Origin of the sequence: Massilia sp. IC2-476, from assembly GCF_020707295.1 — a bacterium.
GTDB lineage: Bacteria > Pseudomonadota > Gammaproteobacteria > Burkholderiales > Burkholderiaceae_D > Telluria.
Genome location: NZ_JAJFER010000006.1, coordinates 169,741 through 285,083 on the forward strand (window position 1 = coordinate 169,741; position 115,343 = coordinate 285,083).

At 67.7% G+C, this 115,343-nt stretch carries 86 protein-coding genes and 2 pseudogenes (1 of these 88 running past the window's edge); 54 read left to right on the forward strand and 34 right to left on the reverse strand.

All coding sequences use genetic code 11. From position 1 onward, the window contains the following. The 6 genes and pseudogenes from LK539_RS24400 to LK539_RS17020 all read left to right on the forward strand — a co-directional run. Positions 1 to 139, forward strand: a pseudogene (locus tag LK539_RS24400) (PAS domain-containing protein) (its annotated part extends 59 nt beyond the left edge of the window); the annotation flags it as partial. 89 nt (positions 140 to 228) lie between these two features. Further along, on the forward strand, positions 229 to 1,887 hold the full coding sequence (locus tag LK539_RS17000; RefSeq protein ID WP_227802236.1) for a PAS domain-containing methyl-accepting chemotaxis protein: 1,659 nt from the start codon (positions 229 to 231) through the stop codon (positions 1,885 to 1,887). A gap of 17 nt (positions 1,888 to 1,904) precedes the next feature. Beyond that, complete coding sequence (locus LK539_RS17005; RefSeq protein ID WP_227802237.1) at positions 1,905 to 3,236, forward strand: chemotaxis protein CheW; 1,332 nt, start codon at positions 1,905 to 1,907, stop codon at positions 3,234 to 3,236. Positions 3,237 to 3,302: 66 nt separating this feature from the next. Next, entirely contained in the window at positions 3,303 to 4,226 is a 924-nt protein-coding gene (locus tag LK539_RS17010) for an SMP-30/gluconolactonase/LRE family protein (protein ID WP_227802238.1), read from the forward strand. Positions 4,227 to 4,367: 141 nt separating this feature from the next. Continuing rightward, entirely contained in the window at positions 4,368 to 5,720 is a 1,353-nt protein-coding gene (locus LK539_RS17015) for a glycoside-pentoside-hexuronide (GPH):cation symporter (protein ID WP_227802239.1), read from the forward strand. A gap of 16 nt (positions 5,721 to 5,736) precedes the next feature. Continuing rightward, a complete protein-coding gene (locus LK539_RS17020; RefSeq protein WP_227802240.1) occupies positions 5,737 to 8,088 on the forward strand; it encodes a GH36-type glycosyl hydrolase domain-containing protein in 2,352 nt (783 codons plus the stop codon). Between the two features lie 10 nt (positions 8,089 to 8,098). Here LK539_RS17020 and LK539_RS17025 read toward each other — a convergent pair whose 3' ends face one another. Beyond that, complete coding sequence (locus LK539_RS17025) at positions 8,099 to 9,124, reverse strand: LacI family DNA-binding transcriptional regulator (protein WP_227802241.1); 1,026 nt, start codon at positions 9,122 to 9,124, stop codon at positions 8,099 to 8,101. Positions 9,125 to 9,365: 241 nt separating this feature from the next. Here LK539_RS17025 and LK539_RS17030 point away from each other — a divergent pair, with 241 nt between their 5' ends. From LK539_RS17030 to LK539_RS17050, 5 genes are all read left to right on the forward strand, one after another. Beyond that, complete coding sequence (locus tag LK539_RS17030) at positions 9,366 to 9,896, forward strand: gluconokinase (RefSeq protein ID WP_227802242.1); 531 nt, start codon at positions 9,366 to 9,368, stop codon at positions 9,894 to 9,896. A gap of 136 nt (positions 9,897 to 10,032) precedes the next feature. Further along, positions 10,033 to 12,957 (forward strand): TonB-dependent siderophore receptor, encoded by a 2,925-nt coding sequence (locus LK539_RS17035; RefSeq protein ID WP_227802243.1) that lies wholly within the window; start codon positions 10,033 to 10,035, stop codon positions 12,955 to 12,957. Positions 12,958 to 13,079: 122 nt separating this feature from the next. Next, positions 13,080 to 14,387 (forward strand): GntP family permease, encoded by a 1,308-nt coding sequence (locus LK539_RS17040; RefSeq protein WP_227802244.1) that lies wholly within the window; start codon positions 13,080 to 13,082, stop codon positions 14,385 to 14,387. A 17-nt stretch (positions 14,388 to 14,404) separates the two neighbouring features. Beyond that, the gene (locus LK539_RS17045) at positions 14,405 to 17,431 is read left to right on the forward strand and encodes a glycosyl hydrolase family 28-related protein (RefSeq protein WP_227802245.1); all 3,027 of its coding nucleotides are present in this window, start codon (positions 14,405 to 14,407) and stop codon (positions 17,429 to 17,431) included. A 114-nt stretch (positions 17,432 to 17,545) separates the two neighbouring features. Next, positions 17,546 to 18,781 carry an endonuclease/exonuclease/phosphatase family protein gene (locus tag LK539_RS17050; RefSeq protein ID WP_227802246.1) on the forward strand — a complete coding sequence of 412 codons (1,236 nt, stop codon included), beginning with the start codon at positions 17,546 to 17,548 and terminating at the stop codon, positions 18,779 to 18,781. Between the two features lie 7 nt (positions 18,782 to 18,788). On the opposite strand, the gene fliD is transcribed toward LK539_RS17050, so the two are convergent. Beyond that, complete coding sequence (gene fliD, locus LK539_RS17055) at positions 18,789 to 20,111, reverse strand: flagellar filament capping protein FliD (protein WP_227802247.1); 1,323 nt, start codon at positions 20,109 to 20,111, stop codon at positions 18,789 to 18,791. 125 nt (positions 20,112 to 20,236) lie between these two features. Between fliD and LK539_RS17060 the strand changes: the two genes are divergently transcribed. Then, the gene (locus tag LK539_RS17060) at positions 20,237 to 22,174 is read left to right on the forward strand and encodes a TonB-dependent receptor domain-containing protein (protein WP_227802248.1); all 1,938 of its coding nucleotides are present in this window, start codon (positions 20,237 to 20,239) and stop codon (positions 22,172 to 22,174) included. Positions 22,175 to 22,219: 45 nt separating this feature from the next. On the opposite strand, the gene LK539_RS17065 is transcribed toward LK539_RS17060, so the two are convergent. After that, positions 22,220 to 23,668, reverse strand: a complete 1,449-nt coding sequence (locus LK539_RS17065; protein ID WP_227802249.1) for a Gfo/Idh/MocA family protein — start codon at positions 23,666 to 23,668, stop codon at positions 22,220 to 22,222. 386 nt (positions 23,669 to 24,054) lie between these two features. Between LK539_RS17065 and LK539_RS17070 the strand changes: the two genes are divergently transcribed. After that, a complete protein-coding gene (locus LK539_RS17070; RefSeq protein ID WP_227802250.1) occupies positions 24,055 to 26,973 on the forward strand; it encodes a TonB-dependent receptor domain-containing protein in 2,919 nt (972 codons plus the stop codon). Positions 26,974 to 27,248: 275 nt separating this feature from the next. Further along, entirely contained in the window at positions 27,249 to 28,835 is a 1,587-nt protein-coding gene (locus LK539_RS17075) for an EAL domain-containing protein (RefSeq protein WP_227802251.1), read from the forward strand. Here LK539_RS17075 and LK539_RS17080 read toward each other — a convergent pair. Continuing rightward, a complete protein-coding gene (locus tag LK539_RS17080) occupies positions 28,832 to 29,299 on the reverse strand; it encodes an Lrp/AsnC family transcriptional regulator (protein ID WP_227802252.1) in 468 nt (155 codons plus the stop codon). The genes LK539_RS17075 and LK539_RS17080 overlap by 4 nt on opposite strands. 142 nt (positions 29,300 to 29,441) lie before the next feature. On the opposite strand from LK539_RS17080, the gene LK539_RS17085 reads away from it, so the two are divergent. From LK539_RS17085 to LK539_RS17095, 3 genes are all read left to right on the forward strand, one after another. Then, the gene (locus LK539_RS17085; RefSeq protein WP_373889559.1) at positions 29,442 to 32,969 is read left to right on the forward strand and encodes an indolepyruvate ferredoxin oxidoreductase family protein; all 3,528 of its coding nucleotides are present in this window, start codon (positions 29,442 to 29,444) and stop codon (positions 32,967 to 32,969) included. 181 nt (positions 32,970 to 33,150) lie between these two features. Continuing rightward, positions 33,151 to 33,402, forward strand: coding sequence for a hypothetical protein (locus tag LK539_RS17090; protein ID WP_227802254.1), 252 nt, complete (start codon positions 33,151 to 33,153; stop codon positions 33,400 to 33,402). Positions 33,403 to 33,491: 89 nt separating this feature from the next. Further along, positions 33,492 to 33,857, forward strand: a complete 366-nt coding sequence (locus LK539_RS17095) for a DUF1622 domain-containing protein (RefSeq protein WP_227802255.1) — start codon at positions 33,492 to 33,494, stop codon at positions 33,855 to 33,857. Between the two features lie 7 nt (positions 33,858 to 33,864). Here the strand turns inward: LK539_RS17095 and LK539_RS17100 are convergent, their stop codons facing one another. The 14 genes from LK539_RS17100 to LK539_RS17165 all read right to left on the reverse strand — a co-directional run bounded on the left by LK539_RS17100 (position 33,865) and on the right by LK539_RS17165 (position 58,636). Next, on the reverse strand, positions 33,865 to 34,764 hold the full coding sequence (locus tag LK539_RS17100) for an alpha/beta fold hydrolase (RefSeq protein WP_227802256.1): 900 nt from the start codon (positions 34,762 to 34,764) through the stop codon (positions 33,865 to 33,867). Positions 34,765 to 34,852: 88 nt separating this feature from the next. After that, positions 34,853 to 35,458 carry a redoxin domain-containing protein gene (locus tag LK539_RS17105; RefSeq protein ID WP_227802257.1) on the reverse strand — a complete coding sequence of 202 codons (606 nt, stop codon included), beginning with the start codon at positions 35,456 to 35,458 and terminating at the stop codon, positions 34,853 to 34,855. A gap of 46 nt (positions 35,459 to 35,504) precedes the next feature. Continuing rightward, positions 35,505 to 37,616, reverse strand: a complete 2,112-nt coding sequence (locus tag LK539_RS17110) for a protein-disulfide reductase DsbD (protein WP_227802258.1) — start codon at positions 37,614 to 37,616, stop codon at positions 35,505 to 35,507. Between the two features lie 117 nt (positions 37,617 to 37,733). After that, the gene (locus LK539_RS17115; protein WP_227802259.1) at positions 37,734 to 39,731 is read right to left on the reverse strand and encodes an LTA synthase family protein; all 1,998 of its coding nucleotides are present in this window, start codon (positions 39,729 to 39,731) and stop codon (positions 37,734 to 37,736) included. 194 nt (positions 39,732 to 39,925) lie between these two features. Next, positions 39,926 to 40,264, reverse strand: coding sequence for a four-helix bundle copper-binding protein (locus tag LK539_RS17120; RefSeq protein WP_227802260.1), 339 nt, complete (start codon positions 40,262 to 40,264; stop codon positions 39,926 to 39,928). Positions 40,265 to 40,339: 75 nt separating this feature from the next. Further along, positions 40,340 to 41,575 (reverse strand): AGE family epimerase/isomerase, encoded by a 1,236-nt coding sequence (locus LK539_RS17125; RefSeq protein WP_227802261.1) that lies wholly within the window; start codon positions 41,573 to 41,575, stop codon positions 40,340 to 40,342. 7 nt (positions 41,576 to 41,582) lie between these two features. Next, positions 41,583 to 42,566, reverse strand: coding sequence for a LacI family DNA-binding transcriptional regulator (locus LK539_RS17130; protein ID WP_227802262.1), 984 nt, complete (start codon positions 42,564 to 42,566; stop codon positions 41,583 to 41,585). Between the two features lie 9 nt (positions 42,567 to 42,575). Next, positions 42,576 to 44,876 (reverse strand): GH92 family glycosyl hydrolase, encoded by a 2,301-nt coding sequence (locus LK539_RS17135; RefSeq protein WP_227802263.1) that lies wholly within the window; start codon positions 44,874 to 44,876, stop codon positions 42,576 to 42,578. Next, positions 44,873 to 47,206 (reverse strand): GH92 family glycosyl hydrolase, encoded by a 2,334-nt coding sequence (locus LK539_RS17140; RefSeq protein ID WP_227802264.1) that lies wholly within the window; start codon positions 47,204 to 47,206, stop codon positions 44,873 to 44,875. The genes LK539_RS17135 and LK539_RS17140 overlap by 4 nt, the downstream gene beginning before the upstream one ends. 173 nt (positions 47,207 to 47,379) lie before the next feature. Beyond that, positions 47,380 to 53,535 carry an SdrD B-like domain-containing protein gene (locus tag LK539_RS17145; protein ID WP_227802265.1) on the reverse strand — a complete coding sequence of 2,052 codons (6,156 nt, stop codon included), beginning with the start codon at positions 53,533 to 53,535 and terminating at the stop codon, positions 47,380 to 47,382. A 120-nt stretch (positions 53,536 to 53,655) separates the two neighbouring features. Then, entirely contained in the window at positions 53,656 to 53,841 is a 186-nt protein-coding gene (locus tag LK539_RS17150; protein ID WP_227802266.1) for a PEP-CTERM sorting domain-containing protein, read from the reverse strand. A 369-nt stretch (positions 53,842 to 54,210) separates the two neighbouring features. Beyond that, positions 54,211 to 56,637: an ABC transporter permease gene (locus LK539_RS17155; protein WP_227802267.1), complete on the reverse strand. Its 2,427-nt coding sequence runs from the start codon at positions 56,635 to 56,637 to the stop codon at positions 54,211 to 54,213. Between the two features lie 10 nt (positions 56,638 to 56,647). After that, positions 56,648 to 57,328, reverse strand: coding sequence for an ABC transporter ATP-binding protein (locus tag LK539_RS17160; protein ID WP_227802268.1), 681 nt, complete (start codon positions 57,326 to 57,328; stop codon positions 56,648 to 56,650). Between the two features lie 27 nt (positions 57,329 to 57,355). Further along, positions 57,356 to 58,636 (reverse strand): efflux RND transporter periplasmic adaptor subunit, encoded by a 1,281-nt coding sequence (locus tag LK539_RS17165; protein WP_227802269.1) that lies wholly within the window; start codon positions 58,634 to 58,636, stop codon positions 57,356 to 57,358. Between the two features lie 230 nt (positions 58,637 to 58,866). Between LK539_RS17165 and LK539_RS17170 the strand changes: the two genes are divergently transcribed. Both LK539_RS17170 and LK539_RS17175 read left to right on the forward strand, forming a co-directional pair. Next, complete coding sequence (locus LK539_RS17170) at positions 58,867 to 60,210, forward strand: sigma-54 dependent transcriptional regulator (protein ID WP_227802270.1); 1,344 nt, start codon at positions 58,867 to 58,869, stop codon at positions 60,208 to 60,210. Beyond that, a complete protein-coding gene (locus LK539_RS17175; protein WP_227802271.1) occupies positions 60,200 to 61,435 on the forward strand; it encodes a PAS domain-containing sensor histidine kinase in 1,236 nt (411 codons plus the stop codon). Before LK539_RS17170 ends, LK539_RS17175 begins: the two co-directional genes overlap by 11 nt. Here the strand turns inward: LK539_RS17175 and LK539_RS17180 are convergent. After that, complete coding sequence (locus LK539_RS17180; protein WP_227802272.1) at positions 61,432 to 62,229, reverse strand: helix-turn-helix transcriptional regulator; 798 nt, start codon at positions 62,227 to 62,229, stop codon at positions 61,432 to 61,434. The two genes, LK539_RS17175 and LK539_RS17180, sit on opposite strands and share 4 nt — an antisense overlap. An 87-nt stretch (positions 62,230 to 62,316) precedes the next feature. Here LK539_RS17180 and LK539_RS17185 point away from each other — a divergent pair, with 87 nt between their 5' ends. After that, positions 62,317 to 63,540: an MFS transporter gene (locus LK539_RS17185; protein WP_227802273.1), complete on the forward strand. Its 1,224-nt coding sequence runs from the start codon at positions 62,317 to 62,319 to the stop codon at positions 63,538 to 63,540. On the opposite strand, the gene LK539_RS17190 is transcribed toward LK539_RS17185, so the two are convergent. From LK539_RS17190 to LK539_RS17200, 3 genes are read right to left on the reverse strand one after another with little or no spacing between them, the layout of a single operon-like run. Then, positions 63,521 to 64,375, reverse strand: a complete 855-nt coding sequence (locus LK539_RS17190; RefSeq protein WP_227802274.1) for a hypothetical protein — start codon at positions 64,373 to 64,375, stop codon at positions 63,521 to 63,523. The genes LK539_RS17185 and LK539_RS17190 overlap by 20 nt on opposite strands. Positions 64,376 to 64,434: 59 nt before the next feature. Further along, a complete protein-coding gene (locus tag LK539_RS17195; RefSeq protein ID WP_227802275.1) occupies positions 64,435 to 64,803 on the reverse strand; it encodes a hypothetical protein in 369 nt (122 codons plus the stop codon). Positions 64,804 to 64,831: 28 nt separating this feature from the next. Beyond that, positions 64,832 to 65,224: a hypothetical protein gene (locus tag LK539_RS17200; RefSeq protein ID WP_227802276.1), complete on the reverse strand. Its 393-nt coding sequence runs from the start codon at positions 65,222 to 65,224 to the stop codon at positions 64,832 to 64,834. A 155-nt stretch (positions 65,225 to 65,379) separates the two neighbouring features. Here LK539_RS17200 and LK539_RS17205 point away from each other — a divergent pair, with 155 nt between their 5' ends. Continuing rightward, positions 65,380 to 69,186 carry a PAS domain-containing protein gene (locus LK539_RS17205; RefSeq protein ID WP_227802277.1) on the forward strand — a complete coding sequence of 1,269 codons (3,807 nt, stop codon included), beginning with the start codon at positions 65,380 to 65,382 and terminating at the stop codon, positions 69,184 to 69,186. 87 nt (positions 69,187 to 69,273) lie between these two features. Further along, positions 69,274 to 69,672, forward strand: coding sequence for a VOC family protein (locus LK539_RS17210; protein WP_227802278.1), 399 nt, complete (start codon positions 69,274 to 69,276; stop codon positions 69,670 to 69,672). A 12-nt stretch (positions 69,673 to 69,684) separates the two neighbouring features. Here the strand turns inward: LK539_RS17210 and LK539_RS17215 are convergent, their stop codons facing one another. From LK539_RS17215 to LK539_RS17230, 4 genes are read right to left on the reverse strand one after another with little or no spacing between them, the layout of a single operon-like run. Continuing rightward, entirely contained in the window at positions 69,685 to 70,818 is a 1,134-nt protein-coding gene (locus LK539_RS17215) for an acyltransferase (RefSeq protein WP_227802279.1), read from the reverse strand. 5 nt (positions 70,819 to 70,823) lie between these two features. After that, entirely contained in the window at positions 70,824 to 73,670 is a 2,847-nt protein-coding gene (locus tag LK539_RS17220) for a PAS domain S-box protein (protein WP_227802280.1), read from the reverse strand. Then, the gene (locus LK539_RS17225; protein ID WP_227802281.1) at positions 73,657 to 74,139 is read right to left on the reverse strand and encodes a MarR family winged helix-turn-helix transcriptional regulator; all 483 of its coding nucleotides are present in this window, start codon (positions 74,137 to 74,139) and stop codon (positions 73,657 to 73,659) included. The genes LK539_RS17220 and LK539_RS17225 overlap by 14 nt, the downstream gene beginning before the upstream one ends. A gap of 51 nt (positions 74,140 to 74,190) precedes the next feature. Then, on the reverse strand, positions 74,191 to 74,586 hold the full coding sequence (locus LK539_RS17230; protein ID WP_227802282.1) for an MAPEG family protein: 396 nt from the start codon (positions 74,584 to 74,586) through the stop codon (positions 74,191 to 74,193). A 148-nt stretch (positions 74,587 to 74,734) separates the two neighbouring features. Here LK539_RS17230 and LK539_RS17235 point away from each other — a divergent pair, with 148 nt between their 5' ends. Next, complete coding sequence (locus LK539_RS17235) at positions 74,735 to 76,648, forward strand: glycosyltransferase (RefSeq protein ID WP_227802283.1); 1,914 nt, start codon at positions 74,735 to 74,737, stop codon at positions 76,646 to 76,648. A 2-nt stretch (positions 76,649 to 76,650) separates the two neighbouring features. Here the strand turns inward: LK539_RS17235 and LK539_RS17240 are convergent, their stop codons facing one another. Continuing rightward, entirely contained in the window at positions 76,651 to 77,862 is a 1,212-nt protein-coding gene (locus LK539_RS17240; RefSeq protein WP_227802284.1) for a metal-dependent hydrolase, read from the reverse strand. A gap of 172 nt (positions 77,863 to 78,034) precedes the next feature. Between LK539_RS17240 and LK539_RS17245 the strand changes: the two genes are divergently transcribed. The 6 genes and pseudogenes from LK539_RS17245 to ccoS form a co-directional block, all read left to right on the forward strand. After that, positions 78,035 to 79,597, forward strand: coding sequence for a PAS domain-containing methyl-accepting chemotaxis protein (locus LK539_RS17245; RefSeq protein ID WP_227802285.1), 1,563 nt, complete (start codon positions 78,035 to 78,037; stop codon positions 79,595 to 79,597). A gap of 123 nt (positions 79,598 to 79,720) precedes the next feature. Then, positions 79,721 to 80,713: a hypothetical protein gene (locus LK539_RS17250; RefSeq protein ID WP_227802286.1), complete on the forward strand. Its 993-nt coding sequence runs from the start codon at positions 79,721 to 79,723 to the stop codon at positions 80,711 to 80,713. A gap of 62 nt (positions 80,714 to 80,775) precedes the next feature. Then, positions 80,776 to 82,257, forward strand: coding sequence for an oxygen-independent coproporphyrinogen III oxidase (gene hemN, locus LK539_RS17255; protein WP_227802287.1), 1,482 nt, complete (start codon positions 80,776 to 80,778; stop codon positions 82,255 to 82,257). Between the two features lies 1 nt (position 82,258). Then, positions 82,259 to 83,026, forward strand: a complete 768-nt coding sequence (locus tag LK539_RS17260; RefSeq protein ID WP_227802288.1) for a sulfite exporter TauE/SafE family protein — start codon at positions 82,259 to 82,261, stop codon at positions 83,024 to 83,026. Beyond that, positions 83,023 to 85,452 (forward strand): heavy metal translocating P-type ATPase, encoded by a 2,430-nt coding sequence (locus LK539_RS17265; protein WP_373889554.1) that lies wholly within the window; start codon positions 83,023 to 83,025, stop codon positions 85,450 to 85,452. Before LK539_RS17260 ends, LK539_RS17265 begins: the two co-directional genes overlap by 4 nt. Positions 85,453 to 85,454: 2 nt before the next feature. Then, positions 85,455 to 85,598: pseudogene (gene ccoS / locus LK539_RS17270) on the forward strand (cbb3-type cytochrome oxidase assembly protein CcoS); the annotation flags it as partial. Between the two features lie 55 nt (positions 85,599 to 85,653). Here the strand turns inward: ccoS and LK539_RS17275 are convergent. Next, positions 85,654 to 86,052, reverse strand: a complete 399-nt coding sequence (locus tag LK539_RS17275; RefSeq protein WP_227802289.1) for a TraR/DksA family transcriptional regulator — start codon at positions 86,050 to 86,052, stop codon at positions 85,654 to 85,656. A 226-nt stretch (positions 86,053 to 86,278) separates the two neighbouring features. On the opposite strand from LK539_RS17275, the gene ccoN reads away from it, so the two are divergent. The 6 genes from ccoN to LK539_RS17305 are packed head-to-tail and all read left to right on the forward strand — an operon-like array spanning position 86,279 to position 91,384. Then, positions 86,279 to 87,739 (forward strand): cytochrome-c oxidase, cbb3-type subunit I, encoded by a 1,461-nt coding sequence (ccoN, locus tag LK539_RS17280; protein WP_227802290.1) that lies wholly within the window; start codon positions 86,279 to 86,281, stop codon positions 87,737 to 87,739. Between the two features lie 14 nt (positions 87,740 to 87,753). After that, a complete protein-coding gene (ccoO, locus tag LK539_RS17285; protein WP_227802291.1) occupies positions 87,754 to 88,368 on the forward strand; it encodes a cytochrome-c oxidase, cbb3-type subunit II in 615 nt (204 codons plus the stop codon). 5 nt (positions 88,369 to 88,373) lie between these two features. Beyond that, on the forward strand, positions 88,374 to 88,544 hold the full coding sequence (locus LK539_RS17290; RefSeq protein WP_227802292.1) for a CcoQ/FixQ family Cbb3-type cytochrome c oxidase assembly chaperone: 171 nt from the start codon (positions 88,374 to 88,376) through the stop codon (positions 88,542 to 88,544). After that, positions 88,537 to 89,472: a cytochrome-c oxidase, cbb3-type subunit III gene (gene ccoP / locus LK539_RS17295; protein WP_227802293.1), complete on the forward strand. Its 936-nt coding sequence runs from the start codon at positions 88,537 to 88,539 to the stop codon at positions 89,470 to 89,472. Before LK539_RS17290 ends, ccoP begins: the two co-directional genes overlap by 8 nt. Further along, the gene (ccoG, locus tag LK539_RS17300; protein ID WP_227802294.1) at positions 89,469 to 90,848 is read left to right on the forward strand and encodes a cytochrome c oxidase accessory protein CcoG; all 1,380 of its coding nucleotides are present in this window, start codon (positions 89,469 to 89,471) and stop codon (positions 90,846 to 90,848) included. Before ccoP ends, ccoG begins: the two co-directional genes overlap by 4 nt. Before the next feature lie 17 nt (positions 90,849 to 90,865). Then, complete coding sequence (locus LK539_RS17305; RefSeq protein WP_227802295.1) at positions 90,866 to 91,384, forward strand: FixH family protein; 519 nt, start codon at positions 90,866 to 90,868, stop codon at positions 91,382 to 91,384. A gap of 6 nt (positions 91,385 to 91,390) precedes the next feature. Here the strand turns inward: LK539_RS17305 and LK539_RS17310 are convergent, their stop codons facing one another. Together LK539_RS17310 and LK539_RS17315 are read right to left on the reverse strand one after the other, a co-directional pair. Next, positions 91,391 to 92,122: a ThuA domain-containing protein gene (locus LK539_RS17310; protein WP_227802296.1), complete on the reverse strand. Its 732-nt coding sequence runs from the start codon at positions 92,120 to 92,122 to the stop codon at positions 91,391 to 91,393. A gap of 68 nt (positions 92,123 to 92,190) precedes the next feature. Beyond that, positions 92,191 to 92,646 carry a hypothetical protein gene (locus LK539_RS17315; protein ID WP_227802297.1) on the reverse strand — a complete coding sequence of 152 codons (456 nt, stop codon included), beginning with the start codon at positions 92,644 to 92,646 and terminating at the stop codon, positions 92,191 to 92,193. 169 nt (positions 92,647 to 92,815) lie between these two features. On the opposite strand from LK539_RS17315, the gene LK539_RS17320 reads away from it, so the two are divergent. From LK539_RS17320 to LK539_RS17340, 5 genes are all read left to right on the forward strand, one after another. After that, positions 92,816 to 94,648: a DUF885 family protein gene (locus LK539_RS17320; protein WP_227802298.1), complete on the forward strand. Its 1,833-nt coding sequence runs from the start codon at positions 92,816 to 92,818 to the stop codon at positions 94,646 to 94,648. Positions 94,649 to 94,656: 8 nt separating this feature from the next. Next, a complete protein-coding gene (locus LK539_RS17325) occupies positions 94,657 to 96,033 on the forward strand; it encodes a serine hydrolase (protein WP_227802299.1) in 1,377 nt (458 codons plus the stop codon). 91 nt (positions 96,034 to 96,124) lie between these two features. Next, on the forward strand, positions 96,125 to 96,553 hold the full coding sequence (locus LK539_RS17330) for a VOC family protein (protein WP_227802300.1): 429 nt from the start codon (positions 96,125 to 96,127) through the stop codon (positions 96,551 to 96,553). Between the two features lie 47 nt (positions 96,554 to 96,600). Next, on the forward strand, positions 96,601 to 97,434 hold the full coding sequence (locus LK539_RS17335; protein WP_227802301.1) for a metallophosphoesterase: 834 nt from the start codon (positions 96,601 to 96,603) through the stop codon (positions 97,432 to 97,434). Between the two features lie 115 nt (positions 97,435 to 97,549). Beyond that, entirely contained in the window at positions 97,550 to 98,245 is a 696-nt protein-coding gene (locus tag LK539_RS17340) for a hypothetical protein (RefSeq protein ID WP_227802302.1), read from the forward strand. Here the strand turns inward: LK539_RS17340 and LK539_RS17345 are convergent. From LK539_RS17345 to LK539_RS17360, 4 genes are all read right to left on the reverse strand, one after another. After that, on the reverse strand, positions 98,242 to 99,165 hold the full coding sequence (locus LK539_RS17345; protein WP_227802303.1) for a DMT family transporter: 924 nt from the start codon (positions 99,163 to 99,165) through the stop codon (positions 98,242 to 98,244). The two genes, LK539_RS17340 and LK539_RS17345, sit on opposite strands and share 4 nt — an antisense overlap. A gap of 58 nt (positions 99,166 to 99,223) precedes the next feature. Beyond that, on the reverse strand, positions 99,224 to 99,982 hold the full coding sequence (locus tag LK539_RS17350) for an AraC family transcriptional regulator (RefSeq protein WP_227802304.1): 759 nt from the start codon (positions 99,980 to 99,982) through the stop codon (positions 99,224 to 99,226). A gap of 10 nt (positions 99,983 to 99,992) precedes the next feature. Beyond that, positions 99,993 to 100,757: a fumarate/nitrate reduction transcriptional regulator Fnr gene (gene fnr / locus LK539_RS17355; RefSeq protein ID WP_227802305.1), complete on the reverse strand. Its 765-nt coding sequence runs from the start codon at positions 100,755 to 100,757 to the stop codon at positions 99,993 to 99,995. A 115-nt stretch (positions 100,758 to 100,872) separates the two neighbouring features. After that, positions 100,873 to 102,528: a hypothetical protein gene (locus LK539_RS17360; RefSeq protein WP_227802306.1), complete on the reverse strand. Its 1,656-nt coding sequence runs from the start codon at positions 102,526 to 102,528 to the stop codon at positions 100,873 to 100,875. Between the two features lie 351 nt (positions 102,529 to 102,879). Here LK539_RS17360 and LK539_RS17365 point away from each other — a divergent pair, with 351 nt between their 5' ends. The 14 genes from LK539_RS17365 (at position 102,880) to LK539_RS17430 (ending at position 115,242) form a co-directional block, all read left to right on the forward strand. Continuing rightward, complete coding sequence (locus LK539_RS17365; protein WP_227802307.1) at positions 102,880 to 104,349, forward strand: cytochrome ubiquinol oxidase subunit I; 1,470 nt, start codon at positions 102,880 to 102,882, stop codon at positions 104,347 to 104,349. 3 nt (positions 104,350 to 104,352) lie between these two features. Beyond that, entirely contained in the window at positions 104,353 to 105,360 is a 1,008-nt protein-coding gene (gene cydB, locus LK539_RS17370) for a cytochrome d ubiquinol oxidase subunit II (protein WP_227802308.1), read from the forward strand. Between the two features lie 19 nt (positions 105,361 to 105,379). Then, complete coding sequence (locus tag LK539_RS17375) at positions 105,380 to 105,505, forward strand: DUF2474 family protein (RefSeq protein WP_227802309.1); 126 nt, start codon at positions 105,380 to 105,382, stop codon at positions 105,503 to 105,505. 96 nt (positions 105,506 to 105,601) lie between these two features. Continuing rightward, positions 105,602 to 106,267 carry a molecular chaperone TorD family protein gene (locus tag LK539_RS17380; RefSeq protein ID WP_227802310.1) on the forward strand — a complete coding sequence of 222 codons (666 nt, stop codon included), beginning with the start codon at positions 105,602 to 105,604 and terminating at the stop codon, positions 106,265 to 106,267. Positions 106,268 to 106,307: 40 nt separating this feature from the next. Then, positions 106,308 to 106,565 (forward strand): twin-arginine translocation signal domain-containing protein, encoded by a 258-nt coding sequence (locus LK539_RS17385; RefSeq protein ID WP_227802311.1) that lies wholly within the window; start codon positions 106,308 to 106,310, stop codon positions 106,563 to 106,565. Positions 106,566 to 106,596: 31 nt separating this feature from the next. Beyond that, positions 106,597 to 109,416, forward strand: a complete 2,820-nt coding sequence (locus LK539_RS17390; protein ID WP_227802312.1) for a formate dehydrogenase subunit alpha — start codon at positions 106,597 to 106,599, stop codon at positions 109,414 to 109,416. 32 nt (positions 109,417 to 109,448) lie between these two features. Then, positions 109,449 to 110,132: a formate dehydrogenase FDH3 subunit beta gene (fdh3B, locus tag LK539_RS17395; protein WP_227802313.1), complete on the forward strand. Its 684-nt coding sequence runs from the start codon at positions 109,449 to 109,451 to the stop codon at positions 110,130 to 110,132. After that, positions 110,129 to 110,356, forward strand: coding sequence for a hypothetical protein (locus LK539_RS17400; RefSeq protein ID WP_227802314.1), 228 nt, complete (start codon positions 110,129 to 110,131; stop codon positions 110,354 to 110,356). The genes fdh3B and LK539_RS17400 overlap by 4 nt, the downstream gene beginning before the upstream one ends. A 10-nt stretch (positions 110,357 to 110,366) precedes the next feature. After that, positions 110,367 to 111,458 (forward strand): formate dehydrogenase subunit gamma, encoded by a 1,092-nt coding sequence (locus tag LK539_RS17405; RefSeq protein ID WP_227802315.1) that lies wholly within the window; start codon positions 110,367 to 110,369, stop codon positions 111,456 to 111,458. A gap of 8 nt (positions 111,459 to 111,466) precedes the next feature. After that, positions 111,467 to 111,913, forward strand: coding sequence for a hypothetical protein (locus LK539_RS17410; protein WP_227802316.1), 447 nt, complete (start codon positions 111,467 to 111,469; stop codon positions 111,911 to 111,913). Then, positions 111,910 to 112,611 carry a hypothetical protein gene (locus tag LK539_RS17415; RefSeq protein WP_227802317.1) on the forward strand — a complete coding sequence of 234 codons (702 nt, stop codon included), beginning with the start codon at positions 111,910 to 111,912 and terminating at the stop codon, positions 112,609 to 112,611. Before LK539_RS17410 ends, LK539_RS17415 begins: the two co-directional genes overlap by 4 nt. Beyond that, positions 112,608 to 113,054, forward strand: coding sequence for a DUF3305 domain-containing protein (locus LK539_RS17420; RefSeq protein WP_227802318.1), 447 nt, complete (start codon positions 112,608 to 112,610; stop codon positions 113,052 to 113,054). Before LK539_RS17415 ends, LK539_RS17420 begins: the two co-directional genes overlap by 4 nt. 11 nt (positions 113,055 to 113,065) lie before the next feature. Next, positions 113,066 to 113,578 (forward strand): DUF3306 domain-containing protein, encoded by a 513-nt coding sequence (locus tag LK539_RS17425; protein ID WP_227802319.1) that lies wholly within the window; start codon positions 113,066 to 113,068, stop codon positions 113,576 to 113,578. Further along, positions 113,575 to 115,242 (forward strand): 4Fe-4S binding protein, encoded by a 1,668-nt coding sequence (locus LK539_RS17430; RefSeq protein WP_227802320.1) that lies wholly within the window; start codon positions 113,575 to 113,577, stop codon positions 115,240 to 115,242. The genes LK539_RS17425 and LK539_RS17430 overlap by 4 nt, the downstream gene beginning before the upstream one ends. Positions 115,243 to 115,343: the final 101 nt, after the last annotated feature.

The window sequence follows — 115,343 nt, forward strand, 5'->3', positions numbered from 1 at the left end:
CCTGCCGGAATTTGCGGAATCTGAGGCATACCAGGCCTTGTGGCAAGGGCTGTCGAGCGGCCATCCGAGCAGCGGTGAATTCATGCGTGTGGGGAAAAACGGCCGGCCGGTCTGGTTGCAAGCCTCGTACAACCCGGTCTTCGACACCGAAGGCAAACCGGTCAAGATCATCAAGTTCGCCACCGACATTTCAGAGGCGACCTTGCGCAACGCCGATTCGAGGGCCGCATGGTGGCCCTCGACCGCGCCCAGGCCGTCATCGAGTTCGATCTGGACGGACGCATCCTGCACGCCAACCAGAACTTCCTCGACACCCTGGGCTACAGCCTCAGCGAAGTCGTCGGTCAGCATCATTCCCTGTTCTGCGACCCGACCTACGGCCGTTCGCACGAGTACCGGGCATTCTGGAAGCATCTCGCGAGCGGCGAATTCCACAGTGGCGAATTCAAGCGCATCGCCAAGGATGGCCATCCGGTCTGGATCCAGGCCACCTACAACCCGATCCTGAACGCGGAAGGCAAGCCCTACAAGGTCATCAAGTTCGCCACCGATGTCACGGGCGCGCGCGCCCGCAATGCCGACTTCGAAGGCAAGATGCAGGCAATCGACCGGGTCCAGGCGGTGATCGAGTTCGACCTGCAGGGCAGGGTGCTGCACGCCAACCAGAACTTCCTGAGTGTGATGGGCTACGCGCTGGACGAGGTGCGCGGACAGCATCACCGGATGTTCTGCGAGCCCGCATTTGCGCGTTCGTCCGAATATCTCGCCTTCTGGGAGCGTCTCGGCCGCGGCGAATTCAATGCCGGCGAATACCGTCGCATCGACAAGGCGGGCAAGGAGGTATGGATCCTGGCCTCCTACAATCCCATCCTCGATGCCGAAGGCAAGCCGATCAAGATCGTCAAGTTCGCAACCGACATCACGCGCCAAAAAGCCGCGGATGTCGAGACCCGCGGCAAGCTCGATGCGATCGGCCGCTCGCAGGCCGTCATCGAATTCGACTTGCGCGGCAACGTGCTGTCGGTGAACGACAATTTCCTGCGCACGATGGGCTATGCGGAGGACGAGGTGCTCGGGCGGCACCACAGCATGTTCTGCGATGGCGAACACATCAAGAGTTCGGCCTACCGCCATTTCTGGGCAAACCTGGCCCAGGGGCAGTTCCAGTCGGGCCGCTTCAAGCGTCGCGGCAAGCACGATGCCGAGATCTGGATCCTCGCCACCTACAACCCGATCTTCGACGTCCACGGCAGGCCGTATAAGGTAGTGAAGTTCGCGATGGACATCACCGAGCAGGTGCGCCGCGAGGAATCCATCACCGACAAGGTCAAGGCCATTTCGACGGTCCTCGCGGACCTGTCGCAGTCGATCGCTGTCATTGCCCAGGGTTCGCAACAGTCCGCAGGACTCGCAGTCCAGACCCAGTCGGAAGCGGCGGAAGGCAGCAAGCTGCTGGCGCGTTCGAAGCTGGCGATGGAGTCGATCGAGAAGGCGTCGGGCGACGTGCACGAGATCATCGAGACCATCGGCGACATCGCCGGTCAGACGCACCTGCTTGCCTTTAACGCCGCAATCGAGGCCGCCCGCGCCGGCGAACACGGCAAGGGATTCTCGGTCGTTGCCAATGAGGTGCGAAAGCTCGCCGAGAAGTCGGCCCAGGCGGCGCGCGAAATCTCCAAGCTGATCAACGAAACGGTCAGCCGGGTGGGAGAGGGCACCCGCCTGACCGTCGATGTGGAGGATGCCTTCGGCCGCATCGTCCAGTCGGTATCCCGCACCAGCGAATCGATCGGCCAGATCCACGCCTCGACCAGCGCCCAGGCTACCGCTACGCGCGACGTCTCGGCGCTGCTCACCGAACTGGAACGCATCGCGACGGAGCGCTGATCGTGGGGGCTTCCAGCATGGCCAGCGTCCGTCTGGCCGAGGCGCGCATCGGCATGGTCTCCTTAGGGGTACCGATCGAGCATGTCGTGCAGGCGATCGCACCGCCCGCTAACGTGCCCTTGCTGCCGCGGCGCCAGGGCGCCCTGTGGGGCGTGGTCGAGCATCTCGGCTCGCCCGTTCCCGTCGTCGAGCTCGGGCGCTGGGTCGACGTCGGCGCAGGCCCCGAGAGCGGGGACGATGCACGCATCCTGATCCTGCGCGAGGGTCCGCGCACGATCGGTCTGCGGGTCGATGCGGTCGGCGGCATGGTCGACGTCGCGGCGCATTCGGTGACACGCCTGCACCATGACGACGATCCCGACGAGGTGTTTCAATCCGTGGCGCCAGGCGCCGGCAAGGTGTTGAGTGTCCTGGAAGTGGGAAGGCTGGCCGACCTGGCGGCCGCGTGGACCGCTTGCCAGCCCGAGACGAGCGGCGACGCCGCCCCCGCTTCCACTACGCCCGCCGACGCGCCCTCATCCGACACTACCGACGCATACGCTGTGCTGCAGGTCGGCGCTGCGCGGCTCGCGCTGCCGTCCGGCAGCCTGGCCGAAGTGATCCCCATGCCGGCGCTATCGAGCTTTGGCGTGGGCATCGAGGCGAAGTATTGCCTCTGGCGGAACCGCCACCTGCCGGTACTGGCTACCGGCGTCCTGCAAGACATTGCGTTCGATGCGACGGCCGGCCTGCTGGCCGTGATCGAGCACGAGGGACTTGCCCTCGGCCTGCCGGTAGACGCGGCGCTCGAGCTGCGGAGCTTCGGCGGCCCGGGCCTGGCCATGCCGGACGGCTGCACGGCGAAGGTCCTCGACGCGCAAGGGAATGCGGTCTATCTGCTCGATACCGCGACCCTGTTCGCCCGTGTTCCCGAAGCGACGCTCAGCATGCGCGCGGACGATGCCGCCGCGGCGGCGCCTTCGGCTGGGGGACGGGTCGCCACCACCGAGGCCTATATCGTGTTCGAGGCCAGCGGCCACGCGGCGACGCCAATTTCGGCAGTCCAGCAAGTGCTCGATGCGCGCGCGGACACGGCGGCCAGCGCCAGTATCGAGTGGAACGGCGGGGTGATATTGGTGATCGACCTGCGTGCCGGGTCGCAGGCGGAACAGCCTGCCCACGGCGTCGTGCTGGTGGTGCAGGGGCCGCGCGGAGCGGTCGGCTTCCTGGTCACACGTGTGCACACGATGGTGCCGGCCGCTGCCGGCAGCCTGTATCAGGTGGGGACGGTCGCGTTTATCCATTCCAGCAATGGCAGCGAGCAGGCCAGCTACCGCATTGTGGATCTCGCGCGCCTGGCGGCTGCATAGCAGGCAAAACGAAATACTTGGCCTTATTTCAAGTATCATGTTTGCATGCCGACCCCATCCAAACCAATGTCCGCCGCCGTAAGGCGCCTCGCTTGCGCATCGCTGGCCCTGTTCGCGACCAATACATTCGCGGCGAGCTGCGGTGCGCCGCCTTCGGGCGAATTGAAGGCCGAGCGCCTCGCCTCGGTGACGCCCTCGCGCACCGAGCCGGGCTTGTACGAAGGCCCGGTGTGGGTCGGGGACGCCCTCTACTTTTCCGACTTCAGCTTCGCCAAGGGTTTCCCCTCGCGCGTGCGCAAGCTGGCGGCCGACGGCACGGTCAGCACGCTGATCGAGGACAGCGGCAGCAACGGACTGGCCGTGGACGGTAGGGGAGAACTGGTCCTCGCCAGCCACAAGGACAAGGCGCTCGTGCGTCTGGACAGGCATGGAAAGCGGGTCACGATCGCCGGCAGCTTCAAGGGGAATGTCTTCAATTCGCCCAACGACATCGCCATCGCGCGCGACGGCAGCATCTACTTCACCGATCCGGACTGGCAAAAGGCGGCGGCGCCCGGCGGGCAGCCGGTGACCGGCATCTACCGGGTCGGCACGGACGGCGCGGTGACGCTGGTGGACGGTTCGCGCCGCAATCCCAACGGGATCGCGCTGTTGCCCGCGGGAGATGTCCTGTACGTGAATGCCAGCGATGGCTTGCTGATGGCCTATCCGATCGTGAAAGGCGGGCCGCAGGCTGGCCGCGCGCTGGTGCGCGACCTGCAGGAAGCGGACGGCATGACGCTCGATTGCCACGGCAACCTGTACGTGACCGAGCATGGATCGAAGCGCGTACGCGTGTTTTCGCCGCAGGGCAGGCAGCTGGCGACCATCCGGGTCGACGCCAATATCACCAACGCGGCCTTCGGCGGCAAGGACGGCAAGACCCTGTACATGACCGGCGCCGGTGCACTCTGGCGTTTGCCACTGGACGTTGGCGGCATGCCTTACTGAGCCTGGCGGGGACGCCAAAAAATTGTTTGACAAGAATTCGTTGTCGCCCTCATACTGTTTCTATAAATGTTAGCGCTAACAGACTGGCGTCCTCGTTTCCATGGAACGCTATCGCGGCATGACAATGACAACGGAGACACTGTGACAGCAACTGTTTTGCCTTGGCGCGAAAAGCTGAGCTATGGCGTCGCCGACATGGGGTTCAACTTTTTCTGGACCAATGTCTCGACTTTCCTCCTCATCTTCTACACCGACACCTTTGGCTTGAGCGCCGCCGCGGCGGCGTCGATGATGTTCATCGTGAAGATCATCAACGCCTTCACCGATCCCATCATCGGTACGGCGGCCGACCGCACCACCACGCGCTGGGGCAAGTTCCGTCCATACCTGTTGTGGGGAGCACTGCCGCTGGCCGGCGCCGCCGTGCTGACCTACACCACCCCCGACCTGTCCGAGTCCGGCAAGCTGGTCTGGGCCTATGGCACCTACCTCCTGATGATGGTGTGCTACACCTGCATCAATATTCCCTATAACGCGCTGTCCGGCGTCATGTCGAGCGATCCCCAGGAGCGTTCGTCGGTCAACGGCCTGCGCTTCATCTTCGCATTTGCGGGAAGCACCCTGGTCACCGCCGCCACCCCCTGGCTGGTGCGCACGCTCGGCGCCGGCGATGCGAAGCAGGGCTGGCAGTTGACGATGGTGGTCTGGGGCATCGCCGCCGCCTGCCTGTTCGTGGTCACCTTTTTCAATACGCGCGAGCGCATTGCACCGCCGCCCGGGCAAAAGAACGACTTCGTGCAGGACGTGCGCGACCTGACGCGCAACGGCCCCTGGGTCGTGCTGTTCTTCCTCGCGCTGATCATCATGGTCACCATCACCCTGCGCGGCACCACGGCGGCCTACTATTTCAAGTACTACGTCGGGCGGCCGGAGCTGATCGCCTCGTTCATCCCGGCCTACATGATCGCCGCCAGCGTGGGCGCCGCGCTGACCCCGGTGATGACACGCTTCGTCGACAAGAAGCGCCTGATGATCATCCTGATGAGCCTGACGACCCTGATCTCGTGCGCCTTCTTCTTCATCCCGCCCGACCAGGTCGCGCTGATGTACGTGCTGCAGGTGGCGATGGGCTTCGTACTCGGTCCGAAGTCGCCGCTGGCCTTCTCGATGTATGCGGATACGGCCGACTACAACGAATGGCGCACCGGCCGGCGCGCGACCGGCATCACCTTCGCCGCGGCCACCTTCTCGCAGAAGCTGGGAACGGCGGTGGCCGTGGCCGTGATCGGATCGCTGTTCACGGCCCTCGGCTACGTGCCGAACGCCGCCCAGAGCGCCGGTTCGCAGGAAGGCATTGTCTGGCTGATGTCCTTCGTGCCGGCCGTGTTCTCCTTCCTGGCCGTGATCTGCATGCTGTTCTACGACCTCGATAAAACCAAACTGGCGCAGGTGCAGTCCGAACTGCTGGCCCGCAAATCGGCACATGGTGCCTGACAATGGAGAAAATGAAGTGCTAGGTCCTACCGAAGGCGGCGAACGCTTCGATTTGTACAGCCCCACCGCCATGCCGAATGCGGCCGGCTTCCTGTGGAACCGGAAGATGATGATCCAGGCGACCTGCCGCGGTTATGCGGTCGCCCAGTTCATGCAGCCGGAACCCGCGAAGTACGCGCATGCTCCCAATCTGCAGGCCAAGTCCTTCATGCAGCCGGAGCAGGCGTACTATGCCCACCATCCGGGACGCTTCGTCTACGTCAAGGACGAAGAGGCGGGGCAGCTGTTCTCGGTGCCGTACGAGCCGGTACGGGCCCAGGCCGAGCGCTTCGTGTTCTCAGTTGGGAAGTCCGACCTGCTGTGGAGCGTCGAACATCTGGGCCTGCGCGTCGAGCTGCGCCTGAGCCTGCCGCGCGAGGACGTGGCCGAGCTGTGGTCGCTGAAGGTCACGGAACTGAGCGGCCGGCCTCGCCGGATCAGCGTCACGCCTTACTTCCCGATCGGTTATATGTCGTGGATGAACCAGTCGGGCGAATACCGCGCCGACCTGGGCGGCATTGTCGCCAGCAGCGTCACGCCCTACCAGAAGGTCGAAGACTATTTCAAGAACCGGCACCTCAAGGACAAGACCTATTTCCTGTGCGAGCACGCGCCGGACAGCTGGGAAGCGAACCAGGCGGTCTTCGAGGGCGAGGGCGGCCTGCACGACCCGAGCGCATTGCAGGCGGAAAGCCTCGGCAATGGCGACGCCCGCTACGAGACGCCGGCCGCCATCGTGCAGTACAAGCTGGCGCTGGCGCCGGGCGAAACGGTCGAACGGCGCTTCCTGTTCGGACCAGCGCTGGACGACGCCGAGATCGCGGCGATGCGCGCGCGCTACCTGTCGGCCGAGGCCTTCGCACGCACTGCCCGGGATTACCGCGCCTACATCGCGGAAGGCGAGGGCTGCCTGCGCATCAGCAGTCCGGACAAGGAATTCGACAACTTCGTCAACCACTGGCTGCCGCGCCAGATCTTCTATCACGGCGACGTCAACCGCCTGACCACCGACCCGCAGACCCGCAACTACCTGCAGGACAATATGGGCATGTGCTACGTGAAGCCGGAGACGGCGCGCGGCGCCTTCCTGACCGCGCTGGCGCAGCAGGAGCCGAGCGGCGCCATGCCGGACGGGATCCTGCTGGTCGAGGGGGCGGAACTCAAGTACATCAACCAGGTGCCGCACACCGACCACTGCGTGTGGCTGCCGGTGGCGCTGCGCGCCTATCTCGACGAGACGGCCGACTGGTCGCTGCTGGACGAGGTCGTGCTTGACCACAGCGGGCAGCGCGACACCGTGGCCGCGCGCATCGGGCGCGCCATGGACTGGCTGCTGGAGGCGCGCGACGCGCGCGGCCTCTCCTTCATCGCGCAGGGCGACTGGTGCGACCCGATGAACATGGTGGGTTACAAGGGCCGCGGCGTGTCAGGCTGGCTGACCGTCGCCGCCGCCCATGCGCTCGGGCTGTGGGCGGGCATCTGCGCAGAACGCGGCGACGACGCGGCGGCGCGCCACTTCGAAGCGGGCGCCGCCGCCATGAACCGGGCCGCCAACGAGCACCTGTGGGACGGGCGCTGGTTCGCCCGCGGCATCACCGACGACGACGTCAAGTTCGGCGTCAAGGAAGACAAGGAAGGACGGATCTACCTGAACCCGCAGGCCTGGGCGATCCTGTCCGGCGCCGCCGACGCCTCCCAGCGTGCCGTGATGTTCGAAGAGATCGAGGCCCAGCTGCATTCGCCGTATGGCGTCACCATGTTCGCGCCGCCATACAGCAAGATGCGCGACGATGTCGGGCGCGTGACCCAGAAGCATCCGGGGTCGGCCGAGAACGGCGCCGTGTACAACCACGCGGCCATCTTCTACATCTTCAGCCTGTACACGGTCGGGGAGGGCGAGCGCGCTTTCCAGGCGCTGCGCCAGATGCTCCCGGGCCCCGACATGGCCGACTATCTCCAGCGCGGCCAGCTGCCGGTCTTCATCCCGAATTACTACCGTGGCGCGCACCGCGAGTATCCGCGCACGGCGGGCCGCTCCAGCCAGCTGTTCAACACCGGCACCGTGTTCTGGGCCTACCGCTCCGTGATCGAGGGGCTGTGCGGCCTGAGAGGCGATGCCAAGGGCCTGGCCATTGCGCCCCATCTGCCGCGCGGCTGGGACGGCATGCAGGTCGAGCGCCAGTTCCGCGGCGCGCTGTTCAGGGTGTCGATCCGGCGCGCCGGCGTGGCGGAGGTCCAGGTCTGGCAGGACGGACGCCAGCTGCCGCAGGCGCGTGTCGACGCCGTGCGGGCCGGCGACACCTATGAGCTCGAGGTGCTGGTGCCCTGAGGCCGGCGGCCTAGGCGCTTTCGCGCGGCATCAGGGTAAAGCCCAGGTCGATGTGGCCGACCTGCGGCTGCCGTCCCTCGATCACGTTGCGCAGCAGGGTGGCGGCTTCGAAGCCGACCCGGTAGCGCGGCGTGCTGATCGTGGTCACCGAAGGAATCATCCAGGCCGAGGCTGGAAGGTCGTTGAAGCCGCAGATCGCCAGTTGTTCCGGGACCGCGATGCCGCGCCGCTGGCACTGGTAGATGGCGCCATGGGCCAGGTCGTCGTTGCAGCAGAAGATGGCGTCGCAATCCGGCACCTGGGCCAGCATCCGTCCCAGCAGTTCGGCGCCCAGGCCGATGCTTGAGGCATCCGGCACCATCAATTCCAGGCGTTCGTCCGCCAGCCCCGCCTCGACCATGGCGCTGCGATAGCCCGCGGCGCGGGTCAGGGTACGCTCGTCGAGCTGGGCGCCGATAAAGCCGATCCGCTTGTGGCCCTTGTCGATCAGGTAGCGGGTCATCGTGCGGCCCGCTTCGTGTTGCGAGAATCCCACCGACAGCTGCTGGGGATCGGAGGACAGGTCCATCATCGACACCACCGGCACGCCGGACGACGCCAGCAACTGTTCCACACGCGGACTGTGCGTCAGGCCCGACAGCAGGATGCCCATCGGGTTGGACTCCAGGTAGATCTTCAGCAGCTTCTCTTCTTCGGCGTCGGAGTAGCGCGTGTTGCCGATCAGGAGCTGGTAATTGGCCGCATCCACCACCTGCTGGATGCCGTCGATGACGGCGTTGAACACGAAGTTCGACAGCGAAGGCACCAGCACCACGATCACGTTGGAATGGCGCGAAGCGAGGGCGCGCGCCGCGCGGTTCGGGACATAGCCCAGTGCGGCCACGGCCTGTTCCACACGCAGCCGGACTTCGTCGGACACGAGCTCCGGCTGGTTCAATGCGCGCGAGGCCGTCATGGCCGAGACGCCCGCATGCGCGGCGACTGCGGTCAGGGTAGTGCGGCCGCTTGCGCGGCTCTTGTTGGGGCTTTTTGTCATGGTGAAAGTAGGGGTCGGGTGCCGAGATTCTGCCACGGTCGCTTGTCGATGTCTCAATGCTGCAAAGCAGCACCGATATATATTTACACGCCCTTGATTCTGTGTAGAATGAGTCATGTTAGCGCTAACGAGTCATTACAGCAACGCACTTGCTGTAATGTCGCACGCGCTCGCTAGTATAGAGATCGGTTCCCGATATTTTTTTGCCTTGGAATGTTAGCGCTAACTAATGGAAAGCGAGATGAAGCAAACGAGCAAGACATGGCCCGCCATCCGCTGGGTGGTCATGGGGGTATGTGGATCCGGGAAGAGCACCATCGGTCAACAACTGGCCGACGCCTGCGGCGATGCCTATGTCGAGGGCGATGCCTTTCATCCGCAGGCGAACGTCGACAAGATGTCCGCCGGCCAGCCCCTGGACGACGAGGACCGGCGCGACTGGCTGCGTGCGCTGCGCGAACAGATCGGCCGCGCGCGCGAACAGGGGAAGGGACTGGTCGTCTCGTGTTCGGCGCTCAAGCGCAGCTACCGCGACCTGCTGCGCGAAGGCGATCCGGCCTTGCGCTTCGTCCACCTGGATGGGCCGCGCGCGCTCATCGCCGAACGCCTGGCGGCGCGCCGCAACCATTACATGCCGCCCCATCTGCTCGACAGCCAGCTGGCTGCACTCGAGCCCCTGGATGGCGAAGAGGACGGACTGCGGCTGGACATCCGCCAGGCCCCGGTGCAGCTGGTGAACGCCATCCTGGCGAGCAGGGAGGATGCCGCGTAAGCGGACAAGGCACGGACAACCGGTTTCAACAACAGCAGCACTCGCCGGGCTTGACGGAGCCGGCATGGCATCACGGCACGCGCCCCGTCGCAAACCATCGCGTGACCGACAAAACAAAACAGACTGGAGACAAGCCATGAATATTCCGCTTCGCAGAAATGTGATGTACTTCGCCGTTGCCAGCGCGTGCTGCTGGATTGCCTCGCCCGGATACGCCCAGGAGCAGGCCGACCCCGCAATCCCGGCTACCCAGCCCGACGGGGACAAGGCCCCTGGCAGGGTCGAAACGGTGACCGTGTCGGGCTCGCGGCTCCCGGCGCGCGGCTTCAGCCAGCCGACGCCGACCACCACGCTGTCCTCGGCCGACCTAGAAAAAAGCGCCAAGCCGAACGTCTTCAACACCCTGGTCGAGCTGCCGGCGCTGCAGGGCAGCACCGGCCGCACCACTGGCGCCTTCAGCACCAGCAGCGGCACGCAGGGTCTGTCCTCGCTGTCCCTGCGCGGCCTGACGCCGATCCGCACCCTGACCCTGCTCGACGGCCAGCGGGTGGTGGGCGCGAATGTCAGCGGCGTGACCGATGTCAGCCAGTTTCCCCAGCTCCTGATCAAGCGCGTGGACGTCGTCACCGGCGGCGCGTCCGCGTCCTATGGTTCGGACGCGGTCGGCGGGGTGGTCAACTTCATCACGGACAAGCACTTCCAGGGTTTCAAGGCGAACCTGGAAGGCGGCCAGACGACCTACCGCGACGACGAGCACGGCACCGTGCAGACCGCCTTCGGCAAGGCCTTCATGAACGACCGCCTGCACCTGGTGGGCAGCGCCGAATACGGCCGCGAGAAGGGCGTGCCGAATCCCGGTTTCGGCGGCAAGGCGGCCAATGGCCGTGACTGGTACCGGAGCACGGTGATCACCAACCGCGGCTTCGGTCCCACCACGGACGGCGCGCCGCAGCTGAAGGTGATCGACAATGCGCAGCAGATCCAGTACGGCAAGTATGGCCTGATCACCGAAGGCCCGCTGCGCGGCACCGCCTTCGGCGAGAACGGCGCGCCGACCCAGTTCCAGTACGGGACCAACTGCGTCGGCTCGTTCTGCGAAGGCGGCGACCTGTCGGGCAACGTGGGCGCCGGCACCTCGCTCGGCATGAACCTGTCGCGCAAGGTGCTGTATGGCCGCGCCGGCTTCCAGCTCGACGACAACAACGAGATCTACATGACGGCCACCTGGAGCGAGGTCGATGCGACGTTCTCGCCCAACCCGGGCGCGGCCAAGCAGGGCAACCTCACCATGCGCTGCGATAACCCCTATCTGCCGCAGTCGGTGCGCGACCGCTGCGCCCAGGCCGGCATCACCACCTTCCGCTATGGCACCGCCAACGCCAACTTCCCCGAATTCATCGACGTCAACCCGAACCGCAAGATGCAGCGGCTGGTGGCCGGCGCCGAAGGCAAGTTCACGCTGGGCGGCAAGGAATGGGGCTACAACGCCTACCTCACGCACGGCGAAAACGAAATCGAGATCAACGTCGAGAACATGACGCTGAACCGCCGCTACGACCAGGCAATCCAGGCGGTGCGGGCGCCGGACGGCTCGATCCAGTGCGCCAATCCGGTGGCCGTGGCCAGCGGCTGCAAGCCGATCAACATCTTCGGCAATGTGCCGATCGACGCTGCCGCCTGGGCCTATATCGCTCCGGCCAACGGGCCGCGCCAGTATTCGAAACAGAAGCAGGACGTGGCCAGCTTCAACATCACGGGCGAGCCTTTCAGCTCCTGGGCCGGCCCGGTGGCGATGGCGGCCGGCGCCGAGTGGCGCAAGGAACAGTACTACGTGACGGGCGACCCCTACGGCAATGGCGTATTCGCCGACAGCCCGAACACGCCGGCCTATCCTGCCGACCCGATCCTGAGCCAGCCGGAAGGCAACCACTGGTACGCCGGTAACTACCACAACGGGCGTGGCTCCTATACCGTCCGGGAAGCCTACCTGGAGGCGAACATCCCGGTGCTCAAGTCGGCCGCGCTCGGCGAGGTGAACCTGAACCTGGCCGGCCGCAAGACCGACTACAGCACCTCGGGCGGCGTCAAGGCCTGGAAGGTCGGAGCCACCTGGAACACCGGCTTCGACGGCTGGCGCGTGCGCGCCGTGACCTCGCAGGACGTGCGCGCCCCGAACCTGTCGGAACTGTTTGCCGCGCCGGTCGTGGTCAATGCGGCCGTCACCTACAACGGCCAGTCGGTCCAGATCCAGCAGCGCACCATCGGCAATACCAACCTGCGTCCGGAAATCGCACGCAATACGGTGCTAGGACTGGTGCTGGCCCAGCCATCCTGGCTGCCCGGCTTCTCGGCCTCGCTCGACTACTTCGACGTCAAGGTCGAGGACGTGATTTCGAGCCTGCCGAACCAGACCCTGGTCGACCTGTGCGTGGCCGGCAACCAGGAGATCTGCGCCACCCAGCAACTGACCGGCCCCGCCGGCAGCAACTTCGTGACCGCCCAGGCGTTCAACCTGGCCTCGCTGCGCAGCAAGGGCTACGACCTGGAACTGGCCTACCGCACTCAGCCGAATCCGCTGGGGATCCCGGGCCGCCTGACCTTCCGCGCCCTGGCCACCCACATGAAGAGCTTCGAGACCCGTTCGGGCATCCCCAACACGATCCCGAGCGAAGGTGCAGGCGTCAACCTGGGCAATACCCCGGACTGGAAAGTGATGGCCTCGCAATCCTGGGACTGGAACAAGTGGAGCGTGAACCTGACCGAACGCTGGATCAGCGATGGGGTGTACAGCCACGAGTTCATCGAATGCCAGACCGGCTGCCCGGTATCAACGCCGAACAACCGCACCATCTTCAACAACCAGATGAAGGGTGCGTTCTACGTCGACATCGGCGCGTCGTACAAGCTGACCAACCAGGTCACCCTGTACGCCAAGATCGACAACGCGGGCAACCGCGACCCGGTCGCGGCGCCGCAGGAAAACCCGAGCTACGCGCTCAATCCCGCACTGTATGACGTGCTGGGACGTATCTACCGCGTCGGCCTGCGCTACCAGTTCTAAGGCGTGCGGGGAGCCGTGCCCGTTAGCGGGCACGGTCGGGAGTGGTGTTGGGGCGCGAGGTTCACATGAGTCTCTCTGGTGCTTTGGCGGCGTCTTTCGGTGTGGGTCCAGTCGCCTGGTCCATGCTGGCCGTCTTTTTTTCCGTTTTCGTACTGACCCTCAGCATCGCCTGGGGCAAGGTCCAGCCCCTGATCGCCTTCGTGCTGGTCTCGATGCTGGCCGCGCTGCTGCTCGGCATGCCGATCGAAGCGATACCGAAGGCGATCGAGAAGGGCATCGGCGACCTGCTGGGCTCACTGACTGTGATCATCTGCGTCGGCGCCGTGTTCGGCAAGCTGATCGCCGACAGCGGCGCGGCCCAGCGCATCGCGGGGTATCTGATTTCGCTGTTCGGCCAACGGCGCATGCCGCTGGCCCTGATGATTACCGGCTTCGTGGCCGGCATCCCGCTGTATTACAACGTCGGCTTCGTCCTGCTGGTGCCCCTGGTGTTTTCGCTGGTGTACCAGACCGGCCGGCCCGCGGTGGCGCTGGCGATTCCGCTGGTCTGCGGTCTCTCGATCGCGCATGGCTTCCTGCCGCCGCATCCGTCGCCGACGGCGCTGGCCGGGCAGTTCGGGGCCGATATCGGGCGCACCCTGCTGCTGGGGATCGTGGTGGGGATCCCGACCCTGCTCATCGCCGGGCCGCTGTTCGCCATGAGCCTGAAGAACATTAAGGGTGTTAGTTCGGCGCTGTTCAAGGCGGAACTCAAGCCTGAAGCCGAACTGCCGGGCGCCTTCAACAGCTTCGCCACGGCCCTGCTACCGGTCTGGCTGCTGGGCGGCTTCACGGTACTTATCCTCCATCCGAGCGACAGCGCCGCCGTCAACCGGCTGGTTGCCTTCTTCGCCAACCCCTTGATCATCATGCTGGTGGCACTGGGGGCGGCGGTGGTCACGCTGGGCCTGGCGCGCGGTCGCAGCCTGTCGTCGATCATGGGTGGGGCGGGCGACGCGCTGCGCGACGTGGCGCCGATCCTCCTGGTGATTGCCGGCGCCGGTGCGCTCAAGCAGGTACTGGTGGAGACCGGCGTCAGCGCGGAACTGGGCCGCTCGCTGGCCAGCCTGCCGGTGCCGCCGCTGGTGCTGGGCTGGCTGATCGCCCTGGTGCTGCGCGTCTGCCTCGGCTCCGCCACCGTGGCCGGCCTGACCGCGGCCGGCATCGTGGCGCCGCTGGTGAACGGCACCGGCCTTGATCCCAGCCTGATGGTGCTGGCCGTGGGCGCGGGCAGCCTGATGTGCAGCCACGTGAACGATTCCGGCTTCTGGATGTTCAAGGAATACATGGGCCTGTCGCTGCGGGACACCTTCCGTTCCTGGACGCTGATGGAAACCCTGGTCGGCCTGTTCGGCCTCTTGTTCGTCATGCTCCTTTCGATCTTCGTTTAACCGTTCGAGGACACATCATGAAACTACGATTGACGCCGGCGCTGCTGGCGGTGGGATTCCTTTGCCCGGCGCTCGCCGCAGCTGCTGCGGCGGTGCCGGCATCCGTGTCGGCCTACCAGAGCATGCCGGACGATCCGCGCGCCATCCAGGTCCGGGCACCTGGCGACGGCAGGACCGACGCCACGGCCGCCATCCAGGCGGCCATCGACGGCGCCGCGAACAAGGGCGGCGGGGGCGTGGTATTCCTGCCCTCGGGCCGCTACCGCATCACCCGCTCGATCCTGATTCCGCTGGCGGTGCGCGTGTACGGCGTGGGGCCGACCCGGCCGGTGCTGGTGCTGGCCAGGGACACGCCCGGCTTTCAGAAAGGGGTGGGCACGATGGTGGTGTTCATGGGCGGCGACCAGTACAACACCGGCAAGGTGCCGGTACCGGTGGCCAGCGCCGTGCCCTACAGCGAGAAGGTGCGCGACGCCAATTCGTCGACCTTCTACTCGGCGCTGTCGAACGTCGACTTCGAGATCGGCGAGGGCAACCCGGGTGCCGCCGCGGTGCGCCAGCGCACCGCCCAGCACTCGAACCTGTCGCACATCGACTTTCGCATCGGCTCCGGCTTTGCCGGCATCTACAACGTCGGCAACGTAGGCTACAACCTGAAGTTCTACGGCGGCCGTTACGGGATCGTGTCCGAAAAGACCTCGCCGGCCTGGCAATACACGCTGATGGACGCCACCTTCGACGGCCAGCGCATTGCTGCGATCCGCGAACACGAGGCCGGTCTCACGCTGGCGAACACCACCATTCGCAACACCCCGGTCGGGGTCGAGATCGACCGCGGCTACGGCGACTGGCTGTGGGGGTCGGATGTGCGCTTCGAGAACGTGTCCAAGGCCGCGCTGGTCATCAGCAACGAAGACAATGTCTACACCCAGGTGGGCTTCCAGAACGCCATCGCCCGCAATGTGCCGACCTTCGCGCGCTTCCGCGACAGCGGCAAGACCATCGCGGGCGTCGGTGCGAGCTACCGGGTGAGCGACTTCAACTACGGCCTGATGCTGCCCGGTCTTGCCAGCATCGGCAAGTTCGGGACCAGGATGCAGGCAACGCCTCTGGACAGGCTGCCGGAATCGGGCTTGACGGTCATGCGTGCGCTGCCGCCGACGAAGGAATGGGCCAATGTGCGCAGCTTCGGCGCCAGGGGCGATGGCCGCACCGACGACACGGCGGCGCTGCAGAAGGCGATCGACAGCCGGCGTGTGGTCTACCTGCCGCTCGGCTTCTACATCATCAACGACACCATCCGGATGAAGCCCGACACCGTGATCGTCGGCCTGCACCCGGGCCTGACGCAGCTGGTGCTGCCCAACGGGTCGCCGAAGTACGCCGGGGTCGACACGCCCAGGGCGATGCTGGAAAGCGCGCAGGGCAGCGATGCCATCGTGTCGGGCATCGGCCTGGCCAGCGGCGAAGTCAATCCGCGCGCGGTGGCGCTGCTGTGGAAGGCGGGCGCGAACTCGCTGGTGGACGACGTGCGCATCCAGGGCGGTCATGGCACCGTGCTGTACGACGGCAGCCGCAAGGACCCGTACCAGAAGTCTCCCGACTTCGACCCCACCGCGCACTGGGACCGCCAGTATCCGAGCGTGTGGGTCACCGACGGCGGCGGCGGTACCTTCGTGGGCGTCTGGTCGCCCAGCACCTTCGCCCAGGCCGGCTTCTACGTCAGTAACACGAAGACGCCGGGCAAGGTCTACGAGCTCTCGGCCGAGCACCACATTCGCGCCGAGATCGTGCTCGACAAGGTGGAAAACTGGGAATTCCTGGCGCCCCAGACCGAGCAGGAAGTACGCGACGGCATGGACGCGATCTCGCTCGAAGTGCGCAATTCGCGCAACATCCTGTTTGCGAACTACCACGGCTACCGGGTGACGCGCTCGATCAAGCCGGCCGTCACCGCGGTCAAGCTGCACAACTCGAGCGATATCCGCTTCCGCAACGTGCACGTGAACGGCGAGAGCGGCTTCGCTGGCTGCGACGAGAAGGGCTGCGGCACCTTCCTGCGCGCCAGCAAATTCCCGTTCGAGAACGCGATCGAGGACGTCACCAACGGCGCCTTCGTGCGCGAACGCGAGTTCGCGGTGCTGGACATCGGCGCCAAGCCCGTCATCGGCGCGCCAAGCCCCCTGCAGGCGCGCAAACTCGCGGATGGCTTCTTCTCGATCGCCGGCGCTGTCGCCGACCACAAGGGCAAGCTGTATTTCGTCGAGCGCAAGTTCAACCGCATCTACAGCTGGGCCGAAGGGCGCGGGCTCGAGGTGGTGCGCGATGCGCCGCTCGATTCGGTCAACCTGGCGATCGACGCCAGCGGTGCGCTGTTCGTGCAGTCCTCGTTCGGGCCGGAGACCACCGTCTATTCGTTCCGGCCGGAGGCGCCGCATGAACAGCTGACGGTGATCAAGCCGACGCCGGCGCAGACGCGCCCCAATGCCCGCACCGTCCTGCCGGTGAACTGGTGGGTGAACGGCGAGTTCCGCGACCAGCTCAATCCCGACACCTACGAGTTCAACACCCTGGCCGAGCTGTTCGTGCGTGAGCTCGGGCAGCCGAAGACCCACGAATATGTGTCGCCGGACGGCAGCCTGGTCATGCCGGCGTTCCGCATCTGGCGCCAGGGACCGCCAGACCACCTGGGCTGGCGCTGGACCGATACGGTGCAGACCCACGGTTTTGTCACCGGCAAGCCGGGAGAGCGCGTGGTCTTCACCAACGGGTCGGAAAACCGCACATTCAGCGGCGTGGTGGGGCAGGGCGGCACCATCAAGGACCTGAAACTGCTGGCCAACCGGGGCGGAGAAAGCGCGGTGTTGGGGCGCGATGGCAATACCTACGTGGCGAACGGCCAGGTGTTCGTCTACGCGCCGGACGGCAGGGAAGTGGCGCGCATCGACGTGCCCGAGCGTCCGCTGCAGCTGGTGTTCGGCGGCGCGGATGGCCGCACCCTGTTCATCCTGGCGCACCGCGCGCTGTATGCGGTGCAGCGCTAGCCGGCGCGCTTGGGGCTGCCGTGAACTGGAGCTGCTGTATATCCGATTGCCGCGAACGCCGGACTCCGCGATAATCGCATTGCTTTTTCAGCCACTCCATTCATGAAAGATCAGATGTCTACCTTCAAGCCGATGTCCTTTGCGATCCTGGCCGCGCTGTTCGCCGCTCCGGCCGTTCAAGCCCAGGCAGCAGCCCAGCAGCCGTCCCCGACCCAGTTCGGCGTCGCCTCCTTCAACATGGCCTGGGCCGGTTCGCAGCAGGATTTCGACCGCCAGAACGCCGTCTGCAAGACCGTGTCCTGGTGCGATACCCGCCCGCGCCGCGAGCCGGGCCAGGCATCGATCACCGAGCAAGCGAATCGCGTGGCGCGCCAGTGCGCGGCCGATACCGAGCGCCTGGCCGGCGGCCCCGCGCAGCAGGCCATGATGGCGCCCTGCAATGCCTACCAGGGCCGCGGCGCACCGGTCGAGCTGACCAGCGCCGACTACGCCGCCAAGCTGGCCGGCCTGCAGGCCACCATTGACGGCCTGGTCGACAAGCATGGCGTGCGCGTGCTCGCCTTCCAGGAAGTGCGCTCGGCCGAGGTGATCAAGCAGGTGCTCGGCAAGCATGCCGGCCGTTTCGGCGTATGCGACGCCGCGCACGAGGGCTTCCAGACCGTGGCTTTCGCCTGGGACCGCAGCCTGAGCGCGAAACCCGCCGTCTGCAGCGTGGAGCGCGGCCTGGAAGTGACCGATAACCCGGCGGACCCGCTGGCGCGCAAGGTGCGTCCGGGCCTGGCGCTCGAGCTGGAGCTGCCGGGACGGCGCGTCGCTTTCCTCAACGTGCACCTGAAGTCGGGTTGCGCCAACATCGTGCCGACGCCGACCTACCAGGCGCGCCTGCTCGACGACCGTGCCGGCGCCTGCCAGACACTGAACCGCCAGGTCGCGCCGCTCGAGCGCTGGCTCGACAGCGTGGGCAAGCAGAGCCCCGAGTACGTCCTGCTGGGCGACTTCAACCGCCGCATCGACGAAGAAGCCGCGGCCGCGATCAAGCCGGAACAGGTGCGTACGGACGGCAGCAATCCGGCCGGCGTGCCGGTCGCGGGCGCGGACGGCAAGGTGGCGACGCGCTACCTGTGGCAGGAGCTGAACGACGGTTCGCGCACCCTGCAGCAGGTGCCCTTGAGCAGCGTCGAAGCGGGTTGCCGCGGCTTCACGGGCCTGGACCACATCGTGCTGAGCGGGGCGCTCGCGGCGCGCCAGCCGGCGAACCTCGGTTCGCGCAAGACGGCGGTGGTACAGCTGCCAGGCCAGCGCATCGAGACCAGCGACCACTGCCCGCGCAGCGTGACGCTGAGCTTCTGAGCCTGCCTCAGGCCATGAAGTCGAACAGCGACAGCGGCTTGTTACCGGTGAGGCCGAACAGCGAGCTGCCACCGGTGCCGCCCAGCGCGTACTGCTGCGCGAGCAGGGCGGCCTGGCGCTCGATGATCGCGCTCACCTCGACCTTCTGGGCGCTCAGTTTGTCGACATGAGCCTGCACCACGGCGGCCTGGTCGGCCAGGATGCCGCCTTGCGACATCTGCCGGGTAACGGCCTTGGCGAAGCCGCCGGCCAGGCCGGTGTCGGGCTTGCCGATCAAATCGGTGACTTTGCCGGGATCGGCCGCGATGGCCGCGTCCAGCTTCTTCGTGTCGAGCACCAGCTTGCCGTCCTTGCGCGCGATGCCGATGTCGGCCAGCGCCTTCGGGTCGGCGCTGTCGAGGACGCGGGCGAGCTCGCTCCTGACGCGGGAGAGCAGGGCATCCTGGGCGGGGTCGCCGGTCTTGAGGCCGTCCAGGCTAGAGCCCAGCACGTTGAAGGCTTCCACCAGCTGCTTGACGTTGCCCGCCACGGCGGCCGGGTCGCGCGCGAGCTTGATCTCGCTTTTGCCCAAGGTGTCCAGGCTGAGGGACAGGCCGGGGATGGCCTTGTCCAGGGTATTGGTCGATGAGGTGACGGCCTTGCCGTCCACAAGCGCACGCGCATCCTGGGCGGCGGCCTGCTGGACCATGCCGCCGGCGGCGCCGCTGCCGTAGGAGAGCAGGGCGCCCAGCGCCGCGTCGCCCTCGACCGTGATGCGCATCGCGTTGGCGGCGCCCGGCTTGCCGTTGAGACTCAGGGCGTATCCCTTGCCGTCGTCGAGCACCTTCGCATCCAGACCGGCGTCGCGCATCGCCTTGGCGATGCCCTCCAGCGTATTGTTGCCCTGCTCGATGCGCACGGTGACGCTGCTGGCGTCCTTGCCGCTGCCGGTCTCGATGCGCACCAGCGCCGGCGCCCCGCTGCCGATCGCTGTGTCCTCGTACGCCAGCGCGCGCGTGGCCAGCTTCTGTGCCTGCGCCAGCTGCTGGACCTCGACCGTGTGCGTCCCCGTGGCCGGACCCGTCAACTGGGCGCTGACGGCCTTGCCGGTCACGTTCAGGGCGGTGCCGAGATTCTCGCCCGCCAGGCCGTTGGCCCGGGAGCGGAAGGCGTCGAGCGCCAGCGCCATGCGGCCGATGGCGGACAGGCGCGCCGTATCGCGGCTCAGCTGCGCATCGAGCGTCTTCAGGCCCGGGTGACGGGCCAGCAGCGACTGCGTCGCCGATGTGGTCAAATCCGGCTGGCCGAGGAGGCCGGCCAACTGGGTGGAAGAAGAGATGGATGTGCTCATGCCGAAATTATGCCCGCACAAATCTCCGGGATTGTCATCAATTGTCGCCGCTGCCCGAGATCCTCATTGATCGTGCTCTATCAATACCGGATAATGCCGGGCTTTCCCGACCTGCGAACACCTTCATGCTGAAACTCCCCGGTTCGACCATCCTGCTGGCCATGCTGGCTGCCCCCGCTGTCGCCCAGACCCTGGTCCCCGCGCAGGGGAGGACCGACGAAAACGCGGTGCGCCAGGCCGAGGATGCCTTCGGCACCAGCGTCGGCCGCGAGACCATCGGCCTGTACAACGCGTCGAGCGTGCGCGGTTTCTCTCCGATCGCGGCCGGCAATGCGCGCATCGACGGGCTGTACTTCGACCAGGCCTGGGGACCGTCGGCGCGCATCCGGCGCTCGACCACGATCCGGGTCGGCATCTCGGCCCAGGGATATCCCTTCCCGGCGCCGACCGGCATCGTCGACTACAGCCTGCGCAAGCCGGGCGAGGCCAGGAAACTGGCCGTGCTGGCGGGCGGCGACAGTTACGGCGCGGCCTATCTGGAAGCCGACGGCGAACTGCCCCTCGGCGAACGGGCGCTCAGCCTCGGTATCGGCGCCGCCCTGGGGACCAACGAGTACCCCAACGGTACCGATTCGCGCTACCGCAACGCCGCCCTCAGCCTGCGCTGGCGCCCGCTGGCGGCGCTCGAGATCGTCCCGTTCTGGAACCGGATGGAGACCTACGACGACGAGAAGGCGCCCAGCTACCTGCCGGCCAGCCCGGTGCTGCCGCCGCGGATCACGCGCCGGCGCTTCCTGGGCCCGGACTGGGCCGACTATCGCAGCACCGGGATGAATGTCGGGATGCTGGCCAGTGCCCAGGCGGGCGCCGGCTGGACGCTGCGCGCGGGCCTGTTCCGTTCGCAGTACGAGGATCACAGCGCCTTCACCCACCTGCTCACCGAACTCACGCCGGACGGCCGCGGCAGGCGCCGCCTGATCGCCGACCCGCCTTCGGGGACCACGTCCACGAGCGGCGAGCTGCGCGCGACGAAAGTGCTCGCGGAAGGTCCGCGCCTGCACAGCCTGCACCTCAGCCTGCGCGGACGCGACCGCCAGCGCCACTACGATGGTTCGCAGGCCTTCGACCTGGGCCCGAGCGCGATGGATGCTCCGGTCTCCCTGCCGAAACCGGAATTCCGCTTCGGTCCCCAGACGCGCGACCGCACCCGCCAGACCACGACCGGCGTGGCCTACGAGGGCCGCTGGCGCGACCTGGGCGAGATCGGTTTTGGCCTGCAGAAGACCGACTATCGCAAGGCGCTGCACAAGCCCGGCCTGGCGGGAGCGACGGCGCGCGACCAGCCCTGGCTGTACAACGCCACCGCGGCGCTGCCGTTCGGCGGCGGCCTGGTCGCCTTCGGCAGCTTCACGCGCGGGCTGGAAGAGAGCGGGGTCGCCCCCAGCAATGCAGTCAATCGCAATGAGCTGCTGCCGGCGATCCGCACCACCCAGGGCGACCTTGGGCTGCGCTATGCGCTCACGCGCGACATGAAGCTGGTGGGCACCGTGTTCGACCTGCGCAAGCCCTACTTCAACTTCGACGCGGCAAACCGCTACGCGCAGCTGGGCGATGTGCAGAACCGCGGGCTGGAGCTGTCGCTGGCGGGGCCGCTCACGCCGCGCCTGAACCTGGTGGCCGGCGCCGTGCTGTCGCGGCCGCGCGCCACGGGCGAGGGCGTGCGGCTGGGGCGGGTGGGGCAGCAACCGGTGGGCATGAGCCGGCGCAGCGTCGAACTCAATCTCGACTGGCGCACGCCCTGGCTGGAAGGCCTGTCGCTCGACATGAGCGCCTCGCACAGCGGCGCCCTCATGGCCACCGTCGACAACCGCGTTGCGATTCCCGCCCGCACCCTGGTGTCGCTCAGTAGCCGCTATCGATTCAGGCTGCTCGAACGTCCGGCATCGCTGCGAGTGGCGCTCAGCAACCTGTTCGACACCTACGGCCTGGAACTGCGCGGGGCAGGGGCCTATGACGTCATCAACGGGCGGCTCGTTCAAGCCTACCTGTCGGTCGACATCTAAAAAAGCCGTAGGGTGGGCGGGTCTTCCCGCCCACGCGGTCAAGTATCAGGGAATCTTGATCCGGATCGGCATCGGTACCGGCGCGCGGCGGTCCGGCATGGGTGCACGGTCCGGCGCGGTCAAGCCGGTGACCAGGTCGGGCACGCGCACCGTCTGGCCGGTCTCGAAGCATTTGTTGGCCGCGATGCCGACCAGCGCCGACCAGGCGCCGGCGCGCTCGTCCGACTTGCGCATGTACTTGTCGCCCGGGTCGGTGCCGAAGATCTCGTTGAGCATGACGTCGTCACCGCCGCCATGGCTGCCCTTGCCGATGATCGGGGCGATGTCGCGCGGCTGGCCGCGCATCGGGATCACGCGGATCGACACGTTCTCGCTGCCGCTTTGCACCTTGGCCGCGCCGGCCGCGCCGCCCGATTCGACGATGCGGTGCTCGATGCGGCCCTTGGTGCCGTTGAAGGCGATGTGGTAACCCTCCCAGGCGTCATAGGCCGACAGCGCATAGTTCAGGTGCGCGCCGTTGTTGTAGCGGACCATCACGTTCATGGTGTCCTCGATGTTGATCTCGGGGCGCCACACGCACTGGTCGCGGAAGTAGCCGTCGTATTTCTCGTTGTCGAGGTACAGGGCCTTCAGGCCCGGGTCGGAAGCCAGGTCGAAGTAAAAGTTGCACTTCTGTTTTTCCGGGCAGGTCAGGCAGCGCTCGTGCGGGCCGGACAAGCCCATGCGGCGCGCTGTCTCCGGCGTGTAGAACTGGCGCGAGCCGAAGGCGTGCACGGTTTCCGGCTCGGCGCCCAGCCACCAGTTGACCAGGTCGAAGTGGTGGGTCGACTTGTGCACCATCAGGCCGCCCGAATTGGCCTTGTTGCTGTGCCAGCGGCGGAAGTAGTCGGCGCCGTGCACGGTATTGAGCAGCCAGGTGAAGTCGACCGAGATCACGTCGCCGATTTCGCCCGACATCAGGAGCTCCTTGATCTGGGTGCGCGGCGGCGAATAGCGGTAGTTGAAGGTCACGCGGATGTGGCGCCCGCTGCGCTTGACGGCGTCGAGGATGCGCTGGGCCTTCTCGGCGGTGGTGGTCATCGGCTTTTCGGTGATCACGTCGCAGCCCGCGTCGAGCGCGCGCACGATGTAGTCATCGTGGCTGGCGTCGGTGGTGGTGACGATCACGTACTGCGGCTTGGTCTCGCGCAGCATGCGGTCGAAATCGGCGGCGCTGTAGGCGCGCGGCTGGCTGGCGCCGGTGTCGCTGATGACCTTCACGGCGCGCGCCAGGCGGCCGGCATTCCTGTCGCAGACCGCCACCACTTCGCTGGTCTCGCGGAAGGGGCCGGTCATGGCATTGGTGAACATGCGGGCGCGCGAACCGACGCCGACCACCGCGTAGGTCTTGCGCGGCGTGGCCGCCCAGGCGCCTGTTGCGGCCATCAGGCCTGCCGCACCGGCGGCCTTGAGTACCGTGCGGCGATCGATTCCCCCACCATGTTTGTCGTTCATTCTGTGTCTCCATGCTTGTTGTGGTGTGCCTATGGTGGCGTGAAGCAGAGCAATTGGCAAGACCAATTTAACGATTGGTTGGACTGCGTCGATGGAGGGGATATCGCGAAAAGATGGCAGTCCTGCATTTGCAAGTTGCCCTGAAACCTCGAAAAGATTACCCGATCCGGGTGGATTTCAGGGGCGCAAACGATTGACTGATGTATTACAGGAACATTTCTGCACTTTTTTTCAAAAAAGTGGACAGACCAGTTTATGATGTGGTCATATCAATTCTTGCAATGCTTTACTGAAAGAGTAGGAGTTGAAGGGAGGGCCGGGAAGAGTGGCCTGACCAAATAGTAGTGTGGTCATATCAATTCTTACAAAAATATTAAGGAGACAGAATGAACCCGTACTTTGTTCAAACCCCACGCCGCGCCACCATCGCCAGTGCGGTCAGCCTGGCGCTGTTCCAGCTGGCGGCCCAGGCCCAGGCACAGACCTCGGATGCACCGCAAGCGACCGCCGCTCCCCAGGCGGTGGTGGTGACCGGCTCGCTGATCCGCCGTGTCGCCGACGAGGGCACTACCCCCGTCACCACGGTCAAGGCGGCGGAGCTGGAAGCGCGCGGCCACACCGAACTGAAAGACTTCGTGCTCGAGCAGCCGCAGTCGCTGTCGTTGGGCACCAACACCGGCGCCGCCGGTCCGGTGACCAACCTGCGCGGCCTCGGCCCGATGCGCACGCTGTCGCTGCTCAACGGCCGCCGCCTCGCCAACGAACCGCTGCAGGACCAGTACATTTCGGTCAACGTGATCCCGCGCATGGCCCTCGACCGCGTCGAGACCCTGAACGGCGGCGGCGCCTCGATCTACGGCGCCGACGCCATCGGCGGCGTGCAGAACTACTGGACCAAGCGCGGCTACAAGGGCGCCTCGATCAAGGCCGAATACGCGCGCCCGGAAATGAGCGGCGGCGGCACCACCAAGAGCATCGGCGCGATCGCCGGCTTCGGCGACCTGGGCCAGGATGGCTGGAACGCCTACATCGCGGTCGACCACCAGAAGAAGGATGCGCTGTTCCAGGGCGACCGTCCGGAACAGCATGACCCGGCCGTGCTGCGCAGCCTGGGCCTGGGCATCACGCCGGACGCGCGCAACCCGAACCCGCTGGCCAACTTCGGCTTCGCCCGCAACGCCAACTCGAACTACAACCCGAACTTCGCCACCGGCTGCGCCTCGCCGTACTCGCTGCCGACCCTCGGCAACAACAGCCTGGCCAACCCGCCGGTCTACGCGCCGGGCTGCATCCGCAATCCGCTGTTCTGGACCGCCGTGACCGACGGCAGCGAGATCACCACCGTCAGCGGCCGCGCCAGCTGGAACATCGCCGGCGGCCACAAGATCGACCTCGACGTGCTGCACTCGGAATTCACCGTGCAGAAGTTCCGCGGCATGCAGGTGCCGGGCGCGAGCCAGCCCTTCACCACTTATTCGCTGGCATCGACCAGCAAGTTCTACCCGGGCAAGGGCATCACGCCGGTGCCGAAGGTCGTCGGCAGCAACACCGGCGCCAACACGCCGACGATGTACATCGACCCGACCAAGACCCCGGGCGCAGTCAGCGACCTGAACCTGAACAACCGCACCATCTACTTCCAGTGGGGCCCGGGCGAACTCGGACCGGCCTACCGCAACGACGAACAGAGCAACGACCGCATCGTGCTGTCGGCCGAGGGCGAAGTGGCGGGCTGGGACTACCGCGCCGGCCTGAACTACGGCGAATCGAAGCGCGACACCCGCGCCGGCGAAGGCTATATCCTGTACTCGAAGGCCCAGGAAGGCTTCGACAAGGGCATCCTGAACCCGTTCGGCCCGCAGGACGCGGCAGGCATCGAATACCTGCGCAGCATCCAGGCCGAGGACTACACCTATCGCCTGAACAAGGCCTTCAACAAGAGCGTCGACCTGACCATCACCCGTCCGGTGTGGGACCTGGGCGGCGGCGAGCTGGTGCTCGCGATCTCGGGCGAACTGCGGGAAGACTCGGCCCGTACCTTCAACGCGCCGCTCGACTACGTGCTCAAGAAGGCCGACGGCAGCTACAACATCGACGCTTCCGGCAACGTGGTGCAGACCGACCTGGTGGGCGAAGTGCCGCAGGGCGTGGCCAAGAAGCTCAAGCGCCAGATTTCCTCGCTGGTGCTGGAAGCCGACGCGCCGCTCACCAAGACCTTCACCGTCAACGGCTCGGTGCGCGCCGACCATTACGACGACCTGAAGCAGACCACGGTGAACCCGGCGCTGGCGACCCGCTGGACCCCGAACGACATGCTGCTGCTGCGCGCCTCGGTCTCGAGCGGCTTCCGCGCGCCGTCGATTATGGACATCCAGAACCCGACGCCGGAAGTGCGCACCCAGGTGATGGACGATCCGCAGCTGTGCCGCAGCTCGCAGCCGCTGGTGGCCGGCACCGGCACGCCTTCGAACGGCTTCACCGCCGACCAGGTCTGCAACGTGCTGACTTCGTACTGGACCAAGTCGCCAAACAACACCTTCCTGAAACCGGAACGTTCGCGCGGCTTCAACTTCGGCGTGGGCTTCGAGCCGGTCAAGAACCTGTCGCTGACCGTCGACTACTGGGGCCTGAAGCTGAAGGACGTGCTGGGCGCGGTCTCGATCGCCGAGATCCAGCAGAACCCGGAGAAGTACAACGACTTCATCCTGCGTCGTGCGGACGGCACCATCGACCACATCGTGGCGAGCCAGGCCAACCGTGGCCAGACCCGTATCCGCGGCGCCGACTTCTCGGCCAGCTACCGCTTCCCGAAGACCAGCATCGGCACCTTCGATGCGAAACTGGATGCGACCTGGTACCACAAGTACGAGTTCCAGAGCGAGCGTAACGGCCCGTGGATGAGCAACGTCGGCATCATCACCAACGACGGCCGCTTCGGCCAGACCGGTCCGAACTCGGGCCTGGCGGGTGCGCCGCAGGTCAACCCGCGTTGGAAGTACACGGCGCAGGTGAGCTACAGCACCGGCGACTGGAGGGCGACCCTGTCGCAGCGCTTCAACACCGCGCTGACTGACCTGACGCCGCGCGCCGGCTCGACCCTGACCAAGGTGGAGGAGTACAGCCAGTTCAACCTGAACGTCCGCTACACCGGGATCAAGAACACCACGATCTCGCTCGGCGTGAACAACATCACGGAAGAATGGCCGCCACTCACCGCCAACTCCACCTACAGTGGCGGTTACCTGACCAGCCTGGCCGACATGATGGGCCGGGTGTACCGCGCATCGGTCGAGTACAAGTTCTAAACGAGCTCGCCGCGTGAAGGCAGGCAGGGCCCTGGCCTTGCCTGCCTTTTTTCATGGCGCGTCGATGCGCGACGCCAACCGTGCGCGCCATACCCGCCGAGCATGGCGTGCCGCGCCCGACTCGCTGCCAACACGCGATCATCAAGGGCCGCTTGTCTGCGCGCCCCGGAGCTGACCCGCATTGCGTCGACCTGCTCCACCGTGGGATGGGTCTATACTGGCTACACCGGGCGCTGCCGTGTTCGACGGTGCGACGGCTCCTGCCAGGAATACGCATGCGCAATCGGCTCATCCTCGGGACCTCCATCCTCGTCGCACTGGCATCGGCCATGCTGCTGCCCTGGCTCGCCTGGCGCGAAGCCCAGCGCCAGGCCTTCGAGGCGGCGGCCGACATGACCCGGGCCTATGCGCGCGCCGTCCTGCATCGGGCTGACAAGACCAGCACGCAGGGCGCAGTCGCGATCCGTGAACTGATCCGCCAGCCGCATGCGCCATGTTCACCGCAATCGCTCGCGCTAATGCGGCGGCTCGACCTGAGTTCCACTTATATCCAGGCTGTTGGCTTCGTCCGTGGCGGCGTGGTGGTGTGCTCGTCGATGGGGACGGATCCGCTCCATCTCGGCACGCCTTCGTTGCGCACCTCGACAGGCTATACCATCTATCCCCGTGTCCCGATCGCAGCGCTGGGCCCTTCGCCCTTGATGGCGCTGGAGCGGGCCGGCTTCGTCGTGCTGGTGCACCGCGAACTGCCGCTCGACATCTCTACCTCGATTCCGGGCGCCGCGCTGGCGGTGCTGCACTTGGAGGCGGCTTCCGGCAGCGCTCCCGAACTGGCCAGGGGCCATGTCGAACGCGCCTGGCTGGCGAGACTGGGGTCGCAGCGCGAAACCAGTTTCAGCGACGGGAAGCGCCTGATCGTCCTGAGCCGCTCGCGTCAGTTCCTCACGGTCGCGGCCGCGGCGGTGCCACTCGCCTATGTGCAGGAACGCGCCGCTTCAATCGCGTGGCGCCTGGTGCCGGCGGCCGCCGTGGCCGGGCTGCTGGTGGCGGCCGCCGTGCTGACGCTGGCACGCCAGCAGCGCTCGATTCCGGCCGCGCTGCGCCATGCCTTGCGCCGCAACGAGTTCTACCTGCAATACCAGCCCATCGTCGAGCTGGCGAGCGGGCGCTGCGTCGGCGTCGAGGCACTGCTGCGCTGGAAGCGCGCCACCGGCGAACAGATCGGCCCCGACCTGTTCATCCCGGTGGCCGAGCAATCGGGTCTCATTACCCGGTTGACCGAGCGGGTGTTCACGCTGGTCGAGGCCGACGCGGGCGCCTACCTCGGCGCCCACCCGGATTTTCACGTGGCCATCAACCTGTCGGCCGCCGACCTGCAATCGTCCGCCATCGTCGACCTGGTCGACCGCTTCCTGCACAGGAGCGGTGCGTGGCCCTCCAACCTGATCCTCGAGATCACGGAACGCGGCTTCCTCGACCTGGACAACGCTCTGCGCGTGCTGGGGGCACTGCGCGCACGCGGCATCGAGGTGGCGATCGATGATTTCGGCACCGGCTATTCAAGCCTGTCCTACCTGGAGTCGCTCGAGCTGGACTTCCTGAAGATCGACCGTTCCTTCATCGAGGCGCTCGGCACGAAAGCGCCGACCAGCCAGGTGGTCGGGCATATCATCGCCATGGCGCGCACCATGGGACTGCGCATGATTGCCGAGGGTGTCGAGAGCCAGGTCCAGGCCGACTTCCTGAAGGGGCAGGCGGTCCAGTATGCGCAGGGCTGGCTGTTCGGCCGGCCGATGTCCTTCACGGAGGCGGTCCGGCTGGCGACGCCACACCCGGAGCGTACGGCAGGCATCGTGGCTTAGAGCGGCAGCGCGGTCTCGTACTTCACCTCGCGCAGCGCCACGCTGGTGTTCAGCTGCGAGACGCCCGGCAGCTTGAGCAGCACGTTGTGAAGCAGGTCGTGGTAGGCGTCCATGTTGGCGACCATCACCTTGACGATGTAGTCCGAGGTGCCGGTCACCTCGTAGCACTCCATCACTTCGGAGCAGGCCTTCATCTGGGCCTCGAAGGTCTCCACCACGCCCGCTTCGTGGCGGGTGAGGGAGACGTGGAGGACGCACACCAGGCCGAGGTCGAGCTTGCGCCGTTCGAGGATGGCAGCGTAGCGGCGGATGTAGCCGTTCTCCTCCAGCTCCTTCTGGCGCCGCCAGCAGGGCGAGGCCGACATGCCGACCCGCTCGGCCAGCTCGTTGACGGACAGCCGGGCGTCCTGCTGCAGTTCGCGCAGGATGCGCATTGACGCAGCGTCAAGGTTAAATTTTTCCATCCAAGTATCAAAAGTGAAATAATTTACCTATTCTGCCTCAATCTTGGGCAAGTTAGGCAAGTTATTTCTTGAGCCGAGACCTATCATTTCGCTATTAACAAGCCCTGCAGGGCTGGCATAGCGGAGACAGCAGATGGGAACGATGCACGAGAAGGTGGGAACGGCGCTGGTCGATCCCGCCTATCGCCTGGACGACAACCTGACGCGGCAGCAGGGCCGGGTATTCCTGACCGGGACCCAGGCCCTGATCCGCCTCACCGTGATGCAGAAAGCGCTCGACGAGCGCGCAGGCCTGAACACGGCCGGCTTCATCTCGGGCTACCGCGGCTCGCCGCTGGGCGCGGTCGACCAGGAAGTCTGGCGCGCATCGACCATCCTGAAGCAGAACGCGATCGAATTCCTCCCCGCGATCAACGAGGAACTGGGCGCCACCGCCGTCCTCGGCACCCAGCAGGTCGGGGGCGATCCGAACCGCCTGGTGGATGGCGTATTCGCCATGTGGTACGGCAAGGGCCCGGGCGTGGACCGCGCCGGCGACGCCCTCAAGCACGGCAACGCCTATGGCTCCTCGCCCCTGGGCGGGGTGCTGGTGATTGCGGGCGACGACCATGGCTGCGTGTCCTCCTCGATGCCGCACCAGAGCGACCACGCCTTCATGGCCTGGGGCATGCCGGTGCTGAACCCGGCCAACATCGAGGAATACCTGGAATTCGGCCTGTATGGCTGGGCCCTGTCGCGCTTCTCGGGCGCCTGGGTCGGCTTCAAGGCGATCTCGGAAACCGTGGAAGGCGGCGCCGTGGTGGAGCTGCCCGAGCCGCCCGTGTTCCAGGCGCCGCACGGCTATGTTCCACCCGCCGACGGCCTGCACTACCGCTGGCCCGACCTGCCCAGTCTCGCGATCGAGCAGCGCGTCGCCGACAAGCTGCAGGCCGTGCACGCCTTCGCCGGCGTGAATTCGATCGACCGCCTGGTGGTCGCCGCGCCGGGCGCAAAGCTGGGCATCATCGCCGCCGGCAAGGCCTACCTCGACCTGCTGGAAGCGCTCGAGCGGCTCGGCATCGGCCTGGACAAACTGGAACAACTCGGCGTGCGCCTGTACAAGCCGGGTTTGACTTACCCGCTCGAGCGCACCCGCCTGCAGGCCTTTGCCGCGGGCCTGGCGCAAGTGCTGGTAGTGGAAGAGAAGGGCGACGTGATGGAAGGGCAGCTGAAAAGCCTGCTCTACAACCTGGCGCCGCAGCAGCGTCCGCAGGTACTCGGCAAGACTGACCTCGACGGCAATCCGCTGCTGTCGCAGCTGGGCGAACTGCGTCCCTCGCGCATTGCGCCAGTGCTGGTGCGCTGGCTGGCGCCCGCCTTCCCACAGTTGCGCCTCGAAGAATTCCTGCCGCAATTCTGCCGCGCCGACGCCCTGTCCAACGGCGCCGATGCCATCAAGCGCACGCCGTACTTCTGTTCCGGCTGCCCGCACAATACCTCGACCCGGGTGCCGGAAGGCAGCCGCGCGCTGGCCGGCATCGGTTGCCACTTCATGGCCAGCTGGATGAAGCGGGATACCGTCACGCTCACGCAAATGGGCGGCGAGGGCGTGCCCTGGGTCGCGGCCTCGCGCTTCACGCGCGAAAAGCACGTGTTCCAGAACCTGGGCGACGGCACCTATTACCACTCGGGCTACCTGGCGATCCGCCAGGCGATCGCGGCGCGCACCAACATCACCTACAAGATCCTGTACAACGATGCGGTGGCCATGACCGGCGGCCAGCCGGTGGACGGCACGCTCACCGTGCCGCAGATCCTGCAACAGGTGCTGAGCGAAGGCGCGGCGCTGGCGGTGGTCGTCACCGACCAGCCGGAGAATTATCAGGGCATCACCCTGCCGGCGGGCGTCACGGTGCACCACCGCAGCGAGCTCGACGCGGTGCAGCGCCGCCTGCGCGACATCCCGGGCGTGACGGTGCTGGTGTACGACCAGACCTGCGCCGCCGAGAAGCGCCGCCGCCGCAAGAAGAACAAGCCGGACAACATCGTCTACCCCGACCCGCCGCGGCGCATGGTGATCAATCCGGCCGTGTGCGAGGGTTGCGGCGATTGCGGCGTGCAGTCGAACTGCCTGTCGGTCCTGCCGCTGGAAACCCCGCTGGGCCGCAAGCGCCAGATCGACCAGGCTTCCTGCAACAAGGATTACTCCTGCGCTGAAGGCTTTTGCCCGAGCTTCGTGTCGGTCATCGGCGGGCGCCTCAAGAAGCCGGCCGCCGCCACCCTCGAGCTGCGCCAGCTGGAAGAGATGCTGGCGGCCTACCCGCTACCGCCCGAATACGGTTTCGCCAAACCCTTCGAGATGCTGGTGGCAGGCGTGGGCGGCACCGGCGTGGTGACGGTCGGCGCCCTGATCACGATGGCCGCCCACCTGGAGGGCAAGGGCGCTTCGACCCTGGACTTCATGGGCTTTGCCCAGAAGGGCGGGGCGGTGATGTCGCACGTGCGGGTGGCGCCGTCGCCGAAGGATTTGCACCAGGTGCGCATCGACCTGCAGCAGGCCGACGCCCTGCTGGCCTGCGACCTGGTGGTGGCCGCCATGCCGGACGCGCTGGCGGTCATGCGCCGCGGCCATACCCGGGTGGTCGCCAACGAGAACGAAACCCCGACGGCCGAGTTCACGCGCGATCCGGACGCCGACATCCGCAAGGACGACTTGCTGGCCAAGATCACCGACGCCGGCGGCCCGACCCTGCGCCTGAACGCCCAGGGCGTGGCGAGCAGCGTGCTGGGCGACCCGATCGGCGCCAACATCCTGATGATGGGCGCGGCCTGGCAGCTGGGACTGGTGCCGGTCAGCCTGGAAGCGATCATGCGCGCGATCGAACTGAACAACGTGGCGGTCGAGATGAACAAGAAGGCCTTCATGCTCGGGCGCCTGGTTGCGGCCGACGAGGCGGCGGTGAAGCGCCTGGGCGCAGTCGGCTCACAATCGGCCCGGGTGGTGCAGTTCACCCCGCCGGTCTCGCTCGAGGAGCTGGTCGCCTTCCGCGTCGACTGGCTCACGCAGTACCAGGATGCTGCCTACGCCGAACGCTATCGCGCCGCGGTGGCGCGGGTGGAGGCGCGCGAAGTCGCCATCGAAGGGCCGGCTTCGAAGCGCGCAGTGGCCAAGGCGGTGGCGCGCTCGCTGTTCAAGGTCATGGCCTACAAGGACGAATACGAGGTGGCGCGCCTGCATACCCAGACCGGTTTCCTCGACGGCCTGCAGGGCCAGTTCGAAGGCGAATTCCGGGTCGAATACCACCTGGCGCCGCCGCTGCTGGCGAAGAAGAAGCCAGGTACCGACGTGCCGGCCAAGATGCGCTTCGGTCCGTGGATGCGCACGGCTTTCCGTGGGCTTGCACCGCTGAAGGTCCTGCGCGGGACCGCATTCGACCCCTTCGGCTACACCCACGAACGCCGCGCCGAGCGTCAGCTGCGCGAGGATACCTTCGCCCTGGTCGACATGCTGGCGACCGAGCTGAAGCCGGAGAATCGCGCAGCGGCCCTGAAGCTGGCCCAGGTGCCGGAAACCATCCGCGGCTTCGGCCACGTGAAGGCGGCCAACATGGAGCGCGCCAAGGGGGAGGCGGCGCGCCTGCTGCAGGAGTTCAGGCAGCCAGTGAAGGAAGTTGCGCTGGTGCGGATGTAAGCTTGAAACCGCGCAAATATGTTGTGGCGCATGCACGCGAAGATGGCGGGGTGATGCCGCTAAGCAATTTCGGGTTATAATGCACCGCAACATAACCTGACCAATCGCCGGCCTTTGCCGGCGATTGTCATTTCTGGCATCCGACTTTCAATTCCATCATTGCCAACTTGAGAACACCATCATGGGCCACGACATCAAGACCATCAAGGAAGCCCTCGCGCTGCTGCACAGCGTGTGGGGCGAAGCATCCGGATTTTTCCTGAGCATCGAGCTCTGGCTGATGGTGCTGGTGGCGGCCAGCACCGTCGCCGGCACCTGGCTGGCGGTCATGGGCGACGGCTGGAGCCTGGTCGCCTTCATCTTTGCCTTCGGCTACGTGGCGGCGCGCACCGTCCTGCACCTCAAGCGCATTCTGGCCTGGCCCTTCATCTGATCCTCTCCTTGCGCTGACCCGGCAATTGGACGAGCCGGGCGGCGCGGATTCGCTATGCTGTGCTCCAGCATGGACGATGGGGAGGCAGCGTGTTCGAACAGGTCGAAGAGCAGGTCCGCGCGAGCGTCGAGTGGCTGCGCCTGATGGTCGAGGCGCTGGGCGCGCTGGTGATCGCGGCCGGGCTGGTGGTGGTCGTGCTGGCGCTGGGGCGCCACCTCCTGACGGCGCGCGGCGGCAGCTTCACCCCGATCCGGCTGGCCTTCGCCCGCTACCTGACCTTGGCGCTGGAACTGCAGCTGGCCGCCGACATCCTGTCCACCGCCGTCGCCCCGACCTGGGACCGGATCGGCAAGCTGGCGGCCATCGCCGTGATCCGCACCACGCTCAACTACTTCCTCAGCAAGGAGATCAAGGAAGAGAGCGCGGGCGAACAGGGCGCGCCGGCGGGCCGCTGAAGGCTGCTCAGGGCGCGCCCAGGAAGGCCTTCACTTCGTTCTGGAAGCGCTGCGGCTGGTCCCACATGATGAAGTGGGCGCTGTCCGGGATGCGTTTCAGGGTCAGCGACTTCACCGGCGCATAGGCGCTCTTGTAGACGTAGTCGAACTGCTCGGCCGGGATCGGCACGCTCTTGGGCTGCACATACAGCACGGTTACCGGCTTGGTGATCTTCGGCAGTTCCGGGATCAGGTTGGTGACGATCAGCTCGCGGTAGGCGCGGCTGCTTACATCCAGGTCGCTGGCGGCGGAGTCCGCGATGGCGCCGGCGCGCATCGATTCGGTATTGACCATGCCGGCGATGGTGGCGCTGGTGTTGGCTGCGCGCTGCTCGGGCGTCGCGCTGCGGATGCCTGCCATGGTGGCGTTGGCCACAGCCTCGACCTTCTCGGGCGGTGCTCCCGGACCGGCAAAGAAGGTGCCCAGGTAAGGATACATATCGACCACCATCAGCTTCGACAGCGCATCCGGATGGCGCGCCGCCAGCATCATGCCCATGGTGCCGCCCATCGAGTGGCCGATCACGGCCGGCTGCTTTAGTCCCGCCTCCTTGATGTAGCGCGCGATCTCGTCGGCCACCGGGGCCGCCACATTGCCTTCCCGGTTGCCGCCCGCGGGCTGGCCGGCGAAGCCCGACACCTGCACCAGGTGGTAGCGGTAGCCCGGCAGCGCGGCCACGGTCGAGGCCCAGGCGCGCGGCGAGGAATTCAGGCCGGGGATCAAGACCACATCGGGGCCGGAACCCTCGGTGCGCACGCTGATGCGGCTGGATTCGAAAGGCGCCGCCAACGCATCGGACAGCGGCAGGATGGCGGCGCAGGCCGCCGCGGCGAGCAGGCTGCGGCGGGAAAGCAGTGTATGACGCATTCGGATCCCCTTGTTGTTGGTGGGAATCATCATAGCAGCGCCCGTCCGCACCGGCGGGCCGGGCGCCAAATTATCCAATGAGCATGGATCAGCTGTACTTGACCGAGCAGCCGTAGGGCTTGGTGACGGCCTGGCTCAGTGTCTTGCCAGCCAGGGCTTCGTCGATCGCCAGCGTCATGTAATTGGTGGCGCCCTTGATGTCGGAGGCGTTGGCGGTCGGCTTGCTGTCGATCGCACCGGCGTACACCAGCTTGCCCGCCGGGTCGATCAGGTACATGTGCGGCGTGGTGCGTGCGCCGTAGGCGCGGCCGATGGCGCCGCCGGTATCCATGATGGTGGCGGTGGGCATGGCCTTCTTGGCCTTGACCCAGTCGTTGATGGCGGCCGACTTCTTGCTGTTGTCGCCGTCGGCGCTGGTGCTCACGGACAGCCACACCACACCTTTGTCGGCGGCATACTTCTGGGTGACCGGCATGTTGCCGCTGTCGTAGTGCTTCTTGACGAAGGGGCAGTCCGGGTTGACCCATTCCAGTACCACGTACTTGCCCTTGTACTGGTCCAGCGATACCGGCTTGCCGGCCGCGTCGACGCCCTTGAAGGCTGGCGCCTGCTGGCCGACCACGGCCTCGGCGAGGGCGCTGCCGTTCAGTGCGAGGCCGGCGGCGAACAGCGAAAGTGCGATGGTGCGCTTCATGTGATCCTCCTGTGGTTGGTCTGCTTGGTCTGCTTCCTCGTTCCCGTCAGGGCGCTGCAAGCGCCTGCCGGACTTCGTCCACGCTCAGGAGCTCGGACAGCAGCGTGGGTTGCGCGGCATCCTTGCGGTACAGCGCATACACCGGCACGCCGCTGCGTCCGAGCTCCTTGAGTGCCTGCGTGATCGTTTCGTCGCGCCGGGTCCAGTCGGCGCGCATCAGCACGACGCCCCTGGCCTTGAAATCTTCCATCACGGCCGGATCGGCCAGGGCGGTGCGCTTGTTGTACTGGCAGGTGACGCACCAGGCCGCCGTGAAGTCGACGAACACCGGCCGGCCCTGGCCACGTGCTTCGGCGAACGCCTGCGGCGACCAGGCCTGCCAGGCGCCTGAAGCCTGCACCGCGGGCGTCTCGGCCTGCGCGTACCGGAAGGCCGGCCAGGCCCAGGCGGTCACGGCGCCGATCGCCAGCACGGCGGCCCCGATGGCCCCCGCGCGCCCGGCCGCGCCGCGCGCCGGGATGCCCAGCAGCCACCAGCCGAAGGCGGCCGCCACGACCAGCGCGAGCAGGGCCACGACCGCGTCGATCCCGGCCTGCTGGCCAAGCACCCACAGCAGCCACACGACCGTGGCGAACATCGGAAAGGCCATGAAGGTCTTGAAGCGCGCCATCCAGGGGCCCGGGCGCGGCAGCAGCCGTGCGACGCCGGGGAACAGGCTGGCGGCCAGGTAGGGCGCGGCCATCCCGAGTCCCAGCGCCGCGAACACCGACAGCGCCTGGGGCGCAGGCTGGGACAGCGCCGCGCCGAGGGCGGCGCCCATGAAGGGTGCGGTGCAGGGCGAGGCCACGGCCACGGCCAGCACGCCGGTGAGGAAGTCGTCCGCCACCGGGTTGCGGGCGCGCGCGTTGAGCAGGCGATCGGGCAGCATGGCGCGGAACTCGAACAGGCCGGCCAGGTTGAAGCCGATCAGGGTAAACAGGATCGCCAGTGCGGCAACGAAAGGCGGCGACTGCAACTGGAAGCCCCAGCCCAGCCCCTCGCCGCTGGCGCGCAGGGCCAGCAGCAGGGCGGCCAGCAGCAGGAAGGAGAGGACGACGCCCGCGGTGTAGGCAAAGCCGCCGGCCACGATGCGCCGGCGCTCGCCCCCGTGCTGGGCAAAGCCGAGCACTTTCAGGGACAGCACCGGGAACACGCAGGGCATCAGGTTCAGGATGGCGCCGCCGAGGAAGGCCAGGCCGAGCACCACCAGCCAAGTGCGGTCGGCAGGCGCCGGCGCGCTGGCCGGCGCCGCAGCCGCAGCCGCCGGGGCAGCCGGCGCGGCCGCACCCGGTTGCGGCCATGCACCGGCGATGGCGAATCCGATGCGGATGCCGGGCGACCCGTGCGCCGCCGTGAGCACCGCATCCATCGCCGCCGGGCTCTCGCTGCGCTGGGCCGACAGGGGCGCGCGCAGCAGCAGGCGCTCGCCCTCCCACGATTGGCCGAGCGGGGCCGGGTGGTCGAGCACCGCGCCGTTTTCCGGGAACAGCTGCACGGGCTTGCCGCGCCAGGCGGCCGGCAGGCCGGCGACCTCGATCACCAGGGCCTGGCCGTCCAGCCGCGCACTGGCTTTAGCGCCGGGTTCAGTGCGGGGCGCCGCGGCGAAGGCGCGCTCGAACAGGGCGGCGTGGGTCGTTTCCGGGCCGGCCTTCAGGACGAGATCGAGTTCGGCGAATTCGGGAATGCAGACATCTTCACAGATCAGGAAGTCGGCGCGCAGCTTGAGCGGCAAGTCGCCGCCTGCATAGCCGGCGGGCACGGTGAGGCGAACCGGCAGCAGCAGGTCGCCGTCGTAGCCGTAGTTCATCAGGGGACCGAGCGGCAGCTGCTTCGGGGTCGGCCAGGCGATGTCGCCGGCGGCGAAGCCGGACGGCAAGGTCCAGGACAGGGTGGTCGGCAGGCCGGAGTCGCCGGGATTGCGCCAATAGGTATGCCAGTGCGGCTGGTGTTCGAGGCGCAAGCCGAGCCAGACCGAGCTGCCTGCCTTGACGCCGTCCGGCGCATGGGCCAGCAGGCTGGCGCGGGCGTGGCCGGTCTCGGCCGATGGTGCGGCATGCAGCCAGCCCGTGATCAGGGCGCAGGTGAAGGCCAGCAGCAGGCGCACGAGTGGTGCAAGCATCTTATCGTCCCCGGTTGGATGGCAGCGACAATAATATTAGCAGGAACTCAAGACGAAAAATCGGCGGAGGCCGCCGACTTTGTTGCAGCTTTGTTTCGAATGTTTCGCGACTGACTCTTACGGCGCCGGGCGGTAGCGCTGCTCGCGGTACAGCAGCGATGGCAGCATCACGTGCGCCATGGCCTGCTCGACCTGGGCCTGGCTTGGCTTGCCGGCATACGGATCGAGCACGCCGCTGGCGGCGTCGTAGCGGCCCAGCAGGGCAGGCTTGCCCGGGCGCAGGATGGTGGCCGAGGAACCCTCGAGCCAGGTGAACAGGTTGTCGAACTGGATCAGGGCGCGGCCCGGGCTGCTGCTGTCGCGCGCGAAGTCGCGGCCGATCATCGGGTGCGTGCTCGACACGCCCAGCAGCGACAGCAGGGTCGGCGCCAGGTCGACCTGGCTGGCGATGGTCGAAATGCGCTTGGGCTGCACGTCGGCGCCCAGGATCAGGCCGGGAATGTGGAACTTCTTGATCGGCACCAGGGCATTGCCATAGACCCGGTTGTCGTGGTCGGCCACGATCAGGAACACGGTGTCCTGCCAGTAGTCCTGCTTCTTCGCCTCACGGATGAACTTGCCGAGGGCGTAGTCAGCGTACTTGACGGCATTGTTGACGGTCTGCTTCTTCGGATCGTGCAGTGCGATCTTCCCGTCCGGGAATTCGAAGGGCTCGTGGTTGGACGAGGTGAAAATCAGGCTGAAGAAGGGTTTCTTTTGCTGGTGCAGGGCCTTGAGGCGCTCGAGTGACTTGTCGAACAGGTCTTCGTCGGAAGCGCCCCAGCTGCCCACGAAGGCCGGCTTCATTTCCTTGATGTCCACCACCTTCTGGAAGCCATTGCCCGTAAAGAAGCTGCGCATATTGTCGAAGTGCGCCTCGCCGCCGTAGACGAATTCCGTGTGGTAGCCCTGCTGGCCCAGGCCCGCAGCCAGGGTGTAGAAATTCTGCTGGGCCAGCGAGAGCTTGACCACGCTGCGCGCCGGCGTCGGCGCATAGCCGGCCACCACCGCCTCGATGCCGCGCACCGAGCGGGTGCCGGTGGCGTACAGCTGCTCGAACCACCAGCCTTCATTCTTGAGCTTTTCCAGTTCCGGCGTCACCGGCAGGCCGCCGAGCGACTCGACAAAGGTCGCACCCAGGCTTTCCTGCAGCACGATCACCAGGTTCAGCGGACGTTCGCGGGAAATCGCGGCCTGCTGGCGGTGCAGGGTCGGCAGTTCAGGATTGTCGAAGCGGGCGCCCTGCAGCCAGGGGGCGGCGCGGACTTGTTCGAACACCTTGGCGCGCGGGATCTTGCCGTAGATTTCGGAGGACACGGCTTCCTTGCGCATCGAGCCGATCGCGTCCAGCACCGACCAGCCCGAATTGATGATCAGGGAATTCACCATCGAGTCTCCGGTCAGGGCGAACAGGGCCGGGTTGGCCGGGCGGTGGCCGGTGGTCGAGCGCACCTGCATGAACACGACCAGGCACAGCACGGGCCAGAGCAGCAGCAGGCGGCGCGCCGGCCACATGTTCATGCCGCTCGAGGCGCGGCGCAGCAGGCGGTACAGCAGCACGGCGAGGACGAGGGTCAGTCCCAGGCCCAGCAGCAGGGCGGTGCGAAAGCCGTTCCACAGGGTCGCGAACACTTCGCGCGGATACGCCAGGTACTCGACGAACAGGCGGTTCGGACGCACGTCGTATTGCATGATGAACTGCGGCGACGACAGTTCCATGAAGACGATGAAGACCAGGGCGAAGGTGCCCCAGGCCACCGTCGCGATGCGCCAGGCGGTGGATGAGGCGCGGTGCGCGAGCAGCGGCGCCAGCAGCAGCGGGAAGGCGAGGAAGTAGCCGAGCAGGATCAGGTCGGCGCGCAGGCCCTGCAGGAAGAAGGCGCTGGTGATGCCGGTGGCCTGCACCCGGTCCCATTGCCAGGCAGCCAGGCCCACGCGCGACAGGCTGAGGATAGCCAGGCCCAGCAGCAGCATCTGCAGCATGCCGGCATACGGTCCCGCCCACAGGGTAAAGCGGGCCAGGAGTGCCGAGGGAGTCTTTTTTTGATGGGGAATGCCGGATGCCGCAGTAGCCATGAAACGCTTGTTTCGCCTGAGTGACGTGGAAAGACATCGCCAGGCGATGCGCCATCGGCGCGGGGGAAAAACGAGCCACCGCGACCCAACCTGCTTACCCGCAGATCATAAGCGATGCTAATAGGCAATGGCTCAGTCGAGCGTTACTCAGGCGTTAAAATCGCGTTAAACCGACGTACATACAACGAAACGTCTCAGATGTGGCGCTCGCGCTGATGCTTGTCGCATTCCGCGGCGCAGCGCTCGCAGGCGGCCTGGCAGGCGGCGCAGTGCTCGTGCATGGACGCGTGCTTGGCGCACTCGGCCGCGCAGGCCCGGCAGATATGGGCGCACAGGGCGCAGAAGTCGCCGTGATGGGGCGAGCCGCGCGACAGTACGTTGAGGGTGGCCGTGCAGATGTCGGCGCAGTCGAGGTTGATCGCGATGCAGGCCAGGTTGCCGTCGCGGATATCGCCCGCGACGCAGGCCTGGCAGGCCCGCAGCGCTTCTTCGCAAGCCTGGATGCAGGATTGTACGTTTGCCATTTCGCCCATGATCGCCTCCTCGCAAGTGAAAGGGCCATGCTAGCGGAATGCCTGTCCGGCAAGCGTCCGATTCCGAGGCGAAACTTAGCGCTGCGCGGACGACCGGCGCTGGGCCAGGGCCGGGATGATGTCCCAGCAGGCGCCCATGGTGTGGTAGTCGACCTTGCCGGCGGGGCTCTTCTCATCCGAATACTTGCGGTTGTCCGCAGTGAGGATGCGGTACCAGGCGCCGTGCTCGTGGTCGACGAAATGCGCCCAGCAGTAGCGCCACAGGCGCTCGTAGTCGACCCAGTAGCGCTCGGCGCCGGTACGCGCGCCCAGCAACGCGGCCGCCGCCAGGGTTTCGGCCTGCACCCAGAAATACTTGTCGGCGTCGCACACGCTGCCGTCCGGGGCGAAGCCGTAATGCAGGCCGCCGTGCCTCGCGTCCCAGGCATGGCGCAGCGCCTTCGCGTACAGGTCCTGGGCGGCGGGCAGCAGCCAGTCGCGCGGCCCCGCCAGGTGCTGGCCCTGGGCTTCGAGCTGCAAGAGCAGCTTGGCCCACTCGGTGAAGTGGCCGGGCTGGTAGCCCCAGGGGCGGAACAGGTTGGCCTTGTCGTGCAGGTTGAATTCCCAGTCCGGCTGCCAGTCCTGCTGGTAGTGCTCCCAGATCATGCCGCCGGCGCGGCCGGCCTGGCGCTGCGTGATGTTGCGGGCCAGGAGCTCGGCGCGGTGCAGGTAAGTCTTGTTCCCGGTCGCGCCAAAGGCCGCCAGCAAGGCCTCGCAGGCATGCATGTTGGCGTTCTGGCCACGGTAGGGATCGAGCACGCGCCAGTCGGCGCTGGCCTGGTCGGCGTACAGGCCGTGTTCTTCCTGCCAGAAGTGGCGCTCCATCAGCTCGAAGGTCTCGAGGATCCAGGCGCGCGCTTCCTCCACGCCCGCGCTCAAGGCATGGGCATAGGCCAGCAGCACGAATGCCAGGCCGTAGCAGTGGTTGTCGGCGTCGCGCACGGTGGCGACGCCCTTGTCCCAGTCGAGCTGCCAGGCATAGCCGCCGGTGTCCGGGTTGCGGTGGGCGCGGCGCAGGAAGTCGACGCCGTGGCGCACCATGCGCTGGTAATCCGGGTCCTGGAAGTGGCGCCAGGCCTTGGCGTACACGAACACGAAACGGGTGCTCGAGACCAGGTGGCGCGCGCGGCGTTCGTAGATGCTGCCGTCGTCGCGGAAGTAGTGGTAGAAGCCGCCGCTGGGGTCGAGCGCGCGCGGATGGTAGAAGGCCAGGGTGTGGGCCACGTGGCGGGTGAGCACGTCGGGCGAGAAGAAGTCGGGCGTCTGGTCCATGGTGTCCTCAATCGTCGTTGCTGCTCTCGCGCACGACCAGCTGCACCGGCAGCGTGCGCTCGAGCGCGGGAAGCGGATTCTTTTCCAGCAGGAGCTCGATGCCCAGCGCGCCGAGCGCCTCCTTGTCGATGGCGATGCTGCTCAGCGGCGGAATCGCACTGGCGGCGGCCTGGATGTCGTCGAAGCCGACGATCGCCAGGTCGTGCGGGATCTTCAGCCCGCGTTCGAGGCAGTGCTGCATGGCTGCCAGCGCGGTGCTGTCGTTGTAGCAGAACAGGGCGTCCGGCGGCTTCGGCAGCGCGAGCAGGCTGTCGACCGCCCGCTGCACGTTGGCGAGCGGATCGCCCACGCCGGGCAGTTGCACCTCGAGCGCCGGGTCGGCCAGCATGCGCGCCTCGAACAGGGCCTTGCGAAAGCCGCGGCTGCGTTCCAGGATGCTGTGGTGGGCGAGCGAGCCGCACAGCATGGCGACGCGCCGCCGTCCCAGCCCCAGCAGGTGGCGGGTGGCCAGGTAGCCCCCCAACTGGTGGTCCGGGTTGACCGAGCAAAAGCCGGGCAGGTGCATGTCGAGCAGCACCAGCGGCTTGCCGGAGTCGCGCAGGGCGCCCAGCAGCTCGGGCTCGAAGAAACCGGCGCACAGCAGGGCGTCGGGCTGGTGCACGCGCACCAGCTCCATCACCGGTTCGGCCGGGCCCACCACGACGAAGGAGAGCGCAATGCCGCGCCGGCGGCAGGCTTCCTCGGCGCCGTGCAGCACCGGCAGGTAGAAGGCGCTGGACGAGCGGGTATCGTGCTGGCGGTGCAGCAGGAAGGCCACGCGCCGCAGCTCGCCCTGGCGCAGCTTGCCCAGGTCGTAGCCCAGCTCGCGCGCCACGGCGTGGATGCGGGCGCGCGTCTTTTCGCTCAAGCCGTCCTGGTTCTTGAGCGCGCGCGAGACCGTGCCGATCGAATAGCTGGTGGCCTTGGCGATATCGCGGATCGTGACCGGCATGGCTCTGCCTTACTCCCCCAGGCCGGCCGGGCGGGCCGGATCGCGCGAGAACGAATAGGGCGCGTCCTCTTCGCGTGTGCCGCGGCGCGTGTTCGGGCGCGTCGACATGCTGAAGTCGAGGGTGGCGCCCGCCGTGAGTTCGGCGTGGCCCAGCCAGTTGCGGCTGACAGGCTTGCCGGCGATGCGCAGCGCGTCGACATAGCGGCCCTGGCCCCTGGCCTTGACCGTCAGGGTGCGGCCGTTCTCCAGCTTCACGCTCGCCCGTGGAAACAGCGGGGTGCCGAGCACGTACTGGTTCACCCCGGGCGTGACCGGATAGAAGCCGAGGCTCGAGAACACGTACCAGGCCGAGGTCTGGCCGTTGTCTTCGTCGCCGCAGTAGCCGTCCGGCGTCGGCGCATACATGCGGTCCATGGTCTCGCGGATCCAGTGCTGGGCCTTCCACGGGGCGCCGGCGTAGTTGTACAGGTAGATCATGTGCTGGATCGGCTGGTTGCCGTGCGCGTACTGGCCCATGTTCGCGATCTGCATCTCGCGGATCTCGTGGATCACCGCCTTGTAGTAGCTCTCGTCGAACACCGGCGGCAGCGTGAACACGGTGTCGAGCTTGTCGACAAAGGCCTTGCGCCCGCCCATCAGCCGCACCAGGCCGTCGACGTCATGGAACACGGACCAGGAATAATGCCAGCTGTTCCCCTCGGTGAAGGCGTCGCCCCACTTGAAGGGATTGAAGGGCGATTGAAAGCTGCCGTCCCGGTTCTTGCCGCGCATGAGGCCTGTCTCGGGATCGAACAGCTTGCGGTAGTTCATGCTGCGCCTGGCGTAAATGTCGATCTCGGCGGCCGGCTTGCCCAGCGCTTTTCCCAACTGGTAGATGGTGAAGTCGTCGTAGGCGTATTCGAGCGTGCGCGCCGCATTCTCGTTGATGCCGACGTCGTAGGGCACGTAACCTAGCTCGTTGTAGTACTTCACGCCCTTGCGGCCCACCGCCGACATCGGTCCCTCATTGTCCGCGCCGTGCTTCAGGGCCTGCCACAGGGTCTCGATGTCCTGGCCGCGCACGCCCTTGATGTAGGCATCCGACACCACCGAGGCCGAGTTATTCCCGATCATGATGTCGGCATAGCCGGGGCTGGACCACTCGGGCAGCCAGCCGCCCTCCCTGAAGGCGTTGGCCAGGCCTTCCTGCATCTCGCGGTTGATCGATGGGTAGACCAGGTTCAGGAAGGGGTAGAGGGCGCGGAAGGTGTCCCAGAAGCCGGTGCCGGCGAACAGGCGCCCGGGCAGGACCTGGCCGTTGTAGGGACTCCAGTGCACCGGCTTGCCCGCGGCGTCGAGTTCGTACATCTTGTGCGGGAACAGCACCGTTCTATACAGCGAGGAATAGAAGGTCCGGGTCTGGTCGACCGTGCCGCCTTCCACCGCCAGCCTGCCCAGCACGCCGTTCCACAGCGCCTTCGCCTTGGCTTTCGTGGTGTCGAAGTCGTCCCGGCCAAGCTCGCGGCGCAGGTTCAGTTCGGCCTGCTCGAAGCTGATGAAGGAAGACGCGACCCGCATGTGGACCTTCTGGCCCCTGGTCGTCGCGAAGCCCAGCAGGGCACCGCTGTGGGTGCCTGCGTTTTCCAGCTTGCCTTCCTCGAGCTTGTCGCCCTGCCAGGTGTCGGTGGACGTGAAGGGCTGGTCGAACTCGATGACGAAATAGTTACGGAAGTTGGACGGCAGCGGCCCGCGCCGGTGCAGGGTGCTGTAGCCGATGACGCGGCGCTGCTCGGGCAGGATCTTCACCCAGGAGCCCTTGTCGAAGGCATCCACCACGACATAGCTGGCATCGGACTTCGGGAAGGTGAAGCGGAACTGGGCCGCGCGCTCGGTCGGCGCAATCTCCGTGGTGACGTCCGCGTCGGCCAGGTAGACGCTGTAGTAGTAGGGCTTCGCGGTTTCGGACTTGTGCGAGAACCAGCTGGCGCGCGCGTCCTGGCTGAAGCGCTTGGCCCCGGTCACCGGCATGATGGCGAACTGGCCGTAGTCGTTCATCCAGGGCGATGGCTGGTGGGTCTGCTTGAAGCCGCGGATCTTGTCGGCGTCGTAGGTGTAGGCCCAGCCGTGGCCCATCTTGCCGGTCTGCGGCGTCCAGAAGTTCATGCCCCAGGGGACGGCGATCGCCGGGTAGGTATTCCCGTTCGAGAGTTCCGGCTTGCTGGCCGTGCCCATCAGGGGATTGACCCATTCCACCGGGTCGCCTACCTTGCCGACGGTCTGGGCCTGCGCGGCGCAAGCGGCCAGCAACAATGCGGCTGCGAGCCCCTTCATGGCTGGTAGGCGGTCTGGGTGTAGGGGCGGGCAGTGCGTTCCTTGCCCCAGTCCTTGTTGGGCGTCGCCCCCATGGTGAACACCAGTTCGCCGCCGGCCGTGATGTCTTCGTGTTTCAGGTAGCTGCGCGCGAGCGGCTTGCCGTTGAGTAGAACACGGCCGACGTAGCGGTTCGCTTCCGAGAGACCCTCGGTGCGCACGGTGAAGCGCTTCCCGTTCGGCAGGTTCAGCTGGGTGCGTTCGAGGAAAGGGCGGCCGATCACGTACTCGTTGCTCCCCGGCGCCACCGGGTAGAAGCCCAGCGCCGTGAACGCGAACCAGGCCGACATCTGGCCCAGGTCGTCGTTCCCCGACAGGCCATCCGGGCGGTTGTGGTATTGGGTCGCCATGATGTGGGCCAGGCGTTCCTGGGTGCGCCAGGGCGCGCCCGCGTAGTTGTACAGGTAGGCGACGTGGTGCGAGGGCTCGTTGCCGTGCGCGTAGTGGCCGATCAGGCCCGAGATGTCTTCCATGTGGGCGTAGACATTGTCTTCCACCTTGGCGTCGAACACCTGGTCGAGCTTGTCCGACAGGGCCTCGTCGCCGCCCAGCATCGCGATCAGGCCGGCGTTATCGTGCGGCATATACCAGGAGTACTGCCAGGCGCTGCCCTCGGTATAGTCGCTGCCGAAGTTCGACTGCACCGGGTTGAAGGGCGTGCGGAATTCGCCGGTCGACTTGCGGGCGCGAATAAAACCGGTCTCGCGGTCGAACACGTTGCGGTAGTTCTGGGCCCGCTTGTAGTAGGTGGCGGCGATCTCCTTCTTGCCCATCTTCTCGGCCATGCGTGCGATGGTCCAGTCGTCGAACGCATACTCCACCGTCTTGGACGCCGCTTCCGGCTCGCGGTCGATCGGCACGTAGCCGAGCTTCATGTAGTGTTCCAGGCCGCCGTAGGGACCGTACTCGGCGGACGCCGTCATCGCGGCCAGCGCCTTGTCGGCGTCGAAGCCCTTGACGCCCTTCAGGTAGGCGTCGGCGATCACCGGCACCGCGTGGTAGCCGATCATGCACCAGGTTTCCAGGCCGTGGAAGGACCACACCGGCAGGATGCCGTGGGGGCTGTGCTGCTGGGCCGCGATCAGGGAGTTCACGAAGTCGGCGTTGCGCTTCTCCGGCGCTACCAGGGTGAGCAGCGGATGCAGGGCGCGGTAGGTGTCCCACAGCGAGAAGGTCGAGTGGAAGTTGAAGCCCCTGGCCTGGTGGACCTGATTGTCCGGACCGCGATAGCGGCCGTCGCGGTCCATGAACAGGGATGGCGCCAGCATGCTGTGGTAGAGCGCCGTATAGAACATGGTGCGCATCGGCTCGGGCGCCTCGGCCTGTACCTTCGACAGCGCCTCGTTCCAGGCCTGCGATGCGCGGGCGCGTTCGGCCTCGAAATCCCAGCCCGGCATCTCTTCCAGGTTGGCCAGGGCATTGTCTTCGCTGACCGGCGACAGCGCCACCTTCACCAGCAGGGTGTTGTCGCTCGAGGAACCGAACTCCAGCGCCGCCACCAGCGCCTTGCCCTCGACCAGGACCTTGTCCGCCGGGGTCTTGCCGGGCGCCGCGAAGCCGCGGTACTCGACCGCTTCCTCGCGGTTGTGCAGCTGGCGTGCACTCATCGGGCGCGAGAACTTCACGGCGAAGTAGAGCTGGCGGCCCGGCGCCCAGCCGCGCGTCTCGCGCATGCCGGTCAGCGTGGTGGCATCGCGTACCCGCAGGCGCGACCACAGGTTCTTGCTGCTGTAATCGTAGATGCTCTGGCGCAGGTCGAGAATCAGCTTGGCGGATGCGTCTTTGGCGAAGCGGTAGCGGTGCAGGCCCACGCGCTCGCTGGCGGTCAGTTCGACGTCGACCTCGTTGTCCTTCAGGCGCACCGCGTAGTAGCCCGGTTCGGCCTTTTCCTCGTCGTGCGAAAAGCGCGAGCGGTAGCCCGAGAAGGGCCGCTCGGGATAGCCCGGCTCCAGCTTGGTCTCGCCGCTGGTCGGCATCAGGAGCACGTCGCCCAGGTCCGAGTGGCCGCTGCCGGAGAAGTGGGTGTGCGAGAAGCCGAGGATCGACGTGTCCTCATAACGGTAGCCGGCGGCCCAGGGATAGCTCTGGCGGAAGTGGCGCACCTGGGTGTCGGGGCTGAGCTGGACCATGCCGAAGGGGCGGGTCGCACCGGGGAAGGTATGGCCGTCGCCGCCGGTGCCGATGAAGACGTTCACGGCCGCTGCCGGTGAGCCCGGCGCCGCTGCCTGGGCCAGCGTGGCCGCCGCGAACAGGGATAAAGAGAGGACAGCGCGGATGGGACGGACGGTCATGGGGTCTCCAGCAGTGGCGGCAAACGCATTCTTGTCTCGCTTATATATGCCGAGTTTGCCTTCAGGGCAACAATGCGATGGTAACTCAGCCATTGTTTAGCGCGTTTACTAAACAAATAATGAAAAAGGCCGGGCACCCTGGGCGCCCGGCCTTTGCTGTGCCGCAAAGCGGCTTACATCACCGGCAGCGGCTGGCCTACCACGGCCACCGGCAGCGCCGCATCCTGCTCCAGGCCGTCCAGCAGCTCGGCCAGGGTCGGCGCGCCGTCCAGTGCATCGCGGGCGTCGATCGCGAAGTAGACGTCGGTCATGTCGGCCACGGCGCCGGAGGCCAAGGTTGCGCTGCTGCGCTCGAGGTGCAGGTTGCCCTGGGCGTCGACGAAGGGCAGTTCGACGTAGGAGACCTTCAGCGACACCACGCCCGCCTGCGCCAGCGTCATCAGCTCGCCGGCATCGGTGCTGTGGCTGCCGTTGGCGTCGCGCCAGATGCGCAGGTCGCCGAAGGCGGCGTCCTGGGCGTCCACCACGCCATCGCGGTTGCTGTCGTAGGCGGCGAGCTGGCTGAAGCCGGCGCCCCTGGCTGCGCCGCCGAACAGTTCGGCGATGCCGTCGATCGTGCCGTTGCCGTTGGCGTCGACCGCCAGGAAGCCGTCTTCACCCGACAGCCAGCCCGAGGCGATCGCGCGGCCGTTGCCGAGCAGGTCGAAGCTGGCGTCCGAGCTTGCCCTCGCCACGGTCTGCACGCCGTCGCCGTTCAGGTCGATCACGATCGGGGTGATCGCCGCATCCCAGCTCATGTCGTTCTCGCCCGAGCTCAGGGTGATGTTGTCGGTGCGGGTCACGTTGGTCTTGGCGACGCCGTCGCCGTTCACGTCCGAGTCGATCGCATCGTTGCTGCCGATGTTCTTGCTCGCCCACATCCAGTTGTCCATGTTGATGCCGTTGTAGATGACATCGTTCTTGTCGAACTTCAGGTAATAGGTGCCCGGATCGAGGTTGCTGAACTTGTAGTTGCCGGTGCTATTGGTCTTGGTGGTCGCGAGCAGGGCGCCGGCGGCCGTGTACAGCTGGACCGTCACGCCGGCAATGCCGCCTTCGCCCGTGTCCTGGATGTCGTCGTGGTCCTTGTCTTCCCACACCTTGTCGCCCAGCGAAGCCTTGCGGTACAGGCCCGCATCCCAGCTCAGATCGTTCTCGCCCTGGTCGAGGGTAATCAGGCCGCTCCGGCCGGCGCTGGTGTCGATGTCGGAATCGACGGCATCGTTCGTGCCCTGGTTCTGTTTGGTGACGAAGTAGCCGCTCGGCTCGGCCACCTCGATGCGGTAGCTGCCCGCGTTCAGGTTATCGAACAGGTACTTGCCGTAGCTGTCGGTGAGCACCGTCTCGAGCACCTTGCCGGTCGAATCGAGCAGGCGCACGGTGACGCCCTTGATACCGGCTTCGTTGCTGTCGCGGATGCCGTCGAAGTCGAGGTCTTCCCACACCGTGTCGCCGATCGAGCCGCGCTTGACCGCCACCGGGGTGGGCAGCTTGATGTCGTCGATGTCGGTCGCACTGTTGTTGTTCGGGTTGGTGTCGACGAAGCTCGAGGGCGGCGCCACCTTGGCCGTGTTCGTCACCTGCGCAGGCACGGTGCTGGCCTTCCACACCAGGAAGTCGTTGTTGCTGCCGTTCGGGTTGCTGCCGGCGACGAAGAACACGTACTTGGCGTCGGCATTGAAGCTCGACGGGCGCAGGCTCAGGATGTCGCCGCTTTCCGCGCCCACGCCGAAGTCGCCGTACTTGAAGCTGAACTTGGTGGTGAGGGTGGCGAGGTCAGGCACCGGATTGTCCGACCAGTACAGGGTGCCGATCTCGGCGCCGCCGGAACCGTTTGCATCCAGGTTCGACACCCACAGCGAGCTCCATTGTGCGTCATCGCCCTTGGCCAGGCGAATGACGTCGGTGTTCTTCTGGTTGCTCACACCGGTGACGGCTTCGCCGCCGGCCGCATCCTCGTAGCGCGACAGCACGCCGATGCCCTTGTCGTCGCCGGCATTGCGGCCCCACAGGGTGGCGCTGCCGATCACGCCCGACGCGATGTAGGCCGCGTCGGCGGTGATGCCGTTCACGGTCTTGCTGCTGCCGACGGCGCCGTTGGTGGCGAGGGTGCTGAAGTCGGCCACCGTCTCCAGGGCTGCCAGCGAGGCGACCTTGGCGGTCACGGTGTAGGTGATGCTGGAGCCGCCGTTCAGGGTCACCGTGTCGTTGATGCTGCCGGTGCCCGACAGCTGGTTGCCGCTGGCGCCGGAGCTCGCGCTGCTGGTCCAGGTGACGTTGGTCAGGGTCGACGGGATCGCGTCCGTTACCACGGCGTTGGCCGCGATCGCAGTGCCGGTGTTGGTGACCACGATCTTGTAGGTGATGGTCTGGCCCGGCGTCACCCAGGTGAGGCCATCGGTCTTGGTAATGGCCAGGTCGCCGGTGACGTTGACCACGCCCGCATCGATGGTCCTGTTGTTTTCGCCGGAAGCCAGGGTCACGACTTGCGACAGGCCGGTGGCCGCATTCGCGTCCGAATCGAGCGCGTCGTTGCTGCCTGCATCGGCAGTCGCGTAGACGTGGCCGGTCGGCTTGCTGAACTTGACCTGGTACTGCACGCCCGGGGTCAGGTTGCTGAAGTTGTAGACGCCGTCGGTACCCGTGACCGTGGTGACGCTGGTGTTGTCGCCGGTGGTCGCCAGCAGCCCGTCCGCGCCGCCGCCCAGCAGGGTGATGGTCTGGCCGGCCAGGCCGGTGGCGCCGTCGTCCTGCAGGCCGTTGGCATTGGTATCGACCCATAGGCGGTCGCCCAGGCTGGCAGTGGCGTAGATGCCGGCGTCGATGCTGTCGTTGTATTCGCCCGATGCCAGGGTGACGACCTGGCTCTTGCCGGTGGCGGCGTCCGCATCCGAATCGGCGGCGTCGCTGCCCACGTCCTTCCTGGTGAACAGCATGTCGGCCGGCTTGCCGAAGGTGACCTGGTACTGCGTGCCCGGGGCCAGGTCCTTGAACAGGTAGTTGCCGCCGGCGTCGGTGGTGGTGGTCACGACCGTGTTGTCGGCCGTGGTCGCGACCACGCCATCGAGACCGCCGCCCGTCAGGGTGACGGTCACGCCGGCGACGCCGAGTTCGCCGGCATCCTGCTGGCCGTTGGCGTTGGCGTCAACCCAGACACGGTTGCCCAGGCTGGCCGGGTTGTAAATGCCGGCATCGATGGTCGCATTGTGTTCGCCCGAGCCGAGCTTGAGGACCTGCGACAGGCCGTCGGCGCCGGCGTCGGAGTCGGACGCATCGCTGCCCGTGTCGCGGGCGGTGAACATGCTGCCTGTCGGCTTGTCGAACCTGACCTGGTATTCCATGCCTGGCGCCAGGCCTTCGAACTTGTAGGCGCCGCTGGCATCGGTGGTGGTGCTCACGACCGTGTTGTCGGCCGTGGTCGCGAGCAGGCCATCGAGGCCGCCGCCGATCAGGCTCACCTTCACGCCGGCCACGCCCAGTTCGCCGCTGTCCTGCTGGCCGTTGGCATTCGCGTCGAGCCAGACGCGGTCGCCCAGGCTGGCCGGCGCATAAAGGCCCGCGTCGATCGTGGTGTTGTTCTCGCCGGAGGCGAGGGTGAGGACCTGGCTCAGGCCATTGCTGCCGGCGTCCGAATCGCTGGCGTCGTTGCCGCTGTCGGCGCGGGTGAAGACGCTGCCGGCCGGGGCGCTGAACTGCACCTGGTATTCGGCGCCCGGGGTCAGGCCGTCGAACCGGTAATGGCCGCTGGCGTCGGTCGTGGTCTCGACGCTGGTATTGTCGGCGGTGGTGGCGATCTTGCCGTCCGCGCCGCCGCCGATCAGGCTCACCCTGGCGCCGGCGACGCCGGTTTCGCCATCGTCCTGCTGGCCGTTGCCGTTGGCATCGAGCCAGACGCGGTCGCCCAGGCTGGCGCTGCGGTAGAAGCCGGCGTCGATGGTGGTGTTGTTCTCGCCCGATGCGAGGCTCACGACCTGGCTCAGGCCATTGCCGCCGGCGTCCGAGTCGCTGGCATCGTTGCCGGCGTCCTGCCTGGTGGCGAGCATGCCGTCCGGGGTCCCGAACTGCACCTGGTATTCGGTCGCCGGCACCAGGCCGTCGAAGCGGTACTTGCCGTCGGCGTCGGTCAGGGTATCGACGGTGGTATTGTCGGCCGTGGTGGCCAGCTGCCCGTCGGCGCCGCCGCCGACCAGGGTCACCTTGACGCCGCCGATCCCGCCTTCGCCCGCATCCTGCTGGCCGTTGGCGTTAGCGTCGTGCCAGACGCGGTCGCCGAGGCTGGCCGGCATGTAGACGCCGCCGTCGATGCTCTTGTTGATTTCGCCCGATGCGAGCACCACGACCTGGCTGGTGTTGGCGCCGTCGGCATCGGAATCCGCTTCGTCGTCGCCGGCGTCGCGGCGGGTCAGGATGCTACCGGCCGGCATATCGAACGCGATCTGGTATTCGACGCCGGGGGCCAGGCCGGTAAAGGCGTAGCGGCCGTCGGCGTCGGTGCTGGTGGTCGCCGTGGTGTTGTCGCCCGCGGTCGACAGCAGGCCGTCGGCGCCGCCGCCGTGCAGGGTCAGCCTGACGTTGGCGAGGCTGGTTTCGCCGGCATCCTGCCGGCCGTTGGCGTTCGCGTCGAGCCAGACACGGTCGCCCAGGCTGGCCGGCGCATACACGCCGGCGTCGATGGTGCTGTTGTTCTCGCCCGATGCAAGCTTGACGACCTGGGACAGGCCATCAAGGCCGGCATCGCTGTCGAGGCTGTCGTCGCCGATGTCGGCGCGGGTGAACACGCGGCCGTCCGGGGCGCTGAATTTCACCTGGTATTCCGCGCCTGGCGTGAGGCCGTCGAACTTGTAGTTGCCGTTGGCGTCGGTAACGGTATCGACACTGGTGTTGTCGCCCGTGGTCGCGAGCAGGCCATCGAGGCCGCCGCCGACCAGGGTGACTTTCGCACCCGCCACGCCCGCCTCGCCCGCATCCTGGCGTCCGTTGCCGTTGGTATCGAGCCAGACGCGGTCGCCCAGGCTGGCCGGCGCATAGATGCCGGCGTCGATGCTCGTGTTGTTCTCGCCCGATGCGAGGGTGACGACCTGGCTCAGGCCCTGCGCGTCGGCGTCCGAGTCGCTGCTGTCTACGCCGCTGTCCTGGCGCGTGAAGACGCTGCCGGCCGGTTTCTCGAACCGGACCTGGTATTCCACGCCCGGTGTCAGGCCGCTGAACGCGTAGTTGCCGTTGGCGTCGGTGGTGGTGCTGACGGTGGTGTTGTCGGCGCTTGTCGACAGCTTGCCATCGAGGCCGCCGCCGAGCAGGGTCACCTTCACGTCGCCGACGCCGGTTTCGCCCGCATCCTGCTGGCCGTTGGCATTGGCGTCGAGCCAGACACGGTCGCCCAGGCTGGCGCTCTTGAAGAAGCCGGCGTCGATGCTGGTGTTGTTTTCGCCCGGCGCCAGCACCACCACGCTGGACAGCGCGGCGTCGCTGTTCGCGTTGGAGGCGGGGCTGCCATCGGCCTGGCGCGGGCTGACGCGGTCGTAGCCGGCGGGCAGCGAGAAGCTGACCTGGTAGTTCAGGCTCGGGGTGAGGCCCTTGAACACGTAGTTGCCGCCGGCGTCGGTCGTGGTGGTGCCCAGCTGTTCGCCGGCGTCGTCGAAGTCGCCGTCCAGGTTCTGGTCGCGCACCAGCTTCACGGTGGCGCCGGCAATGCCTTCTTCGCCCGCGTCCTGGATGCCGTTGGCGTTGACGTCGTGCCAGACGCGGTCGCCCAGCGAGGCGGCCTTCATCTCGACGATCAGCGGCTGGAAATGGGTGCCGGCCGCCATCGGGTCGACGACCACGCCGATGGTGTCGCCGATGCCCGGCACGTAGCCGTCGTGCTGCAGCGCCTGGGCCACCAGGGCGTCGATGTTGGCGGCGCTCTGCGGGCCGACATAGTTGCTGATCGGGTTGCTGCCCATGAGCTTCCAGATCGCGCCCTGGACGTCGCCGTCGGTGGCGTTCAGGCGCTTGTAGTTGTTCAGCAGCCAGTTGATATTGTCGAGGTTCTGCAGCTGGATCCGGTTCGCCAGGCCCGGCACCGCCTGCAGGTTCGCCAATTCGTAGGACGAGTAGATGTTGGCGGTGTAGGTCGCTTCGATCGGCAGCGAGATGTCGCGCACCAGGCACCACGGGTCATACAGGGTGCCGCCGCTTGGCGCGCCCGGATTGAGCGGGGTGACGCCCTTGATGTAGAGGCCGACCAGCCAGTAGTGGTCGGGGTTTCCGTATTCTGCAACGAAGGTGATGACGCTCGGCGTGGCTGACATGGTCGTCCTTGACAATAATTTTGGCAAACAGGTGCCCATGCGGGCCCTCGCAGGCCAGCGCCGGGTTCACTCTTTCGGGAAAAGGGCGATGCGCGCCGGAGGGCGCGCATCGCAGTCCGCTTACTTCTTGCGGATCTTGGCGACCAGGGCGATCACGCCGAGGGCGCCGAGGAACAGGGCAGGGGTGCTCGGCTCCGGCACCTGGCAGGGGCCGAAACGGCCGCCGCAGGTTTCGGCTGCCGCGTCGCCGATGAGGAGCAGGAGTGGCGCGCTCGCCAGGACCAGGTGTTTCACAACGCTTTTCATGTTTTTCCCTTGTTTTCGTTATTGGATCAGTGTTCGCATGATGCCAATGTTGCTCCCCTAGCAACGCATGTTTCCTTTTTGCACCATGTGAGCCGTGATATTCTCATGATAATTATCTTTTATCAAGAGAATTGTTGAACTTGTAAGTGTTATGCAACGCGGAAAGTATTGAATTTGCCGTAGGGAATCGTATTTGCGACTGGGCTGACGTTAAATTCCCGTTAGGAAACATATCGTAGCAATCGAAATCGTCAAATCAAGAAGGAGGGAAGCGGGAGGGCCGGCGTGGCAGAATGCCGAAAGGAATTGCATGAACTGCATGATCTTGCAGGATGGGGGCGCCGGTGCGGCGCCCCCGTATGGTCGACGCTATTCGCGCAGGGCCTGCGCCGGACGGATCTGCATCGCCGCCACCGCATGGCGCACGGTCGAGCCCATTGCCACCAGGGCAGCCACGACCAGGGCCGCCGCCAGGGTCCAGGCGCCCACCGGCGCCCGCTCGGTGAAGCCGGCCAGGTAGCGCTGCACCGCGACGAAGGCGACCGGCAGTCCGAGCAGGGCGCCGATGCCGATCAGCGCCACGAACTCGCGCGCGACCAGGCGCCCGATGGCGGCCCGGCCGGCGCCGTACAGCTTGCGCAGCACGATTTCGCGCGCCTTGCGCTGCACGCTGTAGGCCGCCAGCACGTAGATGCCGAAGGCGGCGATGGCGGTGGCGATCACGCTCGATGCCGCCAGCAGCTTGGCCAGGCGCAGGTCGTCCGCGTAGTTGAGCGCATACAGGGAGGCCATGCGCTGCACCTCCAGGACCTCATTCGGGAAGTAGCGCGGCCATAGCGCTTCGATCGCTTGCTGCACCGGCTTCTGCTCGCCTGCGCTGCGTACCGTGAAGGTCCCGGTGCGTTCGCCGAGGTAGTAGACGGTGGGCTGCATCTGGGCGCGTGCCGAACGGTGGCGGATATCCGGCAGCACACCCACCACCTGCATTGGCGGCTCGCCATCGCCCGAGACGATCGGCGAGCTGATGAACTTGCCGACCGCGTCGCGGGGGCTGGCGAAGCCGAACTTGCGTGCGCCCGACTCGTTGATGACGATCTTGTTCTCGTCCTGCGGCCGGTCGCGCGCCGGGTCGTATAGCCGGCCCGCGACCGGCTTCAGGCCGTAGACCTGGAAGAACTCCGGACTCACCCAGAAGACGTTGATCTCGATCGGGCTGCCGCCGGCGCGCTGGAGCGCGGTGCTGTTGCGATTGACCGTCACCGGCGCGTCGCTGACGGCCACGCCGCTCACGCCCGGGATGCGCGCCAGGGCGTCGCGGAAGGCGCGCACATTGGGGCTGCGCATGTCGTCGTCGGTGGGCACGATCAGCAGCGGCGCCGCGTCGAAGCCGGGATCGAGGCTGCTGGCGTGGCGGGTCTGCCAGGCCACCGCCAGGGTCAGGCCGGTCAGGCCCATCGCGGTGGCGAACTGCAGGACGGTGAGGACACGGCGCAGGCGCAGCCCGCCCACGGTCTCGCTGTTGCCGCGGCCGGCCAGCGCCGCGGTGGGGCGTACCGCGATTGCGGACCAGGCCGGGTAGGCGCCGGCCAGTACGCCGAGCCCGACTCCCAGCAGCATGCTCAGGCCGAGCGACAGCGGGGTGAACATGCGGTCCAGTTCGCGCTGCACCAGGTCGGAGAAGACCGGCAGCAACAGCCAGGCCAGCAGCAGGCCGATCGCGGTCGCGACCAGGCAGACCAGTACCGACTCCGCCAGGAAGTGGCGGCTGAGCGCCCCGGTGCCGGCGCCGAGCACCTTGCGCACCGCGATCTCGCGCTGGCGCCGGACGGTGCGCACGGTGGCCAGGTTGACGTAGTTGGTAGCGGCCAGCACCAGGATCAGCACCCCGACCGCGGCCAGGCCGAAGATGGTGCGGCGGTCGCCGTGGGTCGGGGACTGTTCCTTGATCAGCGGGTCGAGATAGGCGTCGGCGAGGGACCCGAGACGGAATTCGATCAGGTCGCGACCGTTGAGCGAGGCTACCTGTTCGGGGCTCATGCGCTGGATGAAGCTCGAGGCCCGCATGCTGCGGCGTAGCGCATCGAGGGCGGCCTGGGCGCTCCCGCCCGGCAGCAGCTTGACGTAGACGCCGCCGTGCGACGAGCCCCAGTTGGTGGTCACAAGCTCGCGGTATTCCTGCTTCCAGATCGCGGTCCTGCTGCCGGCCAGCGCGGCGTAGGGCAGGGTGGTGGCGGCAGGCTGGTTTTCCAGCACTGCGGCGATGCGGTAGGGCTGCCCCGCGACCAGCACGGTCTTGCCGACGACGTCCGTGCTCGCGAACAGCTGGGTCGCGGTGTCGCGGGTCAGGGCCAGCGTATCCGGACGCGCCAGCGCCTCGGCCAGGTCGCCGGCCAGCACCGTCGGGTTGAAGATCTGGCGGAAATCCGGATCGACGACCGTGAGGCTGATGCTGCGTATCTCGGCGCCGACCCGTACGTCGATGCTGCTCTCGATGAAGCTGCTGGCCAGCAGTGGCGTGCCGCTGGCAACGATGGCGTCGCGCGCGGGCAGGCTGGCGGCATCGCCCCAGTTGCCGCTGCCGCTGGAAATATTCCACTTCTGCATCAGGCGATAGATGCGGTCGCGCTCAGGGATATGGCGGTCGTAGGAGAGCGAGTGGGCCACGTAGCCGAGCAGCAGGAAACAGGCCGCAAAGCCGACGGCCAGCCCCAGCACCACGACGGCCGAGTAGCCGGGTTCCTTGACCAGCAGGCGCCAGCCGATGCGGAAGTCACGAAAAGCGTCGCGCAGGATCATCGATGGCTCCTCATGCTGCCTGCAGGGCGTCGACCACCACGCGGCCGTCCACCAGGTGCAGGGTGCGCGAAGCCTGGGCCGCGTGCGCCGGCGAGTGGGTCACCATGACCACCGTCGTGCCCTCGGCATTGATGTTGCGCAGCAGGCGCATCACCTCGTCGCCGTGGGCGGTATCCAGGTTGCCGGTCGGTTCGTCGGCCAGCAACATCGCCGGCTCGGCCACCAGGGCGCGTGCGATCGCCACGCGCTGCTGCTGGCCGCCCGACAGCTGCGAAGGACGGTGGCGCGCCCTGTGCGCCACCCCCAGGCGCTCGAGCATCGCGTCCACCTTGCGGCGACGCTCCGCGGCCGGGGCGCCCGTGTATTCCAGGGCCAGCTCGACGTTCTCGTACACGCTCAGTTCCTCGATCAGGTTGAAGCTCTGGAAGATGAAGCCCACGCGTCCGCGCCGCAGCGCGTTCAGGCGCGCCTCGCTCCAGCCGGCCACGTTCTGGCCTTCGAAGAAGTATTCGCCTTCGTTCGGCACGTCGAGCAGTCCGAGCACGGAGAGCAGGGTGGACTTGCCGCAGCCCGAAGGCCCGGTAATGGCGACGTATTCGCCGGCCGCGATGTCGAGGTCGACGCGGTCGAGGGCGCGGGTTTGGACTTCGCCCGCCTGGTGGATCTTGGAGACACCCCTGAGTTTCAGCATGCTGCTTCCTTTCTTGTTTATTTCAGTTTAGTTCAGCTGGAGCTGCTCGGCCTTGCCGAACGGTCCGTAGCTGGAGATGATGACCTGCTCGCCGGGGGCCAGACCCGACAGGACCTCGACCTGGCTGTTGTTGCGGCGGCCGAGGCGCACCGCGCGTTTTTCCGCGCGGCCGCTGGCCTTGTCGACCACGAAGACCCAGGCGCCGCCGGTATCGTTGACAAACGCGCCGACCGGCAGCAGCAGGGCCCTGGCCGCCTGGCCCAGGGTCAGCTGCGCGTCCAGGCTCTGGCCCGGGCTGATCACGGCCGGCTGGTCGCCGGTGAACACCATCTCGGCGGTGAAGCGGCCTTCGCGGATCTGCGGGAACACGGCGCTGACCTTGAGCGGATAAGCCTTGCCATCCTGCGTCACGCTCCCCTGCAGGCCGCGCGTGACGCGGCTCAGGTAGAACTCGTCGATCTCGACCTTCAGCTTGAAACGCTTCGGGTCGTCGATGCGGCCGATGTTCTGGTTGGGCTGCACGGTCTGGCCCACCTGCAGGCGAAAGTCGGTCAGCATGCCGTCGCTGGGCGCGCGCACGGCGAGCGCGTCGACGGTGGCGCTGACCAGCTGCAGGCCGGACTGCAGTCCGTCGATCGCGGTTTCCATCTGCTGCAGGCCGCGCTGGCGCACCCCTTCCTCGGTGTCGATGCTGCGCCGCTCGTCCTCCAGCGCGCGGCGCTGCTGCGCCAGCTTGTCCGCGGATTCTTCCAGCGCGACGGCCGAGATGAAGCCCTGCTGGGCCAGGCGGACATTGCGGGCATGCTGCTTTTCGGCCTGCTGCACGTCGAACTGCAGGGTCGAGTAGCGCCGCCGGTGCTCGCTGCGGCCGGCTTCCTGGGCCACGCGCAGGTTGGCCAGGTTGGAGATCTGCTGCGCGTGCTCGGCCTGGCGTTCCAGCAGGGCCAGGTTGCGCTGCGGGTTGGACAGGCGGAACAGCAGCTGGCCCTTGCTCACGCTCTGGCCGTCCTCGACCAGCACTTCCTCGACGCGGCCGGATTCGACCGAGTCGAGCATGATGGAGTTGAGCGGCTGCGCGCTGGCGCGCACCACGATGTCGTCGCGGAAGATGCCGTCGGCAGCGGCGGCCACGCGCACGTCGGCGCTTGCCACCTGCAGGCCATGCGGCATGAAATGCCAGGCGCCGGCGCCAAGGGCCAGCAGGAGTGCGGCGGCAGCGCCGGTGCGCAGGTAGAGGCGGCTGCGGCGTTTCGGCACCACCGCGTCCATGGCGGCGCCGGTCACGGCTTGTGGAGGGAGTCTGTCCATGAGGCTTGTTTTGCTTTGCTAGGGTGGATACGGGTTTGCACGCTGTTGTCGCAACTTCCGTGCCACCACCTTTTCGCCCCTTGCGGACGGCTTGTCCGGCGAAACTGTCCGGATCCGGACAGGTATGCATGTTCGTATGCGGACAGGTGTCCGCCGGACCGTCCGCAGGACGTATCCGCCGCCATGTGGCGCTGCTAGAATGCCCTTGTTCTCATCCTGGCAAGCCGCGCATGTCCCCATCGACCGCATCCATCCTGATCCTCGACGACGACGAGGACGTCGCCTGCGCCGCGCAGATGCTGCTGCGCCGGCGCTATGGGCGGGTTGCGACGTTGTTCGACCCGCGCGCTCTGGACGGGCTCCTGCAAACCGAAACGCCGGACCTGGTGCTGCTGGACCTGAACTTCACCCCGGGGCGCATCGACGGCGCCGAGGGGCTCGCGGTGCTCGACCGGCTGCGCGCCCAGCCACGGGCCCCGAGCGTGATCGCACTCACCGCCTATGCCGACATCCCGCTCGCCGTCGAAGCGCTCAAGCGCGGCGCGAGCGACTTCATCACCAAGCCCTGGGACAATGCGCGCCTGGTGGCCGCGGTCGAGGGCGCACTGGCGCGCAGGGCGGCCGCTCCCGCCGGTGCGGTGGCGTCGACGCTGATGGGAGAGTCAACCCCGATGCGCGAGCTGCGCGCGATGATCGCCGCGGTGGCGCCGACCGAGGCCAATGTGATGGTGCTGGGCGAGAACGGCGTCGGCAAGGAACTGGTGGCGCGCGCGATCCACGCGGCCTCCAGGCGCGCCGACGGCACCTTCCTGGCGGTGGACATGGGCGCGCTGCCGGAAAGTACCTTCGAGAGCGAACTGTTCGGCCACCGGCGCGGCTCCTTCACCGACGCGCGCAGCGACCGTCCGGGGCGCTTCCAGGCCGCGCGCGGCGGCAGCCTGTTCCTCGACGAGATCGGCAACATGCCGCTCGGCGCCCAGGCCAAGCTGCTCACCGCGCTGGAACGGCGCGAAGTGACTCCGCTCGGCGCCGACCGCGCGGAAGCGATCGACGTGCGCGTCGTCAGCGCCACCAACCTCGATGAAGCGCGCCTGTTCGATCCGTCCGTATTCCGGCCCGACCTGCTGTTTCGCCTGAATACGATCGTGCTGCGGGTGCCGCCGCTGCGCGAGCGGCAGGACGACATCCCGCAGCTGCTGCACCACTACCTGTCGCTGTACGAACAGCAGTACGGGCGCCCGGTGCGCGAGCTGGCGCCCAGCGCGCTCGAGCAGCTGTGCGCCTGGCCCTGGCCGGGCAACGTGCGGGCGCTGCGCCACGCCTGCGAGCGGGCGGCCATCCTGGCCGGGCAGCCCGAATACCGTTTCGACGACTTCGGCCTGGGCGCCCCGGCGCCGGCCGCGCCGCCGGCGCAGCCTGCCGCGGCCGCCGAAGAGTTCAGCCTCGGGGCGCTCGAGCGCGAGACCATCGCCGCCGCCCTCGACAAGGCCAAGGGCAATATCAGCCTGGCGGCGCGCATGCTGGGCCTGTCGCGGGCCGCGCTGTACCGCAAGCTGGGCAAGCATGGCATCTGAGGCGCGGCTCAAGGCGGCCGTCCTGCTGTGCATGGCGGGCGTGGCAAGCCTCGCATTCGGGGCCGGCATGGTGAGCGGCTCGCCGCGCCTGGTGGTCCTGTGCGGCCTGGCGGCGCTGCCGCTGCTGTGGACCGCGTGGGGCCTGCTCACCCGGCTGGCGATGCTGCGCCATCCGAAACCGCCGGAGGCGAAGGCGGTCCTCAGCATCGAACAGCAGCATCTGGTCGACAGCGCGCTGGCGCTGGAGACCAGCCTGGAACACGCGCCGATCGCGCTGTTCCGCATCGAGGGCGCAGGCGGGGAGGGCGTGGTCAAGCCCCTGAACGGCAACGCGCGCAAGCTGGTGGCGCCGGGCCGGGCCAGCGACCCGCAGGCGCTGTACCGCCAGCTGGCCGCGCAGCCGGGGGAGCAGCGCAGCATCATTCAGTTCGATACCGAGCGCGGCGTCGAGCGCGCGCTGCTGGCGCTGTCGACGCTGTCCTTGCAGGACAGTGCGCAGCGCCTCGCGGCCCTGATGCCGGTCGAGAGCGAGCTGGAGGCCGAAGCCCTGAACGCCTGGCGCCAGCTGGTGCACGTGCTGACCCATGAAATCATGAATTCGCTGACGCCGGTGGCCTCGCTGTCGCGCACCGCGCGCGACATGCTGGAAGACTGCCGGCCCGCGCTGCCGCCCGACATCGGACACGACCTGGTCACCGCGCTGGACGCCATCAGCCGCCGCGCCGACAGCCTGGCCGATTTCGTAGCGAGCTACCGCAGCCTGTCGAACGTGCCGACCGCGCGTCCGGAACGGATCCAGGTGAGCGCCCTGTTCGAGCGCGTGCGGGCGCTGGTGGCGCCGCTCTGGCGCGCACGCGGCGGAGAAGTCCGGTTCTCGGTGGAGCCGGCCACGCTGGAACTGGTGGTCGACCCGGGCCAGCTGGAACAGGCCCTGATCAACCTGCTCAAGAATGCCTTTGAGGCCAGTGCCGCCGTGGACGGGGCGCGTGCCCAGGTCAGCGCGCGCCTGGTGCGCGGCGGGCGGCTGCGCATCGAGGTGGCGGACGAAGGCCCGGGCGTGCCGCCGGAACTGGTGGCGCATATCTTCACGCCTTTCTTCACGACGAAGAAGCAGGGCGGCGGCATCGGCCTGGCCATGGTGCGCCACCTGGTGCACGAGAACGGCGGCACGGTGCGCTACGCGCGCCCGGTCGGCAGCGGCGCGCGCTTCGTGATCAGTTTCTAGCTGCGCGTCTTCTCGCCGGCGAAAAAGCCCGAAGGCGTGCTGCCGAAGGTCTTCCTGAACATGGCGGTGAAGGCGGACTGGCTGGCGTAGCCGAGCTGCTGCGCCACCTGCCACAGCGGCAGGCCGCGCGCGATCAGCGAGGCGCCATGCGCCAGGCGCACCTGCTGACGCCACTGGCCGAAGCCCATCCCTAGCTCGCGCTCGAACAGGCGCGCCAGCGTGCGCTCGGAGGCGCCGGCCTCCTTGGCCCAGTCGGCCAGCTTGCGGGTGTCGCTCGGCGCGTCGATCAGGGCTTCGCACAGGCTGCGCAGGCGCTTGTCCATCGGCAGCGGCACCCGGATCGGGCGCGAGGGCGCGCGCGCCAGCTCGTCCAGGATCAGTTCCCCCAGCAGGGCGGCGCGGCCGGCTTCGCGCGGCTGCTCGCCCACTTCGAGGGCCGCGATCAGCTCGCGCAGCAGGCTGCTCACTTCCACCACGCGGCAGTGCTCGCCCCCGAAGGGATTGCGCGAGGCGTGGATGCGCAGGGGGCTGAGACAGGCCGCTTCCAGCATCGTGACTTCGTGCACCACATGCGGTGCGATCCAGATCGCGCGCTGGGGCGGCACGATCCAGCTGCTGCCTTCTGCGCTGACGCGCATCATGCCATTATGGGTGTAGGTCAACTGGCCCCACTCGTGGCTGTGGGCGCCGACCGAGACGTCGGCCGGCAGTTCGCGCGACCACAGGCTGACCGGGCGTTCGCCGGTCGGGCCCGGGCCCTGGGTCGGCGGCAGGATGGCGCGAATGCTTTGCATGGCAGGTTCTCGACAAATCTTGACGCCCTATCTTAAATCGGACGGCGCGACTTTGCTTACACTGGCCTTTTCGACAAGGACGGCGGGATGGACGCAGAGAACAACAGCTTCAAGCGCGACGCGCGCGTGATCGGCCTGGTCGGCCTGGCGCACGGCACCTCGCACTTCTACCACCTGATCCTGGCGGCCCTGATCCCCTGGCTCAAGCCCGCCTTCGGCCTCAGCTACACGGAACTCGGCCTGCTGATGACGGTGTTTTTCGTGGTCTCGGGCGTGGGCCAGGCCCTGGCCGGCTTCGTGGTCGACCGCTTCGGCGCGCGCGCCGTACTGTTTTCCGGCATTGCGATGCTCGGCGTGTCGGCGCTGGTGCTGTCCGGCGCCGCCAGCTATGCGGGACTGGCGTTGGGCGCACTGCTGGCCGGCTGCGGCAATGCCGTGTTCCACCCGGCCGACTACACCCTGCTCAACCAGCGTGTCTCGCGCGAGCGGCTGGCCCACGGCTTCTCGGTGCACGGCATCAGCGGCAACATCGGCTGGGCAGCTGCACCGATTTTCCTCACCACGATCGCAGCAGCCCAGGGCTGGCGCGCCGCGCTGCTGTGGGCGGCCGCGCTGCCGTTGGCGGTGCTGGCCCTCCTGGTGCTGAACCGCGGCGTGCTGTATCCAGACCCGCGCGTGGGCCAGGCTGCCGGCGCGCAGGGCGGCACGCTCGCTTTTCTCAAGCTGCGCGCGGTCTGGCTGTGCTTCGGCTTCTTCCTGCTCACCGCGGTGGCGCTGGGCGCGATCCAGAGCTTCGCCACGATCAGCCTGGAAGCGCTCTACGGAATCTCGCATGCGCTGGCGACCAGCTCCTACACCGCCTATATGCTGGCCTCGGCGCTTGGCATGGTGGCGGGCGGCTTCCTCGGCGCCCGCTCGAAGCAGCACGACCGGACCGTCGCGCTCGCTTTCACGTTGGCGGCACTGCTGGCGCTGGTGCTGGCCGCGGGCGCCGGCCCGGCATGGATGGCATTGCCGCTGATGGGCCTGATCGGCCTGTGCTCGGGCGTGGCCGGTCCCTCGCGCGACCTGATGATCCGCGCCGCGGCGCCGCAGGGCGCGACCGGGCGCGTGTATGGCGTGGTGTATTCGGGCCTGGACAGCGGGCTGGCGATCGGACCCTTGCTGTTCGGCCTGGTGATGGACGCCGGACGTCCCGGCTGGGTGTTCGCCGGCGTGGCGCTGTTCCAGGCGCTGGCGATCGCCACCGCGGTGGGCGTGGGCGGCAGCACCCGCGCACGCCAGGACGGGATCAAGGGCCAGGCTGCCTAGGAGTGGCTGCGAGCGCAGGCAGGGAAGCGCTGGTATGCCCGAGCTCGACCACGTGGGTGTAGGCCCCGCCGCGCTGGGGTGCACGCGCGATGACCGGGACCGCCAGCGCGGGGCCGGCTTCGTCTTCGCCATGCACCCGGCAGTCGGGCATGCAGCTGAAGGAGGCGCCGCGGCTCAAGAGATTGCCGATCGTGGCCGGGCCGAGGTCGCGCAGCAGCACGCCCATCGGCGTGTCGATGCGCATCGGCATGCCTGCCATCTCGGATGGCGAGGGCGGCGCCAGGCGGTTGTGCATGTTGCCAGTCAGGGCGATCACGACCAGTTCCGGCGCCGCCGTCGAAGCGTGGCGTACGCGTGCGGCCATGTGCTCGTCGCGGGTGCCGGGTGCGCCCCGCGGCTTGTCGATCGCGATCAGTCCGACCGGCAGGCCGTGTTCGCGCCAGCGCCGCGCCTGTTCGATCAGGGCCAGCACCGCCATGCTCGAGCGCCCGTCGCGCACTCTTTCCCAGAAGCGCGAGCCGGAGGTGAGAACGGCGCGCGCGCTGTCGCCGCCGCTTGAGGCCATGTAGGCATCCAGCCGCGCTTGCTGGTCCTGCGGGATCTCGAGCGCCAGCGTCACCGGCCGGCCGCCGTCCAGCGCCGCGCAGGCAAGGCGCGCGGCCAGCGCCGGATACTCGCGGGTGCCGTGGATCTCGCCGACCAGGATGATGCGCGCACTGCGCGCCAGCCCCTCGGGGTCGTTCAGCGGTCCGCAGCCGTCGGGCACGGCTGCGGTTGCCGCCAGCGGCGCCAGGGCTGTCACCAGTAGACTGCACAAGTTCAAGAATGCGCGCATGCTTTCTCCCTCGTGTGTGATATGGACGAGGAAGTGTAGCGCGCTGAACCGCCGGAAATCTATCTGATTGTCATGTCCGCCGCAGGCTGCTGGGCATCCGGTGGCGGCGCCGCAACAAGCTCCTGTGCGTCGCGCATCACCGTCAGGATGGTGCGCACGCAGGCCAGGGTAGGCACCCCAGTCTGGGCGTCGGCGCCCTTGGCATAGGCGCGCGCGATGCGGGTGGCGGCCGGGGCGCCGCCCGGCACCTGTTCGCGGTACAGGCGGATCAGGGTAACGACCGTCTCGTGCAGCGTGTGCTGCCCGGCCCGGGTGATGTTGCGTCCGTTGCCGGGCTCGCGTATCGAGTCGGCAACGATCTGTTCCAGTTGCCGCTCGGCCCTGCCGATGAGCATGGCGACCTGGCCGGGTGTGAACGTGATGCGCATTGCGTCTACCTCGTCTTCCGTGATGTTGTCATGCCGCCTCCGTGGCGCAGGCTGCGTTGCCGGACCCCGCGCGCGGCATGATGCGCGAAGGCCTTACCCGTGGCGGCGGCGGGGGCGGGGCGAAGGGCCTGATCTGGGTCAGGGTGCCGCTGAAGGGCGCCACCGTGTCGTCGATCTCCCGCCCCTCGGCGCTGAAGTCGGCATCGCCCGCCAGATACTGGGCGATCGCGATTCTGACAATCGTTCGGTTGGTGAGTTCGGCCGACAGTCCGACTTTCCGGCTGTGGTAGAGGAAGGTGGAGGTGCCGCCTTCCGGTCCCGTGATCTCGACCTTCTTCGGCAGCGAGAAGCCGTAGCGCCCGCTGGCCCAAAGCTTGACCAGGCACGCGCCGCTGGATGGAGTTGAAAAACTGAAGTTCATGAACAAATCCTAATGGCGGCTGAGCGTATGCACGATTCGAAATTGTTCCAAACCGTAACGGGCGAAACATTCATTTCCTGTTATCACCGAAACAAGTCACGAAACTTCCCGGTGGGCTATACTGTCCGCCGACCTCAACCAGACTCCGCGCTGCCATGCTAGCTGCCGATTGCGACAAACCGATGTCCACCCCGGCAGCATTCCTCGCCGGCGGCGGCGAGATGGGCGCCCTCATGCGCGCCCACGACTGGGCCAGCACGGCGCTGGGCGCGCCCGCACTGTGGCCGGCCGCGCTCCAGAACACGCTGCGGCTGCTCCTCGGCTCGCACCACCCGATGTTCATCTGGTGGGGACCGGAACTGGTCCAGTTCTACAACGATGCCTACCGGGCCACGCTGGACGAGCGGCGCCATCCGTCCGCCCTGGGCCAGCGCGGGAAGGAATGCTGGGAGGAAGCCTGGCCGACAATCGGACCGCAGATCGAACAGGTGATGCGCGGTGGCGGCGCCACCTGGAACGAGCACCAGCTGGTGCCCTTGCTGCGCAAGGGTGTGCTGGCCGACGCCTGGTGGACCTATGGTTTCAGCCCGATCGAGGACGAACTGGGCGTGCGCGGCGTACTGGTCATCTGCAACGACGTCACCGAAGAGCACCGCAACCGCATCGCCCTGCAGGAACTGAACCGCTCGCTCGAAGAAGAGGTGGCGCAGCGCCGCCGCGCCCAGGCCGAGCTGGCGGCGGCCAAGATGCGCAGCGACGTGGCGCTGGCCGTCTCCGAACACCAGATCGAGCGCCAGCTCGACGACTGGCAGCAGCTGCATGCGATGACCGAGCGCCTGCTGGACGTGCGCACGCTGGCCGCGCAGTTTGACATCGTGCTGCGCACCGTCACCAGCCTGCACGGCTGCCGCCAGGGCGCCATCGCGCTGTTCGACGAAGGCGCAGGCGGCCTGCGTGTCCAGGCCAGCCAGGGCGTCAGCGCGGCGGGCCTGGCGGCGCTTGCCTGCGTGCCTTCCGGCGCCGGCGCCTGCGGCACCGCCTTCCGCGACGGGCGGCGCGTGGTGGTGGCCGATACCGCCACCGATCCGCTGTATGCCGCCTACCGCGGTTTCGCGTGCGACGAAGGAATCAAGGCCTTGTACAGCACACCCTTCTTCGGCAACGACGGCCGGGCGCTGGGCGTCATCAGCGTCTATTTCGGCGAGCGCCGCGTACCGGACGAGCGCGAGACCCAGCTCACCGACATCTGCACGCGCCAGATCGGGCCGCTGGTCGAGCGCGAGCGCGCCCAAGCCCGGCTGAACCTGGAACAGGAGCGCAGCCACCACATCCTGCAGACCCTGCAGGATGGCTTCGTGCTGATGGACCGCGATTTCCGCGTGCTCCAGATCAACGCCGTCGGCCTCGCCATGGAAGGGCGGCCCGCGGGCGAGATCGTCGGACGCACCCACTGGGATGCCTGGCCCGGCTCGGAGCAGCAGCAGGCCGGCCTGCTGTACCAGCGCGTGATGCGCGAGCGCGTCGCCGCCAGCATGCCGTTGGCGTACGGGCGCAATGGGCAGACGCGCTGGTTCAGCGTGCACGCCTACCCGTATGACGACGGGGTCGCGGTGCTGTACCGCGACATCACCCAGCAGCGCGAGACCGAACGCGAGCTGGAGGAGCTCGGGCGCCAGTCCGAGCAGCGCCGCCGCCTGTACGAGACCTTCCTGTCCAATACGCCCGACCTGGCCTATGTGTTCGACCTGGAGCACCGCTTCACCTATGCCAACGAAGTGCTCCTGAAGATGTGGGGCCGCAGCTGGGAGGAGTCGATCGGCAAGAACTGCCTGGAGCTCGGCTACGAACCCTGGCACGCCGAGATGCACGGGCGCGAGATCGACCAGGTCAGGGCCACCCGCGCGCCGATCAAGGGCGTGGTGCCCTTCAACGGCAGCTTCGGGCGCCGCATGTACGAGTACATTTTCGTACCCGTCATCGGCCCCGACGGCGAAGTCGAGGCCGTGGCCGGCACCACCCGCGACATCACCGAACGCCTGCAGTCGGAACAGTCGATCCGCGAGAACGAGGAGCGCTTCCGTTCGCTGATCGTCGCCACCACCCAGGTGGTCTGGCACTGCGGTCCAGACGGCGCCATGGAAGCGGACTCCCCGACCTGGCGCGCCTATACCGGCCAGAGCTACGAGGAGTGGAAGGACTTCGGCTGGGTCGACGCCATCCATCCGGACGACCGCGCCGCTTCGCTCGCGCACTGGCGCCAGTGCGTCGCCGAACGCCGTCCCTACGAGTCCGAACAGCGCCTGCGTACCGGCAACGGACGCTACCGCTGGACGGTGGCGCGCGCGGTGCCGATCGTCGGCCAGGACGGCGCCATCCGCGAATGGGTCGGCACCACCAGCGACATCCACGACCGCCGCCAGACCGAACTCGAGCGTCAGCGCTTCGTCACCCTGGCCGAACGCAGCGAGGATTTCATCGGCATGGCCGGCCTCGACCTGAAGCCCTTCTTCCTGAACCCGGCCGCGGTGCGCATCGTCGGCGCGGCCTCGCTGGAAGAAGCGCTGGCCACGCCCGTGCCCGAATTCTTCTTCCCGGAAGACCGCGACTTCATCGCCAACACCTTCCTGCCGCGCGTCGCGTCCGACGGCCACAGCGAGACCGAGCTGCGCATGCGCCACTTCCGCAGCGGCGAAGCGATCTGGATGATCTACACGGTCTACGTGATCCGCGACCAGCATGGCCAGCCGGAAGGCTATGCCACGGTGAGCCGCAACATCACCGAGCGCAAGCTGGCCGAGGAAAGGCTGCGCCGGGCCACCGTGGAACTGGGCGACGCCAACGACCGCAAGACCCGCTTCCTGGCCACCCTGGCGCACGAGCTGCGCAACCCGCTGGCGCCGCTGCGCACCGGCCTGGACCTGATGCAGCTGCCGGGCAGCAGCCCGCAGGCCCTGGCGCGCGCGCGCACGATGATGGACCGCCAGCTGCGCCAGATGGTGCACCTGATCGACGACCTGATGGACATCGCCCGCATCGACAGCGGCAAGATCGAGCTCAAGCGGGAGCAGGTGACCCTGCACCAGGTCGTCACCATTGCCGTCGAAGGCATGATGCCGATCATGGAAGCGGCTGGGCACCGCCTGGAAGTGGCGGTGCCGGACGAGACGGTGTGGCTCGACGCCGACCCGACCCGGCTGGCCCAGGTCCTGACCAACCTGCTCACCAATGCCTGCAAGTACACGCCGCCGGGCGGCGTGGTGAGCTTGTCAGGCCGGGTGGAAGGCGCCGAGGTCGTGGTCGCGGTGCGCGATACCGGCATGGGCATCCCGCCGGACGCGCTGGAGAGCGTGTTCGACATGTTCAGCCAGGTGTCGCAGAACATCGGCCGTGCCCAGGGCGGGCTGGGTATCGGCCTGGCGCTGGTGCGCAGCCTGGTGCAGATGCATGGCGGTTCGATCGTCGCCGACAGCGCCGGGGTTGGGCAGGGCAGCACCTTCACCCTGCGCCTGCCGCTGGCGGCGCAGCCGCACGCCGCTCCGGCGGCGCCGGCGGCCGAGGCGCCGCAGCTGGGTGCGGCCGGCCTGCGCATCCTGGTCGCGGACGACAACGTCGACGCCGCGACCATGCTGGCCGCCGTGCTGAGCGCGCGCGGGCATGGGGTGACGCTGGCGCATGACGGGCGCGCCGCGCTGGCGCTGGCGCAACAGCAGGCCTTCGAGCTCCTGATCCTCGACGTCGGCATGCCGGGCCTGTCCGGCTACGAACTGGCGCGCGAGGTGCGCAAGCTGGCCCACCTGGACCGGGCGCTGCTGGCCGCCCATACCGGCTGGGGCGCGGAGCACGACCGCGCCGAGGCACACGCGGCCGGCTTCGACGCCCACCTGACCAAGCCGGCGGGCCTGGACGAGATCGACGCATTGCTGGCCCGGTTGCCCGCGAGGCCGGCACGGGACCGAGCTTGAGCTGACCGGCGCGTGTCGAATCCGCGAGCGCTCGTTCGTCGTGGGGATGCAGCAGCCATCATCCCTTTCACACGACACGAGGACCGCATGAACAAGCAGATCATCTTCAACCTGCCCGTCAGGGACCTGAACAAGTCCCGCGACTTCTTTTCCGCACTCGGCTTCCGGCTCGATCCGCAATACAGCAGCGAGAGCGCGGCCTTCATGGTCGCCGTGGAGGACTGCGTCCAGGTCATGCTGATGACCGAGGATTTCTTCCGGTCGTTCACCAACAAGCCGGTCGTGCAGGCACTGGCGGCGAACGAGGTCATCATCTGCCTGAGCTGCGAAAGCTGCGAAGAGCTGGACAGCCTGATCGCAAAAGCGGCCGCCGCCGGCGCGCGCATCCCCCATCCGCTCGAGGACCACGGCTTCATGGTCGACCAGGGCTTCGAAGACCTGGACGGCCACCTGTGGAACCTGGTCTGGCTGGCGCCCCAGGCGTGAAGGCAAGCCGCGCTAGCGCGGCAGGGTGGCCCTCGTCGCACGCCCTTGCCAGCCGAGCAGCCGCTCGATGGCGCGGCGCAGCAGCGGCTCGCCATGCATGGCGATCAGCCAGGCGGTCGCGCCAATGACCGGTAAGGCCACCAGCAGGGCGCCCGCCGGCCCGAGTCCGCGCTGCTGGGCCGCATGCAGGACGGTCGCGCCCAGGATCTCGTGGATCAGGTAGAACGGGTAGGTCAGCAAGCCAAGGCTGCGCACCGTGCGCGCGACGGCGGGGCGCGGCACCCAGTCGCGGGCGTGGCGCAGCGACAGGTAGATGATGGCGGCCAGCACGGCGAAGATCGCCAGCGCGCCGCTGACCAGGAAGCCGACGCTCATGGGGCCCGCCGGGCCGGGGGCGTAGCTGCCGACGATCTGCATGGCGCGCGCGAAGATCTCCAGGCCTGCGCCCAGCAGCACCAGGGCAAGCAGGACGCGGTCGAGGAGCGCGAGACGGCGCTGGCTGTTCAGGAGCCAGAAATACATGCCGATTGCAAAATAGATCCCATGGCGCAGCAGGAACATGTTTTTCGGACCGTAGCCGAACTCGAGCCAGCCCAGTTCGAAACCGGCGACCAGCGAACGGCTCAGCAGGATGCAGTAGGGGACGCTGGCCAGCACCAGCAGACGCGCCACCGGCAGGAAGCGCCGCACGCCGCCGCCGAAGATGGCCAGCAGGATCAGTCCATAGAAAGCCAGCTCGATCGGAAGGGTCCAGTAGGCGCTGGTGAGGAAGGTGGTGCCGCCCAACACCAGCGAATACCAGAGGGCCCTGGGCGTCGGGTCGACCCACACGCCGGCCGCGCCGAACACCGTCAAGGGCACCGACAGCAGCAGTCCGAAGTTGACCACGGCCGCCAGCCAGGCTGCCGGATACAGGCGCAGGAAGCGGCTTTTCAGGAACTGCAGCGGGCTGGCCCGGGCCGCGGAATTGGCGATGACGACGCCCGAGATCACGAAGAAGACCTGGACGCCGATCCAGCCGAAGGGCATGGCCGTGACCATCTCGGCCTTGTGCCAGCTCAGGTGGAACACGCAGACCATCAGGGTGCAGGCGAAGCGGACCAGGTCGAGTCCAACCACGTAGGAAGAAGGGCGTTCGGTGCTCATGCGGTTCAGGATGCTGATGCGCGTTCGATGACTTGCGCGAGGGCGGCGAGGTCGACCGGCTTGACGAAATGGTGGTCGAAGCCGGCGGTCCTGGCCAGCACGCGATCGTGGGCCTGGCCGTAGCCGGTGAGGGCAACCAGGGTCGCGCCGGCCGTGGCGCTGTCTGCGCGCAGCCTGCGCGCCAGGGCGTAGCCGTCGATGTCGGGCAGGCCGATGTCGAGGATATACAGGTCGGGACGGTCGGCCTGGGCCCGGGCCAGCGCGGCGTGGGCGTCGTGGACGGCGGCGACCCGGTGCCCGAGCGAGCGCAGCAGCTCGGCCAGCGACAGGGCGGCGTCGACGTTGTCGTCGACCACCAGGATGCTGCGCCCGGCGTGCGCGGCGACTGGCAGCGCCGCCTGCGCTTCGCCGGCGGCGCCGGCCGCGCCGGGCGCATCGGCGCCGGCAAGCGGCAGGGTGACCGTGAAGGTGCTGCCCATGCCCAGTCCTTCGCTGTGGGCGGCGACTCCGCCGCCGTGCAGCTGCACCAGGCTCTGGACCAGCGCCAGGCCCAGTCCCAGGCCGCCCTGCGAGCGGTCGGGGGTGCGTTCGGCCTGGGTGAACAGTTCGAATACGTGGGGCAGCATGGCGCGGCCGATGCCGATGCCGTTGTCGCGCACCGCGATCGTCACGCCGGCGGCGCCGGTGTCCACCGACAGCGCAATCGAGCCGCCCTGGGCGGTGTACTTGGCCGCGTTGTTAAGGAGATTGACGATCACCTGCACCAGGCGGATGCGGTCGCCGACCACCCAGCAGCGTCCCGGCGTCAGGTGCTGGTCGAGCGCATGGCCGCGCGCCTCGATCAGCGGGCGGGCCTGTTCCACCGCGCTGGCCACGACCGACTTGATGTCGACCCGTTCGCGTTCCAGTTCCACCAGCCCGCGCGTGACCCGCGAGACGTCGAGCAGGTCGTCCACCAGCGAGGTCATGTGGCGCACCTGGCGGATGATCACGTCGCTCGACTGGCGCACGCGCTGCGGGTCGTGGGTGGCCATCGCCAGCAGCTGGGCCGCGTTGCTGATCGGCGCCAGCGGATTGCGAAGCTCGTGCGCCAGCATCGCCAGGAACTCGTCCTTGCGGCGCGCCTGGGCGCGCAGCTCGTCCTCGCCGGCCTTCTTGTCGTGAATGTCGGTCAGGGTGCCCATCCAGCGCGTGGCCTTGCCCGAGGCGTCGCGCGAAACGAGTGCGCGGTTCAGCATCCAGCGATAGTCGCCCGAATGGTGCAGCAGGCGGTGCTCGATCTCGTAGGGCGCGCCGGTGGCGAGGCTGGTGTCCCAGGCGGCCAGCAGGGCCGCCAGGTCGTCGGGGTGGATCACGACCGACCAGCCGGTGCCGGCGATGCGTTCCGCCGGCACGCCGGTGAACTCGGTCCAGCGTGCGTTCAGGTAGTCGTTGGTGCCGCCGGCGTCGGCCGACCACACCAGCTGCGGGATGGCGTCGGCGATCAGGCGGAACTTGGCTTCGCTTTCCTGCATCGCCCGTTCCGCCTCGACCTGGGCGGTGATGTCCATGTTGGCCGCCACCGCGCCCACCATGTTTCCTGCGCGGTCGCGGATGGCGGCCGCGCGCACCAGGATCGTGCGCCGCGTGTCGGGGGCGCCGAAGGGCTCGATCTCGAACACGCCGCCCACCAGGTCCTCGCCGCCCAGCACGCGCGCGATCGGCCACTCGTAGGACTGGACGCGCTGTCCTGCGCGCTCGGCGCCCGCCGGCCACCAGCCTTTCCACTCGGCGTATTCGTCCACCGCGCCGGGCATCGGGTGCGCACCCCAGATGCGGCGGTTCGAGGCGTTGGCAAGCTGCAGCTGGCCGGCGGTGTCGGCATAGACGATGCCGACCGGCGCGGCGTCGAGCAGCACGTCCAGGCGGCGCGCGCTTTCGTCGGCGCGCAGGGATGCGGCGATGGCCTCGCGCTCGCTGTCGATGCGGGCCTGCTCGGCGCGCTTGCGCTCGGTGATGTCGACCGCGATTCCGGCGAAGCGGCGGGCGCCGCTCGCGGGGTCGGCAAACACCTTGCCGCGCGCGTTGACCCAGACGTCGGCGCCGGAACGCTGCGGGATCCGGTACTCGATGTCGTACAGGCTCTCGGTAATGACCGCGCGGTCGATCGCCTCCAGCACGGCGGGACGGTCGTCCGGGTGGATCATGTCGGTGAAGCGCACCAGTTCCGTGCCCTCGCGCGCCAGCGCGGCGTCGACCTGGAACAGGCGGGCGAAACGCTCGTCGACGTAGGTGGCGGCGGTGTCGAGGTCGTAGGCCCAGGTGCCGATGTTGCCGGAGGCTTCCAGCGACAGCGCCAGACGCTCCTCGGCTTCCTTGTGGCGGGCCACCGCGCGCACCTTGTCGCTCACTTCCATCACGGTGCACAGCACGCCGCAGACCAGGCCGGCGTCGTCGCGCACTGGGCTGTAGGAGAACGTGAACCAGGCCTGCTCGCGGTAGCCGTGGCGTTCCAGCGTGGTCGCGAAGTTCTCGAAGAAGAAGGATTCGCCGCCGAGCACCCGGTGTGCGTAGGGAGCGATCGCATCCCAGACCTCGTTCCAGACGTCGGGCAGCGGCCGCCCGAGCGCGTCGGCGGCCTTGTTGCCGAGCAGCGGGAGGTAGGCATCGTTGTGGAACAGGTCGAGCCGCGGGCCCCAGGCGAGGAAGCTGGGGAAGGACGAGCCCAGGATCACGCCCAGCACCGTGCGCAGCGCCGGCGGCCAGCCGGCGATCGGCCCGAGCGGATGCGCGCTCCAGTCCTGGGCGTGGATGCGGGCTCCGGTGGCGCCGCCGTTCGACAGGAAGGCCGGCACCGGCTCAGTCGGCGCCATGCGCATCGCTATTGGCAGGGGCATCCCCGGTGGCGTGCAGGCCGCTGTCGACCACTGCGCGCATGGTGGCCAGCAGCTGGGCGCTCTGCTGCGCGCCGAACTGCTGGTCGAACCTGGCCTGGGCGCGGCGCCAGGCTGGCAGGATGGCCTCGACCTTCTCGCGGCCGGCGTCGGTGAGCGCGATCACGCGCTCGCGCCGGTCCTGCTCGCTCGGAGTGATCTGCACCAGCTGTTCGCGCACCAGCGGCTGCAGGTTGCGCGCCAGCGTGGTGCGGTCCATCACCATGCTCTGCGCCAGCTGGGTCACGGTGGCGGCGCGCGCGCGCAGCCGCGACAGGATCGCGAACTGGGTCACGCGCAGGCCGGAGCCGGACAGCATCTGGTCGTAGAACGAGGTCACGTAGCGCGACGCCTGGCGCAGCGAAGAACAGTAGCAGGCGGTGTCGGGGAGGGGCTGGTCAAGATCCATGCCGGGAGTATAGCCTTAGCCGCCGCGCCGCGCTTTCCCCCCTCGCGCGATTCAAGCGCCCAGGATCGCGGCCAGCACCATGACCAGTCCGGCGAGGGAGACCGTCCACACCAGGCTGCGCAGCACCGGGACGCCGGCGGCGTACAGCGGCAGGTAGACGAGGCGCGCGCCCAGGTAGAGCCAGCAGCCCCACAGCGTCAGCGCGCCTTCGCGGCCGGCCACGTGCGCCACCAGCACCGCGGCGGCGAACAGCGGCAGGGTCTCGAACAGGTTGGCCTGGGCGCGCTGCAGGCGCGCGGTGACCGGACGCGCCGGCGGCGCGGCGCCGTCGCGCGCACTCATGTTGTAGGCGATGCCGGTTTCCTGGTTGCGGAACATGGCCGGCAGCAGGATCTGCACCAGCGCCAGCACCAGGGTCCAGCCCAGGATCGTCAGTTCGGTCGTCATGTGGTTCTCCCGTTCGCGGCTTGCCAGGTTGGCAAGCTTCGCCCCCATCATACCCGCGATACCGCGACCCGCGCACCCCTGAGCTGGCGCAAACGGCCCGCGGCCGTGGCTTTTAAGCTGGCCCGGTCAGCCACCACCACCGAGCACCATGGCCAGCGCTTCTACACTGCCCCTGCCGCGCGTGAGCGTCATCATGCCCACCTTCGAACAGGCCGCCTTCATCGGACGCGCCCTCGCCAGCCTGTGGGCGCAGAGCTTCGGCGATTGGGAACTGATCGTCGTCGACGACGGTTCGCGCGACGGCAGCGCCGCCGTGCTCGCGCCCTGGCTGGCCGACCCGCGCGTGCGCTACCTGCGTTTCGACAGCAATGGCGGCCTGGGCTGCGCCATCAACGCCGGCCTCGACCTCGCGCGTGGCGAACTGGTGGCCTACCTGCCCAGCGACGACCTCTGGTATGCCGGGCACCTGGCGCAGCTGGTGGCGGCCATCGACGGCGCGCCCGGCGCGGTGCTGGCCTATGCCGGCGTGCGCCACCACTACAAGCGCAGCGCGCCAGGCATCATTCCGGGCGAATGCCTGCAGCTGGTCCAGTGCCTGCACCGGGCCAGCCGCCTGCGCTGGCGCGAGCGCGCCGAACTCGAAAGCGACGACCTCGACCGGCTGTTCTGGGACGCGCTGCGCGCTTGCGGCCCCTTTGTGCCCAGCGGCGACCTCAGCTGTGAGTGGGTCGACCACCCGGACCAGCGCCACAAGCGCATGCGGGAGCCAAGCGGCGGCATCAATCCCTTCCGCCAGATCTACCGGGTGAGCGGGCCGCTGCGCTTCCACACCAGCACCGGGAATGCGATCGACGAGGAGCGGCTGTATGCTCAGGTCCGCGCCGCCGCTACGGACCGGCCCGATGCAGCCAGACGCGGCCTCAAGATCGTGCTGGCCGGCGAGCTGGCCTACAACGCCGACCGCGTGCTGGCGCTGGAAGCGCTGGGACACCGGCTCTACGGCCTGTGGACGCCATCCCCGTACTGGTACAACACGGTCGGCCCGCTGCCCTTCGGCCATGTGCAAGACCTGCCGCGCCAGGGCTGGCGCGAGGCGCTGGCGCGCATCGAGCCCGACCTGATCTATGCCCAGCTCAACTGGCAGGCGGTGCCCTTCGCCCACGAAGTCATGACGGCCGTTCCTGACATTCCCTTCGTCTGGCACTTCAAGGAAGGCCCCTTCATCTGCATCGAGAAGGGCAGCTGGCCGCTGCTGGCCGACCTGGTGCGCCTGGCCGACGGCTGCATCTACAGCAGTCCCGAGATGCGCGACTGGTTCGCCACGGCCATTCCCAGGTTGCGCGCCGGCCGGCCGGACCACGTGCTGGACGGCGACCTGCCGCGCCGCGCCTGGTTCCTGCGCGAGCGCGCGCCGCTGCTCTCAGCGGCCGGCGGCGAGCTGCACACGGTGGTGCCGGGGCGCCCGATCGGCCTCCATCCGCCCACGGTGGCCGAACTGGCCCGGCACGGCATCCACCTGCATTTCTACGGCGACTTCACGCAGGGCCAGTGGCGCGAATGGATCGCCAGGGCGGGCGCGCTGGCGCCCGCGCACCTGCACCTGCACGCGAACGTCGACCACGACCGCTGGGTGGAGGAGTTCTCGCAGTACGACGCCGGCTGGCTGCACGTGTTCCGCAGCACGAATGGCGGCGATGTGCGCCGTGCCGACTGGGACGACCTGAACCTGCCGGCGCGCATGGCGACCCTGGCCGCCGCGGGACTGCCGATGATCGGCTTCGACAACCGCGGCGCGGTGGTGGCCGCACAGGCGCTGGCCGAGCGCCTCGGCGTCGGCCTGTTTTTCGAGAGCATCGAGGACCTGGCGCGCAGGCTGCACGCCCGCGACGAGATGGCGGCGCTGCGCGAACGCGTGTGGCAGGTGCGCGACCAGTTCTGCTTCGACCTGCACGCGCCGGCGCTGGTGGACTTTTTCGAGCGCGTCATCGCCAGCTGCGGCAAGCCGATGCGCCCCCAGGCCTGGCGAGGCCCGCGGCAGGGCAGGTCGCCAGCGTCCTGCTGAGCCTATTTCCAGCCGAGCAGGTCGGCGCGCGGATAGCCCCAGCCTGCCAGCGGCGCCGGGCAGGGGGCAAGGGCGCGCGCGGCGTAGGGCAGGGTCGAGAAGTTGGGCTGGTCCGGGGCGCCGAAGCGCAGGTCGGTGGCCACGCCATCCACCAGCGAGGGCACGCGCGCAAAGCGCAGCCAGGCGTCGACATGGCAATTGGTCCGCTGCAGCGCCCGGATCGCCGCCAGGCTGCCGTTCTCGAGGTATTTCCAGGCCAGCGCCGGCGCCGGGTTGCCGGGTTCGCCGCCGAAACGCACCGGACAGGCGGATACCGGCGTGATGCCCGGTGCGAGGCTGAGCACGCCGACCCGCACGGCATAGCTGTCGGCGCCGGGTCCGGTGCTGACGGTGGCGAAAGACCAGCACAAGGGATTGGCCGGGAAGGAAGACAGCGGGATGTCGAGCACGCGGCTGCCAGGTGCGACTTGCGCCAGCGCGGCGCGGATCTCGCTACGGGCGGCGCTGCCAGCCACGGCCTGCACGCCGACGAAGCCGGCGCAGGCCAGCAGGGCCGCAGCCAGCGCGCCCCGGGCGCCGAGCCGGGCACGGGCCGCGCCCACCGCCAGCCCCAGCAGTGCCAGGCCGGCCAGCGAGCCCCACTGCAGGAAACCGAGCCAGGTGAAGACCACCGGCATGGCTGCAAAGAAGGCCAGGCCGAACCAGCGCCAGGCGCGGTTGTGCGCGGCCAGCGCCAACCCGATCCCGAGCGCGGTCCAGAACACCGGCTCGACGATGAAGACAAGGTCGCCATAGATCCAGCGCGAATCCACCGGGTGGAAGGGGTGGACCCCGTAGACGTTCAGTGCGTCGAAGGACAGGTGCAGCACCATGCCGAGCAGGGCGGTGCCGATCACGGCCCGGCGCGCGGCGCGATCCTCGTTCAGCAGCCGGCGCGCGGCCGGCCACAGCAGCCAGGTCAGGGCCAGCAGCAGGGCGACCTGTGGCAGCGCGTACAGCAGGGTATGGGTGTGGCCGCGGTGGTGGATCAGGTAGCCGAGCGGGGCCGGCAGCAGCGGCGTCAGGACCAAGTCGAGGTCGGGGAAATTGCTCGCCAACAGGCCGGTGAGCAGCAGCGCGCGGCGCCGGGTGCGGCCCTGGGCCGGAGTGCTGGGGGCGGGCAGGGCGCGCTCGACCAGCTCTCCCAGGGCCAGGCCGACGAGCGAATGGGTCATGTTATCCATCCCGACAGCTTACACCAATGGCAACATTTGATGAAAATCAACCCTTATGCGGAAAGAATAGCCAGATGACTCGGCCAAATTTGATCCAAGTCAAAAAATTTCGACATTCGCATTGCTAGAATCGCCGCTGGAAATTTGCCCATAGGCAACTAGGAGAAGCGTCTTGCGTAGCAATCTGCCGGTCACCGGCATCGAATACCTGTTGAAAGAAGGCCAGTCGATCGTGTCGAAGACCGACACCAAGGGCCGTATCACCTATGTCAATCCGAGCTTCGTCGAAGTGAGCGGCTTCAGCCCCGAGGAACTGCTCGGCAAGGCCCACAACATCGTGCGCCACCCGGACATGCCGCCGGAGGCCTTTGCGGACTTGTGGGCCACGCTGCAGCTCGGGGAACCCTGGACCGGGCTGGTCAAGAACCGCCGCAAGAACGGCGACTTCTACTGGGTGGTGGCGAACGTGGTGCCGGTCAAGGAAGGCGGGCGCGTAACCGGCTACATGTCGGTGCGCACCGCCCCGACCCGCGAGCAGGTGGAGGCGGCAAGCGAGCTGTACCGCAAATTCCGCGCCGGCGAGGCCAGGGGCCTGGCGATACGCCGCGGTGTCGCCGTGCACCTGGGCTGGCGCGCACGCCTCGGCGCGCTGCGCACGCTGCCGCTGTCGCGCCGCCTGGGCATCATGATGGCCGCCCAGTCGTGCTTGATCGCCTGCCTGGGCCTGGCGGTCGACGGCCCCGTGTGGAAGGTGCTGGCGGGCGCCGGCGTGCTCGCCACGCTCGCGGCCTGGGCCGAACTGCAGCGTACCATCGCGCGCCCATTGGTCGAGGCGACCGCCGCCGTGTACGCGCTGGCGGGCGGCGACCTGGCCCATCCCTGTGCAGCGGGGCGCAACGACGAGATCGGCCGCCTGCAGCTGGCGCTGCGCCAGCTGAACGTCAATCTGAAAGCCATTGTCGGCGACGTGCGCCGCAACGTGACCTCGATCGAGCACGCCACACGCGAGATCGCCGCCGGCAACGGCGACCTGGCCAGCCGCACGGAGGCCCAGGCCGCCAGCCTCGAGCAGACCGCCAGCAGCCTGGCCCAGATCGCGGCCGCGGCTGGCCACAATACCGACAGCGCGGTGCGCGCCGACGGGCTGGTGGAGGCCGCATCGAAGGTGGCCGGGCGCGGCGGCGATGCGGTCGGCCGGGTCGGCGACACCATGGAGCGCATCAGCGCCTCGGCCACCCGGATCGTCGATATCATCGGCCTGATCGACGGCATCGCCTTCCAGACCAATATCCTGGCGCTGAATGCGGCCGTGGAAGCGGCCCGCGCCGGCGAGCAGGGGCGCGGCTTTGCCGTGGTGGCGGGCGAAGTGCGCAGCCTGGCCCAGCGATCGGCAGCCGCCGCCAGGGAGATCAAGGCCCTGATCGAGGCCTCGGCCCGCCACGTTGGCGAAGGCAATGTGCTGGTCGGCGACGCGGGGCAGACCATGCGCCAGGTGGTCGACGCGGTACGCGAGGCGGCCACCATCATGGGCGGCATCACCGGCGCCAGCCGCGAGCAGGGCAGCGGCATCGCCCAGGTGAATGCGGCCATGGCCCAGCTCGACCAGATCACGCGCGAGAACGCGGCCCTGGTCGAGGAATCGGCGAACGCGTCGAGCAGCGTGGCCGACGACGCCCGCCATCTGGTGCAGGCGTTGTCGGTATTCAAGCTCGAGGATCGTCCGGACGGCCGCTGACAGGAGGCCGCCGGCATAGGCGGTTTGATATCGGTCAAGCTTGACCGGGATGTTCCTCCCTACACTGCGTGCTGCTGGGGCCGCTTTGCACTTCCGCAAAATGGCGCCGGCAGGAGTCGCTACATGCACGCACATGTCCCCCATCCCGGCGCCGTTCCCTTCGGCTTCAACGATTACCTCGACGCCGTCGCCCGGCTGCCTGCAGTCGATGCGCGCCCGCTCTCGCTCAGGCTGCACTTTCCCGCGGACGCCAGCAGCCAGGGGCTGGCCCGCTACCTGGTCTACCTGAAACGCGAAGCAGCCATGCAGGCGGTCCTGCTGTCCGGCCTGAGCACGGTGCGCCAGCTGGGATTCGAGGGCCTGGCGCCGGCGCGCCTGGACGAGTGCCAGCTCGCGGATCTCATGCGCTGCCTGCGCGAGCACTTCCGCTTCATGCGCGATGAGCTTGGCGACTACGAAGTGGTCCTGGGCCTGGACGGTCTGGCGCCGGAACGCCTGTGGAAGCTGCGGCGGCAGGGGTTCAACCGGCTGCGCATCGAACTGGCCGGCGTGCATGGGGATGCGACGCCGCTGCGGGCGGCAGCGGAGGCGGCGCGCGCTGCCGGCTTCCGCTCGGTCGGGGTGGCGCTCGGCTACGGCATGCCGGACCAGGGCTTTGCCGACCTGCGGCGAATGCTGGATGTGGCCCTGGCTGCCGGGCCCGACCTGGTCCTGCTGTGCCACCGGCCGGGCGCCGGTCGCGGGCAGGACGCCACCGTACATGGCGCCATCGCCCAGCGCATGCAGCGGCTGGGCAGCGACCGCCTCGACATGGCCGGCTACACCAGCGCGGGACCCGAGCGCTTCGCACTGCTGCCCGGCGCTTCGGGCAGCAGGCCGGAAAAACGGCCTTCACCGCTGGACGGCACCCACCTGGTGGGCTGCGGCGTGGCGGCATGCGGCGACCTCGGCGCGGTGCGCTGGCTGAACGACACCGACTTGCACGAATACTATGCGCGGCTGGACCGCAACGAGGTGCCGGTGGCGCATGGGCGGCACATCCCGCAGGCTACATTCGCTGGGCAGACTCGACCGTATTTGATGCAAGTCAAGGATTTCCAAGACGCTGATCAATAGACTGCTTGCTATTCGAACCGCTTTGCATTTCCGCAAACCGGGAGCAGCAGGAGTTTATTGAAATGCAAGCAACAGCCTTCCCGGCCGCGGCCAAGCCCGTGATTTCCATCGCCACCCAGCCGGCGGCCTGCCAGGCGGTGGCGCCGAGCGTCGATTTCGACGCCGGCCTGCTCAAGCGCCTCGGCAAGAATGGACCACGCTATACCTCCTACCCGACCGCCGACCGCTTCGGCGGCGAGTTCGGCTACCGCGACTACCTGCATGCGGTAGCCGGCCTGCGTACCCGCGGCGGCGCCCGCCCGCTGTCGCTGTACCTGCACATCCCGTTCTGCGACACGGTCTGCTACTACTGCGCCTGCAACAAGATCGTCACCAAACGGCGCGAGAAGGCGGCGACCTACCTGGCCTACCTGAAGCGCGAGATCGCCATGCAGGGCGCCCTGTTCGCGGGCATGAACGAGGTCGAGCAGCTGCACTTCGGCGGCGGCACCCCGACTTTTCTAGCGGACGCGCAGATGGACGACCTGATGGCCCACCTGCGCCGCAACTTCCGCTTCGCGCCCGACGACAAGGGCGAATATTCGATCGAGGTCGACCCGCGCACCGTTTCCGCCGAGCGCGTGCACACCCTGCGCCGCCAGGGTTTCAACCGCATCAGCCTGGGCGTGCAGGACTTCGATCCCGAGGTTCAGCGCGCCGTCAACCGCGTCCAGCCGGAAGAAGAAACCCGCGCCGTGATCGACGCCGCCCGCGCCGCCGGTTTCCGTTCCGTCAGCATCGACCTGATCTACGGCTTGCCGAAGCAGACCCTGGACACGATGCGCCAGACCATCGACAAGGTGATTGCCGCCAGCCCGGACCGCATCGCCGTCTACCACTATGCCCACATGCCGCAGCTGTTCAAGCCGCAGCGCCGCATCGTGGAAGCCGACATGCCCTCGAGCGACACCAAGCTGCAGATGCTCCAGCTGTGCATCGAGCGCCTGGGCGCGGCCGGCTATGTCTACATCGGCATGGACCATTTCGCCAGGCCGAACGACGACCTCGCGGTGGCCCAGCGCCAGGGCCGCCTGCACCGCAACTTCCAGGGCTACTCGACCCATGCCGACACCGACCTGGTGGCCTGCGGCGTGTCGGCCATCGGCGCGGTCGGCGCCACCTACAGCCAGAACGTCAAGACCCTCGAGGAATACTACGACCTGATCGACCAGAACGAGCTGCCGGTGGCGCGCGGCATCCGCCTCGGCATGGACGATGCGCTGCGCCGCAGCCTGATCCAGAAGCTGATGTGCCAGTTCGAGGTGTCGATCCCGGCGCTGGAACAGGCTTTCCCGATCGTGTTCAGCAAGTACTTCGCCGACGAGCTGGCGCAGCTGCGCCAGATGGAACAGGACGGCCTGGTGCACATCGGACCGGACTGGCTGACCGTCACCATGAAGGGGCGCCTCCTGATCCGCAACGTGTGCATGGTGTTCGACCGCTACCTGGCGGCGCGCCAGGAGCAGCCGGGCGCAGAGCGTATCCGTCATTCGCAGGCCGTCTGACATGGCGACCATCAGCCTGTTTCCCGTGTTCCTGGTCGGCCTGGCCGGCAGCGTGCACTGCGCCGGCATGTGCGGCGGCATCGTCGGCGCCATGTCGCTACCGACCCGTCCCGCTTTCCCGCTGCCGGTGCGGACGGTGTCCGCCCCCGCATCCGCGCCCGCCATCGCCTACGTCGCGGCCTACAACGCCGGACGCATCGCCAGCTACGCCGGCGCCGGCGCGCTGGCAGGCGGCCTGGCCGGCGGCGCCGCGCGCCTCGGCCTGCCGGCCCTGCAGTCGGGCGCCTATGTCGCGGCCAACCTGATGCTGGTGGCGCTGGGCCTGTACCTGATGGATGCCTGGCGCGGCCTGGCCCGGCTCGAGCAGGGCGGGCAGGCGCTGTGGCGCCGCATCGCGCCGCTGCTGCGGCATGTCAAACCCGGCGCGACGCCAGGACGCATGTTCGCCGCCGGCGCCCTGTGGGGCTGGCTGCCGTGCGCAATGGTGTACAGCATGTTGGTGACCGCCATGCTGAGCGGTTCCGCCGCGGGCGGCGCCGCCGTCATGCTGGCCTTCGGCCTGGGCACGCTCCCGATGCTGGCCGCGATCGGCCTGGCCGGACTGCGCCTGCGCGCGCTGTTCCAGCAACCCGGTGTGCGCCTGGCCTGCGGGCTGCTGGTGCTCACGTATGGCCTGCTCGGCCTGTGGCGTATCGCCGGCGGCTTCGCCGACGGGATGCCGCACCACTGGCTCGATGTCCTGTGCGCAGTGCCTGGAGCGGAGGCGTGAGCGCGGTGCTGGCCGGACTCAGGGCCCCGCCGCTCGCCTCTGCCGCTTCCGACGAAGGCTGCTTCCACTGCGGCTCGCCGGTGCCGAACGGCAGCCGCTGGCAGGCCCAGGTCGACGGCGAGTCGCGCAGTATGTGTTGCCCCGGCTGCGCCGCCGCGGCCGAAGCGATCGTCGCCGGCGGCTTCGCCGACTACTACAACGCGCGCACCGAATACGCGGCCGCCGTCAGCGCCGACAGCGAGGAGCCCGAGCTGGCGCTGGTCGACCAGCAGGGTATAGAAGGCGAGGGCAGCTTCTCGATCGACGGCGTGCGCTGCGGCGCCTGCGTCTGGCTGGTGGAGCGCCGCCTGGGCCAGCTGGCCGGGGTGCAGGAAGTATCGCTGAACGTCGCCCTCGGGCGCGTGTTCGTGCGCTGGGACCCGGCCCTGTGCCGCCCAAGCAGCATCCTGCGCGCGCTGCGCGCGATCGGCTACAGCGCTTCCCCCTACGACGTCCAGCGCCACGACGAGCGCATCGAGCGCGCGCGCAAGCGCCTGTTCCGCCAGCTGTTCGTGGCCGGCCTGGCGATGATGCAGGTGATGATGTATGCGGTGCCGGTCTACCTGGCCGACGACGGCACCATGGACGCCGACATGGCGGCGCTGATGGGCTGGGCCTCGTTCGCGCTGACGCTGCCGGCAGTCTGCTATTCCGCGTTGCCGTTCTTCCAGGGCGCCTGGCGCGACCTGAAGCGCCGCGTGCCGGGCATGGACGTGCCGGTCGCGCTGGGCATCCTGGCCGCGTTTGCCGGCAGCTGCGCGGCGCTGCTCGCGGGGCGGGGAGACGTCTACTTCGACTCGATCACGATGTTCATCTTCCTGCTGCTGGGCAGCCGCTACCTGGAGCTGGGCGCACGGCGCCGCGCCACCCAGGCCCTCGTTGCGCTGCGCCGCGGCGTGCCCGCGTCCGCCCTGCGCCTGCGCGGCGACCCCGCCCTGCGCGACACCGAACTGGTAGCGGCCGTGCAGCTGGAAGTGGGCGACCTGGTGCTGGTCAAGCCGGGGCAGGCGGTGCCGGCCGACGGCATCGTGCTGGAAGGCGCGACCGAACTCGATTATTCCCTGCTTACTGGCGAGAGCCACCCGCGCCCCGTCAAGCCGGGCGACGCGTTGCCCGGCGGCGCCGTCAATGGCGGCCAGGCGGTGGTGCTGCGCGTGCGCTCTGCCGCGCGCGACTCTACCCTCGCCATGCTGGTGCGCCTGGTCGAGCGGGCCGGCCTGGGCAAGCCGGCGATGGCCATGTGGGCCGACCAGGTCGCCGCCTGGTTCGTGCTCGGCCTGCTGCTGCTGACCGTGGTCGTCTACCTGGTCTGGAGCCAGCTCGACCCGGCGCGCGCCTGGCAGGCGGCAGTGGCGGTGCTGGTGGTGTCCTGCCCCTGCGCGCTGTCGCTCGCCACTCCGACCGCGCTGGCCGCCGCCACCGACCGCCTGCTGCGGCGCGGCGTGCTCGCGGTCGCTCCGCACACCCTGGAAACCTTCGAGCGCGCCACCCACGTGGTGTTCGACAAGACCGGCACCCTGACCCTGGGGCGTCCGGTACTGCGCCAGGTGCTGCCGGTCGGCTCGCTCGACAGCGACCTGTGTCTGCGCATCGGTTCCGCGCTGCAGGCCGAGAACTCGCATCCGGTCGGGATCGCGATCCGCACGGCGATGCAGTCGCACGGGCTGGTGGCGCGCCAGCTGCGCGCCGACATCGGGCGCGGTTTCGAGGGCGTGATCGACGGCGTGGTCTACCGCATCGGCACCGCCGAATTCGTACAGGGCATCGCCGGCGGCGTGGTGCGCTCGGCGGCCCCGCCCGGCACCAGCTGCTGCTGGCTGGCCTGCGAAGGCCAATGGCTGGCGCGCTTCGACCTGGCCGACAGCCTGCGTCCGGAAGCGCGCGAGGTGGTGCGGCGCTTCCAGGAATCCGGCAAGACCGTGATCCTGCTCAGCGGCGACGATCAGACCGCGGCCGCCGCGGTGGCGCGCGAACTCGGCATCGCGAATGCCTTCGGCGGCCGCCTGCCGGCCGAGAAGCTGGCCTTCGTGCGCGAGCTGCAGCAGGATGGGGCGGTGGTGGCGATGGTGGGCGACGGCAGCAACGACGCGGCCGTGCTGCGCGGCGCCGACGTCTCGTTTGCAATGGGACGCGGCACCGAACTGGCCCAGGTGCATGCCGACGCCGTGCTGCTGGGCGACAGCCTGGCGCCCCTGAGCGATGCGGCCCGTACCGCGCGCCGCACCATGGCGGTCATCCGCCAGAACCTGGTGTGGGCCTCGGTCTACAACCTGGCCGCGATCCCGGCCGCCGCCAGTGGGCTGCTCAACCCCTGGCTGTCCGGAATCGGCATGGCCGCCAGCTCGGCCATCGTCGTGCTCAACGCACTGCGCCTGCGAAAGGATTGAAGATGGAAGCGCTGTATTTGCTGGTGCCCCTGAGCGTGATCCTGGTCGCGCTGGCGGTGTGGATTTTCTTCGGGGCGGCTGAGAGCGGGCAGTTCGAGGACCTGGAAGGGCCGGGTGTGCGGATCCTGTTCGATGATGACAGTGCCGACAACCCGGCTGTTCGGTCGGGAGTTGAACGCGCGGTCGGCGGAGCCGACCACCCTACATCGACGGGCCGCGCCCGGTATGCCGGTCTTTCTCGAGCTGTTCCTGGCAGCCGATGCACAGGCGGACCGTCGGCGTAGCCAGCAGGCGGTCCTCGGGGATGTCGCGGCCGCAGGATTCGCAGATGCCGGCGCCACCCGATGCGAGCTTGCCGATGGCGACGTCGATCTCGTGCAGCAGGTTCGATTCGTGGTCGGCCAGGTGCTGTTCGTTGTGGCTGATCATTTCGGATTGCGGCGCATCGTCGGACTGCCCCTGGTGGGCCAGCGGGCCGATCGATGGCGCTTCGTCGCCCTGCGGACCGGTGCGCGAGCGCACGGTTTCCAGCAGGTCTTCACGCGCCTGGTGCAGGCGCTCCCTCAGTTGTTCCGATACCGATTGCGATAGAGGCGGCATAGTGTTTTCCTCCCATCCGAGTGTGGCGGGCCGTCTACGAAGGAAGCTTGATTGAGCTCAAAGTAGCATCGCTGATTGTTCGGGACCACGCGCTGTGCACTCGGACGCAACAGTCTTCCCCGTAGCTCATCTGATGCTGAACAATTTGATTCACATCAAGGATTTTTGCTGTTCGAAAAACGACACTCCTGACTGTCATCCATCAAGGAATTTTCAGGAGAGCATCTTGGACAGCAGTCTAAACTATAACTACAAGATCGTGCGCCAGTTTGCCATCGCGACCGTCGTGTGGGGCGTGATCGGCATGGCCGCAGGCGTCTTCATCGCGGCCCAGCTGGCCTGGCCCGCGCTCAATTTCGACATCGCCTGGCTCAGCTACGGACGCCTGCGTCCGCTGCACACCAACGCGGTCATCTTCGCCTTCGGCATCTGCGGCCTGTTCGCCACCTCCTACTACGTGGTGCAGCGGACCTGCCAGGTGCGGCTGTATTCAAGCAAGCTGGCTGCCTTCACCTTCTGGGGCTGGCAGGCGGTGCTGGTCTCGGCCGCGATCTCGCTGCCGATGGGCTTCACGCGCGGCAAGGAGTACGCCGAGCTGGAATGGCCGATCGCGCTGCTGATCACCGTGGTATGGGTGGCCTACGCGGTGGTCTTCTTCGGCACCATCATCAAGCGCCGCGTGCAGCACATCTACGTGGCCAACTGGTTCTTCGGCGCCTACATCCTGGCGGTGGCCGTGCTGCACGTGGTGAACGGCGCCGTGGTGCCGGTCTCCGCGATGAAGTCCTACTCGGTCTATGCCGGCGTGCAGGATGCGATGATCCAGTGGTGGTACGGCCATAACGCTGTCGGCTTCATCCTGACCGCGGGCTACCTCGGCATGGTCTATTACTTCATCCCGAAGCAGGCCGAGCGCCCGGTGTACTCCTACCGCCTGTCGATCGTGCACTTCTGGGCCCTGATCTTCACCTACATGTGGGCCGGCCCGCACCACCTGCACTACACCGCGCTGCCCGACTGGACCCAGTCGATCGGCATGGTGTTTTCGCTGATCCTGCTGGCCCCCTCGTGGGGCGGCATGATCAACGGGATGATGACCCTGGCCGGCGCCTGGCACAAGCTGCGCTCGGACCCGATCCTGAAGTTCCTGATCGTCTCGCTGTCCTTCTACGGCATGGCCACCTTCGAGGGCCCGATGATGTCGATCAAGACCATCAACTCGCTGTCGCACTACACCGACTGGACCGTCGCCCACGTCCACGCCGGCGCCCTGGGCTGGGTCGGCTTCATCACCATGGGCTCGATCTACTACCTGATTCCGCGCCTGGCCGGCAAGAAGGAGATGTGGAGCGTGCAGCTGGTCGACGCCCACTTCTGGGTAGCCACCATCGGCATCGTCCTGTACATCGCCTCGATGTGGATCGCCGGCGTGATGCAGGGCCTGATGTGGCGCGCGGTGAACCCGGACGGCACCCTGACCTACACCTTTGCCGAGAGCGTCAAGGCCACCTATCCCTACTACGTGATCCGCTTCACGGGCGGCTTCCTCTACCTGTCGGGCATGGCGATCATGGCCTTCAATACCTGGAAGACACTGAGCGGCACGCAGAGCGTCGACGCTCCGATCCCGGCCGGCCCGAACAAGCCGCATTTGAACGCCGCGCAGCCTGAAGCTGTTCACGCCTGAACCCGGAGTACACAATGAAATTCACACATGAATGGATCGAGAAGAACCCCTGGCTGCTGATTGGCCTGGTGCTGCTCGTGATTTCCTTCGGCGGCCTGGTCGAGATCGTGCCGCTGTTCTTCCAGAAGTCGACCACCGAACCGGTGGCCGGCCTGAAACCCTACTCGCCGCTGCGCCTGGCCGGGCGCGACGTCTACATCCGCGAAGGCTGCTACAACTGCCACTCGCAGATGATCCGTCCCTTCCGCGCCGAGACCGAGCGCTACGGCCACTACTCGGTGGCCGGCGAGTTCGTCTACGACCATCCGTTCCAGTGGGGCTCCAAGCGCACCGGCCCGGACCTGGCGCGCGTGGGCGGCCGCTACAGCGACGAATGGCACCGCACCCACCTCGACAACCCGCGCGACGTGGTGCCGGAATCGAACATGCCGGGCTATCCGTGGCTGGCCAAGGCCAAGCTGAACCCGGCCGAGATCATCCCCAAGATGCGCGCCATGCGCCGCATCGGCGTGCCCTACAGCGATGCCGAGATCGCGGCCGCTCCTGAAGAGGTGAGCGGCAAGACCGAGCAGGACGCGCTGATCGCCTACCTGCAGGGCCTCGGCACCCAGATCAAGACGAGGAATTAATCATCATGGCACTCCAACAGATTTTTGATAACGCCAGCAGCGTGATGACCGTCATCAGCTTCGCAACCTTCCTGGGCATCGTCGGCTGGACCTATGTGCTGCGCAAGCGCAGCGATTTCGATACGGCCGCACAGCTGCCGTTCGCGGATGAAGCAGGGGAGAGCGACCGTGGCTGATTTCTTCAACGAGTTCTGGCACTGGTACGTGGCCGTCATCACGGTGCTGGGCATCGTCGGCTGCGGCATCCTGCTGTGGTCGCAGTCGAGCTACCGCGTCAAGCTGGGCGCCAACGGCCAGCCGGAGAAAACCACCGGCCACGTCTGGGATGAAGACCTGACCGAACTGAACACGCCGATGCCGCGCTGGTGGATCGTGCTGTTCTGGCTCACCATCGTGTTCAGCATTGCCTACCTGGTGCTGTACCCGGGCCTGGGCAGCTATGCCGGCCGGCTGGGATGGAACTCCACCGGCGAGTACAAGGCGGAGCTGAAGCAGGCCAGGCTGGAGTTCGGCCCGGTGTTCGCCAAGTATGCGCAGCAGGACCTGAAGGCGGTGGCGGCGGACCCGCAGGCCCACGCCATCGGCGAGCGCCTGTTCCTGACCTACTGCGCCCAGTGCCACGGCTCGGACGCACGCGGCAGCAAGGGCTTCCCGAACCTGGCCGACCGCGACTGGCTGCACGGCGGCGAACCTGCCGTCATCAAGCAGAGCATCATGCAGGGCCGGGTCGGCAACATGCCGCCCATGGGCGCGGCGCTCGGGTCGGACAAGGATATCGAGAGCGTAGCGCATTACGTGCGCAATCTCTCGGGGCTGACCGCCGATCCGATCAAGGTCGCCTTCGGCAAGCCGAAGTTCGCCGCCTGCGTGGCCTGCCATGGCGTCGAAGGTAAGGGCAATCCGCTGCTCGGCGCGCCCAACCTGGCCGACAAGACCTGGCTCTACGGCGGCACCCAGGAGACCGTGATGGAGACCATCCGCAAGGGTCGCAGCAACAGCATGCCTGCCTTCGGCGAATTCCTCGGCGAAGAAAAGGTGCACGTGCTGGCAGCCTACGTGTGGAGCCTGTCGAATGAACCTGTCGTGATGGCGCACGCAAAATGAATGCTCCGAAAGAGGCCGTGATCCGCATGTACGCGGCGCGCGAGGAAATCTACCCGCGCGAGATCAAGGGCTGGTATGCCTCGCTGCGCTGGGCCTGCGTCTGGCTCACCCAGCTGCTGTTCTACGGCCTGCCCTGGATCGAACTGCACGGCCGCCAGGCGGTCCTGTTCGACCTGGCCAGCCGCAAGTTCTACCTGTTCGGCCTGGTGCTGTGGCCGCAGGATTTCATCTACCTGGCCGCATTGCTGATCCTGTGCGCCTACGGGCTGTTCCTGGTGACGGCGGTGGCGGGGCGGGTATGGTGCGGCTTCGCCTGTCCGCAGACGGTATATACCGAAATCTTCCTGTGGATCGAACGGAAGTTCGAAGGGGCGAGAAGCGCCCGCATCCGCCTCGACCGCCAGCCCTGGACGGTCGAGAAGATCGCGCGCAAGGGCGGCAAGCACGCGGCCTGGGGCCTGGTGGCGCTGTGGACCGGCTTTACCTTTGTCGGCTACTTCACGCCGGTGCGCTCCCTCGGCGGCGGCATCGCCTCCTTCGGCCTCGGTCCCTGGGAGACCTTCTGGGTGCTGTTCTACGCGCTCGCCACCTACGGCAACGCCGGCTGGCTGCGCGAGCAGGTCTGCAAGTACATGTGCCCCTATGCGCGCTTCCAGAGCGCGATGTTCGACAAGGACACCCTGATCGTCACCTACGACACCAAGCGTGGCGAGCCGCGCAGCCCGCGCATGGGCAGCAGCGGCGCCGGCGACTGCATCGACTGCAGCATGTGCGTGCAGGTCTGCCCGACCGGGATCGATATCCGCAAGGGCCTGCAGTACGAATGCATCGGCTGCGCGGCCTGCGTCGACGCCTGCAACAGCGTGATGGACAAGATAAACCGCCCACGCGGCCTGATCCGTTACGCGACCGAGAACGCGATCACCGACAAGCTTCTACCTGCCCAGGTGCGCCAGCGTGTGCTGCGGCCGCGCGTGATGATCTACACCACCGTGCTGGCCATCCTCGGCATCGCGATGGTGGCGTCGCTCGCGCTGCGCAACCCGCTCAAGCTGGACGTGATCCGCGACCGCGGCTCGATGGGGCGCGAAGTGGAAGACGGCATGATCGAGAACGTCTACCGCCTGCAGCTGATGAACACCACGGAAGAACCGCAGCGGCTGCGCATCACGGTCGACGGCATTGCCTCGAGCAGGGTGGTGGACGAGGACGTCGTCGAGATCGCGGCGGCCAGCACCCGTGCCTTCCCCGTGCGGGTGCGCATCGCCGCCGGCGACGGCAAGCCCGGCTCGAACCGGATCGCCTTCACCCTGGCGTCCGAGCAGAGCGTCGCCCTGCAGGTGACGGAAGAAGCGGCATTCATCGTGCCCAAATGAGCAAGAAGGAGAAGCACATGCACACCAATCCAAGCCTGCTGCCGGCCGCACCCTGGTACCGGCACCGCTGGCCCTGGTTCCTGATGATCGGTCCCGCCCTGGTGCTGGTCGGCGGCTTCGTGATGATCTGGCTGGCCATGAGCCGTCCGGATGCGATGGTGGTGGGCGACTACTACAAGCAGGGCAAGGCCATCAACCAGGAGCTCAAGCGCGACCGCGCCGCCAGCCGCCTCGGGCTGCGCTTCGAGGCCGGCTACGACGCCGCGGGGGGACGCATCACCGGCAGCCTGCAAAGCCACGGCGAACCGGTGCGCGCACCCTTCCATATCCGCCTGGCGCACCCCACCCAGCCGGAGCGCGACCGCGTGCTGGAAGCGCTGCCGGACGCGCAGGGCCGCTTCGTGGCCGCGGCGCCGGTGCTGGAGCCGACCCACTGGCAGGTGGTGGTCGAAGGCGCCGCACGTGACTGGCGCCTGGCGGGCAGCTGGAGCTGGAACAAGCAGGCGCAGCTCGCGATCGCCGCCGACGCAGAGTAGAAAAACCTACTCGGCGCGGAAGCCCCTTCCGGTCGCCGCCCAGTAGATGCCGCCGTACAGGTGGTGCAGGAAGACCGAATCCCGGTAGGTGGCCGCCTGGTGGCCCAGGGCGGTGTAGAAGGCGCGCCCGCCCTCGTAGGGCTGGTACCAGCTGACCGGGTGGAAGGCGCCCATGCCCTTGCCCTCGCGGTCCGGCCATTTCGCCTCGGGCTTGTAGGTAGTCTCGTCGACCGTGAGCAGGTAGGTCAGCTTGCTGGAGGTGGCCGGGCCGAACTCGTACCACTCGTCGGTGAACAGGCTGCGCGGGGCGAAGCGCTCCATGCCCGGGAAGTTGCGCTCGCGGACCTGCAGCACCGCGGTCTGCACCGCCGGGTGCACCTTGAACATGTGGCCCACCATCTTCGTGTACCACGGCCAGTCGTATTCCGTGTCGGAGGCGCTGTGCACGCCTACGAAGCCGCCGCCTTTGCGGATGAAACGCTCGAAGGCGGCCTGCTGGGCCTCGTCCAGCACGTCGCCGGTGGTCAGGAGGAAGATCACGGCCTGGTACTTCGACAGCTCGGCGTCGTTCATCACGCGCTTGGGATCGGCGCTCCAGAATACGCCGAAATCGTGCAGCCGGCCGAGTTCCTGCACGGCGCTCACGCCCTCGTGCACGGCGTCGTGGTGCCAGCCGGCGGTCTTGGTGAACAGCAGGACCTTGAACTGCTCGGCCGACGCGAGCGGGGAGATCAGCATGCCTGCTGACACGAGGAAGGAGCTGATGAAAGAAAGTTTCAAGAGGACCCTTTAAATGAAATAATATTTCAGTGCTGCGGCAGGCTCGACGGCGACCACAGCGGCGGCAGTACCTGGTCGGGTACGCTACTGAAGCTGCGCGGCGCGGGTGTCCACTTGAGTAGCCGCTGCGGGGGCGGGCCAGCCTGGCCGACCTCGACCCAGGCATCGTCCTGCCTGCCGAATTCGACGTTGCGGGATCGGGGGCCGGTGATCCCGCCCTGTTGTTCGAACCGGACCCGCACCGCGTCCGGACCCACCTCGGCCCACAGCAGCCGCGCCCCGAAGCTGCCCGGTGCACGTGTACACCATCCGCTGAAAGGTCCGTCCACATCGGCCATCTCGCCATAGCGGCGTTCGAGCAGATCGCGCACTTGTTCCGGCAGCCCGGCCATGGTGGTCGGGTAGGCAGGGTCTGCTGCGCGGGCATCGACGCCCGCCAGCAGGAGGACAAACAGGGCAATCGGTATCCGGGGCGTGCGCATGGGGTATCTCCTGCTGGGTCTGTCGCAGTCTAGCATTGTCACCGCGAGCAGTGTGTACGTACAGCTGACGCATTGTTGACTTGACCTTTTCCATGTTAGATTCCTCGACGGCAAACACGGCGCCCGGCGCCGTCCAATCCCACCTACAACGACAAGGAACGAGACCACGATGCCATCCCTCCGCCAGCGCAGCCTGCGCGCCGCCATCGGCGCACTGTTCATCCCCGCCGCTATCGCCGTCGCCAGCCTGCCCACCGCGGCGCTGGCCGCACCGGCAGCGAAAGCCGCCGCCGTCAAGCCGAACAAGGCCTTCGACACCTGGGCCGAGAAGTTTGCCGAGGACTGGGTGCGCATGAACCCGCAGCTGGCGACCTCGACCCAGTACTTCAGCGGCGCCGAGCAGGCGCGCCTCGACCGCGAACTCACCCCGTTGACCAAGGCGCAGCGCGCGAAGATGCGGGCACTGGCCCAGACCGGCCTGACTCGCCTGGACAAATGGATGGCCGGCCCGCTGGACGAGAACCAGCGCACCTCCGCCTCCGTCATGCGCTGGTCGCTGCAGAATGTGATCGCCAACGAGCCCTTCGAGGACCACTCCTTCATCTTCTCGCAGTTCAGCGGCGTGCAGGTGGGCCTGGTCAACTTCATGACCACCACCCACCCGCTGCGCAACCCGCAGGACGTCGACAGCTACCTGGCGCGCCTGGAGCAGATCGGCACCCGCATGGACGAAGCGCTGGCGCGCGGCCGCGAGGCAGCAGCCAAGTCGCTGATCCCGCCGCGCTTCATCCTCGATCGCGCCAAGTTCCAGGTCGACAGCTTCCTCAAGCCGGCGGCGGGCGAGAACGTCCTGGTGACCTCGCTGGCCCAGCGCACCGAGAAGATGGAAGGCTTGACTCCTGACGCGCGCAACGCCGCGCTGGCGCGCGCCGCCCGCATCGTCGAAGAGCGCATCCGTCCCTCGTACAAGCGGGTGCAGGACTTCATGGCGGAACTCCACCCGCGCACCGGCGACGTGGCCGGGATCTCGCGCCTGCCGAACGGCGCCGCCGCCTACGCGCGCGCGGTCGAGAACTTCACCAGCACCAAGCTCACCCCGAACGAGATCCACGAGATCGGCCTGCGCGAAGTGGCGCGCATCGAGGGCGAGATGGACAAGCACCTGCGCTCGCTCGGCCTCGTCGAAGGGAACATCGAAGAACGCATGAAGCAGCTCGACGCGCGCTTCCAGCCGAAGGGCGAGGGCGATCCACGCCCCGCCATCCTGGCCAGCTACGCCGAGATGGTGAAGGACGCCGAGCGCAGGAGCGCTTCGCTGTTCAACCTCAAGCCGCGCGCCCCGGTCGAGGTGCGCCGCGAGCCGCCGCTGACCGAACCGTCGGCCGCCGCCCACTACTCGCTGCCGGCGCCGGACGGCACCCGTCCCGGCATCTTCTGGGTGCCGATGCGCGGCCCGACCTTCGACATGATCCGCATGCGCAGCCTGTCCTACCACGAGGCGGTGCCCGGCCACCACTTCCAGCTGGCGATCCAGCAGGAACTGACCGGCATCCCGAAATACCGCAGCCAGCGTATCTTCAGCGGCGGTAGCGCCCACGCCGAAGGCTGGGCGCTGTACACCGAGCGCCTGGCGGTGGAGCAGGGCTGGTACGAAGGCGACGTCCCCGGCCTGCTGGGCGCCCTCGGCTCGGAACTGTTCCGCGCGCGCCGCCTGGTGGTCGACACCGGCCTGCACACCAAGGGCTGGACCCGCCAGCAGGCGATCGACTACGGCATCGGCGCCCAGGAAGTCGAGCGCTACGTCGCCTGGCCGGGCCAGGCAAACGCCTACATGATCGGCATGCTGCGCATCATCGACCTGCGCGAAAAGGCGAAGAAGGAACTGGGCGGCAAGTTCTCGCTGCCGGCCTTCCACGACCTGGTGCTGGGCGCGGGCTCGGTGCCGCTGGACGTGCTGGGCGAGCTGGTGGACGGCTGGATCGCGAAGCAGAAGAAGGCCTGATCGGCCGGATGAAGCTCAAGGCACTGCTGACGATGGCGTCCGTTGCGATCCTGGCGCAGTCGGCCGCCGCCGCGCCCCTGTCGCCACCGCAGACCGCCGCCTTGAGCCGCCAGCTGCAGGCCATCGTCGACGACCCGGCCATGCCGCTGCCCGGCCTGTCGGTGGTCGCGATCCGCGCGGGCGAGATCGTCTATAGCCGCCAGTTCGGGCTCAAGCGCCTGGCCACGGCCACGGCGCCGGCGCGGCCGATGGATGCGGACACCATGTTCCGTATCGCCTCGATCTCGAAATTCGTGGCGACCCTCGGCGCCATGAAGCTGGTGGAGCAGGGCGTCCTGACGCTGGACGCCGATGTCAGCGACTATCTCGGCTACAAGCTGCGCAATCCGCACTTCCCGGACCAGCCGATCACCCTGCGCATGCTGCTCACCCACACCTCGTCCCTGCGCGACGAAGGCGGCTTCAGGTGGGCGCCCGACGTCCATCTCAAGGATGTGCTGCAGCCGGGCGGACCCTTGCACGGCAGCGGCGCGATGTGGTCGAAGGACCACGCGCCGGGGCGCTGGTTCGAATACGTCAACTTCAACTACGGTCTGGTCGCCACCGTCATGGAGGCGGCCGCCCGCGAACGTTTCGACCGCCTGATGCGGCGCCTGGTGTGCGATCCGATGGGCCTGAAGGCAGGCTTTTATCTCGCCGACTTCGCGCCCGCCCGCATCGACGACGTCGCGACCCTTTACCGCAAGCGCGAGAAGGACGGCGCCGAGCGCTGGGACCCGCAAGGGCCGTGGATCGCCCAGTCGGACGACTTCCACATCCAGCCCCCGGTGGCGCCTGCCGGCATGGAGCGCTACATGGTGGGGACCAACGGCACCCTGTTCGGCCCCCAGGGCAGCCTGCGCATTTCCACAGGCGAGCTGGCGCAGATCATGCTGATGCTGATGAACGAGGGACGCCACGGCAGCACGCAGATCCTCAGGCCGGAAACGGTCAGGACCATGCTGGCGCGCCAGTGGACGATCCAGGAAGGCGTCAACGGCAGCGCGAGCGGCGACGGCGGTACTTTCCACGGGCTGTACGGGGCCTGGGGGCTGGGTACCCAGCATTTCGTGGACGCCAGCGGCGTCAAGGACGGCCGGGCGCGCGGCGACCGCCTGGTCGAGGGCGGCGGCTTCACGGGCGTCGGCCATCTCGGCTGGGCCTGGGGGCTGAATGCGCTGTTCGTGTTCGACCCGCGCACGAAGAACGGCATGATCTATGCCGCCAGCGGCGTCGGCGCCGATCCGGACACGCAGCCGGGACGCTTCTCGTCCGAGTCGCGCTTCCAGGAACGCATCACCGACGCGCTGTACCGCGGCGCGATCGCCCCCGGCGCCGGGAAGTAGCCAGCCAACAAGCGTTGCCGGCACCCGGCTTTGGCTCTACACTGCTCGGTCACTGTCAGTATTTCATGAAGGTCTTTCACAGGAGAGCAGCATGGAAACACAGGAAATCTACCGTGGGCGACTCATCGACCACATCCAGCTGGTGGTGCGCGACCTCTCCGCATCGCGCAGGTTCTACACGGCCGTGTTCGAGGTGCTGGGCATTCCGCTCGGCGGCTCGGGTGACGATTACTTCTGGGCCGACGAGCTGTTCATCTCCAGCCGCGATAGCGAAGCGGCGCAAGGCGTGCTGACCGGACGCCACCACCTGGCCTTCCAGGCGCGTGACCGCAAGATGGTGAACGCCTTTTACTTTGCAGCGCTGGCCGCTGGCGGCCGGGACAACGGCCGTCCCGGCGAGCGCGCCTACCACCCGGGCTATTACGGCGCCTTCGTGCTCGACCCGGACGGCAACAACATCGAGGCGGTCTACCACGGCGAGGCGAAGGCCAGCGCACCCTACGTGCGCATCAGCTTCTAACAGGGGCGGCGCAGTGCGCGGCCGAAAGCCGCTATACTGCGCCGACCATGCGCATCCAGCTTTTCTCCGACCTGCACCTCGAACGCTACCCGCACTTCGTCCCGGACATCCGCGAGGATACCGATGTGATCATCCTGGCGGGCGACATCGGCTCCTACCAGCAGGGCTCGCGCCTGCTCGATCAGGACTTCGGTCTCCGACGCTTCTCGCCGCTGCGTCCCGGCGCCACGCGCGCCCGGGTGCTCTACATTCCCGGCAACCACGAATTCGACGGCCTCGAATACGAGCAGGCTTATGCCCGCCTGCAGGCTACCTGCGCGGACCTGGGCATCGAGTGGCTGGACCGCGAGACGCTGGTGATCGGGGACGTGCGCTTCATCGGCACCACCCTGTGGAGCGACTTCGATGCGCTGGCGGTGCAAGAAACGGACATCACCAAACAGCTGCAGCGGCGCGAGAAGGCCTTCCGCGCGGCCAACTACTACCTGGCGAAGAACACCACGCTGAAGAACGGCGAAAAGGTGCTGGCCGAGGGCATCCGCACGATGTCGCTCGATTGCCAGGACTGGCTGCGTGGCGCCCTGGCCGCTCCTTTCGCGGGCAAAACGGTGGTGGTGACCCATTTCGCACCGAGCCTGCAAAGCGCCGATCCGCGCTATGGCCTGACCCCTGGCACGGCGGGCTTCTGCAATGCGATGGATGCGCTGTTCCCCCGCGCCGACATCTGGATCCACGGCCACTTGCACTGCGCGAACGACTACGTGATGACGGGTAGCGAGGATGGCCGGCCCTGGTCTTGCCGCGTGGTGGCCAACCCGCTCGGCTACCTCAGCAAGGGCGAGCAGGAAGCCTTCCGGCCGGAGCTGGTGATCGAGCTCTAGGCAGGGAGCGCAGCGCGGTACCGGCAAGGCCGCGGGGTGCTACCTCGGCAATACGGCTCGCGGGAAGCGGAAGGCTGCGGCAGGATGCGCAGGTCCCGACTTTCATCGCCTCGCCATGACCCTGCTTTCGCGCCGCCTGTTTGCCATCCTGGCCCTGTGCCTGCTGCCCGCCTTCGCCCAGCCCGCACCGGACGTGCCGGCGCCCTTCGAGCGCCTGGTGCCCCCAGGCTTCGCCGATGGCCTGCTTCTCGTCGAGTTGAAGGCGCGCGACCGGGATGCGCCGCCGTGGCGCATGGTCGAATGGAGGCCAGGCGATGCAGCCACCCCGGCGCGGCGCGAGAAGGTCTCGGTGCGCGAAGCGATCAAGGCCATGTATCTTTATCCGGGCAGCGACTACTTCGCCAACGTCAAGATCGAGACCAGCATGCCAGGCATGTACGAGCAGGACAGGGCGCTCGTGATCGAGGCCCTGGAGCACAATGTGCGTCGCGACCGCGCACTCGTGGGCGCTTATCTCGCTGCCAATCCGGAGGCGGGCGCCAAGGTCTCTGCGCGCACGCCGCCGGGAAAGGACACCATCGCGTTCGAGCGCGAGACGGTGAACGGCATCGAGGTGGTCGGCTACACCGACAACGTGCTCGGGCTGAGGGGCGGCACCATCAGCCAGATCCACTTCTTCGTCCCCGCCCGCGAGACCATCGTCACCGCCTACCTGCTGAATCAGAAACGCACGAAGTTCAGGGACATCGACGAGTTCCTGCGCCTGCGCGCCGCCTTCATCCAGGGATATACCGCTTACCTGGCGCGCTAGTTGCGATGGGCGGCGGCGCAGGACGCCACGCCGGCCAGCAGGAGCAGCAGCGCGGCGGCTTCCATTCCGTTCGGCCAGCGCCCCTCCCACAGGAATCCGTACAGCGAAGCGAACACGGTTTCGAACACGATCATCTGTCCCATCAGCGCCATCGGCAGCGCGCGGCTGGCGTAATTCCACAGGGCGTTGCCGACCACCGAGCAGAAGATGCCGACGGCGCTCACGACGCCGAGGAAGTGCAGCCACTCGGCCCCGCTGTGCGCGGCCGCGCCGGGCTGGAAGGCCGGCACCGCCAGCAGCAGCGCCTGGGCGCCCGTCATCACTCCCATCAGCAGGCTCCACTCCTGGCTGGAGACGCCTTGCAGGCGCGCCAGCCAGCGCCGGTTCACCACGGCGTAGATCGTCCACGACACCAGCGCGCCGAGCGCGCACAGCAGGCCCAGGCCCGAGCCGCCCGCCGCCCGCAGCGCATCCCAGCTGATACAGGCCAGCCCGGCGCCGCCCAGCAGCAGCGAGGGCGCCAGGCGCCGCAGCGGCACGGCGCCATGCTCGCGCAAGCCGGCCAGGGTGACGGCGAGCGGCAGCAGGCCGATCACGATCGAGGTCATGGCCACGCCGCCCGACTGCACGGCCTGGGCCACGAACAGGTAGTACACGATGTTGCCGAGCAGGCTGAGCCCCGCCAGGCCGCGCCAGTCGGCCCAGCTCAGGCTGCGCACCAGGCGTGGCCAGGAACGCGCGATCAGCACGGCCGCCACGATGCCGTAGGCGAGATAGCGTCCGGCCGACAGCTGCAGCGGCGAAAAGCCGGGCGTGAGTTCGGGCGCGAGGAAGACCAGTCCCCAGAAGGCGCCGGCGGTGATGCCGGCGCCGATGCCGAGCTGGGCCTGGCTGGATGTGGTGTGAATCTGCGACAGCATGGCAATCTCCTTTGATGGGAGATTGTCGGCGCCGCGCCGGGTGAAAGCTTGACCGGGTCTACTGCGTTTTTGACCCGGTCTCGCGCCGTGCGCGGCGGTAGGCGGCGGGCGTGGTGTCCATGGCGCGGCGCATGGCGCGGGTGAGGGCGCTTTGCTCGGAAAAGCCGGCCGCCAGCGCGATCTCGGCTACCGGGCGCTCCGTGCCGGCCAGCCAGTCGCAGGCGCGCTGCAGGCGGCAGCGCAGCAGCCAGTCATGCGGTGTGCTGTCGTGCTCTTCGCGGAACAGGGCGTGCAGGCGGCTGACGCTGACGCCGGCCGTGCGCGCCATGCTGTCGGTGCTCCAGGGCAGGCCGGGCTCGGCCTCGATGCGCGCCAGGAGGGCGGCCAGGCGCGAGGCCGGCTGGCCGGCGCCGAGGGTCAGGGTGTCGAGCAGCAGCGGCGTCCAGCCCTGCAGCACCGACGGGGCAGGCGTCCCGCCGGCGGCCAGGATGCCCATGAACTCGACCAGCTTGCGCGCCGCCGGGCCGATGGCAGTAAAGGGGCGTTCAAGCAGTTGCTGCCAGGGCCCCTGTTCGAAGCCGGGCATGCCGACGTCGAGGATCAGCGAGCGGTTGGCAACGGACGAGTATTGCGAATGCCAGGCGCCGGGCGCCACGAATGCGGCGTGCAGGGGATCGAGCCGTCCAAAGCGCCCCTCGATCTCCAGCGCCACTTCGCCGCTGACCGGCAGCACCACCTGGGCAAAGCTGTGGCGGTCCGCTTCGCGGCTCTCGCCATAGCTGCGCACATGCAGGTCGAGCAGGGGCGCGCTTGCCATGGGGCCCGCCTCAGCCCATCGGGCTGCAAACGTCGGTTCCGGCCGCCAGCGCCTTGAGCTTGGCCGGGTCGAGCAGGGTGACTTCGCGCTTGTCGACCTGCAGCCAGCCCTGTTTCTTGAAGCGCGACAGCAGGCGGCTGACGCTTTCGATGGTGAGACCGAGGTAGTTGCCGATGTCTTCGCGCGACATGCGCAGCTGGAAGCTGTTGGGCGAGTAGCCACGGGCCGCGTAGCGCGCCGACAGGTTCACCAGGAACACGGCGAAGCGCTGCTCGGCGCGCATATTGCCGAGCAAAAGCATGACGTTCTGCTCGCGCGTGATTTCCTGGCTCATGATGCGGTGGAAGTGGCGCAGCAGGGCCGGCACCTGGCCGAACAGTTCTTCCAGGCGCGAGAACGGGATCTCGCACACCTCGCTATCCTCGAGCGCCACGGCGTCGCAGTGATGGGTGCCGCTGATCGCGTCCATGCCCAGCAGTTCGCCGGCCATCTGGAAGCCGGTGATCTGGGCTTCGCCCGCGGCGTTCACCTGGTAGGTCTTGAAGTGGCCGAAGCGCACCGCGTACAGGTTGCGGAAAGGTTCGCCCATCGCATACAGGCGCTCGTCGCGCACCAGGCGCCGGCGCCGGCCGATGATCTGGTCGAGGCGGTTGATGTCGGCGTCCTCGAGCCCCATGGGCAGGCACAACTGGTGCATGCTGCAGGCGCTGCAGCTGGCCTTGATGACCTGCAGGTTGATGGGCGACTCGCCCGGCATCGACATCGGTTGGTTCATGGCGCAAAACGGAATGCTGATGGGTCCATTATAGACCGCTGTCCAGCTCAGGGCATTCCATTTTCCAAAAGCAATACTGCCGGGGCATGGCCCCGGCAGTCGTACTACGGAAGCATTATAGGTGATGGCGCTGTTCCGTCTTTATCCGGTAATACTCCTTGCGGCCTTGGCGCAGCACGGTGTCCGCGATCTGCGCGGCTTCGCCGGCTGCCTGGTTGACCGAGGCAAAGGCGTTCGGGTCGCGCTGGAGCGCATCGACGGTCCGGCGTGCTTCCTCGGTGCCGGCCAGCGCCAGGCCGAAGGTCGCGGACACGGCCAGCTCGGACGCCAGCGTCTCGAGGCTCGGCGCCACCACGTCCTGGCCGGCCTTGGCCGCCAGGGCCTTCTCCGCGCCCGCCTGCGGCGCGGCCAGCGAGCGCGCCAGTGCGATGTCGCTCGCGACCCTGGCCAGGAAGTCCACCGCCAGCTTGCTGCCCGAGCGGTTGGCCAGGTCGCCCAGGCGCAGGAGGGCGGCGTTCTTGGCGTTGAACACGGCGCGCCCGGCGCGCGTGCTGTGCACGAAGTCGATCAGCGGCTGGGCGGCGATCTCGCTGCCGATGTAGCCGAGGGTGGCCACGATCTGCGGCAGGAATTCTTCGTGCTTCTCCGGCTCGCCCACCAGCCAGTCGAGCAGCTTGCCCGCATCGGCTTCGCCGTACTGCGAGGCCAGTTCGTAGGGCACGCCCTCGATCCAGTGCTGCGATACGAAGTCGCGCACATCGAGCGGCGCCTTCATGTCGCCCAGGTCGCAGTTACAGCCGCTCGCCGCGAGCACCTTGCCGGTGACGGCGGCGGGGCCGGCCAGGTAGGCCGAGGACTCGGCGGCATTGACCACATTGTGGTCCACCCCGACCGACGGGTACATCACCGCGCGCGGGTCGTCGGTGCGGTGCGGCAGGCCGCAGTTGTGGCCGTACTCGTGCACCCAGATCAGGCCTTCCTGGTCGGCGGTGAAGCGCACCGCGGCCACGTTCACCGTGGTGCTGCCGACCGGCGCGCAGCCAATGATGTTGTCGCCGGGGCCGCCGCACCAGCGGATCGCCTGCACGATCTTGACGCCGGAACCGGCGCTCAGCAGCGCGTTCAGGTCGGCCGCCGTCTGGATGGTGCCCGGGACCGTGGCCGGCAGCAGCCGCACCGCGCCGTTGCGGACGAACTGGACCGGGGTGGCGACGTCCGGACCGGTATCGTCGCGCTGCAGGATGGTGCCCATGTCGGCCAGGATGCGGTCGGCCTCGGCGTCGCTCAAGGCGACGCTGCTGTGGCGGTGCACCGTCACCGATACCGAGCGCGGGCCGCTGGGCACCGGGTTGACGACCAGGTAATCGACGTAGAGGGCTATGTCCGAACTCCACTCGATATTGACCCAGATATCGACGCCGCCGGCGCGCGGCGCCACGTTGTGCACTGTGTAGCGGGCCGAGCCGATGAACTTGCCGGCGTCCGGGCCGCCGGCGGCGCCTTCGCCGATGGCGACGAAGACCTGGGAACGGGCGTTGACTTCCGACCAGTTCAGGCGCAGCACCCACTGGCCGCGCCGTGCGCCCCAGTTGTGGCGGTAGGTGAAGCCGTTGCCCTGCAGTGCGGGCTGCACCTTGCCCGGGTCCGCCTGGACGTCGGCCTTGGCCTCGGCGTAGGGCGCCTGGTTGGCCGAGGAGGGCGGCGCATCGGCGCTCCAGGGGCGGTCGAGGGTAAGGGCTGCGTCCCGGTCGAGACGGTCATTTGGCGACATGCTGTTCTCCTTGTGCTCAGGGGTTGACGACGAGGTCATCGACGTAGAGCGCGATGTCGCTGCTCCATGCGATGTTCACCCGGATATCGAGCTGCCGGGCCCGAATCGTCAGCCAATATAGACGAGCACAAGCGGTCGCCAGAGGCGATCTGAGCGGTCATTAATATGGATCAGTGGACTCCGGTTTTCTGACGGCGTGAAAGATTTTGGAAGTGAAACATGGCCTGCTGTACCGCCGTCACAGTCCGGCCATTTAATCGCCCTCGCCAAGCGTGCGCACCCGGCGCCCGTGCTAGATTCTGGACACGGCACTGGCATAGAGGACGCAGTACAACGACCACAGGAGAGCGCATGTTCGGTTTGTCGGCTTTGGATCTGGCGCGCGTGCAATTCGCGTTCACGATGTCTTTCCACATCCTGTTTCCGGCCATAACCATCGGCATGGCGAGCTACCTGGCGGTGCTCGAACTGTGCTGGCTGCGCACCGGGCGCCAGGTCTACGTCGACCTCTACCACTACTGGCTCAAGATCTTCGCCGTGTGCTTCGGCATGGGGGTGGTGTCCGGCATCGTGATGGCCTACCAGATCGGCACCAACTGGAGCTACCTGTCCGAATTCGCCGGCAGCATCATGGGACCGATCCTCTCCTACGAGGTGCTGACCGCCTTCTTCCTCGAAGCCGGCTTCCTGGGCGTGATGCTGTTCGGCTGGAACCGGGTGGGCCCCGGCCTGCACTTCGCCGCCACCTGCGCGGTCGCTGTCGGCACCCTGATCTCGGCCACCTGGATCCTGGCCGCCAACAGCTGGATGCAGACCCCGCAGGGCTATGCCATCGAGGGCGGGCGCATGGTCCCGGCCGACTGGCTGGCGATCGTCTTCAACCCCTCCTTCCCCTACCGTTTGCTGCACATGGTGATCGCGGCCTACCTCAGCACCGCCCTGATCGTCGGCGCCTCCGGGGCCTGGCAGCTCCTGAAGGGACGCGACAACCCGGCGGTGCGCAAGATGCTGTCGATGGCCATGTGGATGATCCTGCTGGTCGCGCCGATCCAGGCGGTGGTCGGCGATTTCCACGGGCTGAACACCCTCAAGCACCAGCCGGCCAAGCTGGCGGCGATGGAAGGGCACTGGCAGAACGAGGGCGAGCGCGCGATTCCGCTGCTGCTGTTCGGCATCCCCGACATGGAAGAAGAGCGCACCAAGTACGCGGTCGGCATTCCCCACCTGGGCAGCCTGATCCTCACCCACAGCTGGACCGGCCAGATCCCGGGCCTGAAGGAGTTCCCGCGCGAAGACCGGCCGAACTCGCTGATCGTGTTCTGGAGCTTCCGCCTGATGGTCGGCCTGGGCCTGCTCATGATCGCGCTCGGGGCCTGGAGCCTGTGGCTCAGGCGTGGCGGGCGAATATGGCACCAGCGCCTGTTCCTGCGCTTCGCCCTGTTGATGGGGCCGGCGGGGCTGGTCGCCATCCTGGCCGGCTGGACCACCACCGAGGTGGGGCGCCAGCCCTGGGTCGTGTACGGGGTGCTGCGCACGGCCGATGCGGTCTCGCCGCACGGCGCAGCCGCGCTGGCGCTGACCCTGGCCCTGTTCGTGGTGGCCTATATGTTCGTGTTCGGCACCGGCACCGTCTACCTGCTGCGCATGATGCGCAAGGGTCCGCAGCGCTTCGAGCTGAACCGTCCGCCGCAGGGCGGGCCGGGCGAGGAGCGCACGCCGATGCGGCCGCTGTCGGCAGCCGACGTGGCGAATGACGACAATGTGGACGACGAACCCGGCCCGGAAGGACCTGGGCAGGACGACGGCAAACGGGGGAGCTAGGCCATGGGCATCGACACCACCGTCATCTGGGCGGTCATCATCTTCTTCGCCGTCTTCATGTACGTGCTGCTGGACGGCTTCGACCTGGGCATCGGCCTGCTGTTTCCGTTCACGCCGAGAAAGCGCGACCGCGACGCCATGATGAACACCGTCGCGCCGGTCTGGGACGGCAACGAGACCTGGCTGGTGCTGGGCGGGGAAGGGCTGCTGGCGGCTTTCCCGATTGCCTATTCGATCATCCTGTCGGGCCTGTACCTGCCGCTGATCTTCATGCTGGTCGGCCTGGTGTTCCGAGGCGTGGCCTTCGAATTCCGCTTCAAGGCCAAGGAACATGAGCGCCACCTGTGGGACAAGGCCTTCATCGGCGGCTCGGTGGTGGCAAGCTTCTTCCAGGGCGTGGCGCTGGGCGCCTTCCTGGACGGGATCACGGTGTCGGGCCGCAGCTATGCCGGCGGGCCGCTCGACTGGATCGCGCCTTTCCCGCTGCTGGCCGGCGTCGGCGTGATGATCGCCTATACCCTGCTGGGCGCCACCTGGCTGGTGATGAAGACCGAAGGCGAGCTGCAGGCGCGCATGGTGCAGGTGGCGCGGCCCTTCGCCCTGATGCTGCTCGCGGCCATCGTCATCGTCAGCATCTGGACCCCACTGCGCGACCCGGCGGTGGCCGACCGCTGGTTCAGCTTCCCCAACATCGTGCTGCTGGCGCCGGTGCCGGTACTGGTGCTGGTCTTCATCGTACTGCTGCTGCGCTCGCTCACGCGCGATCCGCACCGGGTGCCCTTCGTGGCGGCGCTGGCCCTGATCTTCCTGGGCTACTCCGGCATGGCGATCAGCATCTGGCCGCACATCGTGCCGCCCGCGATCTCGATCTGGGAAGCGGCGTCGCCCCCGGCCAGCCAGGGCTTCGCGCTGGTCGGCACCCTGTTCATCCTGCCCATCATCCTGATGTACACCGGCTGGTCCTACTGGGTCTTCCGGGGCAAGGTCAAGGCCGATGCGGGGTACCACTGAAATGGCCACGCGGCGTCGCGTGACGCGCCGTGAGTGGATGCGGCGGCTCGGCTGGATGGCCGCCCTGTGGCTGGGCGGCGTGTTTACCCTGGCGGCGGTGGCCTACGTGATACGGGTGCTGATGCAGGCGCTGGGGATGCGCTAGCGGCGCCGCCCGGGAAGCGGCCCGACCAACCGTGCGCGGCATGGCGCTATGGAGGAATACACTTCTTATAAGCTTTGTTAACAGGAGTGCAGCACCGTGTCCCTTCCAGAGGCGCCCCAGATCGACCGTCCTTCCGCTTCCGCCGCGCCCGTCGCAGTACCGCTTCCGCTGTCCGGCGAGGACCAGGCGCGCGCCGACCTGTACGCCTTGCTGTCGCGCCTGCTGCTGGCGGCGCCCGATAGCGCGCTGCTGGATGCCCTGGCGCATGCCGACCCCATCCTCTCCGAAGGGGGCGATCCGGCGCTGGAACAAAGCTGGGAAGCCTTGACGCTGGCCTCCGGCGTCATGGACCCGGAGGCGGTCGCCGAGGAATTCGACACGCTCTTCGTCAGCGTCGGCACGCCGCCGGTCAATCCCTACGGTTCACGCTACCTGTCCGGCTTCATGAACGATACCCCGCTGGCCGAACTGCGCGCCGACCTGGCGCGCTTCGGCATCGGGCGCGTGCGCGGCGTCGGCGAGTTCGAAGACCACCTGGGCGCCCTGTGCGAGACCATGCGCGTCCTGATCACCGGCGCGCCTGGCATCGCGCGCCAGCCGATCGAGCGCCAGCAGGCCTTCTTCGAGGTCCACATCGCGCCCTGGTACGAACGCTGCCTGGCCGATATCGGGGGAGCGGAAGGATCGAATTACTACCGGCTGGTCGCACGGCTGGCCGGCGCCTTCCTCGCGATCGAAGCACAAGCCTTCGTGGTCGGGTAAGCGCTCGAAGAGACACCGGTTTAACCAAAGAGGCACAGGCATGGAACAGCTACCGCAAGGGAATCACCAGGAACAGAACGTGACACGGGAAGCCGGTCAACCGGGCCACGGGGTGCCGGACAAAACGCGGCGCAGCTTCCTGAAAGCCGCGCCATTGGGCGCACTGGCCGTGGTCACCGGCAGCGCCCAGGCCGAGGAGGCGCCGGCCGCCGCGCCGGCGCCCAAGCCGGAAGCGAAGCGCGGCTACCACGAGACCGAGCACATCCGCCGTTACTACCAGACCGCCGCCTACTGGTGACGGTACCCATCAGCACAATCGGAGAGCCAGCATGTCCCTTGTGAAGACCGTCCGCGACAGCGGACTCAAACGGCGCCGCTTCCTGGTCGGCGCGGGCGTCGCCGCCGGCGCCGGCGCCCTGGCCCGCCAGCTGCCGCTGAACGTGATCGAACCGGCCAAGGCGGACCAGGCCCCCGGCGCCCCGGTCCCCACCGAAATCAAGCGCACCGTCTGCAGCCACTGCTCGGTGGGCTGCTCGGTGGACGCGGTGGTGGCCAACGGCGTCTGGGTGCGCCAGGAGGCGGCTTTCGACTCCCCGATCAACATGGGTGCGCACTGCGCCAAGGGCGCCTCGGTGCGCGAGCACGCTTTCGGCGAGCACCGCCTGCGCTACCCGATGAAGCTGGTGAACGGCAAGTACCAGCGCATCTCCTGGGACCAGGCCATCAACGAGATCGGCGACAAGCTGATCGAGATGCGCCAGAAGTCCGGCCCGGATTCGCTGATGGTGATCGGCTCGTCCAAGCACAACAACGAACAGGCTTACCTGCTGCGCAAATGGGTCTCGTTCTGGGGCTCGAACAACTGCGACCACCAGGCCCGTATCTGCCACTCGACCACGGTCGCCGGCGTAGCCCAGACCTTCGGCTACGGCGCGATGACGAACTCCTTTAACGACTTGCACCACAGCAAGGCGGTGATGTTCATCGGCTCGAATCCAGCCGAAGCCCACCCGATCTCGATGCTGCACTTCCTGCACGCCAAGGAGCTGGGCGCGAAGATGATCGTCATCGACCCGCGCTTCACCCGCACCGCGCGCTTTGCCCACCACTATGTGCGGGTGCGCCCGGGCACGGACATCCCGCTGGTGTGGGGCATCCTGTGGCACATCTTCCAGAACGGCTGGGAAGACAAGGAATACATCGCTCAGCGCACCTATGGCATGGACGACGTGCGCAAGGAAGTCGCCAAATGGACGCCGGACAAGGTCTCGGACATCACCGGCGTGCCGGAAGCCTCCGTACGGCTGGCCGCCGAGATGCTGGCCAAGAACAAGCCGTCGTCGGTGGTTTGGTGCATGGGCATCACCCAGCACCACGTCGGCACCGCTAACGTGCGTGCGCTCTCGATCCTGCAATTGGCGCTGGGTAACATCGGCATCCCGGGCGGCGGCGCTAACATCTACCGCGGCCACGACAACGTGCAGGGCGCCACCGACGTCGGTCCCAACGGCGACTCGCTGCCGGGCTACTACGGCATTGCCGAAGGCGCCTGGAAGCACTTCGCCAACGTCTGGGGCGTGGACTACAACTGGATCCTGTCGCGCTTCGGCTCCAAGGAGCTGATGGAAAAGCCGGGCATCACGGTGTCGCGTTGGTTCGACGCGGTCAACGAAGACAACAAGTACATCGACCAGCCGAGCAACCTGCGCGCGGTGTTCTACTGGGGCCACGCCCCGAACAGCCAGGTGCGCCTGCCGGACATGAAGGCGGCCATGCAGAAGCTCGACATGCTGGTGGTGATCGACCCCTATCCGAGCATGACGGCCTCGATGCACGGCCGCACCGACGGCGTCTACCTGCTGCCGGCCGCGTCGCAGTTCGAGACCCAGGGTTCGTGCACGGCTTCGAACCGCTCGATCCAGTGGCGCGAACGGGTCATCATGCCCTTGTTCGAGTGCAAGACCGACCACGAGATCATGTACCTGTTCGCCAAGAAGTTCGGCTTCCATAACGAACTGTGCAAGAACATCAAGGTCGTGATGAACGAACCGGTCGTCGAGGACATCCTGCGCGAGATCAACCGCTCCTGCTGGACCATCGGCTACACCGGTTGCTCGCCGGAACGCCTGAAACTCCACATGGAGAACAAGCACACCTTCAACCCGACCACCATGCGCGCCGACGACGGTCCCTGCAAGGGCGACTACTACGGCCTGCCGTGGCCGTGCTGGGGCACGCCCGAGCTGAAGCACCCCGGCACGCCGATCCTGTACGACATCAACAAGTCGGTGGCCGAGGGCGGCCTGCCGTTCCGCGCCAACTGGGGCGTCGAGCACAACGGCGTGTCGCTGCTGGCGGCGGACGGCTCGACCAACAAGGACAGCCAGCTCGACACCGGCTACCCGGAATTCGACCATGTCTTCCTTAAGAAGCTCGGCTGGTGGGCCGAGCTCACGCCGCAGGAACAGGCCATGGCCGAGGGCAAGAACTGGAAGACCGACCTGTCGGGCGGGATCATCCGGGTCGTGATCGCCCACGGCTGCGCGCCCTTCGGCAATGCACGGGCGCGCTGCAACGTGTGGAACTTCCCGGACCCGGTGCCGACCCACCGCGAACCGCTGGCCTCGCCGCGGCGCGACCTGGTCGCCAAGTACCCGACCTACGACGACAAGGCCAATTTCTGGCGCCTGCCGACCCTGTACAAGTCGGTGCAGGACGTCGATTACTCGAAGGATTTCCCGCTGATCATGACCTCCGGCCGCCTGGTCGAGTACGAGGGCGGTGGCGAGGAAACCCGCTCCAACCCTTGGCTGGCCGAGCTGCAGCAGAACATGTTCGTCGAGATCAACCCGCGCGACGCGGCCCAGATCAAGGCGAAGGTCGGCGACTACGTGTGGGTCGAGACCCCGACCGGCGCGCGCCTGAAGATGATGGCGATGGTCACCGAGCGGGTGCCGATCGGCCTGGTCTGGGCACCCTTCCACTTTGGCGGCTGGTGGATGGGCGAAGACCTCGAGCGTCATTACCCCGAGGGCGGCGCGCCGACCGTGCGCGGCGAGGCCATCAACACGGCCTGGACCTATGGTTACGACGCCGTGACGATGATGCAGGAAACCAAGGTATCGCTGTGCCGGGTCGTCAAGGCTTGAAGCACGCTTAGAGAACAGCAGAGGAGGGTGGCATGGCTGCGAGGATGAAATTTATTTGCGATACAGAGCGCTGCATCGACTGCAACGGCTGCGTAACCGCATGCAAGAACGAACACGAACTGGCCTGGGGCATCAACCGGCGCCGCGTGGTGACCATCAACGACGGCATTCCGGGCGAGCGCTCGGTGTCGGTGGCCTGCATGCACTGCACCGACGCCCCCTGCCTGGCGGTGTGCCCGACCAATTGCATCTACCACACCGAGGATGGCATCGTCCTGCACAGCAAGGACCAGTGCATCGGCTGCGGCTACTGCTACTACGCCTGTCCGTTCGGGGCGCCGCAGTTCCCGGAGACCGGCATCTTCAACCACCGCGGCAAGATGGACAAGTGCACCTTCTGCGCCGGCGGCCCGGAACCGGACACCTCGGAAGCGGAATTCAAGAAATACGGCCGCAACCGCATCGCCGAAGGCAAGCTGCCGGCCTGCGCCGAGATGTGCGGCACCAAGGCCCTGCTGGGCGGCGAAGCCGAGCAGATCGCCGACATCTACCGCCAGCGCGTCGAGACCCGTGGCTACGGCCCTGAACTGTGGGGCTGGAAGATCGCCTACGGCCGCCCGAAACGCGGCGGCGAAGTCAAGGCCAAGGGCGACCTGCCGCGTGTCAACCAGAACATCGGCGACGTGCAGAACGAGCCAGGGAGGTTCCCGCAATGAACAAGCTCCGCTCTCATCTGCGTTACCTGGTACTGGCGCTGCCCGTGCTACTGGCCGGCTGCCTCGAAGTCGACCAGCATCCCGAATGGCTGCACGGCCAGTATGCCGGCAAGGAAGACAATCGCCATTTCCAGACCCGCTTCCACAACGACCGCCTGGCCTGGTCGGCCACGATCCAGAACCGCGGCATGAAGCAGAACGAGTACAACCGGGCCAACCCGTAAGGAGCCGACGATGCGAACCACATCCATGCGCATCACGCTGGCCCTGATCGCCGCCCTCGTACTGGCCCTGCTGCTGCCTTCCGCCTGGGCCGGGGTGCCCAACAAGAAAGCCGAGCCGGCGTATGCCGAAGAGCAGACCATGCTCCAGATCGAAGGCGACTCGGTGGTGCCCGAGCCGGGCTTCACCAACCCGTCTTCCGGCCGGGTCCACATGGACCGCCACTTCCTCGGCCAGTACGGCGCCACCGAGGCCAACGTCATCGTCCAGCGCGGCGGCAACACCTGGCGCCACCTGCGCAACGGGCCGCTGGCAACCATTGCCGGCTTCATCCTGCTCGGTGTGCCGCTCCTGATCTTCATCTTCTACAACACGATCGGTCCGGCGCGCGAAGAGCCCGCCTCGGGACGCCGCATCAAACGCTTCACCAACTGGGAGCGCAAGGTGCACTGGGCCACGGCCTACAGCTTCATTGCGCTGGCGATCACCGGCATCATCATCATGTACGGCAAGAAGATCATGCTGCCCTGGATGGGGCACGACCTGTTCTCATGGGTCGCCATCATCTCCAAGTACCTGCACAACTTCGTGGGGCCGCTGTTCATCATCTGCTCGGTGCTGATGTTCATTACTTTTGTGCGCCGTAACTTCTTCAACCGCGTCGACTGGCAATGGGTGAAGCAGGGTGGCGGCCTGGTGTCGCACAAGCACGTGCCGGCCGGCTTCTTCAATGCCGGCGAAAAGGCCTGGTTCTGGCTCGGCGTGACGCTGCTGGGCATCGTCATGTCGATCACCGGCCTGATCCTGGACTTCGTCACCTTCGGCCAGACCCGCTGGGTGCTGCAGGTGGCCAACTACCTGCATATCGCCGGCGCCGCTTTCTACATCGCCGCCGCCATGGGCCACATCTACATCGGCACCTGGGGCACGCCAGGCGCCTACCAGGCCATGCGCGAAGGCACGGTGGACGAGAACTGGGCCGCGGCGCACCATGCCTTGTGGTACGAGCAGGTCCAGAACGGCAGCGCCACCGACCCGGCGAACCGGCCCCACCCGGACAGCGCGCCGGTGCGGCCGACGCCGCGTCCCGGCCCGGCGCATTGAGGAGCACCATGAAAGCATCGACCATCCTGATTTCCGCCATGGCGCTCGCCGTGCTGGCCGGCTGCGACCGCGGCCGCAACCCGAGTGTGGGCGGCATCGAACAGACCAAGTATCCGGGCCAGGTCTCGGCCGGCGGGCGCACCAGCGGCGCCATCATCGCCAGCACCGCCAAGCCCGTGACCGACGCCACCTATGCCGGCGGCACCCCGGGTATCGCGGGCGGGTCCGGTGGCACCACCTCGGGCGCCGCCACCGGCGGCACCGTCCAGGAAACCGGGCAGGGTCCGACCTCGGGCGTGACGCCGCCGTCCGGCGCCCAGCCGGGCACCCAGACCCAGCCGGGCGACCATGGCCGCACCGTGGCCCCGGCCCCGGGCAGCGTGGAAGCCCCGGCCGCCACCAATACCGCCCCGCAGGGCGCTGCGGCGCCCGGCACACTGGGAGCCAAGCAATGAACAGGCACATCCGACTCAGCTGCCTGCTGGCCGCCATGCTGGCCGGCAGCGCATCTTCCCAGGCCGCGCTGCCCAAGCCGGCCTTGACGCCCGCCCAGCAGCAGGAAGCCGCCGCCAAGAAGGCGGCCGCCGACGCCAAGGCGGCAAAGGAAAAAGAAGCGCTGATGGCGTCGATGGACGCCCTCAGCAACCGCTGGCGCGCTCAGGCTCCCGCCAAGGGCTGGCGCATCAACCCGCCGGTGGCGATCGCCGCCGCGCCGGCCGCGGCGCCGGCCGGGGCGAATGCGGCCTCGGTCGGCACGCCGCCCCCGGGTGCGGCCGGCATTGCCGGCGCCGGCACCATGGCGCCGGGCGCCGTCGCGAATCCGGTGCAGCCCGGCGCAGCCGCCCCAGGCGCGGCGCGCGCCGCCGCCTCAGCAGGGATGGTGCCGCCGGGCGTCACGCCGCCGAACGCCGGCATGCCGGCCGCGGCGCCGGCCAATGCCGCGCCAGGTTCGGCTGCGGCGGCGCCCGCCACCGGCGCCGCGCCGCACAGCCGCCAGGCGCTGAACGCCGCGAATGTCCCGATCAAGAGCGAGAAGCTGGGCACCGCGGCGCCCAGCGAAGACGTCAAGAAGGGGCCGACGAAAGCCGTGCCGAAAGGGGTCGCGCCGGCGGTGGAGAAGGAACACACCCCCAAGACGGCGAACAAGCAATGAAGATGGGCAGCATGCCGATCGCGGTGATCATGCAGCGGCGCACCGTGCAGCACCGCTGGGCCGACGAGGCCTGGGAGGCGGTGGGCGTCGTGCCGGACCGCGGCGAACTGCCGCGCCTGCAGGTGCTCAGCAGCAGTCCTGAGCGCGACTACTACCTCGTCTCCGGCCTCGAGCTCGAGCTGTACACCGACGAGAACGACGGCTACTACGAGAACTGCATCGCGCCCGAGTCCAAGGTCTTCGTGCTGTGGCGCATGGAGGAGGGCAAGGCGATCCCGGTGCGCGCCTCGGTCAGCTATGTCGAGGGCACCCGCATGTTCGACTCGGGCGAGCAGGCGGACGGCGTGACGATGCCGGCCGAGATCTATGCCTGGGTGGCCGGCTACCTGCGCGAGCATTACCAGCCCAAGGCGGGACGCCGCCGCGGGCGCGAGCACGGATGAGCGGAGCCGCGATGTCGGAAGAAGGATTCCTGCGGCGCTGGTCGCGCCTGAAATCGACCGGAGGCGAAGCCGAGCCGGCGCCACCCGCAGCTGTACCGGTGGCGGTACCGGAGCCGGTGGCCGCCGGGCCGGAGTCCGAAGCGACGCCGTCGGCGCCCTTGCCGACCATGGACGACGTGGCCCGACTCACCCCCGACGCCGACTTCTCGGCCTTTGTCGCGAAAGGCGTCGACAAGTCCGTGCAGCGCCTGGCCCTGAAGAAGCTGTTCACCGATCCGCACTTCAACGCGATCGACGGCCTCGACATGTACATGAACGATTACAACAAGGCGGCACCGCTCCCGCCCGGCATGCTCGCTTCGCTCAAGCATGCGCCGGGCGTGCTGTCCCGGCTGTTCGAAGAGCAGCCGGAGCATCCGGAGGCTGCAGTAGCCCGGGAGCTGGCCGCTGAGCAGGCTGCCGAGCAGGGCACGGAGCCGGCGACCGGGCAGGTGCCGCCGTCCACACAACAAGGGAACGCATGAACATCCGCTTTACCGACACACCCCCGATCGACCCGGTCCAGGAAGGCCGCAATGCAGACGCCCGCAGCGCCGCCATCCTGGCCGTGGACGCCATTCCCGTATTCGAACCCACGGTCACGGTCGACTACCGTTCCAGCGGCCGTACCCTGGTGGTCGGCTCCGCCGAGCAGGCGCTGCCCTGGGCCGACCGATTGGCCACTGCGCTGCCGGTCACTGTCCTGCTGCTCGACAGCCAGGACACGATGCCGGTGCGCCCCTATCCGGTGCACGTGGCGCGCACGGTTGCCGTGGCCGGCTGGCTGGGCGCCTTCGAGGCGCGCTGGCAGGCGCCCGGGCAGCCGGTCCAGCAGGGCCGCTACGACCTGGTGCTCGACCTCAGCCCGAGCCGCCTGATCGCCAGCCACCAGCGCCCGCACGGCTATTACGCACCCGGCTACGACGAGGCGGCGCGCGCCCACGCCGTGGAGACCATGCTCGACATGGTCGGCGACTTCGAAAAGCCCAAGTATTTCTCGTACAAGGAACGCACCTGCGCCCACGGCCGCAACGGGCAAAAGGGATGCAGCGCCTGCATCGAGATCTGCTCGGCCCAGGCCATCATGGACGACGGCGACAAGATCAAGGTCAATCCCTACCTGTGCGCCGGCTGCGGCGCCTGCTCCACCGTCTGCCCGACCGGCGCCATCAGCTACGCCTTCCCGCCGGCTTCGCTCACCGGCAAGCGCATGCAGGCGGCGCTGCGTTCCTACCGCGAGGCGGGCGGGGAGCAGCCGGTGTTCCTGCTGCACGACCCGGAACAGGGCGCCGCACTGATTTCGCGGCTCGGCGACACCGTCCCCGGACGCGTCATTCCGCTGGCGCTGCAGCACACCGCCTCGACCGGCATCGACGTCTGGTTTGCCGCCGTCGCCTATGGCGCGGCCGGCGTGGCAATCCTCCTGACCGGCCAGGAGGCGCCGCAGTACGTGGCCGCGCTCGACCAGCAGATGGAGATCGCCCAGGCGGTGCTGGATGGCCTGGGCTACCAAGGCCCGCACTTCCAGCTGCTGCGCGTGGGCGCGCCGGAAGAACTGGCGGTGGCCCTGCGCCATGCGCCGCGCGGCGCCGTGCCGCTGGAGCCCGCGCTGTTCCACCTGGCGAACGACAAGCGCAACAGCCTCGACTACGCGCTCGAGCACCTGCACCGGCATGCGCCGCAACAACCAGAGCAGGTGGCGCTGCCGCCTGGTGCCCCCTTCGGCGCCATCGAGGTGAACAAATCGGCCTGCAGCCTGTGCATGTCCTGCGTCGGCGCCTGCCCGGCGGCCGCGCTGCAGGACGGGCAGGGCGCACCGCTGCTGCGCTTCATCGAGAAGAACTGCGTGCAGTGCGGCCTGTGCGCTGCTACCTGTCCGGAGAACGCGATCACGCTCGTGCCGCGCCTCTCCTTCATGGAGTCGCGGGGCCAGGCCGTCGTGCTCAACCAGTCCCAGCCCTTCCACTGCATCCGCTGCGACAAGCCCTTCGGCACGCTGCAGATGGTGGAGAACATGCTGGGACGCCTGGCCTCGCACCCGGCCTTCAGCGGGCACCTCGACCGCCTGCGCATGTGCGGCGACTGCCGCGTGATCGACATGATGGAGCCCCAGGGGGAGATGCGGGTGACGGCCCTGCGCCGCGACTGATGACAAGGGTGCCCACGGGCGCCCGAACGGTGGCAAAATGGTCAGGACAACAAGGAAGGCGCCGCCACGGCGGCCGCCCCGTCCAACACGCGACCAGGAGA

Bases quoted from the DNA above. Each gene is read 5' to 3' on its own strand.
- LK539_RS17000 (WP_227802236.1), top strand. From the start codon at position 229: ATGGTGGCCCTCGACCGCGCCCAGGCCGTCATCGAGTTCGATCTGGAC.
- LK539_RS17005 (WP_227802237.1), top strand. From the start codon at position 1,905: ATGGCCAGCGTCCGTCTGGCCGAGGCGCGCATCGGCATGGTCTCCTTA.
- LK539_RS17010 (WP_227802238.1), top strand. From the start codon at position 3,303: ATGTCCGCCGCCGTAAGGCGCCTCGCTTGCGCATCGCTGGCCCTGTTC.
- LK539_RS17025 (WP_227802241.1), bottom strand. From the start codon at position 9,124: ATGACAAAAAGCCCCAACAAGAGCCGCGCAAGCGGCCGCACTACCCTG.
- LK539_RS17030 (WP_227802242.1), top strand. From the start codon at position 9,366: ATGAAGCAAACGAGCAAGACATGGCCCGCCATCCGCTGGGTGGTCATG.
- LK539_RS17035 (WP_227802243.1), top strand. From the start codon at position 10,033: ATGAATATTCCGCTTCGCAGAAATGTGATGTACTTCGCCGTTGCCAGC.
- LK539_RS17040 (WP_227802244.1), top strand. From the start codon at position 13,080: ATGCTGGCCGTCTTTTTTTCCGTTTTCGTACTGACCCTCAGCATCGCC.
- LK539_RS17045 (WP_227802245.1), top strand. From the start codon at position 14,405: ATGAAACTACGATTGACGCCGGCGCTGCTGGCGGTGGGATTCCTTTGC.
- LK539_RS17050 (WP_227802246.1), top strand. From the start codon at position 17,546: ATGTCTACCTTCAAGCCGATGTCCTTTGCGATCCTGGCCGCGCTGTTC.
- fliD (WP_227802247.1), bottom strand. From the start codon at position 20,111: ATGAGCACATCCATCTCTTCTTCCACCCAGTTGGCCGGCCTCCTCGGC.
- LK539_RS17060 (WP_227802248.1), top strand. From the start codon at position 20,237: ATGCTGAAACTCCCCGGTTCGACCATCCTGCTGGCCATGCTGGCTGCC.
- LK539_RS17065 (WP_227802249.1), bottom strand. From the start codon at position 23,668: ATGAACGACAAACATGGTGGGGGAATCGATCGCCGCACGGTACTCAAG.
- LK539_RS17070 (WP_227802250.1), top strand. From the start codon at position 24,055: ATGAACCCGTACTTTGTTCAAACCCCACGCCGCGCCACCATCGCCAGT.
- LK539_RS17075 (WP_227802251.1), top strand. From the start codon at position 27,249: ATGCGCAATCGGCTCATCCTCGGGACCTCCATCCTCGTCGCACTGGCA.
- LK539_RS17080 (WP_227802252.1), bottom strand. From the start codon at position 29,299: ATGGAAAAATTTAACCTTGACGCTGCGTCAATGCGCATCCTGCGCGAA.
- LK539_RS17085 (WP_373889559.1), top strand. From the start codon at position 29,442: ATGCACGAGAAGGTGGGAACGGCGCTGGTCGATCCCGCCTATCGCCTG.
- LK539_RS17090 (WP_227802254.1), top strand. From the start codon at position 33,151: ATGGGCCACGACATCAAGACCATCAAGGAAGCCCTCGCGCTGCTGCAC.
- LK539_RS17100 (WP_227802256.1), bottom strand. From the start codon at position 34,764: ATGCGTCATACACTGCTTTCCCGCCGCAGCCTGCTCGCCGCGGCGGCC.
- LK539_RS17105 (WP_227802257.1), bottom strand. From the start codon at position 35,458: ATGAAGCGCACCATCGCACTTTCGCTGTTCGCCGCCGGCCTCGCACTG.
- LK539_RS17110 (WP_227802258.1), bottom strand. From the start codon at position 37,616: ATGCTTGCACCACTCGTGCGCCTGCTGCTGGCCTTCACCTGCGCCCTG.
- LK539_RS17115 (WP_227802259.1), bottom strand. From the start codon at position 39,731: ATGGCTACTGCGGCATCCGGCATTCCCCATCAAAAAAAGACTCCCTCG.
- LK539_RS17120 (WP_227802260.1), bottom strand. From the start codon at position 40,264: ATGGGCGAAATGGCAAACGTACAATCCTGCATCCAGGCTTGCGAAGAA.
- LK539_RS17125 (WP_227802261.1), bottom strand. From the start codon at position 41,575: ATGGACCAGACGCCCGACTTCTTCTCGCCCGACGTGCTCACCCGCCAC.
- LK539_RS17130 (WP_227802262.1), bottom strand. From the start codon at position 42,566: ATGCCGGTCACGATCCGCGATATCGCCAAGGCCACCAGCTATTCGATC.
- LK539_RS17135 (WP_227802263.1), bottom strand. From the start codon at position 44,876: ATGAAGGGGCTCGCAGCCGCATTGTTGCTGGCCGCTTGCGCCGCGCAG.
- LK539_RS17140 (WP_227802264.1), bottom strand. From the start codon at position 47,206: ATGACCGTCCGTCCCATCCGCGCTGTCCTCTCTTTATCCCTGTTCGCG.
- LK539_RS17145 (WP_227802265.1), bottom strand. From the start codon at position 53,535: ATGTCAGCCACGCCGAGCGTCATCACCTTCGTTGCAGAATACGGAAAC.
- LK539_RS17150 (WP_227802266.1), bottom strand. From the start codon at position 53,841: ATGAAAAGCGTTGTGAAACACCTGGTCCTGGCGAGCGCGCCACTCCTG.
- LK539_RS17155 (WP_227802267.1), bottom strand. From the start codon at position 56,637: ATGATCCTGCGCGACGCTTTTCGTGACTTCCGCATCGGCTGGCGCCTG.
- LK539_RS17160 (WP_227802268.1), bottom strand. From the start codon at position 57,328: ATGCTGAAACTCAGGGGTGTCTCCAAGATCCACCAGGCGGGCGAAGTC.
- LK539_RS17165 (WP_227802269.1), bottom strand. From the start codon at position 58,636: ATGGACAGACTCCCTCCACAAGCCGTGACCGGCGCCGCCATGGACGCG.
- LK539_RS17170 (WP_227802270.1), top strand. From the start codon at position 58,867: ATGTCCCCATCGACCGCATCCATCCTGATCCTCGACGACGACGAGGAC.
- LK539_RS17175 (WP_227802271.1), top strand. From the start codon at position 60,200: ATGGCATCTGAGGCGCGGCTCAAGGCGGCCGTCCTGCTGTGCATGGCG.
- LK539_RS17180 (WP_227802272.1), bottom strand. From the start codon at position 62,229: ATGCAAAGCATTCGCGCCATCCTGCCGCCGACCCAGGGCCCGGGCCCG.
- LK539_RS17185 (WP_227802273.1), top strand. From the start codon at position 62,317: ATGGACGCAGAGAACAACAGCTTCAAGCGCGACGCGCGCGTGATCGGC.
- LK539_RS17190 (WP_227802274.1), bottom strand. From the start codon at position 64,375: ATGCGCGCATTCTTGAACTTGTGCAGTCTACTGGTGACAGCCCTGGCG.
- LK539_RS17195 (WP_227802275.1), bottom strand. From the start codon at position 64,803: ATGCGCATCACGTTCACACCCGGCCAGGTCGCCATGCTCATCGGCAGG.
- LK539_RS17200 (WP_227802276.1), bottom strand. From the start codon at position 65,224: ATGAACTTCAGTTTTTCAACTCCATCCAGCGGCGCGTGCCTGGTCAAG.
- LK539_RS17205 (WP_227802277.1), top strand. From the start codon at position 65,380: ATGCTAGCTGCCGATTGCGACAAACCGATGTCCACCCCGGCAGCATTC.
- LK539_RS17210 (WP_227802278.1), top strand. From the start codon at position 69,274: ATGAACAAGCAGATCATCTTCAACCTGCCCGTCAGGGACCTGAACAAG.
- LK539_RS17215 (WP_227802279.1), bottom strand. From the start codon at position 70,818: ATGAGCACCGAACGCCCTTCTTCCTACGTGGTTGGACTCGACCTGGTC.
- LK539_RS17220 (WP_227802280.1), bottom strand. From the start codon at position 73,670: ATGGCGCCGACTGAGCCGGTGCCGGCCTTCCTGTCGAACGGCGGCGCC.
- LK539_RS17225 (WP_227802281.1), bottom strand. From the start codon at position 74,139: ATGGATCTTGACCAGCCCCTCCCCGACACCGCCTGCTACTGTTCTTCG.
- LK539_RS17230 (WP_227802282.1), bottom strand. From the start codon at position 74,586: ATGACGACCGAACTGACGATCCTGGGCTGGACCCTGGTGCTGGCGCTG.
- LK539_RS17235 (WP_227802283.1), top strand. From the start codon at position 74,735: ATGGCCAGCGCTTCTACACTGCCCCTGCCGCGCGTGAGCGTCATCATG.
- LK539_RS17240 (WP_227802284.1), bottom strand. From the start codon at position 77,862: ATGACCCATTCGCTCGTCGGCCTGGCCCTGGGAGAGCTGGTCGAGCGC.
- LK539_RS17250 (WP_227802286.1), top strand. From the start codon at position 79,721: ATGCACGCACATGTCCCCCATCCCGGCGCCGTTCCCTTCGGCTTCAAC.
- hemN (WP_227802287.1), top strand. From the start codon at position 80,776: ATGCAAGCAACAGCCTTCCCGGCCGCGGCCAAGCCCGTGATTTCCATC.
- LK539_RS17260 (WP_227802288.1), top strand. From the start codon at position 82,259: ATGGCGACCATCAGCCTGTTTCCCGTGTTCCTGGTCGGCCTGGCCGGC.
- LK539_RS17275 (WP_227802289.1), bottom strand. From the start codon at position 86,052: ATGCCGCCTCTATCGCAATCGGTATCGGAACAACTGAGGGAGCGCCTG.
- ccoO (WP_227802291.1), top strand. From the start codon at position 87,754: ATGAAATTCACACATGAATGGATCGAGAAGAACCCCTGGCTGCTGATT.
- LK539_RS17290 (WP_227802292.1), top strand. From the start codon at position 88,374: ATGGCACTCCAACAGATTTTTGATAACGCCAGCAGCGTGATGACCGTC.
- ccoG (WP_227802294.1), top strand. From the start codon at position 89,469: ATGAATGCTCCGAAAGAGGCCGTGATCCGCATGTACGCGGCGCGCGAG.
- LK539_RS17305 (WP_227802295.1), top strand. From the start codon at position 90,866: ATGCACACCAATCCAAGCCTGCTGCCGGCCGCACCCTGGTACCGGCAC.
- LK539_RS17310 (WP_227802296.1), bottom strand. From the start codon at position 92,122: ATGCTGATCTCCCCGCTCGCGTCGGCCGAGCAGTTCAAGGTCCTGCTG.
- LK539_RS17315 (WP_227802297.1), bottom strand. From the start codon at position 92,646: ATGCGCACGCCCCGGATACCGATTGCCCTGTTTGTCCTCCTGCTGGCG.
- LK539_RS17320 (WP_227802298.1), top strand. From the start codon at position 92,816: ATGCCATCCCTCCGCCAGCGCAGCCTGCGCGCCGCCATCGGCGCACTG.
- LK539_RS17325 (WP_227802299.1), top strand. From the start codon at position 94,657: ATGAAGCTCAAGGCACTGCTGACGATGGCGTCCGTTGCGATCCTGGCG.
- LK539_RS17330 (WP_227802300.1), top strand. From the start codon at position 96,125: ATGGAAACACAGGAAATCTACCGTGGGCGACTCATCGACCACATCCAG.
- LK539_RS17335 (WP_227802301.1), top strand. From the start codon at position 96,601: ATGCGCATCCAGCTTTTCTCCGACCTGCACCTCGAACGCTACCCGCAC.
- LK539_RS17340 (WP_227802302.1), top strand. From the start codon at position 97,550: ATGACCCTGCTTTCGCGCCGCCTGTTTGCCATCCTGGCCCTGTGCCTG.
- LK539_RS17345 (WP_227802303.1), bottom strand. From the start codon at position 99,165: ATGCTGTCGCAGATTCACACCACATCCAGCCAGGCCCAGCTCGGCATC.
- LK539_RS17350 (WP_227802304.1), bottom strand. From the start codon at position 99,982: ATGGCAAGCGCGCCCCTGCTCGACCTGCATGTGCGCAGCTATGGCGAG.
- fnr (WP_227802305.1), bottom strand. From the start codon at position 100,757: ATGAACCAACCGATGTCGATGCCGGGCGAGTCGCCCATCAACCTGCAG.
- LK539_RS17360 (WP_227802306.1), bottom strand. From the start codon at position 102,528: ATGTCGCCAAATGACCGTCTCGACCGGGACGCAGCCCTTACCCTCGAC.
- LK539_RS17365 (WP_227802307.1), top strand. From the start codon at position 102,880: ATGTTCGGTTTGTCGGCTTTGGATCTGGCGCGCGTGCAATTCGCGTTC.
- cydB (WP_227802308.1), top strand. From the start codon at position 104,353: ATGGGCATCGACACCACCGTCATCTGGGCGGTCATCATCTTCTTCGCC.
- LK539_RS17385 (WP_227802311.1), top strand. From the start codon at position 106,308: ATGGAACAGCTACCGCAAGGGAATCACCAGGAACAGAACGTGACACGG.
- LK539_RS17390 (WP_227802312.1), top strand. From the start codon at position 106,597: ATGTCCCTTGTGAAGACCGTCCGCGACAGCGGACTCAAACGGCGCCGC.
- fdh3B (WP_227802313.1), top strand. From the start codon at position 109,449: ATGGCTGCGAGGATGAAATTTATTTGCGATACAGAGCGCTGCATCGAC.
- LK539_RS17400 (WP_227802314.1), top strand. From the start codon at position 110,129: ATGAACAAGCTCCGCTCTCATCTGCGTTACCTGGTACTGGCGCTGCCC.
- LK539_RS17405 (WP_227802315.1), top strand. From the start codon at position 110,367: ATGCGAACCACATCCATGCGCATCACGCTGGCCCTGATCGCCGCCCTC.
- LK539_RS17410 (WP_227802316.1), top strand. From the start codon at position 111,467: ATGAAAGCATCGACCATCCTGATTTCCGCCATGGCGCTCGCCGTGCTG.
- LK539_RS17415 (WP_227802317.1), top strand. From the start codon at position 111,910: ATGAACAGGCACATCCGACTCAGCTGCCTGCTGGCCGCCATGCTGGCC.
- LK539_RS17420 (WP_227802318.1), top strand. From the start codon at position 112,608: ATGAAGATGGGCAGCATGCCGATCGCGGTGATCATGCAGCGGCGCACC.
- LK539_RS17425 (WP_227802319.1), top strand. From the start codon at position 113,066: ATGTCGGAAGAAGGATTCCTGCGGCGCTGGTCGCGCCTGAAATCGACC.
- LK539_RS17430 (WP_227802320.1), top strand. From the start codon at position 113,575: ATGAACATCCGCTTTACCGACACACCCCCGATCGACCCGGTCCAGGAA.